Below are 95,635 nucleotides of genomic sequence, written 5' to 3'. Positions count from 1 at the left end.
GCGGCGGAGCCGTTCGAGGTGCTCACGATCTACAGTTTCGAGGGCGACAAGTGCGCCCGCGTGGAGTTCATTCGCTGATGGCTGACCGTCATATCGAACCCGATACCCCCGAGCTTCGGGCGCGTTGGGGCAGCTTTGCCTGGACGGCGCAAAACGCTGAAAAGGCGAAGGAAATCATCGCGCGCTATCCCGCGGGGCGGCAGCGTTCGGCGGTGATGCCGCTGCTTGATCTGGCGCAGCGGCAGGTGGGTGCCGAAGAGAACACGCAAGGCTGGCTGCCGATTCCGGTGATGGAGTATGTGGCGGCGCAGCTCGACATGCCGATCATCCGCGTGGTCGAAGTGGCGACGTTCTACACGATGTACAACATCGCGCCGATCGGCCGGTTCCACGTGCAGGTTTGCGGGACGACGCCGTGCATGCTGCGTGGGTCTGACGACATCATGGCGGCGTGCAAGGCGAAGGGGCTCAAGAAGGGCCACACGACGGACGACGGCGTGTTCACGCTGACCGAGGTGGAATGCATGGGCAACTGCGCCTCCGCCCCGATGGTCCAGATCAACGACGACAACTACGAGGACCTGACCGCGGCGGACATGACGCGCATCCTCGATGAGCTGGCGGCGGGCAAGCAGCCGAAGACCGGCACGCAGCTGCCGGGCCGCCATACCGTCGAGCCGCTGGGCGGGCCGACGAGCCTGACCGCGATGGTCGGCGCGAACCATGATTACCGGGGGGAATGGTGATGGCCCTCAAGCAGGTGCTGATTGCAGTGGGCGCGGTTCTGATGGGGCTGGGGCTGCTCGATCTGGCGCGTGACGGCTCGCTCGGATCATGGGCGATTGCGATAGCCGCGCTGCTGATCGCCTTTGCGACGCGCGGCGATGCGCCGAAGAAGGGAGCGGACAATGCTCGCGGATAAGGACCGGATTTTCACCAACCTCTACGGCTATCAGCCGTGGAACCTGAAGGCAGCGCAGGCGCGCGGGGATTGGGACAACACCAAGGCCCTGCTGGAACGCGGGCAGGACGCGATCATTCAGGAGATCAAGGATTCCGGCCTGCGCGGGCGCGGCGGGGCGGGCTTCCCGACCGGCATGAAGTGGTCGTTCATGCCCAAGGAAAGCAAGGACGGCCGTCCGAGCTTCCTCGTGATCAATGCCGACGAATCTGAACCCGGTTCGTGCAAGGACCGCGAGATCATCCGCCACGATCCGCACAAGCTGATCGAAGGCGCGCTGGTGGCAGGCTTCGCGATGCGCGCGCGGGCGGCCTATATCTACATTCGCGGCGAATATATCCGCGAGGCCGAGACGCTGTTTGCCGCGGTGGCCGAGGCCTATGAGGCGGGGCTGCTGGGCAAGAACGCCTGCGGTTCGGGCTATGATTTCGACGTCTTCGTCCACCGCGGCGCGGGTGCCTACATCTGCGGCGAAGAGACCGCGATGATCGAGAGCCTCGAAGGCAAGAAGGGCCAGCCGCGTCTCAAGCCGCCGTTCCCGGCGGGTGCGGGCCTATATGGCTGCCCGACCACCGTGAACAATGTCGAGAGCATCGCGGTCGCGCCGACGATTCTGCGGCGCGGCGCGGCGTGGTTTTCGAGCTTCGGGCGCGACAACAACAAGGGCACCAAACTCTTCCAGATCAGCGGCCATGTCGAAAAGCCCTGCGTGGTGGAAGAGGCGATGAGCATCCCGTTCAGCGAGCTGATCGAGAAGCACTGCGGCGGCATTCGCGGCGGGCGCGACAATCTGCTCGCGGTGATCCCCGGCGGGTCCTCGGTGCCTTTGGTGCCGGCGGCGGAAATCTGGGACGCGCCGATGGACTTCGACGGCCTGCGCGCGGTCGGCTCGGGCCTCGGCACGGCGGCGGTGATCGTGATGGACAAGTCCACCGATATCGTCCGCGCGATCAGCCGGCTGTCCTACTTCTACAAGCACGAAAGCTGCGGCCAGTGCACCCCGTGCCGCGAAGGCACCGGCTGGATGTGGCGCGTGATGGAACGCCTGCGCACCGGTGACGCGGCGGTCGAGGAAATCGACATGCTGCAGCAGGTGACCAAGCAGGTCGAAGGCCACACGATCTGCGCGCTGGGCGACGCGGCGGCCTGGCCGATCCAGGGCCTGATCCGGCATTTCCGGCCCGAAATCGAGCGCCGGATTGCGGAAAATCAGCGGGAGGCGGCGGAGTGATGAGGGGGGCGACGGTACATGAGCGTCTTTTTGCTCAAAGGCCTGATCATCATTGTGATGCTGGGGATCGTCGTTGCGGCGTTCTTCACCATGATGCTCATGCTGACAGGCCAGTTCAATTTCTGGTTGCTGCTTGTCGTGCTCATTCTGGAAATCGCGGCGCAAATCTGGCTGCGCAGCTTCTACGACCGGTTACCCGGGATCTGGGGCTGATTGCTGGAGTTCCGCACAATGCCTAAACTCAAAGTAGACGGCGTAGAGCTCGAAGTCCCCGCAGGCGCGACGGTGCTGCAGGCGTGCGAGCTGGCCGGTAAGGAAATCCCCCGCTTCTGCTATCACGAGCGGCTGTCCATCGCGGGCAATTGCCGCATGTGCCTCGTTGAAGTGAAGCCCGGGCCGCCCAAGCCGCAGGCCTCGTGCGCGCTGCCCGCGAGCGAGGGGCAGGAGATCCGCACCGACAGCGAGATGGTCAAGAAGGCGCGCGAAGGGGTGATGGAGTTTCTCCTCATCAACCATCCGCTCGATTGCCCGATCTGCGATCAGGGCGGCGAATGCGATCTGCAGGACCAGTCGGTCGCTTATGGGCGCGGCAAGTCGCGCTATGACGAGAACAAGCGCGCGGTCACCGAGAAGTACATGGGTCCGCTGATCAAGACGGTGATGACCCGCTGCATCCACTGCACCCGCTGCGTGCGCTTTTCCGAAGAGATCGCGGGCGTGGACGAGATCGGCGCGCTCTATCGCGGCGAGGGGATGCAGATTTCGACGTACCTTGAAGGTGCGGCGAAGCATGAACTCTCGGCCAATGTGATCGATCTGTGCCCGGTCGGCGCGCTGACCTCGCGGCCTTATGCCTTCGAAGCGCGGCCGTGGGAGCTGAAGAAGACGCTGGGCATCGACGTGTCCGATGCGGTCGGTTCGAACATCCGCATCGACAGCCGGGGCCGCGAAGTGCTGCGCATCCTGCCGCGCGTGAACGATGACGTGAACGAGGAATGGCTGTCTGACCGCGCGCGCTATGTCGTGGACGGGCTGACGCGCCGCCGCCTGGACAAGCCTTGGCTGCGCAAGGATGGCAAGCTGACGGCGGCTTCGTGGGCCGAGGCGTTTGACGCTGTCGCGAAGATCAATCCGGGCGCTTCGGTGGCGGTGATCTCCGGCGATCAGGTCGATTGCGAGACGATGTTTGCGGCCAAGGCTTTGGCGCGCGCGCTGGGTTCGAGCCTGCTCGAAGGGCGGCAGACGGGGCTGGCCTATACCGCAAGCAACATGGCGGCGGTGGCGTTCAATTCAACGCTGAACGGGATCGAGGAAGCGGACGCGATCCTCATCGTGGGTAGCCACGTGCGCGACGAAGCGCCGCTGGTGAATACGCGGCTGCGCAAGGCGGCCAAGAAGGGCGCGAAGGTCTTTGTGATCGGCGCGGCTTGGGAGCCGACGTATCCGGCTACGTTCCTTGGCGAAGACGCAGGCCTTCTCAATGACGTACCGGCCGAAGTTGTGGCCGCATTCGAGGGCGCCAAGAAGCCTGCGATCATTGTCGGCGGGGCTGGCCTTGCGAAGGGTGCGCTGGAAGCGGGTCTGGCGTTTGCCGAGCGCTTCAAGCTCGTCACCGAAGAGTGGAACGGCTTCAACGTGCTCCACATGGCGGCGAGCCGCATGGGCGGGCTGATGCTGGGTTATGCGCAGCCGGGCGGGCTCGCTGATCTGGTCGCGGCCAAGCCGAAGATGGTGATTTCGCTGGGCGCGGACGAGGTGGATTACACCAAGTTTGCCGGTTCGATGATCGTGCATATCGGCCATCACGGCGACAAGGCTGCGCATGCGGCGGACGTTATCCTTCCGGCGGCGGCGTTTACCGAGAAGGACGGCACTTACGTCAACACCGAAGGCCGGGTGCAGTATTCCGAGCGCGCGGTGTACGCGCCCGGGGACGCACGCGAGGACTGGACGATCCTGCGCGCGATGGCGGATGCGCTGGGCGTTTCGGTGGGCTTCGACAGCTTCGAGCAGCTGCGCGCGGCGATGATCGCCGAAGTGCCGGCGCTGGGCGTGGAAGGTCTGGCCGATTACGGCGCGCTTCCGGCGGCTCCTGCGGGCGCCAAGGCCGAGGGTGTGATCGCGGGCTATCCGATCAAGGATCATTACCTCACCAATGCCATCGCGCGTTCGAGCCCGACGCTGCAGCGCTGCTCGGCGGAACTGCTGCATGGTGAGACTTTTGCGGAGGCTGCGGAATGAGCGGTCTCGCGGCAACGCAACCACACTCCGTCACCCTGAACTTGTTTCAGGGTCCATCGTGCCATCATGCGCCGAAGCGTGCGGTGGCGCGCTGGAAGCCGTGCGGCTTGGGAGGCGCTTCGCGTCAGACGGCAGCGTTTGCGGAGAAATGGACCCTGAAACAAGTTCAGGGTGACAGGGTTGGTTTTGCCCGAGTTGGTGTTTGGGGGGTGGCGCTGTGATCCCGTTTTTCAAGGGGCTGGGCCTCTCGTTCGAAGCGGCCTGGACCGTTTCGACGATTGCGGAAATCCTGCTGATCGCCTTGCCGGTCATGCTGGCGGTGGCGCTCGTCATCTATGCCGACCGCAAGATCTGGGCGGCGATGGCGCTGCGCAAGGGGCCGAACGTGGTGGGGCCGATCGGCATCCTCCAGTCGTTTGCGGACGGCCTCAAGGTGTTCCTGCAGGAGACCATCATCCCTTCGGCGGCGAACAAGGGTCTGTTCCTGATCGCGCCGATCATCACGTTTACCGTGGCGCTGATGGCCTGGGCGGTGATCCCGTTCAATTCGGGCGCGGTGCTGGCGGATATCAACGTGGGCCTGCTATATGTCCTCGCGATCTCGTCGCTGGGCGTTTACGGGGTTGTGATCGCGGGCTGGTCGTCGAACTCGAAATACCCATTTTTCAGCGCGATGCGTGCGTCCGCTCAGATGATTTCCTATGAAGTCTCGATCGGCTTCATCCTCATCTGCGTGGTGCTGTGGGCAGGCTCGTTCAATCTGAACGACATCGTCAAGGCGCAGAAGGACCACGTCTGGATCATCAACGGCTTCGTCGCGAACCCGCTGCTGTTCCCGGTCTGGGTGATGTTCCTGATCTCCGGCATGGCCGAAACCGCGCGCGCGCCGTTCGATCTGACCGAGGCGGAAAGCGAGCTCGTGGCCGGCTATCAGACCGAATACTCGTCGATGGCCTTCGCGCTCTACTGGCTGGGCGAATATGCCAACGTGCTCCTGATGTGCGCGCTGAATGCCACGCTGTTCTGGGGCGGCTGGCTGCCGCCGCTGGACTTGCCGGTGCTCTATCTGGTGCCCGGCCTCGTGTGGCTGCTGCTCAAGATCCTGTTCTTCTTCTTCATCTTCAGCTGGGTCAAGGCGACGGTGCCGCGCTACCGCTATGACCAGCTGATGCGGCTGGGGTGGAAGATCTTCCTGCCGCTTTCGCTGTTCTTCGTGTTCGCGATCAGCGGATACCTCATGGCCACCGGACATTTCGCATGACCGTCTCGCAGATCATCAAGAGCTTCACGCTGTGGGAGTTCGTCAAGGCGCATTGGCTGACCTTGAAGTATCTCTTCAAGCCCAAGGCGACGATCAACTACCCGTTCGAGAAGAACCCGCTCTCCCCGCGCTTTCGCGGTGAGCATGCGCTGCGCCGTTATCCCAACGGCGAAGAGCGCTGCATCGCGTGCAAGCTGTGCGAGGCGGTGTGTCCGGCGCAGGCGATCACCATCGAGGCGGAACCGCGTGAGGACGGCAGCCGCCGCACCACGCGCTATGATATCGACATGACCAAGTGCATCTTCTGCGGCTTCTGCCAGGAAGCCTGCCCGGTCGATGCCATCGTCGAGGGGCCGAACTTCGAATACGCGACCGAAACGCGCGAGGAACTGCTCTACGACAAGTCCAAGCTGCTCGCGAACGGGGACAAGTGGGAGCGGGCGCTGGCCGCGAACCTTGAAGCCGATGCACCGTACCGCTAGGGGCCGCGCAACATGATACAGGCATTCGCCTTTTACCTTTTTGCGAGCCTCGTGATTGCCTCCGGCGCGATCACCATCCTCGCCCGAAATCCGGTCCATTCGGTGCTGTGGCTGATCCTCGCGTTCTTCAACGCGGCGGGGCTGATGGTGCTGGTCGGCGCGGAGTTCATCGCGATGCTGCTGGTCATCGTCTACGTGGGCGCGGTCGCGGTGCTGTTCCTGTTCGTGGTCATGATGCTCGACATCGACTTTTCGGAAATGCGCGCAGGCTTCATCAAGAACGCGCCGCTGGGGCTGATGATCGCCGCGGTGCTGCTGGCCGAGCTGGTGCTGGGCGTGGGCGCCTGGAACAGCGGCGCGCTGCAGCTGGGCGTGGCGGACGGCGCTTCGGCGACGCCGGAGGGGCTTTCGAACACCGCTGCGATCGGGGCGCTGCTCTACACGCGCTACCTGTTCCTGTTCGAGGCGGCGGGGATCGTCCTCCTCGTCGCGATGATCGGGGCCATCGTGCTGACGCACCGCCAGCGTGAGGGTACGCGCGGCCAGAACGTCGGCCGCCAGATCGCGCGCCGTCCGGAAGAGGCGACGGTCAACGTCAAGCCCGCCGTCGGGCAGGGGGTGACGCTGTGATTGGTATTGAACACTATGTCGTGGTGAGCTCGATCCTGTTCGTGCTCGGCGTGCTGGGGATCTTCCTCAATCGCAAGAACGTGATCGTCATCCTGATGGCGATCGAGCTGATCCTGCTGGCGGTGAACATCAATCTCGTCGCGTTCAGCGCGTTCCTGCACGACCTTGTCGGCCAGATCTTCGCGATGTTCGTGCTGACGGTGGCGGCGGGCGAGGCGGCGATCGGGCTTGCCATTCTCGTCATCTACTTCCGCGGCCGCGGCACGATTGCGGTCGATGACGTCAACCGGATGAAGGGGTGATGGCGGTGCAAACCATAAATAGGGACAGTCCCTATTTTTGCCGCATGGATTGGCGCGTGGGCTGCAGGCCGCTGCCCGCAAAAATAGGGACTGTCCCTATTTATGGAGGTGAGCGGTGAGTTCGGTCCAGCTTATCGTATTCCTGCCGCTTCTGGCAGCGCTGGTCGCAGGGCTGGGCGCCCGGCTGATCGGCAAGGTGCCGGCCAAGGTCGTGACGACGGGGGCTCTGTTTGCATCCTGCGCGCTTTCGTGGCCGATCTTCCTTTCGTTCCTGAGCGGCAGCGCCGAGGCTTCGGTCGTGCCGGTGCTGCAGTGGGTGCGTTCGGGCGATCTCGACTTTCAGTGGGCGCTGCGCGTCGATACGCTGACCGCAATCATGCTGGTGGTTATCACCAGCGTCTCGGCGCTCGTCCACCTGTACTCTTGGGGCTACATGGACGAGGATCCGGATCAGCCGCGGTTCTTCGCCTACCTTTCGCTGTTCACTTTCGCGATGCTGATGCTGGTGACGGCGGACAACCTCGTGCAGATGTTCTTCGGCTGGGAAGGGGTGGGCCTTGCCTCGTACCTCCTGATCGGGTTCTGGTTCAGGAAGCCCAGCGCAAACGCTGCCGCGATGAAGGCCTTCGTGGTCAACCGCGTGGGTGACCTTGGCTTCATGATGGGCATTTTCGGGACTTTTCTGGTGTTCGGCACCGTCTCGATCCCGGCGATCCTGGCGGCGGCGCCGGGCATGGCTGGCTCGACCATCGGGTTCCTGGGCCACCGCTTCGATACGATGACGGTGCTGTGCATCCTGCTGTTCATCGGCGCGATGGGTAAGTCGGCGCAGCTGGGTCTGCACACCTGGCTGCCGGACGCGATGGAAGGCCCGACCCCGGTTTCGGCGCTGATCCACGCGGCGACCATGGTGACCGCTGGCGTGTTCATGGTCTGCCGTCTTTCGCCGATGTTCCAGACGAGCGAAACCGCGATGCATGTGGTGACCTATGTCGGCGCGGCGACGCTGTTTTTTGCTGCGACGATCGGCACGACACAGTGGGATATCAAGCGCGTCATCGCCTATTCGACCTGCTCGCAGCTCGGCTACATGTTCGTGGCGGCGGGTGTGGGCGCGCCGGGCGCGGCGATGTTCCACTTGTTCACCCACGCGTTCTTCAAGGCGCTGCTGTTCCTGGGTGCGGGCTCGGTGATCCACGCGATGCACCACGAGCAGGACATGCGCTATTACGGCGGCCTTCGTAAGCACATCCCACTGACGTTCTGGGCGATGATGATGGGCACGCTGGCGATCACCGGCGTGGGTATCGTCGACGTCTTCGGGTTTGCGGGCTTCTACTCTAAGGATTCGATCCTTGAGGCGGCTTACGGCTCTGGTTCGGCGAGCGGGCACTTCGGGTTCTGGATGGGCATCACCGCCGCGCTGCTGACTAGCTTCTACTCGTGGCGTCTGATGTTCCTGACCTTCTGGGGCAAGCCGCGCTGGGAGCAGTCCGAGCATATCCAGCATGCGGTGCATGACGCGCATGGGCATGACGATCACGCCCACGGTCACGGTCACGGCCATGATGATCACGCGCACGGCCATGCCTCGCATGACGGCACGGCGGGCTATCACCCGCATGAGAGCCCGCTTTCGATGCTGCTGCCGCTGGCGCTGCTGTCGGTCGGCGCGGTGCTGGCGGGCTTCGTGTTCCACCACGCGTTCATCAGCGAGGGCGGCGGCGAGTTCTGGAAGGGCAGCGTCGCGTTCAGCGAGCACCTGATCCACGAAATGCACGGTGTGCCGGAATGGGTGAAGTGGGCGCCGTTTGCGGTTATGGCGACCGGCCTTGCCGCAGCCTATGTCGCCTATATCGCCAATCCGGGCATTCCGGCGGCATTCTCCGGCGCCATCGGGCCGCTCTACCGCTTCGTGCTGAACAAGTGGTACTTCGACGAGCTCTACAATGCGGTCTTCGTGAAGCCCGCGATGGCACTCGGCCGCCTGTTCTGGAAGCAGGGTGACATCGGCGTGATCGACCGCTTCGGGCCCAACGGCGTGGCGGCAGTGGTCGCGCGCGGCAGCCGGATCGCGGTGCGGCTGCAGTCCGGATACCTCAACAGCTATGCGCTGGTCATGCTCGTCGGCCTTGTCGGCGCGGTCAGCTGGGTGATTGCGAAATGAGCGGCTTTCCCATCCTTTCCCTGATGCTGCTGGTGCCGCTGGTCGGCGCGGTGGCCTGCCTCATGGCGGGGCGCGAGGGCGCGCGGATGATCGCGCTGGCGGTGACGCTGGTCGATCTCGTGCTCGGCGCGGTGCTGTGGTCGCAGTACCAGATCGGCGGGCCGCAGTGGCAGTTCCAGGAGCATGCCTCGGTCTTTGCCGGCTTTGAATGGAAGCTCGGCATCGACGGGATCGCGCTGCTGCTGATCGCGCTGACGGTGTTTCTCATGCCGATCTGCATCGGCGCGAGCTGGAACGCGATCGAGAAGCGGGCGGGCGAATACTACGCCAACTTCCTGATCATGGAGACGCTGATGATCGGCGTCTTCACCGCGCAGGACTTGTTCCTGTTCTACATCATGTTCGAAGCCGGCCTCATCCCGATGTACCTCATCATCGGCATCTGGGGCGGCGCGGACCGCATCTACGCCAGCTACAAGTTCTTCCTCTACACGCTGCTCGGATCGGTGCTGATGCTGATCGCGATGATGTGGATGGTGAACGAGGCGGGCACGAGCGATATCCCGACCTTGATGGCCTACAGCTTCCCGGTAAAGGCGCAGACCTGGCTGTGGCTCGCGTTCTTCGCGAGCTTTGCGGTGAAGATGCCGATGTGGCCGACGCACACCTGGCTGCCCGACGCGCACGTGCAGGCGCCGACGGCAGGTTCGGTGATCCTCGCGGGCGTGCTGCTCAAGATGGGCGGCTACGGCTTCATCCGCTTCTCGCTGCCGATGTTCCCCGAAGCCTCCGCGCAGTTTGCGCCGCTGATCTACGGGCTCTCGATGGCGGCGGTCGTCATCACCTCGCTGATCGCGCTGGTGCAGCACGACATGAAGAAGCTGATCGCCTATTCCTCGGTCGCGCACATGGCGATCGTGACGGTGGGGCTGTTCGCCTTCAACCGGCAAGGGCTTGAAGGCTCGATGATAGTGATGCTGAGCCACGGCATTGTCTCGGGCGCGCTGTTCCTTGCCGTCGGCGTGATTTATGACCGGCTGCACACGCGCGAGATCGACCGCTACGGCGGCCTTGCGATCAACATGCCGGCCTATGCGCTGTTCTTCATGCTGTTCACGATGGCCTCGGTCGGCCTGCCGGGCACCAGCGGGTTCGTGGGCGAGTTCCTCTCGCTGCTGGGTATCTACGCGCAGTCGAGCTGGGTGGCGCTGGTGTGCACCACCGGCATCATCCTTGGCGCGGCCTACATGCTCTATCTCTATCGCCGCGTGGTGTTCGGCGTGCAGAAGAACGAGGACGCGGCCGCGATGCCCGACCTTGATGCGCGCGAATGGGCGATGATGATCCCGCTCGCCGCGGCCGTGATGTGGATGGGTGTCTACCCGGAAACCTTCCTCGCGCCGATGCGCAAGGACATTGCCGGGCTTGAAGCGCGGCTGGCGCAGGCGCGGCCGAAGGGCGATGCCGATGTGCAACTGGCGGCGATGCCGCCTGCCGCGAAGACACATGAACATGGGGAATCGATGGAACACGGCCCAGAGTCCCACGGGGCTGAAGCTGCTCATGAGGAGGCGCACTGATGGAACTGCTGCGCTCTCTGGCGATCACCGGGACCGAGGAAGTCCTCAGCGTTTCCGGCCTGATCCTGCTGCTCGCCGCCGCCTGGGGGGGTGACAAGGCGAGCCGCGCGATTTCGATCGCGGCGGTGGCTGCGCTGACGGTCTGCGCCGTGCTCACCGTGCCGGCGCTGAGCGGGGCCGCGATGGGGCCGGGCGTGAGCGCCTGGAACGGCCAGTTCAGCGGCGATGCGTTTGCCGCTTTCGGCAAGCTGCTGATCTACGTCGGTGCCGCCGTCACCCTGATCGTCGCGCCTGCCTTCTTCGAGCGCGAGAACGCGATGCGCGCGGAGTTCCCGCTGCTGGTACTGCTCGCCTCGATGGGCATGGGCATGATGGTCTCGGCGACCGACATGCTCGCGCTCTATATCGGGCTCGAGCTCAACAGCCTTGCCGCCTATGTCATGGCCGCGTTCCTGCGCAGCGATGAGCGGTCGGCGGAAGCGGGCCTCAAGTACTTTGTGCTCGGCTCGCTCGCCTCGGGCATTCTGCTTTATGGCATCAGCCTGACCTACGGCTTCACCGGCAGCACGAGCTTTGCCGGCATTCACGGCGCGCTCGCCGGGCCGCTTTCGATGGGCGCGACCTTCGGGATCGTGTTCGTACTGGCGGGCCTTGCTTTCAAGGTGAGCGCGGCGCCGTTCCACATGTGGACGCCCGACGTTTATGAAGGCGCGCCGACCCCGGTGACGACTTTCTTCGCGACCGCGCCCAAGGTGGCGGCACTGGCACTGCTGATGCGGGTCAGCCTGTTTGCTTTCGGCGCGCAGCCGGGGGCGTGGCAGCAGATTGTGATTTTCGTGGCGCTGCTCTCGATCGTGATCGGTGCGCTGGGGGCGATCGGGCAGGACAATATCAAGCGTCTGCTCGCCTATTCCTCGATCAACAACGTCGGCTTCATGCTGATCGGCCTTGCCTGCGCCAATCAGGCGGGCGCGGCGGCGATGCTGGTCTACCTTGCGATCTATGTCGCGATGTCGGTCGCAGGCTTTGTCGCGGTGCTGATGCTGCGCGATGCGGACGGGGCGCCGGTCGAGTCCATCGCGGCGATGGCGGGCCTTTCCAAGACCCGGCCGATGCTGGCGCTGGCGCTTGCTGCGGTCATGTTCAGCCTGGCTGGCATTCCGCCGCTGTTCGGGTTCTGGGGCAAGTTCGTGGTGTTCCAGGCGGCAGTGCAGGCAAACCTGCTTTCGCTCGCGGCCATCGGCATCGCGGCTTCGGTGATCGGCGCGTTCTACTACATCAAGGTCGTCAAGGTGATGTACTTCGACGAAGCGGCGGACGTGGTGACGGGCCAGAGCGACATGGCGCAGCGCGTGCTGCTGTTCGTGTCAGTCGTGGCGATCTCGCCGCTGGGCTACCTGCTGACAAAGTCGCTGGGCGTGCTGGCCGGCCATGCGGCCGCCGCGCTGTTTCACATTGCATGATGCGCTGAGCGGGCGGTGCCGGACCCGCTGATCAAGGTCGTTGCGGAAATCGCCTCGACCAATTCGGCGCTGCTCACGCGGCTTGCCCAAGGCGAGGCCCCGGCGGAAGGCCACTGGCTCGTGGCCGACAGGCAGACCTCCGGGCGCGGGCGCGCCGGGCGGGTCTGGACCGGCGGGCTTGGCAACTTCATGGGATCGACGGCGGTCGCTCTGCGCGACTCCGACGCGCTGCCTCAGACGCTGGCGCTGGTTGCGGGCGTGAGCGTCCACCGGGCGCTGATGGCGGTGGTGCCGGAGCTGGCTGGCCTCGCGCTCAAATGGCCGAACGACTTGCTGGTGGGCGAGGCGAAGCTCGGCGGCATCCTGCTCGAGCGGCAGCGCGATGCGGTGATCGTCGGCATCGGGGTCAATCTGGCCGAGGCGCCTGAAGTACCGGGCCGCAAGACGGTGTCGCTGGCAGCGCTTGGCTACGCCGTGAGCCGCGATGCTTTTGCCTCGGCGCTGGCGGCCAGCTGGGCGGAAGACCTCACGGCCTGGCATGCCGGTGCCTGGCCCATGCTGCGCGAGGACTGGCTGGCGCGGACCTTGCCCAAGGGCACGCTGCTGGGCGTGAACCTCACCGAGGAAGGCTACGTGATCGGCGGTTTTGCGGGGCTGGAGCCCGATGGCGCAGTCCTTCTGCGCTTGGCGGACGGGTCCGTCCGTGCCATCCACGCCGGAGACGTCGAGCTTATCGGCGCAGGAGGAACGAGCGATGCTTCTGGCGGTTGACGTTGGCAACACCAACGTTGTCTTCGCGCTGTTTGACGGGCGGGAAATCCGCTCGCGCTGGCGGGTGGCGACCGATCCGCGGCGCACGGCGGACGAATATGCGGTGTGGCTGCTGCAACTGATGAAGCTGCAGGGCTTCGATCCCGAACGCGTGCGGCAGATCCTGATTTCCACGGTGGTGCCGCGCGCGCTGCACAACCTGCAGGTGCTGGGACAGAAGTATTTCGGCATCGATCCGCTGATCGCCGGGCAGCCGCCGGTGGAGTGGGGTTTTGTCGCCGATGTCGAGCAGCCGCGCTCGCTGGGGGCGGACCGCGCGGTCAACACCGTGGCGGCGCATGCGAAGTATGAGGGCGACCTGATCGTCGTCGATTTCGGCACGGCGACGACGTTCGACGTGGTGGATGCAAGCGGGGCCTACAAGGGCGGGATCATCGCGCCGGGCATCAACCTGTCGCTCGATGCGCTGGTGACGGCGGCGGCCAAGCTGCCGCGCATCGCGATTGCGCCGCCGCAAGGCAACAATCGCAGCGTGATCGGCCGTAACACTGAAGATCAGATGCAGATCGGCGTGTTCTGGGGCTATGTGGCCATGATGGAAGGCCTGATATCCCGTCTGCGCGCCGAAATCGGACGCCCCGCCAAAGTGGTCGCCACCGGCGGGCTTGCCGTTCTGTTTGACGAGCACACGACGATCTTCGACCACGTCGACACCGACCTGACGCTGGATGGCATTGCCATCCTGGCCGAGCGCGTCGGAAAGTCCTGATTTTTCGGGCCCCAGGGCCCCAAGTGAACTGGAAATTCTGTGAAACCCGGTAAGGAATTGCTGTTTCTCGCGCTCGGCGGATCGGGCGAGATCGGCATGAACGTCAATCTCTACGGCTGCAATGGCAAGTGGCTGATGGTCGACCTCGGCATGACCTTTGCCGATCCCTACTATCCGGGCGTCGATCTGGTGTTCGCCGATCTGTCGTTCATCGAGGAGCGGCTGGACGATCTGGTCGGCGTCGTGCTGACCCATGCGCACGAGGACCACATCGGCGCAGTGCCCTATTTCGCGCTCGATCTCGGCGTGCCGCTCTATGCGACTCCGTTCACCGCGCGGCTGGTGGCGGAGAAGCTGGCCGAGGCGGGCATCTCGAAGCAGGTGACGCTGAATACGATTCCCAACGATTCGTCGCTGAGCCTCGGACCGTTCGACGTGCGCTATGTGCCGCTGGCGCACTCGATTGCCGAGGGCAATGCCCTGGTGATCGAGACGCCGTATGGCCGGGTGTTCCACACCGGTGACTGGAAGCTGGATGACGAGCCGCTGATCGGCGTGCCGGCGACCGAGGGCGAGCTCACCGCGCTCGGCGACCAGGGCGTGCTGGCGCTCGTTTGCGATTCGACCAACGTGTTCAATCCGAAACCTTCGGGCTCCGAAGGCGCGGTGCGCAGCGGGTTGATGGACATGGTGGCCGGCCTCAAGGGCAAGCGCGTGGTGGTGACGACCTTCGCCTCCAACGTCGCGCGGCTGCAGACGCTGGGCGAAGTAGCCGAGGCGACCGGGCGCAAGCTTTGCGTGGCGGGGCGCTCGCTCGACAGGATCATCGGCGTGGCGCAGGCGAGCGGCTATCTCGAACACTTTCCCGAGACGGTCAGCATGGACGAGGCGATGGACCTGCCGCGTGGGCAGGTGCTCGTGCTCGCCACAGGTGGGCAGGGCGAGGCACGGGCGGCATTGGCGCGGATCGCTTCGGACTCGCATCCCGTGAAGCTCGAGAAGGGCGATGCGGTGATCTTCTCGAGCCGCCAGATCCCCGGGAACGAGCTCGCCATCGGGCGGGTGCAGAACCAGCTGGCCGCCAAGGGCGTGGAAATCCTGACCGACCGGCAGGGGATGATCCACGTTTCGGGCCATCCGGGGCGGCCAGAGCTGGAAGCGCTCTACAGCTGGATCAGGCCGGAGATGCTTGTGCCGGTGCACGGCGAGATGCGCCACATGGCCGAGCAGGCGCGGCTGGGCAAGGCTTGCGGCATCCCCCGCACGATCGTCCAGAAGAACGGTGATGTGGTGCGGCTGGCGCCGGACGGGCCGGTGAAGCTCTCGGAAGTGCGCAATGGCCGGCTGGTGCTGGATGGCGACATCATTGCGCCGGCGGACGGCAGCGCGATGTCGCAGCGGCGCAAGCTGGCGGAAAGTGGGCTGGTAGTGGCGGCGCTGGCGGTCTCGGCGGTGGGCAGGCTGACGTCTGAGGTCGAGATCGCCGCGGTCGGCCTGCCGCTCGAAGAGGACATGGACGCGTTCATCGCCGAAGCGCAGGGGGATGTCGAAAAGGCCGTGACCGCGATCAAGGGCGACAAGAAGCGCGACCGGGCGGCGATTGCCGAGACGGTGCGGCTGACGGTGCGGCGTGCGGCGCAGCGCTGGTCGGGCAAGAAGCCCGTCGTGCAGGTCATGCTGCGGGAAGGCTGAGGCAGATGAAGTGGACTTCGATTGCCGCGATCTGGGCGCTGTTCTGGGTGCTCTCGGCGTTCCTCGTCATGCCCTTCGGCGTGCGGACGGCGGATGAGCTGGGCATTAAGAAAGTGCCGGGGCAGGCGCCAAGTGCACCCGCGAACTTCAATCCGCGCCGCATTCTGCTGCGCGCGACGGTGCTTTCGGCGGTGCTGTTCTGGCTCTACTATGCCAACTACGTGAACCGCTGGATCACGATCCAGGACCTCGACATCGCGCCGCTCTTGGGGATCTGAGGTTCCCCTCTCCCAACCCTCTCCCCTGAAGGGGAGAGGGCTATCTCAGACGCCTTCGAGCGCGTAGCCGGCGGAGCGGACGGTACGCACCGGATCGGCGGCGCCGGGGATGGCAATGGCCTGACGCAGGCGGCGGATGTGGACGTCCACCGTGCGTAGCTCGATATCGCTGCCGCTGCCCCACACCGCATCGAGCAGTTGCCCGCGCGAGAAGACGCGGCCCGGATGCTCCATGAAATGGCGTAGCAGACGGAACTCGGTCGGCCCGATCTTGATCGCCTGACCGCAGCGGGTGACGCGATGCGCGGTGGGATCAAGCGCGAGATCGCCCACGGTGATCGTCTCGCCAGCCAGCGCGGGGCGGACGCGGCGCAGCACGGCACCGACGCGGGCGATCAGCTCGCGCGGGGAGAAGGGCTTGGTGACATAGTCGTCCGCGCCCGTTTCAAGGCCGCGCACGCGGTCGTCCTCGTCGCTGCGCGCGGTGAGGATGATGATCGGAACATGGGCGGTTGACTTGTTGCGGCGCAGGCGGCGGCAGACTTCGATGCCGCTGGTGCCGCCGATCATCCAGTCAAGCAGAACGAGGTCTGGGGTGTCCTCGGCGGCGAGGAGCAGGGCCTCGTCACCATCATCGGTCGTGCGCACGTCGTACCCCTCGCCGCGGAACCGGTATTCCACCAGTTCGGCCAGCGCGGTATCATCCTCAACCAGAAGCAGTTTCGGCGCGGACATCGATAACCCCCGGATGCAATCACTGACCGTCAGGCATGACAGTCACATTGCGCAAACACGCCATTTGTTACGCAGTCGTGACGCCGGACGTGCCGCTCAGACCGGCGGGATGACCTCGTCCCGTTCGGGCAGGTAGGTTCCCGTCGCGGCGTAGTGGACCATTTCGGCAATGTTGGTGGCATGATCGCCGATCCGCTCGATATTGCGGGCGACGAACATGAGCTGCGCGACCGAGCTGATCGTCGCCGGGTTTTCGACCATATAGGAGACGAAATTGCGGAACACGCTGTCGTAGAAGGCATCGACCTTGGCGTCGCGCTTGACGATTTCGGCTGCGGCGACCGGATCGCGCGCGGCATAGGCGGTGAGCACATCGTGCACCATGTCGCCCGCGAGTTCGTTCATCACCGGCAGCAGGGTGAGCGGTTCGAAGCGTTTGCGGCCCTCGATATGGCCGACGCGCTTGGCGATGTTCTTGGCATAATCGCCGATGCGCTCGATCACGCCGGCGATTTTCAGCGCCGCGATCACTTCGCGCAGATCATCCGCCATCGGCGCGCGCAAGGCGAGCACGCGGACCGAGAGCCGGTCGACCTCGCCCTCCAGATGGTCGATCCGCTTGTCGCGCGCGATCACGCCATCAGCGAGTTCCTGGTTGCCGCTGACGAGCGCGTCCATGGCCTCGGCCACGGAAAGCTCGGCCAGGCCGCCCATCTCCGCGACAAGGCCGCGCAGGCGGGTGATGTCTTCGTCGAACGCCTTGACGGTGTGCTCGGCCATCATCGTTCCTTACCCGTACCGACCAGTGATATAATCCTTGGTCTTTTCCTCACGCGGATTGGTGAATATATCGGAAGTTGTACCGTATTCGACGATCTTGCCGAGATGGAAAAACGCGGTGCGCTGCGAAACACGCGCGGCCTGTTGCATCGAGTGGGTCACGATCACGATGGCATAGCGGCCGCGCAGTTCGTCGATCAGTTCCTCGATGCGCGCAGTGGCGATCGGATCGAGCGCCGAGCACGGCTCGTCCATCAGGATCACCTCGGGATCGACCGCGATCGCGCGCGCGATGCACAGGCGCTGCTGCTGGCCGCCCGAAAGCGCGGTGCCGCTGTCGGTCAGGCGGTCCTTGACTTCGTCCCACAGGCCGGCGCGCTGGAGCGACTGTTCGACAATGCCGTCAAGCTCGCCCTTGCTGGACGTGATGCCATGGATGCGGGGCCCGTAGGCGATGTTCTCGTAAATCGACTTGGGGAAGGGGTTCGGCTTCTGGAACACCATCCCCACACGCGCGCGCAGCTGCACGACGTCCATGCCGGAGCGGTAGATATCCGCCCCGTCGAGCAGGATCTCGCCTTCGACGCGCGCACTCGGGATCGTGTCGTTCATGCGGTTGAGGCTGCGCAGGAACGTCGATTTGCCGCAGCCCGAGGGGCCGATGAACGCGGTCACGTAGTTCTGCGGGATCTCGATCGAGACATCGTCGATCGCGCGCTTCTGGCCATAGAAAACCGACACGCTGCGCGCGCTGATCTTGGAGGACCCGACCGGTTCGGGGAACACGGGGGGCGCAGACTGGTTTGCCGCTTCCGCAGCCGGGACAGGAGCGTTCATGTTACCACCGTTTCTCGAAGCGATTGCGCAGGTAGATCGCGATGCCGTTCATCACGAGCAGGAAGATCAGGAGCACGACAATCGCCGCGCTCGTGCGCTCGATAAAGCCGCGGTCGATCTCGTCAGACCACAGGAAGATCTGCACCGGCAGCACAGTGGCGGGCGAGGTGAAGTCGCTCGGCGGGCTGGCGACGAACGCACGCATGCCGATCATCAGCAATGGCGCGGTTTCACCGAGCGCGCGAGCCATGCCGATGATCGTGCCGGTGAGAATGCCGGGGAGCGCGAGCGGGAGGACGTGGTGGAACACGACCTGCACCGGGCTGGCGCCCATGGCAAGCGCGGCATCGCGGATCGAGGGGGGCACCGCCTTGATCGCGTTGCGGCCCGAGATCACGATGACCGGCATGGTCATCAGCGCCAGCGTCATGCCGCCGATCAGCGGGGCCGAGCGGTAGTTCGGAAACGCGGCCAGAAAGACCGCGAGACCGAGCAGACCGAAGATGATCGACGGCACGGCGGCAAGGTTGTTGATCGAGATTTCGATGATGTCCGTCCAGCGGTTCCGCCCGGCATATTCCTCGAGGTAGAGCGCCGAGAGCACGCCGACCGGGAAGGCGAGGACGAGGGTGATGAACATAGTCATCATCGAGCCCTTTAGCGCGCCCCAGATGCCCACGCTCTGCGGATTGGTGGCATCGGCGCGGACGAGGAAGCCGGTATCGAAGGCGCGGACAAGAGCGCCTTCACGCGCGAGTCTGGCGGCGCGCTGCCGCAATTCGGGAACGCCGCCGCCGCGCTGCGCATTGGCGAGATCGTCGCTGGCGGGAAGCGAAACCTTGAGTTCGCCCGACATCAGCAGCGAGGGATCGTCAATCAGCTTCTGGCCGACTTCGCGCCAGGCGCCATCCGCGATCAGGGCATCGCCGTCTGGTCCGAAGGCCTGGGTTGCCGCCGATTTGACCAATGCGGGGAGGCCCGCCACTTCCAGCCCGCCCAAGGGATCGGGCTGCGCGAGGCGCGCGGGATCGATCTGGATGTGACCGCGGATCGGCACGGACATGCGGATCTCGCTGCGCTGGAAGCCGGCCCAGCCGCTCGAGGCCATCGAGACCAGCAGCAGGACGAGGATCAGCGCGGAGAAGCTCACTGCACCGAAGCCCGCCCAGCGGAACAGCGTGTCGGAGCGGTAGCGCCTCGCAAGGCCGGCCTGCATCCGGGCCTGACGCGCTGCGCGAAGCGCTTCGAGCGCGGCAGGATCTCTGGTCTTGCTCATTGCCGGTTACTCATAGGCTTCGCGGTAGCGCTTGACCACGCGCAGCGCGATGAAATTGAGGGTGAGGGTCACCAGAAACAGCACCATGCCGAGCGCGAAGGCTGACAGCGTTGCGGGGTGATCGAAGCTGCCTTCACCAGTGAGCATGGCGACGATCTGGAAGGTGACCGTCGTCATCGATTCGAACGGATTGGCGGTGAGGTTCGCGGATGCACCCGCCGCCATCACCACGATCATCGTTTCGCCGATCGCGCGGCTGATGGCGAGCATGATGCCCGCAACAATGCCGGGAAGCGCCGCCGGGATCAGGACCTTGCGAATGGTTTCCGCGCGGGTGGCGCCCATCGCGAGGCTGCCGTCGCGCATGGCCTGGGGGACCGCGGCAATGCTGTCGTCGGCCATCGAGGAGACGAAGGGAATGATCATCACGCCCATGACAAGGCCGGCCGCTATCGCGCTTTCGGTCGAGGCATTCGCCATGCCGATCGCCTGCGCCGCATCACGCACGGCGGGGGCGACGGTGAGCGCCGCGAAGTAGCCATAGACCACGGTCGGCACGCCGGCGAGAATCTCGAGCAGGGGCTTGACGATCCGGCGCACCGAATTGTCGGCGTATTGCGTCAGGTAGATCGCGCTCATCAGTCCGAGCGGGATGGCCACCGCCATGGCGATGATCGCGCCGATGTAGATCGTGCCCCAGAACAGCGGAATGGCCCCGAAGGCGCTGCCATCGGGCGTGCCGGCGCTCATCGGATCCGGCGCCCAATGTGTGCCGAGCAGAAAATCGACCGGCGAAACCATGCCGAAGAAGCGCACCGTCTCGACCACAAGGCTGGCCACGATGCCGATCGTGGTGAGGATCGCGACCATCGAGGCGAGCAGCAGAAGCCCCATGACCGCGCGCTCGACCCGCGTGCGCGCGGTGAAATCGGGGCGCAGGCGCAGGAACGAGTAGGCGCCGCCGGCAAAGGCGATCACCACGGTGAGGACAAGACCGATCGCGTTGTAGCGCGTGAGCGCCGTCCGGTAGGGTTCGACGAGGCCTTCCGCCTCGCTGTTGAACACGGCGCGCGCGGCACCGGTGGCGACGGCGCGGGCCTCGCCCATTATCGCCTCGCGCTCGAAACCGAAGGCGGGCAGGGCGGCGGCGGCCGGGTCGGCGAGGACATGCTGCAGCACCAGGGCGGGGCTGATTGCATCCCACAGGAGGCCGAACAGCGCGGCGGGGACAGCCACCCACAGGCCGACATACCAGGCGTGGAAATCGGGGAGCGAATGGATGCGACCACCCGGTGCGGCCTTGCGGAAGGCCCAGGCGCGCGACCGCCCCGCGAGCCAACCCACGAGACCCAGCCCGAAAGCCAGAAGGAACAGAATACCTGGCGACATGGCCGTTTGCTCGGTCCTTACTTCAGCTGCGCGCCATCGAGCACGGGCAGCTCGCTGGCAGCCTTCGCGCTGGCGGCGAGGACATCGTCAGGCGCGATCACCATGCCGGCCTTGGCCAGCACGCCACCCTTGCTCCACAGCTTGGCCCATTCGTTGACATAGGCCTGGAGCCCCGGGATCGCCTTGAGGTGGGCCTTCTTCACATAGATGTAGAGCGGGCGGGCACCGGGATAGGAGAAGTCGGTGATCGTCTCGTAGGTCGGCTGCACGCCGCTCATGGTCAGACCCTTGAGCCGGTCGCGGTTCTCTTCGAGATAGGAGAAGCCGAAAATGCCGATGGCCTTGGGGTTGGCCTCGATCTTCTGGACGATGAGGTTGTCGTTCTCGCCCGCGTCGACATAGGCGCCGTCTTCGCGCACTTCGCCGCAGATCGCATCGTGCTTGGACTTGTCGCTGTCCTTGAGCGCCTTCATCGCGGGATCGCTCTCGCAGCCGCGGGTCAGGATCAGTTCCTTGAGCGCATCGCGCGTGCCCGAGGTGGAGGGCGGCCCATAGACAAGGATTGGCTCGTCCGGGAGGGCGGCGTTCACGTCCTTCCAGGTCTTTGCCGCATTGGGCTTGCCGAACGGGTTCTTGGCGAGCGCCTTATAGACGTCCTCCGGCGTCAGCGCGATGCCGGGGCCCTGGCTGCCCTCGGCAAACGCGACGCCGTCGAGACCGATCTGGATCTCGACGATTTCCTTGACGCCGTTCTTCACGCAATCGTCGAACTCGGACTTCTTCATCCGGCGCGAGGCGTCTTCGATATCGGGGTGCTGCGGACCGATGCCGGCGCAGAACAGCTTCATGCCCGCGCCCGTGCCGGTGGATTCGATGATCGGCGCCTTGATGGTCGCATCGGACTTGGCGAGCGATTCCGCGACGGCCTTGGCGAAGGGGTAGACGGTGGAAGACCCGACCGCACGGACCTGATCGCGCGTTGCACTCTGCTGGCCACCGCAGGCCGAGAGTCCAAGTGTGGCAAGCACCAGCACTGATCCGGCTATAAGACGATTCGAGCCCATTCCAGTATTCCCTTGCACCCTGTGCCCGTCGGCAATGCGACCAGCGTATGACAGGTCTATGACAGTTCTTTCGATGGTGATGCGGTAAGCGCCAGACGCACGGTCACGGAGGTTCCCTCACCCACCTTGCTCGAAATGTCGAGTTTGCCGCGATGTCTTTCGACGATGTGCTTGACGATCGCAAGGCCGAGCCCGGTGCCGCCGGCCGCGCGGCTGCGACCGGGATCGGTGCGATAGAAACGGCGGGTAAGGTAGGGGATGTGATCGGGGTGAATGCCTTCACCGCGATCGGTCACCGAGAACACGGCTTCATGGCCATCGCGTGCGACTTCGACGCTGACTGGCTGACCCGCATCGCCATACTTGAGGGCATTGTCGATCAGATTGCGGATGACCTGATCGAGTTGCTGGCGGTCGCCGGTGACCACGGCATCGGTTACCTGAACGGCTATCCGCTCTTCGCCGGCCGTGCAGGCCACTTCCGAGCCGATGCTCGCAGCAAGCAGGCCGAGGTCGATCTGTTCGCGCGGGAGATCGTGCTTCTCGGCTTCGATGCGCGAGAGCGACATGAGATCTTCGACAAGGCTCTGCAAACGCCGCGATTCGCGCAGCACCGTGTTATGGAACCGCGCCGCGGTGGCGGCATCGACCTTGGCATCGGGATCGGCGAGCGTTTCGATATAGCCGATGATCGAGGCAAGCGGGGTGCGCAGCTCGTGGCTGGCATTGGCGACGAAATCGGTGTGCGAACGGCTGATGTCGGCCTCAGCGGTGCGGTTGACCATCTCGATCAGCGAAAAGCGCTGGTCGATCGCGACGCGGCGGACCTGCCAGATGCTTCTTGCGCCGGTGAGCCCGCGGACCATGACGGTGCCCTGCGGCTTGTCGAGCAAGGTGATCGCCTCGGGGTGGCGCAAGGCGACGCGAGCGTCCTGCCCGACGATGTGCGGCCCCAGCGCCTCGCGCGCGGCGGCGTTGGCGGCGGCGATGCGCTGGCTGTCGAGCATCAGCACCGGCACACTGAACGGTTCGACCAGGTCGACCATGGCCTGACGCGAAACCGAACCCTCATCGGGCACGCGCACTTCGACAACGGGTTCGGGCCGGGACAGCCACAACGTTCCCACCCACACGATCAGCACCGCGATGGCCAGCACCGGGTAAACCCCGATGACCAGCATCACGGCGCAGGTGCCCATAGCCACCAGCACACTCGACCATGGGAACGACGAACCCACCATGTCAGTCTTGTTTCCGTTCATGACGCAGCCGTCGACTTGGACCTTGATGTCTGACTTGTTTCATCCGGCGCGCGCATCGGCCCGAAACTCGACCTTGCTCATGCGATCCGCCTCTTGCGATAGGTTCAGCCGACAGGGCTTGTTCTGCCGCGTCTTCTGCATCAGGTAACGCCCGTTGCGCACCGGTTTCTGAAGCAGTTTTTTCCTCGCGACCAGACCCCTGTGATGCCTGTCAGATTGCTGCCATGATCAGCCATGGTTATGTAACATACCCGGTGCGCAAAGGGCCATGGTCAGCGGACCGGAGCGAAGTGAAGCTTTGCGGCGGTCGCCAGCAGGATGATGGCCAGCATCGAGAAAATCGCTGACAACATGCTCCACGAGATGAAGCTGACCTGATCGAGATTGGCGCGCCGCTGGTGGCGGCGCTCGCGCAGGGCGGCAAATACCGCGACAACCAGCGCGATCCCTCCGGCTCCGGCAAATGCGCCGAATGTCGTCAATGTGTCAGGATCCATCACGCTCCCCAAGCATTTCGCGGCCTGATCGGCAAGACAGGATCGTGCAGGCAGCTCCCCCATTCGATCACGAAAGCAACTGCCGGCGTCCCGGAGCTGCGAGTCGGTGCCGCTGGGCCCGCGCAGATCGCCGAACCGCTGCGCACGCTGGTTCCGGCCTTTGTGAAATGCAGTTCAAGATGACATCAAATTGACAAACTCGGCAGATAACGCCGCTCCTGCGAGGAGCAGGAATGGCATTGCGCGTTACGGGCGAAGAGACAGACGCAAACGGGCAGGGCCTTCGCGATCAAGGTGATAGCGCTGAGCGTTCTCGCGAACACGTCGTATCCGACATTGAGCGTTATCTGTGCGGGCCGGCGGCAGAAGGCCGCATCGACCAATTGCAATTGCGCCGCCCCGATGCCTGGCAGCTGGATTTGCCCGGGCTTGATAGCCTGCTCGACACGAATTCCGTGCGGCCCGGTGCAGGCCAATCGCTGCGAATCTGCATCGCCACCGAACAGATCACCGGCCCGGTGCGCAACGGCGGCATCGGGAGCACATATGCCAACCTTGCGTTGATGCTGGCAGAGCAGGGTTTTGATGTCACCGTGCTCTATCTGCGCGGCGAACAGGTCGAAACCCAAACGATCGGGCATTGGGTGAGCCATTACGCGAGGAAGGGGGTGAGGCTGGTGCCTGCGCCCGACTATGCGAGCGCGGAGCGCTTCGCGTCCAACGCCGACCGCTGGATGCGTGTGCCCTACAACATGATGCGCTGGCTAATCGACAATCCGATGGATGTCGTGCACGTGTCGGAATGGCGGGGCACCGGGTATCTGTGCTTGCTGGCCAAACGGCAGGGCTGGGCTTTCGCGCGCACCTTGTTCGTGGTGAAGACGTCAAGCCCATGGATGTGGAACCGGCTCTATGGCGGCCACATGCTCGACCGTGCCGACGATCTCGTCAAGAATCACGCGGAGCGTCGCAGCGTGGAATTGGGCGATGTGGTGATCGGCGGCAGCCTGCACTTGCTGCGCTGGATGGCCAGCCAAGGCTATGCCCTGCCTGAGAGGCGCGCGTTCGTGCAGCCCAATGTCGCCACTTTCACCTCGCTGGAACCCTTGAGGCGTGCCCGCACGCTGACCCCCGGAACGCGTACACCGATCGATGAACTGGTGTTCTTTGGCCGTCTGGAAGTGCGCAAGGGGCTGTTCATCTTCTGCCAGGCGATCCGCCGACTGTTGCGCAAGGGTGTGCCCTTGCCGCGCCGCATCACCTTCATGGGCAAGCCGGGGGGGCGCTTGCCCAGTCATCCCGAGCTCGACACGCCCGACTACATTCGCGAAGTGTCCGAAGGGTGGCCGTGCGAGGTGCAGATCCTGACGGGCTTCCAGCAGTATGAAGCGATCGAATACCTGCTGGGCGGAAAGCGTCTGGCGGTCATGCCGTCGATCATCGAGAACAGCTCGATGGCGATCTACGAGGCGGCGATCTGCGCCATTCCGACGGTGGCGACCGATGTCGGCGGCAATTCCGAGTTGATCGATGCGCGTGATCATGCGGCAGTCCTGTGCCAGCCGCACCCGGTGTCGCTGGCTGACAAGCTGGAAGAAGCGCTGACGGTCGGCGGGATGGTGCCGCGCCCAAGCTTCAGCAACGACACAAATCTGGAGATATGGAGCGCGTTCCACCGGCAGCTCGAAGGCCCGCTGCATCAGCAGCTCCTCGATCGGGCGCGCGGGGATACAAGCCCCGGACCGGACCTTTCAGCCACTGCCGTTTGCATTTATTTCCTCGGGCATGCTGCCGCGCTGGAGGCGACACTCGCCAGTCTGTCGGTGCAGGACGTTCAGCCGCACGAGGTGCTGGTGGGGGTGGATGGCGACAGCCAGGAGGATCTGGCCATCGCGGCGGCGGCATTGGCCCGGCACGGCTTTGCGCCGCATGCGATCGAATGCTTCGATCTTGACGCCGGAGCCGCGTTCAACCGCCTGGCCAATGCGGCGAACAGCGAATTCGCGCTCTTCCTGTGGGAGGGGGCGACGCTGGAAACCGGCGCACTCGGCGAGCTCCAGCGGATTGCCCGGCGCACCGATGCACAGGTCATAAACTATCTGGTCGAATCGCGGGAACTGGGTGCCGAAGGCCCACCCGATCTCAAGGCGCAGTTCATTGTCGGTGTGTCCGATGCCTTTTTTCGCGACGACGAGACCGAGAACCCGCTTTACGTGCGGCGGGAAGCCTTTCTGGAACTGGGCGGGTTCACCGCCGACTACCGGCTGCTCGGCCATGATCACGAGTTTGTGGCGCGTGCCCAGCTTGCCGGATACGCCTGCGAAACCGTGCCGATGCGGCTGGGCAGCACGGTCGCGCAGCCGGCCGAATGGCTGCGCGCGCGCGGCTATGATCTGTCGGCCACGGGCTTCCGGGTGATGCGCCCCATGCTCGCGGCAGCACCACTGGCTGTGCGCGATACCCTGCTCCTCGCGCGCGGGATGGCGTCGCGCGGGGCAGGCAAGGCCAAGCTTGCTGCGACAGCCAATCCGGAAGGCGTGCTGATGCGCATCATGGCCGGGCTGAGACCCGATCCCGGTCAGGCAGGGCCTGTCGTCCCGGTTTCTGCGCTTGCCAAACCGGCGACCCGCATCAAGAAGGCCAAATCAAATGCGAACCGCGCTGGCAACGAGGGGCGTGGTAACTTCGCTGCCTTGCTCAACATGATCGCGGGTGATGACCTTGCCATGCCGGCAGCGGTGCCGCGCGCACCGCGTGCACCGACGCTATCTCCGCTGCTCAAGGAACTGGTGGCGCGCGGTGAAGTGGCCCGTGAAGGCGATGTCGTAGGCCAGCTGCTCGGCGTTTACCAAAACCGGATCTACGGATGGGTTGCCCGGCTGCGCAAGGATGCGCCGCCGGCCAGCGTCGAGATCATTGTCGACGGCACAGTGTTGCGCGCCACTGCGGACCGACATTTCGCGCCGTTTGCTGCAGTTCCGGATGAAGCACGACGCGCCGGCTTCGTGATCGACCTGCCGGCGCGGGGAACCCGGCGAAAGGCCGGAATTGCCTTTCGCGTGATGGTGGCCGGCAGCGATATCGTGTTGAACGACGGTTTGATCATGCCGCGCAATGTATCGTTTGCCGCCATGGGATTTGACGGGCTGGTTGATGTGGATAGCGGCGGAACCATCCGCGGGACTATCCGCCATCGTCTTGACCCCGCCCGTCGCTGCGATGTCGCACTGTTCGCTGACGGCGACTTTTTTGCCCGTGCTTCCGTCCCCGGCCAAAGCGACGGGGTCTTCTCGGTGCCGGTGCCGGAGATCATTCGAAATGGTGCAGCGCATGAAATTGTGGCGGTTCTGGCAGAGAGCGGCGTCATCGTACCGGGTGGGCCGTTGACCGTGACGGAAGGGCAGGTTGTCCGCCTGCGTTCCGGCATCATGACGATGTCCGGATGATGAAGGTCCTCGTTACCGGTGGCTGCGGCTTCATCGGCGCCAATCTGGTTCCGCGGCTTGCTGCTGCAGGTTATCAGGTCCGTGTGCTCGACAATGAAATTCTCGGGCGGCGCGACCATCTTGACAACTTTGCCGGGGAATTCATCCACGGCGACATTCGCGATCCCGCCGCGCTCGACGTCGCGCTCGAAGGCGTTGACGCGGTGGTGCATCTCGCGGCGGACACGCGGGTGATCGAATCCATCGCCGATCCGGCTTTCAATTTCGATGTCAACGTGGTCGGCAGCTTTCGTCTGATCGAGGCGATGCGCGCGCATGGTGTCCGGCGTCTGGTCAATGCTTCGACCGGTGGCGCGATCATCGGGGATGCCATGCCTCCCGTTCACGAAGGCATGGTACCCAACCCGATCGCTCCTTACGGCGCGACCAAGCTGGCGGTGGAGGGGCTTTGTTCGGCATGGTCGGGCAGCTACGGCTTTTCGGCGCTGTCGCTTCGTTTCGCCAACGTTTACGGCCCGCGTTCCTACCACAAGGGCAGCGTTGTCGCGGCGTTCTTCCGGCGCATTGCGGAGCGGCTTCCGCTGATCGTCCACGGCGATGGCGAACAGGTGCGCGATTTCGTGTTCGTCGATGATCTGTGCGACGGCATCATGCGTGGCATCGAACATGAACGGTCGGGTGTCCTGCAACTGGGTTCCGGGGTACCGGTCTCGGTCAATGCGCTGATTGCCGAGATGCGCCAGGTCGTTGCGCCACGGACCATCGAAGTCGAATATCGTCCCGCGCGGCTCGGTGAGATCGAACGGACCTGGTGCGATGTCTCGCGTGCGAGGGCGGCGTTGGGCTATTCTCCGGATACCTCGCTGGCAGCTGGTTTGGCACAGACCTGGGCATGGTTTTGCGCTCGAAGCGGGATTGAATGAAGCGCGCGAAAGTGCGCTTCCAAGCGTTCCTTCCGACGCCTTTCCGGGTGCGCCATTTTGCAACAGGCGGCGCCGGGCCATGTCGCAACCGTGTCATATTGACCATTTAGCAGCCTCGATGACGAGTAACCGTTTCTCAAGGGTAAACCATGCTCCTTTTCATTGATGAACCGCGCAATATCAAGATTGTGCGCCAGCCTCCCGAAGGCGGGATTCGCGAACCGCTGTGCAAGGTGAAGAAGCAGCAGCTGGCGATCTCGGATGAAGTGGCCGGCCAGCTGAAGGACGAAGAACTCGTTGAAATCGAAGCCGCTTTCAACCTTCTTGCCGAAGGCGAAACGGCCCGCATCAAGGCAGCCATCGCAGCCTTCCCGAGCACCATCCGAGAGGTTCTGGGCTATTACAAGGACGGCGCCAGCGCCATGGAACAGCGCTGGATTCTGGGGGCTCTGCTTGAAGGTCTGCGCCTGATCCGGCGCCATGATCGCGAAACCGGCATCTGAACCGGCTTTTGCTGGGCGAGGTCGTCCTTGCGGACAAGTCTCGACGCCAGCCACGATTTGGGGGGTAAGAACTTGGAAACAGTCATCGTGCTTGGTGGCGATGGATTTTGTGGCTGGCCGACGGCATTGCACCTGTCGAAGCTCGGTTACGACGTCGTTATCGTCGACAATCTCTCGCGCCGGAAGATCGACATCGATCTCGAAGCCGACTCGCTGACCCCGATCAGTTCGATCAGCGTGCGGCTCGCTGCGTGGCGCGAAGTGACCGGGCGGACCATCCGGTTCGTCAAACTGACTGTCGGTTCGGACTATGACCAGTTGCTCGATCTGATCCAGCGCGAGCGCCCGCGCGCGATCGTGCACTTTGCCGAGCAGCGCGCTGCGCCCTATTCCATGAAGGGGACGCGCGAGCGGCGTTACACTGTCAACAACAACCTCAATGCCACGCATGACGTGTTGTCGGCGATTGTTGACAGCGGTCTCGACATCCACCTCGTCCATCTCGGAACGATGGGGGTCTATGGTTATGGCACTGCCGGGATGCAGATTCCGGAAGGCTATCTGCCGGTCACGGTCAATACGCCCGAGGGCGCCAAGGAAATCGAGATCCTGTATCCGGCTCATCCGGGCAGCATCTACCACATGACCAAGTCGCAGGATGCGCTGTTTTTCTGGTACTACAACCGCAATTTCAAGACCCGCATCACCGATCTGCACCAGGGTATTGTGTGGGGCACGCAGACTGAAGAGACCAGCCTTGATGAAAGGCTGATCAACCGCTTCGATTACGACGGCGATTACGGCACGGTGCTCAACCGGTTCCTGATGCAGGCCGCGATCGGGCACCCCATGACCGTGCACGGAACCGGTGGTCAGACACGCGCCTTCATCCATATCCGCGACACTGTCCGATGCATCGAACTGGCTATCGCCAATCCGCCGCAGCGCGGCGAGCGCGTCGCCATCATGAACCAGATGACCGAAACGCATCGGCTCATCGATCTCGCGCGGATGATCGAAAAGATGACCGGCGCGCCCTACGAGCTTGTGCCCAATCCGCGCGTAGAGGCCTCCGAAAATGATCTGACGGTCTGCAACGAGCGCTTCCTGAAGCTGGGCCTGCGTCCGACGCAGTTGCATGAGGGGTTGGCTGTGGAAGTCACCGACATCGCGCGGCGCTATGCTGATCGCTGCAACCTCGAGAAGATACCTTGTGTCTCGCAGTGGACCGGGCCCCATCCGGAAAGCCCTGTCGAGCCGCGCGCGGAGGCACCGAGTATGGCCCGCTGTGAAGCGCAGTCGCCGGCCATCAACATGATGCTGGTTGGCAACGACGTCTATGCACGGCTGACAACGGCGATGTGATCGGGGCCGGGACATCGTGACCGGCAATGAAATTGATGCGGTAACGGCTAGCAACCGGGTCGGAAGGTAACAGGGGATACAAGTGATGGTCGCTGGCGGCGAAACTGGGGACGAGCAGAAGCACGACGAGGGGCAGGGGCAGGCCGGAGACGGCACGTTGCCGGCTGCCACGCGCTCGTTGCGGGACCTTATGACCCGTTTGCCTGCCGCTCGCGCGGAGGGCAGGTCTGGCACGAACGAAGCGAGACTGGTGGAGGCGCCGCTGCGCACCACCCGCGAATACAACAGCCTCGATCCTGACCTGTCGTCGGCCCACGCTGCGTCCGCAGGAACCCAAACCGAAACACCGGTCGCTCCGGAGACGGAAGGCCCCTTCATGCTGCGTCCTTCATCGGACAAGCAGCCCGATTCCAGCGTATCCGGACCGTCGTTGCCCGGTCGCACGCGCATGATGTCGAAGGGCGGGCTGATCTGGTTCGCGCTCTCGTTCGTTGCCCCGATCGTGCTGGGGGCGTTGTACATCTTCTTCGTACTGCCCGATCAGTATGTCACCGAGTTTCGTTTTTCGGTGCGTGTGCCGGTGGGCAACCCGGCAGCGATGGGGAAGTCCAACAGCGGTGCCTCCCTTTCTGCCTTGTTCGGCGGCAATCCGACGCCGGGCAGTGACTTGCTCGATAACTTCACGGTTGCCGACTATGCCCGCAGCCCGCAGGCCGCGAACGATGTTCACGCCAAGGTCAACCTCAAGGCGATGTACAGCAAGCCGTCCGATCCGTTCACGCGCTTGTCCGACACGGCGAGCCAGGAGGCACTCGGTCGCTACTGGAAGGGCATGGTCTCGTCCGATTATGACGTGACGACCGGTCTCGCGCTCGTTCGGGTCAAGGCGTATGCCGCGCAGGACAGCCTCAACATTGCCAACGCGCTTCTCGGCCTGTCCAACCAGCTCGTCAACGACATCGGCAACCAGTCCCAGGCGGATACGGTCCGATTTGCCAAGGAGCAGTTTGAGCGGGCGAACCAGCAGGTGACCGATTTGCAGCGGCAGATTGCGAATCTGGCGCGCGGCGGTGCGGACAGCCCCTCGCTCGGGGTTATCCAGGCCAACACGCAGGTCGCCACGACCACGCGGGCCAACATCGCGCTGATCCAGTCGCAGATCGAAGTTCTGGAAGGGCAGCTGCACAATCCCAAGGCTCCTCAGATTGTGCTCCTGCGCCAGCAGCTTGCGGCCAACGAGCGCGCCCTCGCAGGCGCTGTCAGCACCGCGAACACGGTCTCGACGAACAATTTCCAGGTTCTCAGCACGCAGCTGGCCAATGCCAACAGCGTACTCTCGGCCACGCAGGCTGCGCTCAGCAACGCGCAATCTGCTGCCGCGGCGCAGCGGCTCTATCTGACCACCTATGTGCGCCCGTCGCTGCCGGAAAGCCCGGTTGCGCCCGATCGCTGGATGGCGTTCCTTCTTCTGATCGCAGGGGCCGGCATGGTCTGGGTGGTCGGTTTGCTGGTGCGCAACTCGATCCTGGAGCATAGGCTTTGACCCAGACCTACCCGAGTGGCCGTATCTACGCTGCGGGGCCGCGGCGGCTGGCACTTCGCAATCAGTACAACGTGCTTTCCGCCTTGCTGTTCCGCGAAGCGGGCATGCGGCATGGGCAGAATTTCACGCTCGGGTATCTGGCCTCGGGGATCGAGCCGCTGGTCATTGTTGCCACGATTGGATTGCTGTTCTCCGCGCTGTCACGGACGCCGCCCTATGGTTCGAGCCTGTTGCTGTTTATCGGCACGGGCGTCTTTCCGATCTATCTCTTCATCCATACCTCGCTGCGCCTGCGCCAACCCTTGAATGCTGTGGCGCAGCGCCAGCGGTTTCCCATCGAGCGGCCGTTCGACCACATACTGGTGCATGCCTTGCTGCACCTGGTCAGCAGCGCAGTGGTTGCGATCGGCTTCTTCGCCAGCCTTTACCTGTTTTTCGGGGTCAATGCGGCAATTCCCGGCGATCCGGTGACAGCGATTGCCGCTTTGCTGGTTGTGCTCATGCTGGGGATCGCGACCGGCATACTGAACTCGGTGATCGCGCGGATCATCCCGGCGTGGGATTTGCTCTGGCCGGCAATCGCCCGCGCATCACTGCATTTCTCCGGGCCTTACTTTGTTGCCGCTTATCTTCCACCTGACAGCCGTTGGTACTTCGCGCTCAATCCCGTCATTCATGGTGTGAACTGGTTCCGCCACGCGTTTTATCCCTTTTATCCCAATCAGTTGACTGACTACGGCTACATCGTGACCTTTACGGTGGTGTTGCTGTTCTTTGGGCTGCTGCTCGAAGCGGGTACGCGCCGCTTTCTTGAAGAGAAGGATTGAGCCATGATCAGGCTGGACAATGTCAGTTTCGCCTATCAGCGTGGCCGGAACGAAATCGATGGCGTCACGATCGATCTGCCGTCGCACCGCCGGATGGCGATCCTTGGCGGACCTGAGACCGGCAAGACCACGCTCGTGGGGCTTCTTGCCGGCATCCTCGATCCAACCGGCGGACGCATCGAACGGCGGGCTCATCTGTCGTTCCCGGCGGGCTACAACCGGGCTTTCCGGTTTGCCAGCTCGGTCAGGCAGAACATCGTCTTTGCTGCCCGGATCTATGATGCCGATCCCGGCGAGGTTGTCGATTTCATTTGCGGGATCCTCGATCTGAGGGATTGGATCGATCGTCCGATGCGCGACCTGCCTGTGCGGACCCGCCTGTCGGTCGCCTATGCGCTGACTTATGCGCTTCCGTTCGATACCTATCTGTTCGACAACATCATCGGTCCCGGCGATCCGGCAACGCGCGATCTCTGGCGTCAGCTCTACGAGGCGCGTACGGCGACGGCAGGGGCAGTAGTGGCCACCCGCCAGCCCCGCGTGGCGGAGGCCTATTGCGATTGCGCCCTCGTGCTGCGACGCGATGCCTCCCCGCTGTTCTTTGAGAACCTGCGCGACGCGATTGCCTTGTTCGAAGCGGATGCCGCGGCCGGACAGGCGGCCAGCGCCGTCAGCCAAGACCATCGGGCGGTCGAAGCGCCGTCACTCGAAGAAGGCAGAGCCGGAACTCAAGCCATGGCCAGGATCGCCGAGTGACCTGATGTCTTGCATTCCTTCCATCCCTGCCAAAGAACCTGGGGCACGCCGTGACAGATCATGAATTCTTGCCGACCGTCGCTGTAATGAGCAGACTCTCGCGTGCAGGTCTTGCACGAGCACTTCTGCCCGGCGTCCTGATGTTCTCGCTTGCGGGTTGTGCCTCGATGCCGATTACGGGTCCGCTTTCGAAGCAGATCTCGGAGGAAGCGGGCAGCGAGGCGCCGCCGTTCCTGCTGGTTCCGGTTGATCGGATTACCTTGACTGCGCTGTCGCGTGCGGCCCCTGACGGGTTCAGTCCGCTGGCTACCCCGGCGCCGCCGCCGGTCGTCACGGTTCATGTCGGCGACGCGGTTTCGGTGACGCTTTGGGAGTTCGGGTCTGGTCTGCTTGGACCGGTCAACGCCGCGACTGCGACCCAGCCGGGTCTGGTCGGCGCGCAAAGCGCAACGGTCCCGGTCCAGACGGTCGATCAGTCCGGTACGATCATGGTGCCGTTTGCCGGCGAGATCCGTGCTGCCGGGCTGACCACGCGCCAGGTGCAACAGGCGATCATCGCGGCGCTGCGCGGGAAAGCCAGCCAGACGCAGGCGCTTGTCCAGGTGGTGCAGACGACCGACAATGCGGTGACCATCGGCGGCGATGTCAACCGCCCTGGCCGGGTTCCGCTCTTCGGTGCAGGCACGCGCCTGCTCGATGCGCTTTCGCAGGCCGGGGGAACGACCGGCAAGGCGCGGGACATGATCGTGCAGCTGACGCGCGGCGGCGTCGTGCGGTCCGTGCGGCTTGTCGACCTGCAGGCGAACCCCAATGAAAACATTTATCTGGTTCCGGGTGATCTTGTCACCTTGTCGCAGGAGCCCCAGACCTTGGTTGTGCTTGGCGCAACCAACCGCAATCAGGAAGTGACGTTTGCCAAGTCGAAGGTGAATCTCGCGGAGGCACTGGGCAATGGTGGCGGGCTGAATGACAGCCTTGCCGATCCTTTCGGTGTCTATGTGCTGCGGTACGAACCTGTCGATGTCGCAAAGTCTTTGCGGACCGATCCACTGCCTGACTATCTGGCGGCGAATGCGACGGTGCCGGTTGTGTATCAGGTCAACCTCAAGTCGGCCGACGGCCTGCTTCTGGCGCAGAACTTCGCGATGCGTGACCGTGACGTCGTTTATGTCGCGACTTCGCAGTCGGTTCAGGTGAGCAAGCTGGCGCAGCTCTTCAACGAGATCACCAGCATCGGCAAAAGCCGGACAACCCAGCGCTTTACGTACTGATCAATGTCTGGTCGGCAGTGCCCGCTCTATAAACACGGGGCACTGCCAACCGGGTCGATCGATGAATGTATTGGTCGCATGAAGCGCTGCGGGGCGTCCGACGCCGATTTCCCCGTCATGCTCTCGGCGGCAACGTCAAAATTTCTCGGCACATGCGGCACAATGGGTATAGCACGCGGCAATGCATGATATTGTGAAAAGGAACTTGGTGATGGTCAAGCATGGTCCAGCGGCGACGGTGCTGCCTGCGACGGGGCTGGCCACGGCGGAGCCGCAGCCTGACGCCGAACCGATGCGCATGGTGCGGTTCAACCCCGCGTTTTCGCGTTTGCTCGGGAGCATCAGCCAGTCGGCGGTCAAGGTTCCCTCGATGATGTCGATGCTTGAGAAGCGTGTGTTGTTTACGCTGGCGCGGGAGCGTTACACGGGGAGCGGCTTGATCATCGATGCGGGCATATTCCTTGGCGCCTCGACAGTGTGCTTCGGCGAGGGCCTTCGGCAGAACCGGTCGTTCAAGACGGCGACCAAGCGCTGGACGAAGCCGATCATCTCGTTCGAGCGCGCCATCATCAATCCGGGCATGCCGGCGTTCTTCAAGCGCAACAACGTCGAAGGCATGGCAGAGCCGGGTGAATCGTTTGCCGACGCTGTCGAAGCCATGATCGAGCCGGTCGCGGATCTGGTCGATCTTCGACTGGGCGACATTCTGGAGACGGGACAAGGCATCGAGGATCCGATTGAAATTCTGTTCCTCGATGTTCTGAAGCTGCCGGAAATCAGCCGCTTCGTTATGCGAAATTACTTTCCGCGGCTGATCCCCGGTGTCTCGATCGTGGTGCAGCAGGATTATTTTTATGAACGGTTGCCGTTCATCAAGACCGATCAGGAATTCTTTTCGGAATACTTCACATTCATCGGTGAGGTTTGCTCGACCGCGCTGTTTCTGTGCACCAAGCCCATTCCGGAATCCGCGATCGACCAGCTTGAACAAGGCCTGCCCGCGCGTGAGCAGGAACGTCTGGCCAGTCGGGCGATGCAACGTTCATGCGATCCTGCGCGCCGGTACATGATGGCGATCTCCAAGGTGCGGCTGATCAAGCAGCTCTATGGCAGCGAAAGCGCGCAGGATTATCTGCGGTTCGTCAAGAACGAGTTTCCCGATCAGGTGGCATCGCCCTTGCCGCGCCTGAAAGACGCCCTGGCCGCGATCGAACGCGTTTGCTGGGATGGCGATGATTGATCCGGGATGTATGCTGCGGCATCTGACGCGGCCGATCCGGGCCGCACGGACCTGACCAGGGGACGAGGTTGATGCCACTGATCAAGGTCAGCACCGAAGAGGCGCTTTCGAACATCAAGGACAACACGGTTGGGCGCTGGCCTCGGCGAGGGGAGCCGGGGCGGCTGTCGCCGATCGCGAAACCGCAGTTCAAGCCGACCTTTCAGTTCGCGCCCGGCGAGACCATCTTCACGATCGGGTCGTGCTTTGCCCGCCATGTCGAACGCGAATTGGCGTTTCGGGGATTTGCCCTGCCGACGAGACATCTGTTTGAAAGCGATGAAGACTTCGGTGCGGTCGGGCTCGATGTGCTCAACAACTACGGCACGCCCTCGATCTGGAACGAATTGTCCTGGGCGTTTGACGACAGTTTCGATCCGATGCGCTGTTTCGAGCCGGTTCGGGAAAACTGGGTCGACATGCATCTTCATGCCAGTATCCGCCCCACCACGCTGGAAGTGCTGCGCACGCGGCGGCGGGCCATTGCTTCGGCCTATCGCTCGATCACCCATTGCCGAGCGGTGATCATCACGCTGGGTCTGGCTGAGGTTTGGTTCGACAACCAGCATGGTCACTACCTCAATGTTGCTCCGCGCCGCTCGATTCTGCGCGACAACCCGGGCCGGTTCGATCTGCACGTGCTCTCGCCGGAGGAATCCTACGACTACTTGCGCCGGGCGCTGCTGCTGATCCGGGAGCACGGGACCCCGGGCATCAAGGTCGTGCTGACGGTATCCCCCGTGCCGCTGTCGGCGACCTATCGGCCGGTCGATGTGATGGTGGCCAACAGCTATTCCAAGTCGGTGTTGCGGGTTGCTGCCGAGCAGGCCGCGGCCGAGTTCGATTTCGTCGACTACTTCCCCAGCTATGAGAGCATCACGCTGTCGGAGCGCGATCATGTCTGGACCGAGGACAACGTCCATGTGACGCCGCGCGCGGTCGAAACCAACGTCGGCCGGATGGTTGCCGCCTATGTCGGGGCCGGCACAGCAGGACTTGATCGCGAAAGCATCCGCGACGCCTTGCGCGAGCTGCGCGGCAACCGCACCGGGATCCTGGGGTTGATGGAAGGGCGGCTGGATCTGCTCGACGATCCGGAACTCGCCAATGCTTATGCCGATGCAGCCTTGCTGGCCGGACGGCTGGACGACGCCGTGCATGTGATGGAAGGTGGCTTGCTGGAACCGGTGCTGGCAGCAAGGATCTGCCTTGCGCGCGGCGATGCTTCAGCCGCGCTGGCCCTGCTGGGCGATGTGCCTCCCCGGGCAACCGCGCGGTCGCATTTCTACGGCACCAAGCTCCGTGCGTTCCTCGCGCTTTCGCAGATCGACGCCGCGAAGGCTGCCGCAAACGACTGGATTGCCGCAGATCGCAGCACGCCGCAGCCCTATCTGCTGCTGGCGCGTGCGCTGGCCGAAACCGATCCGGTCACGGCTGAGGGCTATTACGAACAGGCTTTGCAGCGCGGAGACGATCAGCCGCCGGTCATCATCGAATGCGCGGATCATTTTGCCCGCACCGGCCGTGTGGCAGCGGCGCAGGATCTGGTGCGGGGCCTGGAGCCGGTTCAGCCGTACTTCCGGCGTCGGCGCGAACAGATCCTGTCGCTCATCGCGTCAGCCTGACGCTGAATTTGGTCAGTTCCCGTCACCGGCAACGTCGCCAAAGGCGATTGCCGCGATCCGCTGGTTGACCGGCGCGGAGCAAGAGCCGCCCTGGCTGGCATAATTGCGCCAGAACAGGACTCCGGCCAGCCTGTCGCGAATGATCATTTGATGCACGAAGCGCGCATCCTCGAGCGTTGTTCCCGCCAGTTCGAAATCGATAAGCAGCCGACCGGGGTCCACCGGTCCGCCGGCTTTCACGATCGCCATCTGGGCAGCGTAACTGGCGGGCAGCGACTTTTGGGCATTGCGGCTCCACAGCACCAGCGTCGTCCGGTCAAACAGCGCGACGATCCGATGCGCGTTCTCGGCGGTGACGCCGGTGAAGCGCTGTTGGCCAGGAGAATCGAGCGGATTGACCAGCAGGATGACCTGTTTGCCTGCCGCGTGGACCAGCTTTGCGTAAGACGTCAGAAACCTTTCGGTCATCTGCGGGTCGCGCCCATCCTGCACTTCGTAGTCCAGCATGATCCCGCTGGCGCGGGGAGGCAGTTTGCCCGATGCCAGCACGCAGGTATCGGCCGGTGATGGCGAAGCCGTGTCGGGCAACGCCTTCTCGCTGATGAGCACGATCCCTGCTTCCCGGGCATAGCGCCGTGCGCGCTTATCCTGTCCCAGCAGACTTGAAGCCTGCGCCAGCGTGCAGGCGTTGGCCCGGTCGATCGAGCTGAACGCCGAGCGGTGGCGACGATTGCCCGTCATCGACGGTTCGAGGTTCAATTTCCGGATGATCTGCCGCCCGCCGGCGCCAATCAGCGGTGTCGCCGCGCGATTGGCCCAGTGGTAATACCACGTCCGAATGCCCTTCGGGGCCGAGGCCAGGCGGCCCAACTGCCCCGAAACCGCGTCAGACAACGGATAATGAGGATATGGCGCGCCGTCCCGCGGCGGTGGGGCCTGTTGGTAGGCTTCAAACCGCAACCGGGTATTGTCGGTGGCAGAGAAACAATCGGCAGCGGGTGCGGCGCTGCCGGTCTGGGACATGATCCCCAGGGCCAACCCGGCACAGGCCAGTGCGGCCATGCTCATGAGGCGAGGTCTTCGCATAGCCATCAGTTCAAGACCCATAACATGGCTCGCGGCAAGCGCCTTGAACACCGCGTGTTTCGACTGCCGCAAAATGGCAGAATGACGTTATCTGCCGCTTGGCCCTCAAGAGGATGCGGGCGATGATCCCGGACAAGGGCACGAAGGATCGGCGCGCCGCGAGCATGGGGGCAACCGGCTAGGCCTTCGATTTGCCGTCTGCAGAGGCACCGAACCGGACTTGGCATGCCCCCTGATAGATATGATTTGGCTGAAAGTGGGTGAGTTCGGTTGCTCGCGTCATGAAGAAGTTCGCGGTCTGGGTTGCCGGATCATAGTTGTTGATCACGATGACGTTGAGCAGGTCTCCGGAAATGACCGCCGAGAGTTCGGTTCGCTCTGGCCAGTAGTCGATCACCCGGTCGAAAGTGCCGTTCCTTGTGGGAGCAATGTTGCCGGGATCCACGGTGATCCGGGTGCGCGGATCGACGGGTTCCGGGTCGTCCTGCGGCTCGGGCGGCGGCGTCGTTCGCACCGGGATGCCGGGGAGTACCAGCGTCAGCGGATGAACGGCATCGTACTGGAGTTCGGCGGCAGTCTGGAGCTTGCCCGGATCGAAGTTGGTGATGTGCCGGATTGAACAGGTCAGCTGCCGTTCGGGCAAGTGCGTCGGCTTCCAGGCACGCTCTGCGGCGGCCGCCTGTCCGGGTGCAGCCACTACCGGCGACAGAGCCGGGCCACAGCCAAATATGGCGGCGAGAAACACGGTCTTGATGAGCGGTGATGGTGCTTGCGTCATGATGAAGCTGCAACGATTCCTGCCAGAGACGGACCGACCTTCCCTTCACGGCAAAATGTGTCAATCAAATGAAACAAAATCCGTTCAGGGCGGCTAATAATGGTTTGTGAGATTCCCTCGATTGTTCCTTATGCTGGCGCGGTACGTGGGTGGGCCACGATGGCGCTCCTCGTGGTGGCTGCTCTGCCGCAAGCCGCGCTCGCCGAAGACCTGCCAGGGCAGCAGGGGGGGCTTGCAGTACTCGGCGCTGCCACCCCGGCGCGGATCGGGCCGGCGAGCACACCACTGTTCGTGCGCAGCGCTCCGCAGCCCGAGGCCACACCCGCCTACAATCCACTCGCCGCCTATCCTCCGGTTGTGGGGAGCTCGCCTGATGTCGACAGCCTTTCTGCCGCTTCGACTACGGAAGGCCGCGCGCTCGATTGCCTGACCATGGCCATCGCTTATGAGGCAGGTCAGGAGCCGATTGCCGGCCAGCAGGCGGTGGCGCAGGTCATTCTCAACCGCACCCGCGTGGCCCGCTTTCCGAGCTCGGTCTGCGGGGTGGTGTTCGAAGGGTCCCAGCGGACGACGGGCTGCCAGTTCACGTTCACCTGCGATGGTTCGATCCGCCGCCGCTTGCGCGATACCACGCTGCTCACCGCCCGGATGGCGGCATTGTCGGTACTGACCGGGCAGGCGCCGGATCGCGTGAACGGGGCGACCCATTATCACGCGAGTTACGTCAATCCCTATTGGGCCGACACCGGTACCCGCGTGGCGCAGATCGGCGCCCATATCTTCTACCGCATGCCCGGAGATGCGGCCGGGTCCTCTCCCGCGTCGCTGTCTGGCGAGGCGCCCGCCCTGGCCGCATTGGCGGCTTCGCGCGTGAAAGGGCGCTCGGCGCCGCGGGCGCCCGTGCGTGCGGCACCCGGCGCGACACAGCAGATGTTCGCGCCGTGGGGCGTTCCTATGGCGGCCGCGGGGACTGCCGGCCTCATTCCCGGCGGACAGAACTAGTCTCTCATCGGACCGCTGGCCGCCCGGCGAATGGCGGAAGATGCGCTAGCTGATCCGCCGCACGACATAGGGATGGGCGGGCTTTCCGGTCAGTTCGACGATCGCTTCAAGCCGGTACCGCCCCCGACCGGGCGCCGCCGCCTCGACGTGGACAGTGATCGGGCGGCCGGTCCAGGAAGCCGGGTCCGTAAAGCCGATCGCGGTGCGCTGCCCGCTCAGTTCGCGCTGGCGCTCGATCCCCGCGATGGCGCCGCGGCCGTCGCCGATTGCCGCCAGCGCTTGCGGGCCGGCATAGCGTGAAGAAAACGGCACGGCGCTGCGCTCCACCGTGACGAAGGGGCGCAGGCGAGCAACGACTGCTGGCGTGAAGCCCCGGATCGTGCCCAGTTCATCGATGCTCTGCACGCCGCCGTTGCGCGGGGTGATCCCCTGCCTTGCATAGTACGGGGCCTCGGCGCCGTTCGGGAGGGCCTCATCGTCGGAATCCTGCCAATCCAGCAGCGAATCGCGGGCAATCGCCATCGCCTGACCCTCGAGACCGGCCTCGCTCAGCATGCGCTCGATCACCGGCGCCTCGATCGCGTTGATGTTCACTTTGCCGCGCTCGTCGATCAAGGTGATGGTGAGGTGCGAACCAGCGAAATCGAGCTCCTGCGTGCGGCCATCGAGCAGCGCCAGGGTGGCCGCATCACGGTTCATCAGCCCGTGCAGGGCGATGGCGAGACCGCCCTCCGCTGCAAGCCGCGTCTGCGCACTCGCCAGCTCGCCTTGCGCCTTGGCCAGATCGATGCGGGTCGCGCTGATCACGACGAGCGCGATCGCGGCGAACACGGCAAGGCTAGCCACCGCGGCAATCAGCGCAAAGCCGCGCTCGTCAGCGTCTGGTGGCAGGGCCTTCATGGCATCGTGCCGGAGCCCTTGAACGGTTCGAGCATGCGGATCTTCTTCCGCAGGGAATCCGTCGCAGCCCTGGCATCGTCGGCATTCTCGATGACCTTGAGCTTGAGCAGAACGATCAATTCGGTGCGCCGGTCGGTGTTGCGCTGGGTTCCGAACAGCCCCCCGACAACCGGGATCTGCGAGAGCAGCGGAATGCCGTTCTTGCCGAAGCTTCTGGTATCGCTGAACAGGCCGCCCAGCGCGATCACTTCGCCGTCGCGCACGGAGACGGTCGAGGCGATGCGGCGGGTCGAGATCGTCGGCGACTGGCGCTGGGTGGCCGAGCTTCCGGCCGCCGATGTGCTGATCTGGCTGACTTCCTGTGACACATCGAGCTGAACCAGCCCGCTGGCGTTGATGCGCGGGGTGATCTTGAGGATCACGCCGGTGTCCTTGTATTCGATCGTGTTGATCACGGCGTTGGTGTTGCCGACCAGATTGGTGGCCGACCCGGTCGAAATCGGCACCTGATCGCCCACCTGCAGCGCCGCGCTCTGGTTGTTGAGCACGAGCAGCTTCGGCGCCGAGACGACCTTGACGTTGGTGCGTTCCTGCAGCGCGTTGAGCGTGGCGGTGATGCTGTTGCCGCCATAGAAATAGGAGAAGCCGGGATAAGTCTGGACCGGCACCGCCGTCGTGCCTTCGGAATAGCCGACCTGGCTCGATCCGCTGAGGTAGTTCCACTGCACCCCGTAGCGCAGATCGTCGTTCAGGCTCACCTCGGTGATGGCCGCTTCGATCAGCACCTGCCGAGGGGCGACATCGAGCTTGCGCAAGGCATCCTCAATCGTGGCATACTCGCGCTGGGTGCCCAGCACGATGATCGCGCTGTTGACCTCATCGGCGGTGATGCGCAGACCCATGGCGGCGCCGTTACCGTTGCCCTGTGCAGAGCCGTCCTGCGCTGCCGCGCCGTTGCCCGGAGCCTGCCCGAACGCGGGGCGGGGGAGGTTTGCGCCCGGAACCGGCCCGACCCCGCCGCCGCGAGGCATTCCGCCTTGCGACGTATCGCGCGGATCGGCGAAGGCATCGTTGCCATTGCCGTTCTGGCCGCCGGCCTCGTTGTTGCCTGTCCCGAAGGCGGCATTGATCGTGCGCACCAGATCGCGGGTGCGGCCGTTCTGCACCTGATAGACGAAAAGCCTGCGCTCGTTGCTTTCGCCCTCGCGATCGAGGATCTCGATCCAGCGCTTCACATCGGTGAGGTATTGCGGCTGCATGCTGATCGCCAGAATGCCGTTGAGGTCTTCCATGGTGATCAGCCGCACCAATCCGCGTGTCGGCGAATCCGCAGCGTTGATGAGCTTGTCGATCGACGGTACGATCAGCCGCGCGTCGGTGCGATTGGGCACGAACAGCGCGAAACTGGTGTTGCGCAGCCAATCGACATCGAACTGCTTCAAGAGATCGCGCGCACTGGCGCGCTGGCCGGTGGTGCCGGCAATGGTGATGGCGCCCGTCGCCGGGTCGGTCGCGGTGACCACACCTGGCAGGATCGAATCGACCACCTTGCGCACTTCATCGGCATTGATGAAACGCAGCGAGAGCACTTCAGTGCCGAAGCCTGTCGCGTTGGCGCCGATGAGCCCGCGCGCTGCGGCGGCGTTCTGGATCTCGAAGCCGCCGGCAACCGGCACCAGCGCCAGATTGCTCTGCCGCAGGGCCCGCTCGAACAGTTCGAGCAGCGACGACTTCGCCACAGGACCCGGCGTGACCAGGCTGACGCGGCCGCTGACACCGCGCGCGATGACGTAGTTACGCCCGAGGATGTCGCGCAGCACCGCCTGGGCGACGACCGCAACGTCTGCATCGGGGAAGTTGACCGCAATGTCGCCCGGCTTCGTCTTCGCATCGGCGGTCTTCGGGATGACTGGCGGCGGTTCGGTGCCCGGAACGAGCGTCGAGCGCACTTTGTAGTCGGGATCGTTCGAGGCCGGGGGCAGCGGCAGGGCAGGGGGCTGCGCGGGGGCTGCGGCGCTGCTGACGGCGCCGGGATCCTCTATCTGCGCCAGTTCCGGGGTTGCCGGAATCGGGAGCTGGGGCGGAGCCGCGGCAAACGCCGTGGTGCCGGTGAGGGCAATGAGGAGGCTGGGCTTGAGACGCACTTGGCGAGAGATCATTGGCCGTCTTCCGGGTCTTCAGGGGCGGGTGCGGCGGGTCCGGTGGGGATGGCGCCATAGGCTGCGTTGAATTGTTCCTGGCCGCGCTGCAGGCGGGCGCCGCTGGGGGTCAGCCCGGCAATGCGCCAGCCGGCGACCATGCCGCCGGGGGCGACATGGCGGATCCTGCCGCCGCGCTCCTGGACGACCGCATAGAGCCTTCGTCCGTGCATGACAGTGCCGGCGATGACCGCGCCGCCAAGAACATCGCTGGGCGCCGCGACACCGGCAGCGGGGGCGGCGGCGGGCGAGAACAGCCCGCGCCCCTGGAGCGCTGCGGGGACCATGACCCGCGGCACCTCGGGCGGCGCGGCGATGTGCTTCTGGCGCGCGGGTACACCGGCGGCCGGCAGCTCTTCGCCATAGGGCAGCAGCAGCTGCAGCAGGGCCGCAGCCGCCAGCACCGGCAGGAGCAGCGCCGGGAGGCGCGCGCTGCTACCGCTTGGCGGAAGGGCGAAAGGGAATCGATGCTTCAAGCTGAACATCCAATGCGGAAGCCTGTCCGGTCACGAGGGCTTCATCAGCGCCAATGACCAGAGCCGTGATGGTGAGATAGGGTTTGGAATTCTGGGCACTTGCGAGAAACTGGCTGAGCTGGCTTTCCGACAGGCGCGCGGTGACCCGCACCGCGGCCTGGCCTGGAGCCGGTGCGGCAATGTCCTCAGCGCCGCGGAACTCGCCGCCCAGCGCACTGATGGCTGCCTGCAAGCGCTGCCGCAGCGCTTCGCCGGCGCCGGCTTCATCGGGCGCTTCGAGCAGGAAGTCGCCCAGCAGCTGCTCGTGCGTGCCGGCCAGCCTGCGCAGCCGCGGGATGGCGGCGACGTTGCGCACGTTGGCGCTGTATTGCAGGGCGAGCTGCTCGCGCTGCGCCGCGCGTTCCTGAAAGCCGGCGATCAGCGGCCCGACAATCACGAAGGCCAGAAAGGCCAGAAAGGCCAGCAAGGCGAGCAGGATGAGCAGGGCCGCCGCCTGCGACTGCCGGGGGGAGAGGCCGCGCGCGCTCATGGCCTTGCCATCCGCACGGTGACTTCGAAGGGCTGTCCGAGGGGGCTCTGCGCAGCCGACGAGGCATCGCTATAGCGCTGCACACTGAGCCCGGCGCGGCGCAGGCCGCCCGCAATGTCGGCCTGCTGCGGGCGATAGCCGCTGATCCGCAGCGCATCGCCCTGCCATGTATAGCGCTGCACCCAGGCTCCTTGCGGCAAAGCCGAAGCGACGCGCGACAGCATCGTCAGCGGCTCGCCGGTCCGGCGGGCCTCCACCGTGGCGGCTGCAAACTGGTCCGACTTTGCGATCAGCGCATTGATCCGGCGCACGGCGTTCACCGCCGGTTGCTGCTCCGCGATCCGCGCCTCGAGCACGGCGGTGGCCGCCGTATCGCGCCAGACCAGCAAGCCGAGGTTGAGCGCAAACAGGGCGGCGACCGCGATCCACAGCGGCAGGGCGCCCCGGCTCGGGTCTCGCACCAGACCGGACTTTCGGAACGCGGGGAGAAAGTCGATCGGCGGGGCCGAATGCGGCGTCGGCGCGGAGGCGAGGATGGCGTGACAGGGCTGATCGAGCTGCGTCAGCGCGGAGCCCAGACCCTCCGCCGCGGCGCGCGGCATCGCGGCCACCTCGATCTGCATCCGGCCATTGCCTTCGGCGCGCGTGGCGATCCGGGCGGCGAGGATCATGCCCGCGTCTCCCATCGGCATGATCCGCGCGGCATCGAGCTGGACCATGCTTTCCATGTCGCGGGGGCTCATGACCGGCCGTTCGATTGTCCGGGTCAGGCAGAAGCCGGGGGGCAGGATGATCGTGACCGGGCCGGAGCGCGCGGGATAGGCACCGGAGGAATCGGGTCGGGGCTGGAAGGCGGCGGTACCGGGGTCATAGTCCGCCAGTATCCGCCGGCCATCGCGCCATTCCTGCAGCGGCTTCGGCGCCATCGCGGCGAGCTGATCCAGCCACCAGCGCACGCCGTCGGCGATCCACTGCCCGACGGTGTGCATGTCTGCCTGAAGGATGCTGCGTCCGCTCATTGTGTGCCCTTGCACTCGTCCGTGCGCAGATCGCGTGCGCAGGTATCGCCATTGGCGGCACGCAGCCGCACTACCAGATCAGGCCATGACCGCTTGTCGCCGGGAGGAAACTCGACCCGCAGGCTGATGAGCGAGGGGAGTACATCCCGGCCCGTCCACTGCAGCTGCCATGGCGGCGGCATGCCCGCGCCCGCAAAACGGCTGGCCTGGGGGCCGAAGTAGCGGACGGACATGGTCGATACGCCCGAAAGCAACCGCGTCGCGGTCCAGCCGGTCTCCTCTTGCTGGCGCCGGTCGACCGTCTCGTTGAGCGTGCTGATGCGGTAGAGCATGAGATCGCCGCCGCGCTCGAGCCGCAGCCGATAGCGCTGGAAAGCGTCCGGCCCGGCATTGCCGGGCGGCTGGCCATCGAATTCGAGGCCGAACTGATTGCCCGTGAAATCCACGGTACTGCCCGTCAGGGGGCTGATCGAGGGATGAATGTTGGCAATCAGGTGGCGCAGCGTGAACTGCGCCTGCGCGATCTCGTCGATCTGCGCATCCTTCTGCCCGATGAGCCGCTGGCGCAGATCCATCCGGCCGATCCCCGTGACGAGGACGAGCGAAACCATGGCGATAATCGCCAGACAGACCAGCATTTCGACGAGCGTGAATCCGGCGGACGTTTGCGGGCGTTTCATGGCTTGATCCGCACCGTGCTGAGCCGGATGATCTCGCCGCGTTTCGATCCGGCAACACCGCCAATAGCACCGACGGAAACCGTGATCTGTTCAAGCGGATGGCGATCAAGCGGATCGGCAAGCTGGTAGGGCTGACGCAGGACGCGCCAGCCATAGCCCCGCCAGCGGCCCTCGAGCGGGGCATTGGCGTCGGCCATCTGGTCGAGCACCGATTGGGCCACGAGAAGGGCTTCGCGGCGCTGCTGGACCGCGAGCCGTGCCCGCGCATCCTGCCCCACGGTGCCGACCAGCGCGCCGGTCATCGCGGTCACGATGGCCAGCGCGATCAGCATCTCGATCAGCGAGAACCCCGCTTCACCGGGGCCGCGCGGTGCCCCCTGCGGGCGGGCGGCGGCGGAGATCACGGCGAGAACACGAGGCGCGAAGTGGCCGGGTCCACCGCGAAGTGGTCGGCCCGGCCAGCGGATTGAATCGCGCCGTCCCCGCCGATGGCGGTGCCATCGGGGAAGAAGGCAAGCCCCCCGGCGGGCCATTCGAGCTTTGCCGCGGCCGGCAGGGTGCGGGCCGGGCGCCCGGATGAGGATTGCAGCGTCCGGCGGGCAGCGGACCACGACACCCGGACGGGCGCCGCCCCGGCAATGGCATCCGCGCGGGCCTCGGTAAGCACGAGCGCCACGGTCATCCGGGCTTCGGTCCGGGCGCTTTGCTGCAGCTGATGCTGCAGCGCCGGAAAGGCGATACCGGTCAGCAAGGCCGCGATGGCCAGTGCCACCAGCAGTTCGATCAGGGTAAATCCGGCATCGCGGCGCAATCCGCGCGGCCGCTCACCAGTTGCCGACATCTTTGGCCTCTTTGGTGCCGCCGGCGGCACCATCCGAGCCGAAGCTGTAGACATCGACCTCGCCGTGATCGCCCGGCACCTTGTAGAGGTAGGGCTTGCCCCAGGGGTCGTTCAGGGCGGCAGCATCGGCGATGTAGGGCCCGTTCCAGTTCGGATCGCTGGTGGGCGCCTTGACGAGAGCGGTCAGGCCCTCTGCACTGGTTGGGTAGCGCCCGGCGTCGAGCTTGAACAGCTCGAGCGCGGCTGCAATGTTCTTGGTCTGGATCTGGGCGGTCTGTGTGCGCGAGCTGCCGAGATACTTGATCACCTGCGGTCCGACGATGGCGGCCAGCAGGCCGAGCACGGCCAGCACCACCAGCAGCTCGATCAGGGTAAAGCCCCGCTCATTCCGGTCATTCTTTTTCATTGCGATACCGCCAGTTCATTGAAGCCGAGGATCGCCGACATCACCGCGGCGATGATCACCGCCACCGCGGTGCCCAGCACGATCGTGATGGTCGGCGTGAGAATGGCGACAAGCCGCTCCAGCCGGGTGCGCACGTCGCGATCAAGCACCACGGCAAGGCGCGACAGCATGAGGGCGAGCTGCGAGGTTTCCTCGCCGGTCCGGATGAAACCGATGGCGAGGTGCGGCAGCATGCCGGTTGCGGCGAGCGGCGCGGAGAGACCGCCGCCTTCGCGCACGCCTTCGGCAATCGTGGCAATTGCGGCGGCAATTGCGGTGTTGCCGACGGTGCGTTGGGCCAGGGCGAGCGCGTTTGGCAGCGGAACCCCGCCTTCGAGCAATGCGCCCAGCGTATGGGAAAACCGCGCGGTCTCGATGCGCCGCACAAGGTCACCGACAAGCGGCAGGCGCAGCATGGTCTGATCGAACCGGATCCGGCTGGAAGGCCGGGCGAGCACGTTGCGCAAGGCAAGGCCGATCACCACCAGCCCCGCCAGAAGCCAGAGCCCGTAGGCGCGCAGGAACTGGCTTGCTGCAATCACCGCCATCGAGGCGAAGGGCAGTTCGGCCTGGCTGTTGTCGAGAAGCCGCTCGAACTGCGGCACGACAAACAGCAGCATCATGAGGATCACGCCGACCGAGATCACCGACAGCGCGATGGGATAGATCATCGAGGTGATGACCAGCCGCCGCAGTTCGGCGGCCTGTTCGAGCATCTTCGACAGACGCTCCATCGCTTCGCCCAGTTTGCCGTTCGCCTCGCCGGCTTCGGCCATTGCCGCCTCGCCGGGGCTGAACAGCGCCGGATTGTCGAGCATGGCTCGAGAAATCGGTGCACCCTCACGGACGGCGCTCAGCAGCATGCCCATGGCCTCGGCCGTGGCGGGATCGTCGATGTTGCCGACCGCCAGCGCCAGCGCCCGGTCGAGCGGGAGGCCCGCTTTGAGGAGGACGGCGAGTTCGGCAATCACGGCGCGGCTGATCGCGCTGTTGCGCCGTGATATGCCCTCGCCGGGGGGCGCGGTTGCGGCGGCGCCGGTGATCAGGCGCAGTTCGACCGGCGTGTTGCCGCTGCGCCGGATCTGGGCGAGGGCATCGCTTTCGCTGGCCGCATCAAGCTGCCCGGCAATGATCCGGCCATCACCGCGCAGCGCGCGATAGCGAAAGGCGGGCGCTGCGCTCATTCGCCGCTCGCAACCCTGAGAACTTCCTCGATGGTCGTGAGCCCTTGCGCGGCCTTGGCATAGCCTTCCTGCAGCAGCGAGCGGTGACCTGCGGCGCTGGCGCATTCCTCGATCTGGCGGGCATCGACACGCTTCAGGATCAGCCGCGCGATCGCATCATCCACCGGCAGGAAATCGAACAGCGCGATGCGTCCGCTGTAGCCTGTGCCATGGCAGGCGGTGCAGCCGGCAGCGCGGTGGAAATGGTTCTCTCCGCCGACGGTAGCATCGATACCGAGCGATGCCAGCAGCGCTTCATCCGGCGCGAACGGCACGCGGCAGTGCATGCACAGGCGCCGGACGAGCCGCTGTGCCAGCACCCCGGCGAGCACCGAGCTCAGGAGGAACGGCTCCACTTCCATGTCGATCAGCCGGGTGATCGCACCTGCCGCGGTGTTGGTGTGGAGGGTCGAGAGGATCATGTGGCCCGTGAGCGCGGCTTGCACCGCGATCTGCGCGGTTTCGACGTCGCGGATCTCGCCGACCATGATCGCATCGGGATCCTGCCGTAGAAACGAACGCAGGGCGGTGGCGAACGTGAAACCGATCCCGGGCTGCACCTGCGTCTGCACAATGCCGGGCAGGCGGTACTCGATCGGATCTTCCACCGTCAGCAGCTTGCGTTCGATCTGGTTGAGCTCGGCAAGCGCGGCATAAAGCGTGGTGGTCTTGCCGCTGCCGGTGGGGCCGGTCACGAGCACGATTCCATAGGGCAGGTGGATCGCCTCGCGGAACTGCTTCACCAGCCGGTCATCAAGGCCGAGTGCCGCGAATTCGAGCTTGAGGTTGGACCTGTCGAGAATGCGCAGGACCGCGCTTTCGCCATGGATCGACGGCGCGGTGGCGACGCGCAGGTCGATTTCGTGGCCGCGGACGGCCAGCCTGAGACGGCCATCCTGCGGGATGCGGCGCTCGGCGATGTCGAGCCCGGCCATGACCTTGATGCGCGCCACGACGGACGAGCGCATGGCCTGGGGCAAGCGGGTGACGAGGCGCAGCATGCCATCGATGCGGAACCGCACGGTCAGGCTGTCATCGCTCGGCTCGACGTGAATGTCCGAGGCATTGGCATCGACCGCCTCGGCGATCAGACGGTTCACCGTGCGGATGGCCGGCGCGTCGCTCGTCAGATCGCGCATCCGGTCGATGTCGCCGGATTCGACGGTATCCTCGATCACCGCCGCATCGGTGCCATCATGGCAGAGACGCTCGATCGCGGCGTCGATATCGCTGGCGCGGGCGATGACCCGATCCACCCGGCGCTTGAACAGGAAGCGGAATGCGTTCTCGACGAAAAGGTCGAAGGGGTCGACGACCGCAACGCAGACCCGCGCATCATCGATCGCAATGGGAACAGCGCGGATATCGCGCAGGAAGTCGGCCGCGACCGGCTGTTCAAGCGCAACCGGCTCGCGCAGCATTTCGGCCGGCGCCATGGGCATCCCGCTGGCGTCGGCGAGATGCTCGCAAAGCGATTGTTCCGACATCAGGCCGAGGCGGGTGACAACCGACTCGATGCGCTCACCGCTTTCCTGCTGCACCAGACGGGCGCGGGACAGGGCTTCGCGCGAAAGCAGGGCGCGCGCTTCGAGCACGGAATCAATGGAGTTTGCGCCATCTTGCGCAGCGCTGAGGGCAGAGCCCGTCAGCGTGGCCTCGGGCGATCCGCCTGCAACTGCCGAGAGTTTTGCTTTACCGAGCACGTTAACCCTCGCGGTCAGACCAGATGCTGCATGGCTATTATTCATGTTGGCTCAAAAAAATTGCCCGCGGCAGGCCAACCAGCACCGTTTCGACCGCCTTATGGGTCCAATGCGTCATTTGTGTTACGACCGTTTGACGGGAGCTGCGGCAATGCCGCCATGCACGGAGGCAGGCTTCAGGCCACTTCCGCCGCGCAAAGTGCCCTCAGCGAGTATCACCGCGTCTCTGCCCGGTTCCAACCGTTTCGGCGTCAGGACTAGCAGGTCTGTGAGCCTGCCGCGCGCCGGGTCGAAGCCTGCGCCGGGGTGATATCGGGCAACTGCAACAAAAGAATCACGTGGTTGTCATTTGCCGAGTCTAATGCCCCATGCGCCAGCCATGGATTGGGTTGGGAAATGGGGGCGCTGAGAACGATTTCTATAAATCTGCAGAAATTTCTGCCTGGTCGGAACTCTGATCGGCGGCAATTTATCACCAATACATGGAGAGCCACTGGCGATTCGCAGGCAGAGGTTTAAGTATTCGGTGAATTCTCTTACAGTAATGCAGATTTCTTTGATTTTGGATCGGCCTACTCGCTCTGATGCCGCGTCGGTATTGATTACGATATCCTTCAGGAGGAATTATCAAATGGTTAACATGAAGTCACTGCTTCTGGCCGCGACAGTTGTCGCCGGCTCGGTTGCATCGCCAGCCTTCGCGCAGCAGACTCCGCTGCCCGCCCCTGCGACTTCGGACGGCGCGCTGCGCGGTGCGGGCGCTTCGTCGGTCCAGAACGTCGTTACGCGCAGCTTCAACTGCCTCAGCGCGGTCGACAACCAGCGCGGTACCTCGTCGAGCGCGACCTCGCTGACCACCCTGACCCAGGGCGTTTTCAACGGCGCGATCCCGACCAACTGCGCGCTGTCGGCCGATGCGCTTCAGACCAACGTCCAGGGCAAGTACGTCGCGACCGGTTCGGGCTTCGGCCGCCAGATCTGGCGCAACTTCCGCAACGATTTCGTCGGCGGCGCGACCGCGACGGCGGGCGTGTTCAATCCGTTCGGCACCTGGGACCGCGTCCAGTTCGCGTTCTCCGACGCCGGGATCTCGACGTCGGACCTGACCTCATACAACGCGACTGCGGCCACCAACGGCGGCGCGGCGATCTCGTTCCCGCTCTACCTGCTCCCCGTCGCGATCGCCTACAGCGCGACCTACGGCACCAATGCCGCCGGCCAGCCGATGGTGTTCAACGCACGCGGCCGCGGCATCGCGCCGGCTGGTGGCACGCCGGCGGCGGCGATCAGGCTCTCGAAGGCGGCCTATTGCGGCATCTTCAACGGCACGCTGACGAACTGGAACGATCCGGCGTTCACCACGCTGAACCTCCGCACGCCGCTGTTCGATCCGGTCAACGATACTGCGACCCGCTGGAATACGGACGGTGCGCCGATCCGTCTCGTCGGGCGTCTCGACCGTTCGGGCACGACCGACATTTTCACGCGCCACCTCGCGGCGGTCTGCAATCCCACGAGCGCGCCCGGCATTCCCGAGCTTCGTTCGGCCGGTGGCAGGCTGCTTGCCGCTGCGGTGCCGGCCTTCACCGGTGAAAACCGCTTCCTCCAGGCTGCCGAATCGCTGCCCTACAACGTCTCGACCGGTATCGATTTCCGCAGTGTTCGTTCCGACACCGGCTACCGCGTCAACAACACCAGCTCCACCGCCTTTGCCGGCACCACCAACTCGATCTCGGGCGATTACTTCAATGGCACCGCGATCCTGAACATCGGGACCGCGACCTCGCCGACGAGCGCGGCCGGCCCGACCTCGATGCCCACCGGCAATGTTGGCAGCGGCTACTTCCTGCTTGCCGACGGCAGCTCGCGCGTTGCCCAGGCGATCACGTTTGCGCCGGACTACCCGCTGAACGGCGTCCTGCTCAACGGCAAGGTCGGCTACATCTCGGCGGACTTCGTCAATCCTTCGGTTGACGCTCTCCCGGGTCTTTCGGCTGCCACGCTGCAGGTTGGCGTTTCGACGACCCTCTATGCCAACCCGACGGCCACGGCCGCCAGGACGGCGCTCGGCACCATCCTGCCGCCGCAGTCGGATACCGCGGGTCTGTACTCGCCCAACGACACCCGTCTCGTCCGCCCGACCACCGGCACCACCGCTGTGGCCGCGACTCGTGCGAACCCGATCGCCTGGGCCGACGTTCTCTATGCGGACACCGCCCAGACGCTGGCTGCGCCGAACCTCGGCTATCCGATGACGGGTACGACCCAGATCATGCTCTACACCTGCTACAATGACACGAACCGTGAAGCCATGGTGTCCTACCTCGGCTGGACGCTCGGTCAGTACAGGACGACGGGTAGCGGTCAGCCGGCTACGAACACCGTGCTGAGCGGTGTCGTTGCCGCCACCCCGGGCGTGCTCTTCCAGAACAACATCGCTGTTGTTCCGGCGAACTGGACGCGCGCGATCGTCAACACCTTCCTTTCGAACCCGACTGCCGAGCCCACTCTTGGTGCACAGAACCTGTGGATCCAGAGCCGGACCATCCCGGCCTATCAGACGGCAACCGCAGCCATCCTCTATGGCGATCCGGGTGCTCCGGCTCCGACCGCGACGCGTCCGGCTGGCACCGTTTGGCGCGCTGCCCGTCCGAACATCCGCATCGCGACCACCCCGAACCCGACCTGCACGGGTCGTACGGGCGCCTGATCTTCTGATCACGGCGTAAGCTGAACGAGAAGGGCTCCGGAGCGATCCGGAGCCCTTTTTGTTAACCAATTGCCGGCCCGGAGATTCGCCAGTCGGCGCATCACTACACTGTCACACAGATTAAACACTGGCCGGTCACAGACCGCTTACACAGGTGTGCGGGGAATCAGATTTCGATGGGCGGGCTTAAGGCACCTGTTTTACGTGCGAGCTTGCCGTTCACGTGGCTGCTGCTGTCCGGTTCGGCGGCGTGGGCCGAACAAGCGACTCAGCCCATTCAAGCGACTCAGGCCGAGCAATCGTCCCCGACTCAACAAGCCGCCCCGGCCGTTGCCGCGACCCCTGCCGGAGCGGAGCGCGCGCCAGAGAAGTTCTTTATTCAGGCCTATGACATTACCGGCGTGACCGCGCTTCCAACCAGCGAGATCGAGCGTCTGGTCTATGCCCATTCCGGTCCTGATCGCACCGATGCGGATGTCGAAGCGGCGCGCAAGGCCTTGCAGGATGCCTATGCCGCGCGCGGCTATGGCGCGGTGGTGGTCGAAGTTCCGGTGCAGGAGCGGGAATCCTTCGCGCAAGGCGTGATCCGGATTGCGGTGAACGAGGTGCCGGTCGGGCAGGTGCGGGTCACCGACAGCCGCTATCACTCCTTGTGGGTTGCGCGGCGGCAGGTGCCCTCGCTGGTGGAAGGGAAGCCGCTCAACATTCCCGCCTTGCAGGCGGACATGACCATGGCGAACCGGTTTCCCGATCGCACGATCAATCCGATCTTCAAACCGGGCAGGGCTCCCGGCACGATCGACGTCGATCTCAATGTCGATGACCAGCGGCCGCTACACGCCAGTGTCAATGTCAACAATGATGCCAGCCCTGCCACGACGCAGCTGCGCACCATTGCCACGGTCAATTACTCCAATCTGTTCCAGACGGGGCAGTCGGCGTCCTTCACGTACATCGTCTCGCCGCTCAAGCGCCAGGAAACCGAGGTCTTTTCGGGCTCCTACTCGTTTCCGCTCTTGCGGACGCCCTGGAGCATCGCGATTTCGGGGTACTACTCCAACAGCAACATTGCGGCACTGGGCGGGACCAACGTCCTCGGCAACGGGTATCAGATCGGCGCACGCGCCATCTATCATCTTGCCTCGGCCGGTAGCCAGCAGCAGTTCAGCTTCGGTCTGGACTACAAGAACTTCAAGCAGAACATCCAGGTCGCGGGCGTCCAGACCAGCACCGCGCCCATCCGCTATCTGCCGATCGAACTGGAATACATGATTTCCGGTGGCAGCGAGCGGGTCAACTACGCGGTAACGCTGGGAACGACGATCGGCCTCCGCGCCATCAGGCCGAAGGTCTGCGCGAGCCTCACGGGGCCCTGCGTGCTGGTCGATGCGTTTCGCAACCGGGAGCAGTTCAGCAACGAGAATTTCGTGCGCGGCGTTCTCGCGGTCGATCTGTCCTATGCTTTCAAGAACGATATCGTCGCCGCGTTCCGGCTGAACGGGCAGCTGGCGGATTCGCATCTCATCACCAACGAGCAGTTTTCTGCCGGCGGCCTGCGCAGCGTGCGCGGGTATTATTCGTCCGAAGCCGTGGGCGACAACGGGATCGGGCCGAGCCTCGAGCTGCGCTCGCCCTCGCTGGCGGGACGCTTCGGCAAGTGGCTGACCGAGGCGCGCTTCTTCGCGTTCGGCGATGCGTCTTTCCTGCGCGTGCTCAATCCGCTGCCCGAGCAGACTTCGAGCTTCACGCTCGTCGGCATCGGCGGCGGCCTCAGAGTGCGGATATTCGACCGGATTTCCGGTGAGGTGCTGGGTGCGGTCGCGATGACCGGTGGCCCGGCGACCAAGCGGGGATCGCCCCGCGTAAGCTTCGACGTGAAGGGGGAATTCTGAGTGTTTCAGGCAACCGTGAAAACAGCGATCCTGCGCCTGTTGCTGGTGCTCGTCCTGTCGCTGGGGCTGGCCACTCCGGCCGCTGCAGAGGGTGAGACCGCCGGCTGGTGGAACAAGGAGTGGAGCTATCGCAAGGCCGTGACGGTCGATACCTCGCCAAGCGGTGTCAACGTCAGTGGCGCGATCGGCCGCACGGTGGTGCTTGTGCGGCTTCACAGCGGCAACTTCACCTTCACCGACGCGATGGACAACGGTGCGGACATCCGCTTCGTCGACAGCGACGACAAGACCCCGCTGCCCTATCATATCGAGCAGTACGATGCGGCGACGGGCATCGCCACGGTGTGGGTTTCGGTTCCCAATCTGACCGGCGGCGAGAAGAAGAAGATCTGGGTCTATTTCGGCAACAAGTCGGCACCGGTCGGGGCTGATGTGCCCGGCACGTTCGATCCGGATTACACCGCCGTCTATCATTTCAGCGAAAAACCGGGCCAGCCGGCCACCGATTCCACCGCCAATGCGAATTCGGCCAAGGTGGCTCCCCCGGGTGTGGACGAAAGCGGGATCGTAGGCCGCGCGGCGCAGTTTCCGGGGCAGGGCGCGCTGACGATCGATGGCAGCGGTTCGCTGGCGATGACAGCGGGCGCGCCGTTCACGTTCACCGCATGGATCAAGCCGCAGCAACTCGGCGGCCAGCAGGCCATCTTTGCGCGCGGCGGGCTGGCGATCGGGCTGAACGCCGGGGTTCCCTACGCTTCGGGTCCCGGCATCTCCGTTTCCGGCAACACCGCTGTGAAGCAGGGTGAGTGGAGCCACATCGCGTTCGTTTCCGACGGCAAGGCCTTCTTCATTTACGTGAACGGGACCGAGCAGGGCACCGCCGCGGGCGCGATGCCGGCGCTGGACGGTCCGATCAGCATCGGTGGCGCGACCAGCCAGCCCTATACCGGCGCGCTTGATGAAGTGCGGCTTTCGAAGTCGGCGCGGCCGGCAGCCATGATCCTCGCGATGGCGCAGGCCGAAGGTCCCGGCGGCAAGCTGGTGTCGGTTTCGGAGACCGCGGAGAAGCAGAGCTCGGGCAGCGGCGTCCTTTCGTTCATCGTCAGCAAACTCGAGCCGATCGACACGGTCATCATCGGGCTGTGCATGCTGCTGCTGATAGCCGCGATCGCGCTCATGACCGCGAAGATCCGCTACCTGAACGCGGCCGACAAGGCGAACAAGCGCTTCCTTCGCTATTTTGACGCCATGCGTGACGACTTCCGGCCGCTGGATCAGGCCGAGGGCGTATCGCCCGAGGAAGCGGCGCAACTCAACCGCGCTTCGCCGCTGGCACGGCTCTACGGCGTGGGCTTTGAAGAGCTCTATGAGCGCGTGGTCGCGGCCGGTGCCCGGCCGCTCTCGAGCCAGGCAGTGAACTCGATGCGGGCGGCGGTGGACTCGCAGTTCGTCAAGGAAAACCAGAAGCTCGATCATCTGGTCGTGATCCTCACCATCGCGATTTCGGGCGGTCCGTTCATCGGTCTGCTGGGCACGGTGGTCGGCGTCATGACCGTGTTCGGCGGCGTGGCGATGGCCGGCGACGTGAACGTGAACGCCATCGCGCCGGGTATCGCCGCGGCGCTGCTGGCCACGATTGCGGGTCTGGCCTGCGCCATTCCGTCGCTGTTCGGATACAACTATCTGAACGGGCGCATCAGCGCACTGGCGGATCAGATGCGCGTGTTCATCGAACAGCTGATCACCCGCATGGCCGAAGTTCAGGCCAATGCCGCGCAAGCCTTCAACGACCAGAATTAAGGAAACCGTCCGATGCAGGTAGGTGGCGGCCGCAAGGCCTATGACGACATCAATATCACCCCGATGCTGGACCTGGCCTATGTGCTGCTGGTGATCTTCATCCTGATGGCCACCGCTTCGGTGCAGGGCATCAAGGTGGATCTTCCCAAGGCCAGCTCGGCCAAGAGCCTTGTCCAGCCCAAGACCATCGCCATAACGGTGAACAATCAGGGCCAGATCTTCATGGACGCGTTCCCGGTCACGCTGGCCGATCTGGAGACGCGCCTGCGCAATGCCAAGGCCTCGAACCCCGACGTGCCGATCGTGCTGAAGGGCGACCAGACCGCGCAGTATGGCAAGATCACCGAAGTGCTCGACCTGTGCCGCCAGCTCGATCTGAACAAGGTCGGCCTGGTCACCGGCAAGCCGACCGCCGCCTGATCACCCGACCGGATCCAGAGCAGACTGCGCCGTGGCCAGACAACCATCCCTTCCGGAACCTGAAGAGCAGGGGTCGCGTCGCGCACTGCTGATCGCGGTCGGCGCGGTGGTCGTGCTTGCGCTGCTGTGGTTTGCCTATCAGGCGCTGACCGCAACCAAGGGCGTGAAGGTCGAGGCGCCGCCGCCGGCTGTCATCTCGATGCTGCCGCCGCCGCCTCCGCCACCGCCACCCCCGCCGCCGCAGCCCAAGCCGCCCGAGCCGCAGGAGAAGGCTGCGCCCGTGCCCAACGTCGAGCCGCCCAAGGCCGCGGCGGCCCCGGCGGCCGTCTCGATCAACGGTCCGGCGCAGGCCGGCAGCGACGCCTTCGGCCTGCAAGCGGGCAATGGAGGCGGGCTCGGCGGCTCTGGCGGCTGCGTTGGCCCCAATTGCGGGGGCGGCGGCAACGGCATGAGCGAGGTGTTCTATCGCCGCTACCTGAGCGCGGTCCTGCAGGAGAAGGTTCAGCGCGACGACCGGGTCAACCGGCTCGTTTTCAGCGCCGATTTTGCGATCACCATTTCGCCTTCGGGCCGGGTGACTTCGGTGAGCGTGATCAAGACGAGCGGACGCGAAGACCGTGATGCCTCGCTCAAGGCGATCCTGCTTGCCATTTCCAATCTCGATCCGCCGCCCAGTGCGGTCCGTTTTCCGCAGCGGATCACGGTTCGAGGAAGGCGTTCGCTATGAGCCGCGCCTCTACGCATTCCAGGGGAAGTTTGATGAGACGGTTGAGGTCTTCTTATGCATCGGCGCCGCTGCTCGCAGCGTCGATCTGCGCGGTGCTGGCGGCAACGCCGGCGTATGCCGAACAGCAGGCCGGATCGGCTCTTGACGCTCCGCCGGCGGCAAAGCCTGCGCCATCCAGCAACGCGATGATCAATCTCGTCCGGCTGCTCGTCGCGCAGGGCACGATCACTCGCGAGAACGGTGACAAGCTGATCCTCGAGGCGGAACGCGAGGCGGCCGAGGCGCGGCTTGCGGCCGCACAGGCGCCGGCGGCAGCCGCCCAGAGCGCAACCGGAAGCCCCGCGGCACCCCCGGCGGCGCAATATGCGGTCGGCAATCTGCCCCCGCCCCCGCAGGGCACGATCCGCGTGCCGTACATTCCGCAAGTGGTGCGTGATCAGATCCGTGACGAGCTTCGGGAAGAAGTGCTGAAACAGGCCAGCGCACAGGGCTGGGCTTCGCCGGGCAAGGCTGCGCCCGAGTGGGTGCACAACCTGAACATCTACGGCGACATGCGTCTGCGCTCGCAATCGCATTTCTACAGCAAGGACAACTCGGACTTCGTGCCGAATTTCCAGCAGATCGTCTCTGGCGACCGCAATCAAGGGCCGGTGCCGCTCGATCTGATCAACGATCCGATCCCGCTGCTCAACACGCGCCAGAACCAGTACAACCTGCTGCGCTACCGCTTGCGCGTGGGCGTCGATTTCAAGATCGGCTCGAAGGTCAAGGTCGGGTTCATGCTCGGTGGCGGCAACGACGTGTCGCCGGTCGGTTCGAACGTCAATCTGGCGGGCAACTTCACCGATCGCAACTTCATGATCCACAAGGCCTTCATCGAGGCCAAGCCAACCGAATGGGCGACGATCACCGCGGGACGGATGGCCAATCCGTTCTGGACGACTGAAGCGCTGTTCGACAACGATCTGACCTTCGACGGATTTGCTGGTGAATTCCGTCTGCCCGAAAATGGCGGAATGTTTGACAGCAAGCTCGTGCTGGGGGCGTTCCCGCTCAATTTCGGCGATCTGAACTTCCCCAATACCTCGAACGTCAAGTCAACCGTGCCGCAGCGCTGGCTGTTCTCCGCTCAGGCCGAGACCGACTTCCACCTTGGCGAAAACATTTTCGTGAGGTCGGCGGTCGGCTATCACCACTACATTAACATGCAAGGCCGCCCCTCGGCGCCTTGCGCGCTCTACCTCGGCGTGACCGAGTGCTCGACCGATGGCACGGCGGCGACTTTCGTGCAGAAGGGCAATACGCTCTCCTTCATCCGGCGCATCGTGTTCGATCCCACGTTGCCGGCAACTGCGGTGCAGCCGCAGCCGCAGCTGCTCGGTCTGGTCCAGCCCTACCGCATCCTTGATGCCATGCTTTCGGTCAAAGTGCCGATGGGCGAGAACACCGACATCACGTTCAGCGGCGAATACCTGCGCAACCTCGGCTTCGATCGCAACAATGCCTGCCGGTACGGGCTCGCCGGACAACCCGTCAACAATGGTGGTTCGGGCGGCAACGGCAATATCTGCGATCCGGTCGCGGCCAATCGCACGCCCTATGTCGGCGGGAACCAGGGTTTCGATCTGCAGATCGGCGCCGGCTGGGCGCATCCCAATCGCCCTGGCCAGTGGCGGGCCTATGTCGGCTATCGCTATCTTGAAACCGATGCCGTCCTCGATGCCTTCACCAACGACTACTGGCGGCTCGGCGGGACCAACACCAAGGGCTACGTCATCGGCGCCACGGTGGGCCTCTACAAGAATGTCACCTTCGGCGGGCGCTGGCTGAGCGCCAACGAGATCAGTGGTGAACCCCTGGCCATCGACGTCCTGCAACTCGATCTGAACGTGGAATTCTGATGCGCGCCCTGCCTGTCCTGTTCGCGGTAGTGTTGGCCGCTCCGGTGGCCGTGGCGCAGCCGGTCGTCCCGCCGCCGCCAGCCCCGGCGCAAGCGGCGCCATCCGGGCCGGCGGCGCCCTCCGCGGCCGACGTCGATGCGCTGCAGCAGCGGCTGCTGGCCTCGCAGCAGGTGATCGCCACGTTGCAGCGCGAACTGGCGGAGGCCAAGAGCCGGAGCGGCGCGCTCGAGCAGGCCCGCCTGCGCAACGGCCGGCTTGTCTCGATCACGCGGCAGCTCATCGATGCCTATGCCCGCCGCTACGGCCAGCTCCATCGCCGCGATCCGTTCCAGCTCGGTCGGCGCAAGTTCGAGTTCGAACTGCAGGCGCTGTCCGACGCTGTCTACGATAACAAGGTCGATGTTCCGCTGCGCACCTTGCCAGGTGGCACCGCGATTACTGGCGAACCGGAAAAGGCTGACTGATCATGGCGTTGCGGCGATCAGGTGCGCAGAAGCTGCTTGGCGGGACCAGTCTCGCGGCGATCATGCTCGGGCTTTCCGTAAGCCCGGCACAGGCGCAGCTGGCCGCGATGCGCGCGGCGGCGGGGACAGTGGTTCCGCCGGTCTCGGTGCCGGCCGGGCAGGGCGGCCCCCAGCGCTCGCAGACCATGCAGGATGCGCTGGCGCGGCAGGTCCGCCTGCAATCGCGCGCGCAGGCGCTGGCCACTTACGTCACGTCCGCGAAGTCTGCCGCGCTGGCCGCGATCAAGGCAAAGCCTGCCGACGGCATCGCCGATACCGGGCTCAACCCGATCCAGGCGATCCGCAATGCGACGATCTATGTTGCGGCCGGGGTCGATGCCGCCACCGTTAAGGGCAACAGCGCGCCCCTTTCGGTTGCCGCCGCGAACGATCCGACCGGCAACAATACCTGGGAAGGTGCCCATGCGCCGGTCCAGAGCTCGGGAAGCAACGGCAAGCTCACCGTCCGCATCGACCAGACACAGCAGCGCGCGCTGCTCACGTGGCAGAACTTCGATGTCGGGGCGAACACCGAACTGGTGTTCAATCAGAAGCAGGGCGGTGTCGCCCAGAAGAGCTGGACTGTCGTCAACCGGGTGGCCAATCCGGTCGCGCCGAGCACGATCCTGGGTGCGATCAAGGCCGACGGCACCGTGCTCGTGCTCAATCGCGCCGGCGTGCTGTTTGGTCCGACCGCGCAGATCAACCTGCATTCGCTGGTGGCGAGCAGCCTTGAGCTTGGCAACTTTGCCTCGTCGGTCACGACCGTCGGCGCGACATCGTTCTTCAATCCGACCACGGTCAAGGACCGGATCACCGCCTATCTGCAGAACGGCTTGCTGGTGCAGGGCGCGCCCGGCATCAAGAGCCAGCTGCTGTCCGCGCTGCTGCCCGGCGGTTCCCAGTACGACGTCAACCAGCCGCTGCCCGTGGCGGGCGGCCTTGAAGGGGACGTGCTGGTCCATCAGGGCGCATCGATCACTTCCGACAGCGGCGGCTACATCATTCTGGCCGGTCCGACCGTGCACAATGCCGGGACGCTGACGGCCAGCGAAGGCCAGGTAAGCCTGCAGGGCGGGCGCTTCATCGGTGCGACCACATCCACCGGTGCCAGCGGCAGCGCCGACGAGAACGTGCGCGGCCTGATCCTTTCGAGCCAGATTCCCAACGTGCCGCTGCAGCCGCAGGCGCCGACGCCGGACCAGGGCGTGGTGGTCAACTCCGGCCTGATCGTGTCCCGCCGGGGCTATATCTCGATGGGCACATCGATCTATGGCCAGGTCACCAACGATGGCTTGCTCAGCGCCACGACCAGCGTTTCGCGCAACGGCAAGATCGCGCTGACGGGCGGTTCCGTCACCCTGGCAGGCAATGTCGATCCGGCCAAGGCCAGCGGCATCTCGATCCTGCCGGACGACAATGGCGAAACCATTCCGCAGGGCAGCCCAAACAGCCCGCCGGCGTTCAAGAGTTCGCAGATCGTCATCGGCAACACGATCAATTCCTATCTCAGTGCAGACGGCAGCGGCGATACCGCACTGCTTCCGACGCTGTTCGAGATGCAGCAGAACGCTTTCGTTCTCGCCCCGAACGCTAAAGTCGTGATCGGGCATGATCTTTCGACAGGTGTGTTTCAGCCCAATCCCGGTATCGCCGGATCGGTGACGATCGCCGATGGCGCGATCATCGACGTCAGCGGCATGAAGGGCGTGGCGCGCAAGGTTTCGGACAACACCGTAAAGATCAGCCCGGCCAAACAGAACGAATTGCGCGACACGCCGACCTATCGCGCCGTGCGGACCGACGGTGGCTTCACGCTGAACGGTGCGACGCTTTACGTCGATGCCCGCGCGTCCGGGGTGCGATCGGACGGGGTGGCCTGGATCGGCTCGCCGCTGCTTGAAGCGGGCAGTGCGGTCAGCCAGATTCCGGTGACGGCGGCCGAACTGATGACCAAGGGCGGCAGCATCAGCATAGATGTCGGCACGGCCATCACGGCAACCAACCTGACCGCCGCACAGATCGACGCCTTGGCGAAGGTGAAGATCGCCAAGGGCGCGCTGTTCGATGTTTCGGGTGGCTGGACCACCTATTCTGCCGGGTATGTGCAGACCACCCAGCTGCTCACCAACGATGGCCGGGTCGTCAGCATCGATCAGGCCGATCCCAACGATGTGTTTGTTGATTTCGTCGACGGCTTCACCGCAAGCCAGACCCGGCTGGGTATCTCGGAGACCTTCAGGACCGGCGCCTTGCAGGCGCAGCGCTTCGAAGACGCCTACGACGAAGGGCGCGATGCCGGCGCCTTGCAGATCGGCGGAAGCCTGATCTCCTTCGAAGGCACGGTGCATGGCGATGCCTTTGCCGGAGCCCGCCAGTTGGCGGAAGCCAGCGAACCGACGGCCAGGTCCTCGATCAGCGGCGATCCGCGCAAGCTCCAGTATTCCAAGAACCAGCTGCCCTCGGGCGGGCTGCTGCGGATCGGCTCGTTCAGCGGCTCGTCCGGGACCGGCTTCGGCCAGGATATCGTGGTCTATCGCGGCACCAAGACGGGGCCTGCGAACCAGGCGGAACTGCTGCTTGATGACCGGATGCTCTCGCAGGCAGGTCTTTCGGGGCTCATGCTGCAGACCAGCGGCGCGGTGACCTTTGCGTCGGTCTCGGATCAATTGCTGACAGACAGCTCGGCATTGACGCTGACGGGCAATTCGGCGCTCACGCTGGCCGATGGGGGCGTGCTCGAAGTCGATGCAGGCCGGGCGATCCGGTTTGGCGGCAGCGTCCGCATTGCGGGCGGGACGATCGCGGCGAGGACCTACCAGCTCAGCGACCTTATTGCGCCCGGGCTCACGACCATCGGCAACCCGTTCCGCGACGATGACGACATCGCACTCAGCTATGCGAGCGGCGATACCCTGCCCGTTGGCCGCTTCGATGTGACAGTGAACGGGACGCTCTCGGTCGCGGGCAAGTGGGTGAACGATTACCGGGGGGCCGCCAACCCGCAAGGTGCGGGCTGGATCAACGGCGGGTCGATCAGTCTGACGGTCGCGCCCCGGGTGTTCGTGCCGCTGGACGGTGATATCTTCACCGCGTCCGTCGCGGGCGATCTGAGCGGCAGCATCCGGATCAGACCGGATGCTCTGCTCGATGTTTCCGCCGGTGCGTTCGTGTCGAGCGCGCGCGCGATCGATCTTACCGCACGCGGCGGCAATGTCAGCCTCATCAACGAGACGACTTATGCCACGGTTGCGGCCGTGCAGAACAATGCCGATTTCATCGGTACGCAAGTGCGCGGCCAGACCGTCGCGTTTACGCCGACGCCGGGGCTGTCGACCCAGATCGGGGTGGTTCCCTCGCTCGTCCCGACAAGCCAGAAGGCCGAAGTAAGCTTTGCGGCCGAGAACATCCGGGGCTTCGGCTTCTCCGGTGGCGGCACCTTCAAGCTGGTTTCGCCCAATATCGCCTTTGCCGGGGCGGACCCCGCTGCGGGCGAGAGCAATGCCACCATCGTGCCGCTCGATTTCCTGCAGCGGACCGGCTTTGGCACGCTGGACATGACCAGCTACCGCGCGCGCACCGTGCGCGATCTGTTCGACAATGGCAGCGCCCGGCTTTCCAGTTTCTTCGAGACAACGCGCTTCACGATCGGCGCCGGCCAGACGCTCGATCTGACGCAAGTCACCCTGCCCGATATCCTCGATGCAGCAACGCAGTCGCGCTTGCTCGGCCTTGCCAGCGGCGGCGATATCGGCACCGTGCTGACACCGCAGGTGGCCAGCGATCTGTGGTATCGCAAGCCGGCCAGCCTCGTGCTGCGCGGCCTGGCCGAGCTTGATGTCGAAGCGGGCGGCCGGATCATCGGCGCTCCGGAAGCGTCGATCGTGGCGCCAAAGCTCTACAATGCAGGCGTGATCGATCTGCCGGGCGGCAGGATCCAGCAGATCGCGACCCTGCCGCTTGCCCTCGATCTGAACGGCACGGGGCTGTTCGACATTACGGGCGATGCACGCGATTTCGCGGTCGTGTTCGGGGCGCAGGATGCTCTGGGCCGCTATGCCGAGAACGGGCTCAACACCGGCGGGTTCACCAATGCCGATGGCTCGGTCAAGACCAACAACCAGTTGTTCACCGTGCCGGGGAGCGAACGGTTCTTCTATTTCCTGGGCCGGGTAGGGGCCAATGACGGCATCGTGCTGGCGCAAGGCAGCACGACCAATCTGGCCGGCACCGCGCTGTTCAATCCGGCGGCTCCGCTGCGCGCCGATGGAACGCGCTATAGCTTCGGACGGATGATCGGCGGGGGCAGCATCACCTCCGCTGCCGCGTTCCGTCCGCAGAGCGATGTGACCCAGGCGCTGTTTCCCAATCCCTCCTACGGGTTCGTCACGTATCCCGATCCGTCGAGCAACTCGCCGACGCCGCCTCCGCTGCTGGCACTGACGGCCGGGCGACGGTTTGTGGCAATGCCTGGTTCGCTGATCGACATCAGCGGGGCAAGCGCCACGTTCGATATTCCGGTGCAGGACGGTGTCTACGCGCCAAGCCTGCAGTGGAGCGATGCGGGAACCGTTGCGCTGCGGTCAGGGGGCACGCTGTCCGGCGCAACCATCAAGGCAAACGGTGGGGCGGCAAAGGCAACAGGCGGTACACTTGAGTGGCTGCTGCCCACGCTGCAAGCGGTGGACAATGGCCTGGGCGCAGACAATGTGGCCTTTGCGGACGGCATCACGAAGGCCGGGTTTGACAGCCTGATCGCCTATGGCGGCTTGACGCTGGACGGAGTGTTCAACCTCAAGCTGGACAAGGGCCTGCTTGTCCGTTCGCCCACGTCGCTCGACGGGACGCCGATCGGTCCGAATGCCTCCGTCACGATCTCGGCGACGCAAGGCACGAACGCGACGATCGAGGCGCCCTACATCGCCTTTGCCAGCCGTTCCGGTGCGGTGCGCAATTCCGCGGCTGCGACGGGGGATGCGTCTGTCACCTTCTCGGCCGGAGCGCTGGGGATGGACTTCTTCGGAACCACCCTGTTCGACAGCTCGATCGGCAAGACCAATCTGTTCAGCCGTGCCGATGTGCGGCTTATCGGGGTGGACGACCGGACGGACCTGACCTCGGCCCCCGTACTGAACGGAAGCCTGACCGCCGCCGGCAACCTGACGTTCGACGCGGCGCGGGTCTACGCGACGACCGGCACCGGCAACCTGCAGCGCAATCTCGAGATCGCCGCGAGTGCGAGCGACGCGCGGGCACCCTTGCCGTTCCAGATCTCTGCGCTTGGCAACGCAACGATCACGTTCCTCGGCAGCCATATCGATACCCGCGCACCCTTGTCGGCCGGTTCTTTCCTGCAGATCAATGCGAAGAACATCGTCCAGAACGGCTATCTGGCCGCTCCGCTTGGCCGGATCGCCTTCGGCACGTCCGAAAATCCGGTCGGGACGATCAAGTTTGGCGCCGGCAGCGTGACGCAGGTCTCGGGCGCTGGCCTTAACATTCCCTACGGAACCACGACCGACCTTTCGCAGTATTTCTTCACGCCCGGTTCGGCAGCACCGCTGACGCAATTGCCGAGCGGCAATCTGCGGGTCAGCGGCGAAGAGATCGATTTTGCCGAAGGCGCGAAAGTCCTGGGCAGCGGCGGCGGCGATGTCTTTGCATATGAATTCGTGTCGGGCACGGGCGGTTCGCGCGATGTGCTGAGCCGGTTCAATACCGACGTCTTCAGCAGCAACGATTTCGACCCCTTGACCGGGCAAGGCTACCAGTATGCCGACCGGCGCCAGGTCTATGCGCTGGTTCCGAGCGAGGTTGCGGCGAAGATCGCGCTGCACGATCCGGTCTATTCGGCGGATTATGGCATCGGCAGCCCGAGCGAGCTTTATGGTACGAGCGCCGGGCTTGCGGTGACGCTGGATGGCGGCGGCGGCGTAGCGGCAGGCCAGTATGTGCTGATGCCCGCGCACTATGCGCTGCTGCCGGGGGCATACCGGATCGTCGAGAATGTCGGCGCGGTCGCTCCGGCCAGCGGCAGCGCGCAAACCCTGCTTGATGGCAGCATCGTGCTCGGCGGGGTCTATTCGACCGCCGGGACGGAGCTGTCATCCTCGCTGCGGCGCTCGTTCACGGTGCAATCGCAGGCGAGCTTCCTCCGGTATTCATCGATCCGGACCACGGGCGGTACCACCACCATCAGAGCCGCCGCTGTCAGCAGCGGCAAGATTGTTCCCCGCCTGCCGCTCGATGCGGCGCGCGTGGTGCTTGATCCGCTCAGGGCGCTGAATGTGGCCGGTGCATTCGACATGGCCCCGGCCGCAGGGGGCCGGGGTTCCGCGGTCGATATCCTCGGCAGTTCGATCGTCGTCGGCATTTCGGCCACCGAACAGCCGGGCAGGCTGTTCCTGTCCAACGCCACGATTGCCAATCTGAACGCCAATAGCCTCATGATCGGCGGCGAGCGGATCGAGAACACCGATGGCACGACCAGGCTGGGGATCACGGCCAGTCGCATTGTCGTGACATCCGCAGCCGACATCACGGTGCCGGAGCTCATCCTCGCGGTGGCGGGCGCGGGTTCGGCCATCAACATCGTCGATGGTGCCTCGCTCACGGCGAGTGGAACTCTCGCGGACGACCGTGCAGGCAGCTACCTGATCCCGTCGAACTCCGCCGCCTTGCCAAGCGATCCGTTTGACCAGACCGGCATCGGCTCGGTGCTGCGCCTGTCCAGCGGAGTTCAGCGCACTGTTTCCCGGCTGGGTTCGTTTGCTGCGAGCAATGCCGGACGCAGTTCCCAGCTGAATGTGGGCAAGGCCGCGCTGACCGGGAACAGCTTGCTGCTGGATACAAACTTCCGGTTCTCGATCGATGATGGTGCGCAGCTGTCGGCGCCGTTGATCGGGATCAGTGCCTCCAACATCGCGTTCGGCGCCACCGGAACGATCAGCGCATCGCTTGAAAGCCAGCTGGCGAATGCTTCGGAATTGATCCTGAGCTCTGCCGGGGCGATCTTCTTCGATGCCAATACGGTCCATACCTTCAAGGGGCTGACGATCGATGCGTCCGGGATTGCGCTCTCGGGGCGGACAGCGGGAACCGATACGCTGACGATCAACGCTGGCGACACGCGGATTTCGAACAGCCGTCAGGCTGCGGGCACCGGATGCACGCTGACTGGCGTTCTGGCCTGCGGGACGACAGGAAATGTGTTCAATCTCAACGCGGCGACGCTGACGCTGGGATCGGGCACGTTCAACACCTTCAGCTTCGACGGCAGTATCAATCTCGCGGCGACCAAGGGCACCTACATCACCGGCAATGGCACGCTTCGCGCCAATGGCGCGGCGCTGAAGCTCAACACGCCGTTCCTGATCGACCGCGCGGCGGTGGTCGATCTTGCCAGCATCACCGGGGCAGCCAGCGACCAGATCACGCCCAGGGGCAACTATACCATCCCGGTCACGCCCGATTACCGGTTCGCGACCACGGGGGCGGTGAATGTGACGGCCGCAGGCACGGCGAGCAGCACGCCCACCGGGCTGCGGGCGCCGGGTGCGCGGATCAGCTTCGGTTCGGCGGCGGCACCGGTCGCCGCGATCACCATCGATGGAACCGCGCTCACTGCAACAGCCGGCGTGCTCGATATCCAGTCGGCCGGAACGGTCACTTTGGCCGGCGCTGCCTCGCTGGCGACGCCGGGCTTCTCGCGCAGCTTCGGCGATGCGCAAAGCACGACGACGATCTCCGCCGGGGCTGGCACCATCAATCTCGTTTCGCTTAACGGCGATATCGTGCTGCCATCGACGAGCACGCTTTCGGTGGACAACGGGATCGGCAATGCCGGGCGGCTCAATCTTCTCGCGGGGCGCGGGGCAATCGCGTTCAACGCCGCGCTGAACCCGCAAGTCACGGGCGTGCGGACCGCATCGCTTGCCTTCGATTCGGGGACCTCGGCGTTCGATCTCGACGGGTTCGCCAGCGGCAATGCCCTGAAGTTCCAGGGCGATATCTCGATCCGTTCGGGCGCGGGCAATCTTGTGCTGAGCAGCGGCCGCACCATCAGGGCGGCCAGTGCCAGCCTGACAGCCGATGGCGGCTCGATCATCATCGGCGGCAAGATCGACACCTCGGGTGTTTCGGTCGCAGGGCTCACGCCAGGCCAGCTTGCGGCGGCGCGGATCAGCGGCGGCGACGTTTCGCTGTGGGGCAGGGACGGGGTCACACTGCAGGCCGGTTCGCTGATCGACACCCACACCAGCGGGTATGCCGATACCGATCTGCGTCAGGCCAGCGCCGGCGATGTGCGCATCGGCATCGGCAACACCGGCGGCGCCATCTCCATCGATGCCGGCGCCACGATCGATCTCGGCGCGCGCCGCACCCAGGCCGCGCTCGCTGCGAACACGACCGCCAACCGGTTGATCAGGACGACCGTCAAGGACCCGCTGACGCTGGTCAACAAGGACGTCTTCCAGTTCGTGGCTGCCGACAAGGGCGGCACGCTCTCCCTGCGCGCGCCGATCATCGGCAGCGGCATGGACGAGATCGACGTGCGGCTCAAGGGAACCGTGATCGGCGCCGGCGCGCAGCAGATCGAGGCCTACCGCCGCTATGACCTTGATGAGCTGGCGGGCTTCTATGACGGTATCACGCCATCGAACAACGGCGTCTTCCAGTTCCTCGATTTCACGCCGACCGGGTTCAACATCTTCAGCGACACGTTTGTCGACGACCTGACCGGCGTCCAGTCGCTTCCCTACTTCATCCAGAACTTCTCCGTCCGCGCCGCCGATGGCAGCAATCTGGGCGGGATGCGGCTGCGCCCGGGTGTCGATCTGGTCTCGAGCCGTTCGATCTACACGCTGACGGCGTGGAACCTTGCGGCTGGAACGCTGGATGAAGCCGGCGCCCGCGCGGCAGGGCTGATTGTCGATCTGCCCGAACTGGGGCGGCGCGTGACCGATGCGCAGCCCTACTTTGCCCTGAAGCCGGGGTCGGAAAGCCGCATTCTGTCCGATTACGTTTCGTTCCTCTACCGAGTGGGCGGCAAGGCCAGCGGCGAGGCTGCCGTGGTCAACTTCAATGCCGCGGGCAATCTCACCATCACTCGCTCGATCAGCGACGGCTTCTTCAACTTCGCCGACAAGTCCGATACCAATTATGTCAGCTATCAGCTTGGCGGCGGCGACCGCACGTTCAATCTCGGCTTGCTTACCAGTTGCGGCACCGCGTTCGACTGCCGCGAAGTGACGTCTTATTCGGCGGTCGACGCCGGTACGGTGACGGCGAGCGCGGCGAACACGCTGACGATCAACATCTCGCGCTTCCTGACCGGCAACCAGGTCGGCGCGGCCAATGTTCTGGCACCGTACAATCCGGACGCGAACTCGGCGATCGCGCTGGGCAACAACACCGATCCCCTGACCGGTGACTTCAGCGGCGATACGCTGGGCTTTGCGCAGCTCTTCCCCCGCTTGGCCGATGGCAGCGTCATTCGTTCCAGCGACCTGCGGCTGGTTGCCGGGGCGGCCCCCTCGGTAAATCCGCTGCAGGTCGATCGCGCAAATGTCAGAAACCTGACTGTCGAGGGCGAAACCGGCTACCTGCTGACCGCGGCGCAGGGGTTTGCTTTCCTCGGCGATTCGATCGACCTCAAGCTGGCAGTTGCCGGGGTCAGCAGTGCGGCGCTGCCCGCCTTCTCGTTCGCGGATCTTCTGCGGACGAGCGACGACCGCTCCAACGTCAACGCGCTTGACGAGGATTCCTACGCTTCGATCACCTGGGGCACGCTGGAAGTTGGCCAGGCAGAGGACTTCCGCGTCGCATCGCAGGCGTTCTTCCAGCCGGGCCGGGTCAGGTTCCAGACCAATGCGCGCGGCCTCGTCACCGGCGTCGCCGCGCCGCTCGGCGACATGCTGGCGTTCATGGAGTCGATCACGCCCGACTTTCTTGCCAAGCAGCGGAGCGGCACGGCGATCGGTTATCCGGTTGGCCGGCCGACCGCGCCGAGGCCGATCAATTTCGGCGATCGGGCAGCCTTTGCCCGCTCGGTCGTTCGCACCGGCGATGGTGCCATCGCGGTCGCGGCTTCCGGCAACATCGACCTGCGCAATGGCGAGACCGCAACCTATCGCAACGAGAACGGCAGGACGGTCTCGTCCAGCGCGGGCTCGCAGGTTGGTGGTACGGCCATCTACACGGCCGGCGTGCGGGTTGCCTCCACGGCTGTCTCGGCAAGGATGGTCGATACCGGGACAATCGCCTCGATCACCCCGGACAGCATCTATATCGGGATGCCGAAGCAGGATGTGACCTTCCAGCCTTCGCCAAAGGGCCTTGATGATCAGGCGGCGGTACTGGCTGAAGGGGGCGGTTCGCTCTCGGTGTTTGCCGGCGGCTCGGTGCTGGGCCGACGCGACGAATGGTCGGAGCAATTCCTGGGCTCGGGCGCCACGGCACCGGGCAATATCGTCACCAGCTTCAGCAAGACCGCGATCGGCGATGCCGCACAGCGCTGGCGGCCGGGTGTGGTCGGCCAGGATACCGAAATCGCCATTGCGCCCAAATACTTCACCAGCGGCATCGGTGCGCTGGCGGGCGGCGATGTGAACCTCGTCACGGGCGGATCGGTGAACGACCTCACGGTCGCGCTTGATGCGGCGGTAACGACCACCACGACCACCGGCGGGATCGGCGATGTCCTTCTGACGCTCGGTCAGGGCGACCTTAACGCGACGATCGGCGGCAACATCGGCGGCGGTCAGATCGATATTGCGGCGGGTCAGGGCCGGATCAACGTGACCGGCAGCGTGGTCGGCTTCGGCCGCGAGCCCCGATCGTCGACCGGCGAGACCACGCAATATCTGCGCGTGAGGCTGGCCGGCGCTAATGTGGCGCTGTCGGCGCAAGGCTCGATTGCCATCGCAGGCGTCTCCGCATTGGGGGCCTCGCGCAGCGGCGAAGCCCTGGATCGCTACAACGAGGCTGGCTTCTTTGCGCCCTCCGCCTCGTTCAGCGGGATTGCAACCGGCTCGCTGCGCTACGTCAACAACCGCTTTGACCAAACGGTTCCGTTCCAGGTCGGTGAAGGCGGGGCCGGCATTTTTGCCGGAGCGGTGCTGCCGCCCTCGCTCACGCTCGGAGCGCTGACCGACACGCTGGTGGCGCCCAGCATACCCTTGCTGCTTTATCCCTCCAAAACCGGGAACCTGCAGCTGTTCAGCGCGGGCGACCTTTCCTCGCTCGTGATCGCAATGAGCGATAGCGACCCTTCGCTTCTGGCGGGCGCGTTCTCTGCGGCGAGGATCAGCCTGAATTCGATCAACGCCACCGGCGGTGGTATCGTGTCCGCGCCTGTCGGGCTCGGTTTCGGGATCCCCGGCATCCAGCAAACCACCAGCGAATATCTGCTGCGGCTCTATCACAACGAGAACCTGACCCATGCCGGGGATACCGACCCGGTCAGGATCTTCGCGGGCAGAGACATAAGCCAGTCGCTGATCAACCTGCCCAAGGCGGCGCAGATCACCGCCGGGCGCGACATTACCAATCTGATCTTCACCGGCCAGAATGCCAATGCGCAGGATACCACGCTGATCAGCGCCGGGCGCGATATCACCTCGACCACCGCCACCTCGACCATCGACAACCTGCCCTATATCGTGGGCAACAGTTTCGTGCTCGGCGGTGCCGGCAATCTGGTGATCCAGGCCGGGCGCGACATCGGTCCGTTCATCAATTCGGCGGTCGTCAACAATGTGAGCTACGCGGGCGGCATCCAGACCGTCGGCAATTTCTTCAATCCCTGGCTCAGCGATGGCGGTGCCAATCTGGCGGTGCTGTTCGGCGTGGCCGGAGGCATCGACTACGCGGCGATGCGCGAGACCTATCTCAATCCGGCCAATGCCGCCGATCTCGACAAGGCGCTGTTCGTGCAGAACGCCGACAGCCTCGGCATCCGCCGCCCGGACCGGTCGAAGCCGATCTACGCGCCGATCCTCGCGCAGTGGCTCAGGACCAACGATCCCGCCGGATTTGCCGCGATCTTCGGGTCGGCAGACTTCCCCGATACCGAAGCGGGCAGGGCGGCGCTGGCCAATGCCGCCTATCCGCAGGCCGAGAAGCTCTACAGCACTTTCGCGAAGCTCGATCCCTTGCTGCAGAACCAGTTCCTCCGCTCGGAGGTGCTGTTCAACGAACTGCAGCAGCCGGCGCTGCCGGATGGTCCTTCCTATCTGCAGTACTATCGCGGCTACCGTGCGATCCAGACGCTGTTCCCGGTCAGCAAGGGCTATACCGACAACCTTGCCGTCTACACCACGGATCCGTCCACGATCACGGCCGACACGCCGCAGGGCATCCCGACGCGCAACCTCGTGGACGGCCAGCCCCAGAAGGCGGACGTCAAGGCAACCGGCAACGCGGACTTGCGCCTCGCCACCTTGCAGACCCTGAATGGCGGCGATCTGGCGATCATCGGGCCGGGCGGCAACTTCATCGCCGGCTCGGTCGTGCGAACATCGGAACAGGCTGCCCAGCGCGTCACGCGCTTCGGCGTCGATCCGGCCTCGAGCCTCGCCTATGGGCAGCTGAACAACCAGAACGCGAACCGGATCAGTTCGATCCCGATCGGGTTCGAAGGTGTGCTGACCCTGAACGGCGGTGCGATCAGCTCGTTCACCGACGGCAACTTCCTCGTCAATCAGAGCCGCGTGTTCACGCAGGCCGGCGGCGACATCACGATGTGGTCCTCGAACGGGGACCTCAACGCCGGGCAGGGGCCGCGCAGCGCTTCGAACTTCCCGCCGGTGACCGTGCGTTTCAATCTCGACGGCTTCAGCCAGGTCGATAGCGCGGGAAGCGTGTCCGGGGCGGGCATCGGTGCCTTCCAGCGCCGCCCGACCGATCCGGCCTCGTCGATCATCCTGCTTGCGCCGGTGGGCGAGGTGGACGCTGGCGATGCAGGCGTGCGCGCCACCGGAAACGTGCTTGTGGCGGCAGCGCGAGTCGCGAACTCCGAAGGCTTCAGCGCTGGCGGCTCGATCTCGGGTGTCCCCAGCCTTGCGGCGACGCCCGCGGCCGTGGTTCCCGCTTCCGCCGCTTCGGCAGTGACATCGCAAAGCAGCAGCTCGAGCGGCAGCAACGATACTTCGAATCGGCGTTCGATCATCTCGGTCGATGTGATCGGATTTGCCGGCAATGCCGCGTCCTGCGAGCCGGGATCGACGGACCCGCAGTGCAAGCCATAAGCTGCTGATGGAGTTGCCAGGGATGGGGAGAGAAGGGTCTGCGCCATGCGCGCAGACCTGAGCCTGCGCCGGCTGGTGACCCCTACGGGAATCGAACCCGTGTTTCAGCCGTGAGAGGGCCGCGTCCTGACCGCTAGACGAAGGGGCCTTGCCAAGGGCCGGGTCGGCGGTTTCGCCCCGGCTGTTCCGTTTCTGCCCGGCACCCCCTTGAACAGGCTGGGTGCCCGGTTTCCAAGCTGGTGACCCCTACGGGAATCGAACCCGTGTTTCAGCCGTGAAAGGGCCGCGTCCTGACCGCTAGACGAAGGGGCCACGGGCTTGAGCTGCGTGGCAGGACCGCGCAACTAGGGCGAGAAGCGGGTCAGGTCAACCCCCTGACTGCGGGTGCGGAAAGGCCTGTCCCAAGGGGAAGCCATCAGTCTGCAAATGCCGCATCTTCGACATGAAGTTCAGCGGCGGGACGGCTGCCCCAATCATCGATCTTCGCACGGCCCGCGAGCCAGAACTGGCGGCCGCGCGCGCCGTGGAGCAGGGCCTGGCCCATCTCGGTCTCGCCCGCGCGGAAGGCCATGGCCTTGAAGGATCGGCCATCCGGCCCGCCCGCAATCATGCGCACGTGATCGGCGCCGACGATATCGCACTTGATCAGGCGCACCGGCCCCACCGCCACGCGCGGGCCGGGCCAGCCCATGCCGAAGGGGCCTGCCGCCTCGAGCCGCTCGACCAGATCGGGGGTCAGCCCGCCGGGCGCGAGGCTGAGATCGAGCAGCAGCGACTGGCTTTGCCGCGCCGCCGCGACATCGCGGGCGAGGCGCTCGTCAAGCCAGTCGGCGAGACGTTCGGTCCCGCCCGGTGCCACCGTCAGCCCGCAGGCCATGGCATGTCCGCCGCCCGCGATGAGCAGCCCTGCCGCCCGCGCCGCAATGATCGCCGCCCCCAGATCAACGCCCGGGATCGAGCGGCCCGAGCCCTTGCCGTTGCCTTCCGCATCACCGTCTTCGGCGATGACCAGTGCCGGCCGGCCGGTCTTTTCCTTGATCCGCCCGGCAACAATGCCGATCACGCCCGGATGCCAGCCCGCGCCGTGGACGACCACGACGCTGCGGTTGTGCTGCGATTGGACTTGCGCCTCGGCGGCTTCCTGCACCGCCTGTTCGATGGCCCGGCGCTCGTCGTTGAGCTGTGAAAGCCGCGCGGCGATGGTGCGGGCCTCCTCCGGATCGGACGTGGTCAGCAGCCGCACGCCGAGGCTCGAATCGCCGACACGCCCGGCTGCATTGATGCGCGGGCCGAGCGCGAAGCCGAGATCGCTGCACGTGGGCGCGCGGGTGAGGCGGCTGGCGTCAATCAGCGCGGCAAGGCCGATATTCGCCCGGCGCGCCATGATCTTGAGACCCTGCGCCACGAAGGCCCGGTTCACACCGCGGATCTGCGCGACATCGGCCACCGTGCCGAGCGCGACGAGATCAAGCAGGCCCATGAGATCGGGCGCCGCCGAAGCGCCGACGACGCCGCGTGTGCGCAGCTCCCTGAGCGTGGCGACGGCGAGGAGGAAAGCGACACCCACTGCGGCCATGTGGCCATGGCTGGCGGCCTCGTCGCTTTCGTCGAGCCGGTTGGGATTGACGAGCGCGGTGGCGGAGGGAAGCTCCGGGTTGCACTTGTGGTGATCGACGACGATCACATCGACGCCTTCGGCGCGGGCGGCCGAAAGCGCCTCGTAGGCCATGGCCCCGCAATCGACCGTGACAATCAGCTGCGCGCCTTCACGCGCAAGCTTGACCAGACCCTCTGCCGATGGGCCGTAGCCTTCGAGCAGGCGGTCGGGGATATAGGGCCGGGCTGGCACGCCGAGGCTGGCGAGGAAACGGATCAGCAGCGCCGCGCTGGTGGCTCCATCGACGTCGTAATCGCCGTAGACGGCAATCGCTTCGCCCTTCGCAATCGCGTGGGCCAGCCGCTTCGCCGCCGCATCCATGTCGTTGAAGATTGAAGGGTCGGGCAGGAAATCGCGCAAGGTCGGGCGGCGGTGGCGCTCCAGATCATGGCGTTCCACGCCGCGCGCCATGAGCAGCTGATCGACGAGGCTGTCGAGCTGGCCGAGGCCGCCGCCGGTAAGGTCCATATTGCCGCCGCGCCAGCGCCAGGCGAGGCCGGACAGCGAATGGGTGATGGCAGTGACCGGGATCATGCCCAAGGCGCTAAACCATCGCGGCGGCGCGGGGAAGGGTGGGGCAAATCCTGCCCACACTCGCCTGCATACCTGTGTGCCGGATCATCGCCCTGTCGCAGCGCGATTGACAGGAGGCCCACGGATATGGTCGCATCCCGCAAAAGAGAAATCCGGTCGCGCGATACGAACAGGCAGAGAGGGGCAAAGGCGCCGCTCTTGCGAGAGGGGTTTGAGCCGATGACCAGGAACAGCATCCGTCTGATCGTTGCCGCAGGGAGCGCAAGTGCCGTGCTCGTCGGCTTCGGCATGGCGCAGACGTCCGCACCCGTTGCCCGCTATGAAATGCGCGCCGGCACCATGTCGGGCATCATGGGCGGGATGGGAGGTATGCGGGGCGGCGGCATGGGCGCGGCGATGGGCATGGCTTTCGGCGGTGGCAATCGCAATGCGCCGCAGCACGAACTGTGGCTCGATCTGGGTTCGAGCAGGGTTCCGGCCGGCGGTCCGCCCAAGGCCGATCACTTCATGCCTGCCGGCGCCAAGCTTGGCCTTTCGGTGCCGCTCAAGACGCCGGTGAAGGGACCGGTTGGCCCCGAAGAACCAGCCGAGAAGCGCGACTTCCAGCGGCCCAAGGGGCGCATCCTGATCTTCTGGGGCTGCGGCGAGCATGCCCCCGCCGGGCAGCCGGTGGTGATCGACTTTGCCAAGATCGCCGCGGGGCAGATGCCACCGGGCCTCTGGTCTAGCAGCGTACCGATGGAGCGGCGGGTCTCCTATTCGAGCAGCAAGACCTATGGTTCGTGGCCCAACGACGAAGGCAAGACCTCGGTCAGGACGGACAGCTCGCTGATCGGCGCGCACAAGGTGGCGGGCAACTACTCGCCCGAGATGACCTTCACGCTGACGAAGGATTTCATGGGCGCGCTCAGGACCTCGAGCGCGGGCATGCCGAGCGGGGCGACCCTGTTGCGCTGGAATGCTCTCCCCGAAGCGACGGGTTATCACGCCTCGCTGATGGGCGGGAAGATGGATCGGGGCAGTGACATGCGCGACATGGTGTGGTGGTCTTCGAGCATGACCCGCGAGTTCGGCGGCGGGCTCTCGGACTGGCTTTCGCCCGCAACCGTGGCGCGGCTCGTGACGAGCAGGACAGTGCTGGCCCCTGCCACGACGACTTGCATCGTGCCCGCCGAGGTCAAGGCTGCGGCGCCTGATTTCCAGATGGTCTCGCTCTATGCCTATGGGCCGGAGGAGAGCTTCGTCTATCCGCCGCGGCCGGCCAATCCCAAGACGCCGTGGAAGCCGGAATGGACGGCTGCCGTCCGCCACCGCTCGATGACCGGCTTCCTGCTTGGCATGCCGGGGATGGAGGAGGCTGGCGCAGAGAATGGTCGCAACCAGCGGCAGCAGCAGCAATGCCAGCCCAAGCCCAAGAAGCGCGGGCTTGGCGGGCTTGGCGGGCTGATCGGCGGCGCGCTGGGCGGCGCAGTGAGCGGTGCCGGCGGCAACGGAGATGGCTGCTGAACCGGCTATGCTGCTGATCATCTGGCACAGCCGCACCGGCGGCGCCCGCGCGATGGCCGAGGCTGCGCTGCGGGGAGCAGCAGGTGAGGGCGATGCGCGTTCGCTGCAAGCCGATGAAGCCACCCCCGACGCGCTGTTCACGGCGCGGGGCTATCTCTTCATCTGCCCTGAGAATCTTGGCACAATGAGCGGGGCGATGAAGGAATTCTTCGATCGATGCTACTACCCGATGCTGGGGCGGATCGAAGGCCGCCCCTTTGCCACTGCGATTGCTGCCGGATCCGATGGAACGGGTGCCGAACGCCAGATCGAGCGGATTGTCACTGGCTGGCGACTGCGCCGAATCGCCGAAGGGCTGATCGTCAACCTCGAAGCCCAGACGCCGGAGGCCATTCTCGCACCCAAGACAGTGCCACCGGCAGCGCTGCAAGAATGCCACGATTTGGGACAGTCTTTCGCGGCCGGACTCGCGATGGGGCTGTTCTAGGGTGCAGGTGCGGCCGAACTATCCGATTCCGTGCCGGTTTGGCCGGACGGGACTCGACGATTGCCTAACATTGGTGTCTCTGCTGATACCAGAGTGAGGGAGCATAACTGGTGGTAATCGAGCGTGCCGCAGGGCGTGAGCCTCTTGCCGCGCTGCTGTTCGGTCGGGATGATCGGCCGGCTGCAGATGCTGTCGCCACCCTTGCTGCCGGGCCGGAGGGCTTCTCGCTTCTCAATGCCAGCGAGGCACCGCAGGGCGAAGCTGAGCTGCTGCGAGACGGGCTGACATTCGACCTCGCCGGGCTCGCCCCTGCGCCCGCGCGGGAAGTGCCCAATGCGGTGCACCGTGTGGCTTTGTCCAATGATTTCAATATCCATACGCTGGAGGCGGCCTGGTTCATGGTGGGGCCGCACCTCGCAGGGGCGGAACACCTTCTGCCGGTCCTGCGGGTCGCGGCGGCCATCTTGCGCCAGTTGACCCAGTTGCCCGGCTTGCAGGCGATTGTCTGGCGGCCGGCCCGGATCGTGATGTCGCCCGCCTGGTTTGCCGAGGCGGTCGGTGTCTGGCTTGCCGACGGGCCGTTTCCGGCGCTTGCCCTTACGGCGCTGGCACGCAGCCAGAGCGGGATCGAAAGTGAGGGGCTTGGTTTCCTGACAGGGCAGGAATTCACGCTCCACGCACGCAGCGGCGGGCCGAACCGGGAGCACAGCCGCATTGCGGTTCGCCTCACCGATTGGCTGGTGACGCATGGACGGGTGGAGACCGCGCGCGAAGTGGTACTCACCGGCGTGGGGGCTGTCTGGATCGAACCGGACGGCCAGAACAGGCTTAATGTGGAACCGCGCTAGGTAAAGCACGCTTACAAGCGGCAACTAAACGATAGTTGCTCGCGGCAATTAAAGCAGTGTTGCAAGCAGAAATTGAAGCATGCTTACAAGCGCGGCATTAAGTTGCCTGCGCGAACATTGCGGCATGGCTCCTGCTGGACACTTGGCCCGGGGACGGATCCCCTTCCGCTCGGTGAATGTACCGGGCAAAGCCGGATATACGCCCGGTTTGCAGCGCCATCACCTGCTGCCCCGGGCGCTGCTCCATCGCCGGGCATTCAATCGGATGATCGGCGCGCTTACGCCGGAGCGCATCGGCTTCCACGACTTTCGCGCCAATGGGTTGTTGCTGCCGGCAACCGAGAGCGGCGCGCAGCGGATCGGCCTGCCTTTACATCGCGGGCCGCATGGAACCTATTCGGAGATGGTTACCGAACGGGTCGGCCAGATCGAACTGGGGTGGAGCCGCACGCGGCGCTACGATCCCGAACTGGCGGGGATGGAGGCGCTGATGCGGCTCGATCTTCTGCAAAGAGCATTGCGCCGCCGCCTGCTGAGCCCGCCCAAGGGCGAGGAAATCGTGCTCAACAAGCATGACCCCGCCCTCGATTACAGCCACCTCGACCGCATGGCCGAGATGCTGTGGGAAGCGACGGAGAGCAGGCTTTAGGTGTCAGCCCCGGAAAGGCGCGCTGTCTGCCGTGAGACTGGCGGCGGCCTCGCGGTACTGCGCGGTGAGCTTGGCGACACGCTCGGCCACGGTCTCGACTTTGTCGACCGCGCCGATGCCCTGGCCCGAACCCCAGATGTCCTTCCACGCCTTGGCTTCGGTGTTGCCGCCCGAGCCGAAGTTCATCTTGGAGGGGTCGCTGACCGGCAGGTTATCGGGATCAAGCCCGGCCTTGACGATCGAGCCGCGCAGATAGTTGCCGTGAACGCCGGTGAAGAGGTTCGAATAGACGATATCCTGCGCGCGGCTTTCGACGATCTCCTGCTTGTAGCCCTCCGCCGCGCGGGCTTCGGCCGTGGCGATCCAGGCCGAGCCGATATAGGCAAAGTCGGCACCGAGGGCTTGGGCGGCGAGGATCGAGCGGCCATGCGCGATGGCGCCCGAAAGCGCCACGAGGCCATCGAACCACTGGCGGATTTCCTGCATCAGCGCGAAGGGCGAGAGCGCACCGGCATGGCCGCCCGCGCCGGCGGCGACGGGGATCAGGCCGTCTGCGCCCTTTTCGATCGCCTTGCGGGCGAAGCGATCGTTGATCACGTCATGCAGCACGATGCCGCCCCAGCGGTGCGCGGCCTCGTTGATATCCTCGCGCGCGCCGAGCGAGGTGATCAGCATGGGCACCTGCCACTTTTCGCAGAGCGCCATGTCCTCATCGAGGCGGTTGTTGGTCTTGTGCACGATCTGGTTGACCGCGAAGGGCGCGGCCGGGCTTTCCGGATGATCGCGGTTGTGCGCGGCGAGCGTCTCGGTGATTTCGTGCAGCCACTCGTCGAGCTGGCTGATCGGACGCGCATTCAGGCTTGGGAAGCTGCCGACGATGCCCGCCTTGCACTGCGCGATGACGAGTTCGGGGCCGGAAATGATGAACAGCGGCGAACCGATGACGGGGAGGCGCAGGTTCTTGAACAGCGGGGGAAGCGGCATCCTGAAGGCTCCGGTTTAAGCGGGCGGTTAAATCGGCTTTAGCAGGAGAAGCGGCGCTGTCAAACCACAGCGCCGCTCCCTTTAAGGTTAGGCCGCGAGCAGTTGCTCAATGCCGTAGACCCGCGCCGCATTGCCCGCGAAGAGCGCGTGCTTCTCTTCCGGCGAAGCGCCGTGGGCGAGGCGCTTGAAGGTGTTCCACAGGACGGCATAGGTCGCGCCCCAGCGGTCGACCGGGTAGTTGCTTTCGAACATCCCGCGCTCTGGCCCGAAGGCGTCGATGCAGGTCTCGATATAGGGGCGCCACATGGCGGCGAGCGTTTCGGACCCGATCCCGGCGGCGGGGCCCTGTTCGGGCATGCCGCAGAAGGCCATGGCGAGGCCGCCCAGCTTGACCGAGACGTTGGGGCACTTCGCCAGCTCGCGGATATTTTCGCGCCACACGTCGAAGCGCTCGTGGAGCTTGCCCTTGTAGCTCGCGGTACCGAGCGGGGTGCCGCAGTGATCGAGCACGATGGGCTGATCGGGGAAGGCGCGGGCGAGGCTGATGACGTCGGGAAGCTGCGGTTCGAGCAGCCATGCATCGAAAGTGAGGCCCATCGCGCCAAGGTGCTTGAAGCCGGCGCGGAAGGCGTCGCTGGTATAGAGACCGGCGGGCGCGTGGAACGGGGGGCCGAGTACTTCGGGATCGGCATCCCATGCGGCCTGATGGCGGATGCCCTTGAAGCGGCCATTTCCTGCGGCAATCAAGGCTTCGAGGACGGGCACCGCGCCGTCGCCGAGGGTCATGTCGGCATGGCCGATGATCGCGGCGCAGGGGCGGTAGGCGCCGTAGAGCCCGCTGGCGCCCTGTGCGGCGACGCCGTTGACGAACTCGACTTCACCGACCGGCTTCAGCGCGTGCTCGGCGCCGTTCCTGTAAAACGCGCCGCATTCCATGAACACGGTGCCGACCACGTTGTGCCCGCTGTGCGTATCGGCGTGGAGCGTGTCGAAGGTGTAATAGGCCGCCGGAACCAGCGTCTCGACGAAGGGATGCAGCGGCTGGGGGAACGAGGCGACCAGCGGGCGCAGATCCCAGAGGTGGTGGTGCGGGTCGATGATCGGCAGATCGGGTTCGATGATCTCTTCAGACATGGCTCTCTCTTTTGGTCGGCCTCTAGCGGGCGCGCGGGAGGAGTATGCAGGTTGGGGTGGGAAAGGGAAGGGGGCCTACTCCCTCATCATTCCCGCGAAGGCGGGAATCCAGCGCAGCAGACGCTGCGTTGGCGGCTCTGGATTCCCGCCTGCGCGGGAATGACGAAGGTGGGGTCTGGGAGCGGGAGGGGTTGACACAGTTGACACTGTCCAGAGGGAATTTGGATCGTCCAGAGGTTTGGCTTCCAAAATACTGATTTTATGAAAAAATTGGGAAAAAGGCGTCCAGCAGGCTGCCAGAATAACTGACGCGCGTGTCTGTTATGAACTTGGCGCGCAGGCGGGATCGGCCTCCCGGCTCGAAGAGTGGAAGAAGGGGCCGGGAGATTAAGCAAAACGACGGTTCAAAGAGCGCTGCCAACTATGCTCGCTCCAGAGCTGTGTAGGAAAGCGATTTGGATGACGGAAAGGTTTTTATCCCTCCGACCCGCCTTCGGCGGGCCACCTCCCCATTTGCGTCTGCGACGAAAATGGGGAGGGGCTTGAGGGTCACCCCGCCGCGTTCGCCGCGCTCAGGATCGCGCGGACGCTAGCGGTGGCAACGTCTTCGTCGATGCCGACGCCCCAGATGACCTTGCCATCGGGGCCGGTGCATTCGACGTAGGCGGCGGCGCGGGCGTCGCTGCCGGCTTGCAGGGCGTGTTCGGCGTAGTCGCGCACGTCGATGCTGATGCCAAAGCCGTCGCGGAGGGTGGCGACGACCGAGGAAATCAGGCCGTTGCCGCGGCCGGAGACCGAGCGGACTTCGCCGTCGACCGCGATCTTGCCGGCGAAGACGCGGGTGCCATCAGGCGCGCGGGCTTCCTCGTAGTCGACGAGGGTGAAGCGCTGCTCGCCTTCGAGGTGGTAGGTCTTCTGGAACACGGCCCAGATATCGCCGGCATGCAGTTCGCGCCCCAGTTCGTCGGCGAGTTCCTGCACGTGGCGCGAGAAGTGCGCCTGCATCTTCTTGGGGAGTTTGAGGCCCTGATCCTGTTCGAGCACCCAGGCAAAGCCGCCCTTGCCGCTTTGCGAGTTGACGCGGATCACCGCTTCGTAGCTGCGGCCGAGATCGGCGGGGTCGATGGGCAGGTAGGGGACGGCCCAGAGCTCGTCGTTCTGGGTCTCGCGCGCGGCGAAGCCCTTCTTGATCGCGTCCTGATGGCTGCCGGAGAAGGCGGTGAACACGAGTTCGCCGCCATAGGGGTGGCGCGGGTGGACGGGGAGCTGGTTGCAGTACTCGACCGTCTGGATGACCTTGTCGATATCCGAGAAATCGAGGCCGGGATCGACGCCCTGCGTGTACATGTTGAGCGCGACGGTGACGAGGCAGCAGTTGCCGGTGCGCTCGCCGTTGCCGAACAGGCAGCCCTCGACGCGGTCCGCGCCGGCCATCAGGCCAAGCTCGGCAGCAGCGACGCCGGTGCCGCGGTCGTTGTGGGTGTGCAGGCTGATCACCGCGCGGTCGCGGCCGGGCAGGTTGCGACAGAAGTATTCGATCTGGTCGGCGTAAATGTTCGCCGTCGAGGCCTCGACCGTCGCGGGGAGGTTGAGGATGATCGGCTTGTCGGTTGTCGGCTGGAGCACGTCCATCACCGCCTCGCAGCACTCGATCGAGAAATCGAGTTCGGCGGTGGAGAAGGTTTCGGGGCTATACTCGAAGTGCCAGTCCGTCTGCGGGAAGCGGGCCGCCTGATCGCGCAGGTACGTGGCGCCGGCGCGGGCGATTTCCTTGATTTCGGCGGGTTCCATGCCGAACACGACCTTGCGCCACAGCGGCGAGACCGCGTTGTAGACGTGGACGATGGCCTGCCTGGCGCCGGCGAGGCTTTCGAACGAGGTCTTGATCAGATCCTCGCGCGACTGGGTGAGGATCTGGACGAAGACATCGTCCGGAATGCGCCCGCTGTCGACGAGGCCGCGGATGAAATCATACTCGGTGGCGCCCGCGCTGGGGAAGCCGACTTCGATTTCCTTGAGGCCGAGGCTGAGCAGCAGATCGAAGAAGCGCGACTTCTTGTCCGCATCCATCGGATCGATCAGCGACTGGTTGCCATCGCGCATATCGGTGGAGAGCCAGCGCGGGGCCTTGGTGATCGTGCGGCTCGGCCACTGGCGGTTTTCCAGCGGAACCTGCGGGAAGGGGCGGTACTTGACCGAGGGATTCTTCAGCATGGACATGGAATGGCTTTCGGATCTGGAAGTTGCGACTTTGTGGCAGGTGACCCTTGGGCGCTAAAGGCGCGCCGGGCGGCCGCCTTGCTTCACGCCCAAGGGCGGATAAGTCGCAGGGTAAGGTCCAGAGCGCGGATCATCGCATTAGCCTATGGTGAAACGCGCTGCGCTTGTCCAGAATGAAAGCAAAGGGAGAGAGCCAATGTCCGAAACCGTTGAGCCGTTTGAGTACCGGGTGCCGCAGGCGGCGCTGGATGATCTGCATGCACGGCTGGACATGGCGCGCTGGCCGGAACGCGAGGCGGTTGATGACTGGACGCAAGGCGTGCCGCTGGCGGCCTTGCAGGACTTCGTGCACTATTGGCGGCACGAGTATGATTGGCGGCGCTGCGAGGACTGGCTGAACGGGATGGGGCTGTTCACCACGACCATTGATGGGGTGGCGATCCGGTTTCTGCATGTGAAATCGAACCATGAACATGCCTCGCCGCTGATCCTCACGCATGGCTGGCCGGGCTCGATCCTCGAGTTTCGCGGCGTGATCGATGCGCTCACCGATCCCGAGGCCCATGGCGGCAGCGCGGCGGATGCCTTCCATCTCGTGATCCCGTGCCTGCCGGGCTTCGGGCTTTCGGGCAAGCCGGAGAAGCACGGCTGGGGCGTTGAAAGGATCGCGCGGGCCTGGGGCGTGCTGATGGCGCGGCTGGGCTATGCGCGGTGGTTTGCGCAAGGGGGCGACTGGGGCTCGATCGTGACGACGCATATCGGCATGCAGGCGCCGCAGGGCTGCGCCGGCATCCACCTGAACATGCCGATGGCCCGCCCGCGCCCCGAGGATCTCGCCAATCCTTCAGCCGACGAGCTCAGGGCGCTCGGCGCGCTCAAGCATTATCAGGATTGGGATTCGGGCTATTCCAAGGAGCAATCCACCCGGCCGCAGACCATCGGGTATTCACTGGTCGATTCGCCGGTGGGGCTGGCGGGCTGGATCTACGAGAAAATGTGGGCATGGACCGACAACGACGGGATGCCCGAAAGCGCGCTGAGCCGGGACGCGATGCTCGACAACATCATGCTCTACTGGCTGCCGGCGGCGGGCGCCTCTTCGGCGCGGCTCTATTGGGAGAGCTTTGGCGACGGCGGGATCGAGACGATCACGCTGCCCGTGGCGGTGAGCGCGTTTCCCAAGGAAATCCTGCCCACGCCGCGGTCATGGATGGAGCGGCATTGCCCGAACATCGTCCACTGGGGCGAAATGGCCAAGGGCGGGCACTTTGCCGCATGGGAGCAGCCCGCGAGCTTCGTGGGAGAGCTGCGGGCTGCTTTTGCGCTGATGCGGTAGTCGCCCCCACCCAGCCTCCCCCGAGCGGGGGAGGGGCCTGCCGGGCGCTTACTTCTTCTCGAAGGCGATGGTGATGTCGAGCTTCACTTCGTCCGCCACGAGCGGGGCGAAGAAGCCGAGGCCAAATTCGCTGCGCTTGATCGTCGATTCGCCGTGGAAGCCGATGGTGGCGGCCTTGTTGAAGAAGTTGGTGCCCGCGCCGATGAACTTCGCGGTGAAGGTGGCGGGCTTGGTGACGCCATTGAGGGTGAGGTTGCCTTCGACCTTGGCGCTCACGCCGTCGGCACCGGGGATGACCTTGGTCGAGACGAACACCGCGTCAGCCGCATTGGGCCCGAAGAAATCGGGCTTTGCGCCATCAGCGCCGGGCTTGAGGAGGTGCGCGGTAAGCCCGGCGTCGACGGTGACGACCTTGGAGACGGGGATCGTCGCAGCGAGCTTCGTGGCGGCGGGATTGGCCGGATCGAACGTCATCGATCCGCCAAGCTGGCCGAACATGCCGAAATAATCGTTGAAACCGAGGTGGTTGACGCGCCACGCGATCATCGAATGGGTGGCATCGACGGTGTAGTTGCCGGCGGTGACGCGCGACTTGTCGGGCGTGCCCGGAGGCGTGCTGGGCATTTGCGAGAGCGAGGGCGCGGCCAGCGCGATGAGGGCGAGGGGCAGGGCGATCTTGGCGGCGCGGGGGAAGCGGATCATCGACGGTCTCCGTTGCGAGGATGCCGGAGGGGCTGCCACAGCAGGCCGCCGGATGGCAAGCGGCTGTCGATCAACCGCAGCGCATCACAGCTATGCGCCCCTTCTCGTCCAGGATGACATTGAGGCGCTCGGGATTGTGATCGAGCGTGATGGCCTGGCCGGGGGCGATCCAGCGGACGGGATGAGGGCGGGCAATCTGGCCCACCGCGCTGCGCACTGCCGCAACAGCGCGCGCGCCGATGAAGCGGGCGGTGAGAGCGAGGCCGCAGCTATCGGGGGCAACGGGTTCAGCCCGGACTGGCTGGGCTGATGCGGCGCACAGCGGCAGAAATACGAGCGCCGCCGCGCCAAACCGGAACGTCATTTCTGTGAATTCCCCGATACTTCGAGATTGGAGGTATCGGGTCTGTGGTAAATCCACAACTGCCGGTCGGCGGTTGTCGTATGTTGTTCGTCGAGGGGCGGGCCGGGTGAGGCCCGCCCCTCGACCATCGGATCAGTTCTTCGACTTGTCGACCAGCTTGTTGGCGCCGATCCACGGCATCATCGCGCGCAGCTGGGCACCGGTCTTCTCGATCGGGTGCGCCGCAGCGGCCTTGCGGGCGGCCTTCAGTTCGGGCTGGCCGGCGCGGTTGTCGAGCACGAAGGACTTCACGAAGCGGCCCGACTGGATATCCGCCAGCACGCGCTTCATTTCGGCCTTGGTCTCATCGGTGATGATGCGCGGACCTGTCGTGATGTCGCCGTATTCGGCGGTGTTCGAGATCGAGTAGCGCATGTTGGCGATGCCGCCTTCATAGAGCAGGTCGACGATCAGCTTGGTTTCGTGCAGGCACTCGAAATAGGCCATCTCGGGGGCGTAGCCAGCCTCGACCAGCGTTTCGAACCCGGCCTGGATGAGGTGGGTGATGCCGCCGCAGAGCACGGCCTGCTCGCCGAACAGGTCGGTCTCGCACTCTTCCTTGAAGTTCGTCTCGATGATGCCCGAACGGCCGCCGCCGACGCCCGAGGCATAGGCGAGCGCGACGTCATGCGCATTGCCGGTCGCATCCTGCGCCACGGCGATAAGGCAGGGGACGCCGCCGCCGCGCACGTATTCACTGCGGACGGTGTGGCCAGGGCCCTTGGGCGCGATCATGATCACGTCGATATCGGCGCGCGGCTCGATCAGGCCGAAGTGGACGTTGAGGCCGTGGGCGAAAGCAAGCGCGGCGCCCGGCTTCAGGTTGGCGTGGATGTCCTCGGCGTAGATCGCGGCCTGATGCTCGTCGGGCGCGAGGATCATGAGAATGTCGGCCCACGAAGCGGCTTCGGCGTTCGAGAGGACCTTGAAGCCGGCGGCTTCGGCCTTCTTCGCGGTGGCAGAACCAGCACGCAGCGCGATGGCGACGTCCTTGACGCCGCTGTCACGCAGGTTCTGGGCATGGGCGTGGCCCTGCGAGCCATAGCCGAGCACGGCGATCTTCTTGTCCGTGATGAGGTTCAGATCGCAATCGGCGTCGTAATAGACCTTCATTCTCAGTTCCGTTCTCTATGTCGTTAAAAAGAAAGGGTATCAGGCGGCCTCAGCGCCGCGGATCATGCCGACGATGCCGGTGCGGCCAACCTCGACGAGGCCGAGCTCCTTCATCAGGCTGACAAAGCTGTCGATCTTTTCCGGCGCGCCGGTCAGTTCGAAGACGAAGCTGCCGGTGGTGGTGTCGACCACCTTGGCGCGAAACACATCGGCAAGGCGCAGCGCCTCGACTCGGTTCTCGCCCTTGCCGGCGACCTTGATCAGCGCCAGCTCGCGCTCGACGTAGGGGCCGACCTCGGTAAGATCGACGACCTTGTGGACGGGCACGAGGCGTTCGAGCTGCGCGCGGATCTGGTCGATCACTTCGGGCGGGCCGTGGGTGACGATGGTGATGCGGCTGACATCGTGGCCGTCGGTGATGTCGGCCACAGTCAGGCTGTCGATATTGTAGCCGCGCGCGGTGAAGAGGCCGGCGATCTTGGCGAGAATGCCCGCCTCGTTATCGACGGTGATGGTGAGGACGTGGCGCTCGGCGGCGGCAATCATGGTTTCAGCGTTCATGGCTCATCATTCCTGGGCCAGCGTTGGGCATAAATAGGGACAGTCCCCATTTATTTCCTTCAAAACAGTGGCTTTGGGCGGATAGACCGCTCCCAAATAAATGGGGACTGTCCCTATTTATGCGAAGCGCTGCGTTTGCCATCACACCAGCGCCTTGGCGGCATCGTCCATCGTGCCGGCAACGCTGTCGCCATAGAGGATCATGTCGGTGTGCGCGGCGCCCGAGGGAATCATCGGGAAGCAGTTCACTTCCTTGGCGACGAGGCAATCGACGAAGACCGGGCCGGGATGGTCGATCATCGCCTGGATACCGGCATCGAGCTCGCTCTCGTTCTCGATGCGGATGCCCTTCCAGCCGTAGGCTTCGGCGAGCTTCACGAAATCGGGGAGGCTGTCTGAGTACGAGTTCGAATAGCGGCTTTCGTAGGTCAGTTCCTGCCACTGGCGGACCATGCCCATCCATTCGTTGTTGAGCACGAAGACCTTCACCGGCAGGCGGTACTGCGTGGCGGTGCCGAGCTCCTGGATGTTCATCTGGATCGAGGCATCGCCCGCAATGTCGATAACGAGCGCATCGGGGAAGCCGACTTGCGCGCCGATCGCGGCGGGCAGGCCATAGCCCATCGTGCCGAGGCCGCCCGAGGTGAGCCACTTGTTGGGGCCCGAGAAGTGGAAGTACTGCGCCGCCCACATCTGGTGCTGGCCGACTTCGGTCGTGATGATCGGATCGTACTTGCGGGTCAGCTCGTAAAGCCGCTCGACCGCATATTGCGGCATGATGGCTTCCTTGCGGTGCGGGTAGGCGAGGCTCTTGCGCGCGCGCCAGCCGTCGATGCGGGCGAACCATTCAGTGAGGTCACCCGCCTCGCACTTCATCTGGTTCCAGCCTGCGATGAGCTGCTGCAGCACCTTCGCGCAATCGCCGACGATGGGGAGATCGGCGCGCACGGTCTTGTTGATCGAGGCGCGGTCGATATCGATGTGGATGCGCTTGGAATTGGGCGAAAAGGCATCGAGCCGGCCCGTCACGCGGTCGTCGAAGCGGGCGCCGATGGCGACGATGAGATCGGCGCGGTTCATCGCCATGTTGGCTTCATAGGTGCCGTGCATGCCCAGCATGCCGAGCCACGCCGGATGCTCCGCCGGGAACGCGCCGAGGCCCATGAGCGTGGAAGTGACGGGCGCGCCGGTGAGGGCCTGCAGTTCGCGCAGCAGGGCGGCCGCCTCGGGACCCGAATTGATCACGCCGCCGCCGGTATAGAAGATCGGGGCCTGCGCGGCGGCGATCATCTGCACGGCCTGCGCGATATCCTCACGCGAGCCTTCGAGCTGCGGGTTGTAGCGCGTGCGAGTACGGGCGGGCTTGCCGGTCCACGGGGCGAGGCCGATCTGGACGTCCTTGGGAATGTCGATCACGACGGGGCCGGGGCGGCCCTCGGTGGCGATGCGAAAGGCTTCCTCGACGATCTCGCCCAGCTGATCGGGGTCCTTCACGAGATAGTTGTGCTTGGTGCAGTGGCGCGTGATGCCGACGGTATCGCATTCCTGGAACGCGTCGGACCCGATCAGCGCAGTGGGGACCTGGCCGGTGATGACGACCAGCGGGATCGAATCCATGAAGGCATCGGCAATGCCGGTGACGGCATTGGTCGCGCCGGGGCCCGAGGTGACGAGCACGACGCCGGGCTTGCCGGTGGCGCGCGCATAGCCTTCGGCCGCATGGGCGGCACCGGCTTCGTGGCGGACGAGGATGTGGCGGATCCGCTCGTCACCGAACAAGGCATCGTAGATCGGCAGCACGGCACCGCCGGGATAGCCGAATACGCATTCGACTCCTCTGGCGATCAGGCTTTCGACCAGGATTTCCGCGCCGCTGCGCTCGTTCTTCACGTGTCGTTCCTTTCCGGCCCGGTGAACCCTTGTGGGTCTTGCCCCGGATGCCGCTGCGAAGCGGGCGCGTTAGCCGCGCTGCCGCGCTGTTCAAACCAAAATCTGCCGGAACGCGGGCCAATTTCCGCGAACCCCTCAAAAAAAATGCGGCCCGGGGCAGAGGCAGACTGCACCGGGCCAGGCATGCCGCGGGAGGGACTGGAATCCAAACCCGGCGGTGAGTCTGTGGTAAGCGACATAAAATGCTGCGTCAACCCCTAAACGCGTAATAATGCTTCAATCAGCGTGTCTGGAGGAGAATTTTGCAACGTGATGCGCGGCCAGGCGGGCGGCGGCTGGTGCCTCAGCCAGGTGTACTGCCGCTTGGCATAGCGGCGTGTGGCCTGACTTCCCGCCGCGACGGCTTCGACTTCGGTGCAACGTCCGGCAAGGAAATCAGTAACTTCAGGGACGCCGATGGCGCGCATGACCGGGAGATCGGGATCAAGTTTGCGGGCAAGGAGCGCTTCGACTTCCGGGACCGCGCCGCTCTGCCACATCTGGGCGAAACGCCGGTCACAGCGTTCATAAAGCCACGCGCGCTCGGGCATGAGGACAAGGGGGCGCAGGCGTATGGCGTGGCCGATGCCGCCGGTGCGCTCCTCCTGCCACTCGGCGAGGGGGCGGCCGGTGGAGCGGATCACCTCGAGCGCGCGGGCCACGCGGGCGGCATCATTGGAGCCAAGGACCGCTGCGCGTTCCGGGTCTTCGCGCTGCAGGGCGGCATAGGCTTCGGCAACCGGGAGCGCGCGGACCTCGGCGCGGACTGCGGGATCAATGGCGGGGACCGGCGCGATGCCATCGAGGAGAGTGCGGATGTAGAGCCCAGTGCCGCCGACGAGGATGGGGAGCGCACCGGCTGCGTGCGCGGCGGCGATTTCGGCGCGCGCGGCGGCGGCCCAGTCGGCAGCGGAGCAAGCCTCGGCCCCATCCCAGGCGCCGAACAGGCGGTGGGGCACGCCCCGCATTTCATCCGCAGTGGGGCGGGCGCTGAGCACGGCGAGATCGGCGTAGACTTGCGCGCTGTCGGCATTGATGACGACGGCCCTCCTGCCGGCGGCCTCGGCGGCGAGCGCGGTGCGCACGGCGAGATCGCTCTTGCCGCTCGCCGTCGGCCCTGCAATGAGCGCGAGCGGCGGCAGTTCCGCTGCCTTGTTAGGGGAATGATCGGTGCTCATCGCACGGCTGATAGCAGAGCCCGAGACGCTTGGTGACAATCTTGCGCTCGCCATGGAGCAGATCGAGGACGCGGGCTGGGAAGTGGCCGGCGCAGGCATGCTTGCCGAGGTCGATGACGTGCTCGAGATGGAGCTGATCGAGGAAGCCAAGGCGCCTGACGTAGGCGCGGTGCGGCGGATCCTCGACCAGTGCTTCCCGAGCTCTGACCTCCTTCTCTCGCGTGAGGCGATCGAAGTGCCGCGGCTGTTCGTCTCCGACATGGACTCGACGATGATCGGGCAGGAATGCATCGATGAACTGGCGGACTTTGCCGGGCTCAAGGAGCGCATCGCGGCGATCACCGAACGGGCGATGCGGGGCGAGCTCGATTTCGAGGCTGCCTTGCGCGAACGCGTGGGGCTGCTCAAGGACCTTTCCGAAGGCGCGATTGCGCAGTGCCTTGAGGAGCGCATCCGCCCGATGGATGGTGCGCGCACGCTTGTGGCGACGCTGAAGGCGCACGGCGCGCGGACGGTGCTGGTGACGGGGGGCTTCCACGCTTTTGCCGATCCGGTGGCGCAGATGCTGGGCTTTGAGCATGTCGTGGCCAATCGCCTTGGCGTCCACGGCGGTGCGCTGACGGGCGAGGTGGTCGGCGGGATTGTTGACAGTTCGGTCAAGCGCCAGGTGCTGCTGGACGAGGCGGCGCGGCTGGGCGAGGGGGCTGGCTCCCTCGCGACCGGCGACGGTGCGAACGACATTCCGATGCTGGAAGCGGCAACCCATGGCATTGCCTATCGCGCCAAGCCCAAGGCGCGCGCGGCGGCAGACGGGTGGATCGAGCGGGGCGATCTGACCGCGATCCTCTCGCTTTACGGCATTGCGCGCGAGAACTGGGTAGCGGCTTGACGCGATATTAACACTGGTGTTAGTAGTGCAGCAGAACCTGATTCTGCGGAGTCCCCCCTCGTGAACGCTCTGACTGCCCGTTTCGAAGCCGATACGTCACGCGATTTCCTGCAGCTGCCGCTGTTCGACGAGCGCCGCCCGCAGCTGCGCCTGCGTCCGGCCAAGGCGCTGCACCATTTCCGTGAGCTGCTGAAGGACAAGGAGAATACCGAGGAGGTGTTCTACATCTTCGAGGCGCTGCCCTGGCGCAATCTGCGCTCGGCGGGCGAGCGGTTCCTGACGTCCGAGCGCGGCATGGACATCCGGGTGAAGGAGCCCGATCTGCCGACGATCCTTGATGACCACGCAGCGCTGCGCCGCATGCCGGAAGGCTCGCTGGCGCATGCCTATTGCGACTTCATGGAGCGCGAGGGGCTGACGGCTGCGGGCCTCGTCGAGGAGTTCCAGCGCTTCGCCAAGGACAAGCCCAAGTACAACGACCAGTTCCAGTGGTACATGAACCGCATGCGTGATGTGCATGATATGCTTCATGTTCTCACCGGCTATGGCCGCGATGCGCTGGGCGAGGCCTGCGTGCTGGCCTTCACCTACAGCCAGCAGCCTTCGCCGGCGCACCTGTTCATCGGCTATATGGCGGGGCTCAACATTGGCAAGCAGGTCAAGAGCAGCGCCCCGGTGCTGCGCGCGATCCGCGAGGCACAAGGGCTGGGCAAGGCTTGCCCGCGGCTGGTCGAGCAGTCGATCACCGAACTCTTGCCGCTGCCGCTGCAGGAAGTGCGCCGCCGCCTGAACATCACGCCCGCGATGCACTACCGCGCGGCGCATGCGGTGTGGCAGTCGATGGGGGTCGATCCCTACGATCTGTTGGGCAAGAAGGCGGCCTGACGGACCCCTCCGATCTCCCCATTTGCCCCTTCGACATGGTCAGGGGAAAATGGGGAGGTGGCCTGCCGGAAGCAGGTCGGAGGGTTTTGGTTCAGTGCTTCTTGCGCGTCAGCTCGCGCATCGCGCCGTCCAGGCCTTCCAGCGTCAGCGGGAACATCGAGCCGCCGACGAGATCCTTGATCATCTTGGTCGACTGCGAATAGTTCCACTGCTTTTCGGGCACGGGATTGAGCCACACGGTGGCGGGATAGGTCTGCGCGACGCGGTGGAGCCAGACGGCGCCGGCTTCCTCGTTGAAGTGCTCGACCGAGCCGCCGGGGTGGCTGATCTCGTAGGGGCTCATCGCCGCATCGCCGACGAACACGATCTTGTAGTCGTGGCCGTACTTGTGGAGGATATCCCAAGTGTTCGTCCGCTCGGACCAGCGGCGCTTGTTGTCTTTCCACACGCCTTCGTAGAGGCAGTTGTGGAAATAGAAGAACTCCATGTTCTTGAACTCGGCGGTGGCGGCGCTGAACAGCTCTTCCACCAGTTTGATGAACGGGTCCATCGAGCCGCCGACATCGAGGAACAGCAGCAGCTTGACCGCGTTGCGCCGTTCGGGCCGCATGCGGATATCGAGCCAGCCCTGCTTGGCGGTGCCTTCGATCGTGCCGGGCAGATCAAGCTCGTCGGCATGGCCCTCGCGCGCGAAACGGCGCAGGCGCCTGAGCGCGATCTTGATGTTGCGGGTGCCGAGTTCCTTGGTGTTGTCGAGATTGGCGAACTCGCGCTTTTCCCAGACCTTGATCGCGCGGCCGTGCTTGCCCTCGCCGCCGATACGCACGCCTTCGGGGTTGTAGCCGCCGTGGCCGAACGGGCTGGTGCCGCCGGTGCCGATCCACTTGCTGCCGCCCTCGTGGCGTTCTTTCTGCTCCTCGAGCCGCTTCTTGAGCGTCTCCATTATCTCGTCCCAAGAGCCGAGCGCCTTGATCTTTTCCATTTCCTCTTCGGTGAGGAACTTCTCGGCGACCAGCTTGAGCCAGTCTTCCGGAATGTCGACCGGGCGCTGGCCGTAGTCGGTGAGGAGGCCCTTGAAGACCTTGTTGAAGACCTGATCGAAGCGGTCGAGCAGGCCCTCGTCCTTCACGAACGTGGCGCGGGAGAGGTAGTAGAACGCCTCGGGCGTCTGCTCGATCACGTCCTTGTCGAGCGCTTCGAGCAGGGTGAGATGCTCCTTGAAGCTGGCCTTGATGCCCGCTGCGCGCAGCTCGTCGATGAAGTTGAAGAACATGGGGTCGGGCCTCGCTCGCGTCTTAACCGGATGATTAAGGGGAATGCTGCACGGGAGCAAGCTTTAGGATTTGGCTGGCGGCGGGGGAGGCTGCCGCGCGTGGCGTTCGATGCCATCGGGGAACATGGCCCAGGCGGGGGCGTCGTCGGTCCAGATCACCATTTGCGGGGCGAGATCGTGCGGCGGGTTGATGAAGCCCACGCGCAGGGTGCGGAACTGGGGGCGGGCGGAGACTTGCGCCATGACCGGGGTGCCGCAGGCGGGGCAGTACGAGTGGGTCAGCGTGTTGCCGCTGGCGGCCGTGTAGGCATGGGTGCCGAGCGTGCCGGTGATCGTCACGTCCTCGGTGCGGAACATGGCATTGGTGCTGTGCGCGCCGCCGGCCATCTGCTGGCACTGGCGGCACCAGCACTGGCGCACCGCGACGGGGGCGTCCGCCGCGATCCGGGCGGTGACCGCTCCGCAGGCGCAGGATCCGGTGTAGGCCATCAGCGTCTCCCTCACATTTGGGATTGTTAGTGTACCATACAATTTGTAGGCTGCGGGCAACCGGAGAGGACACCCATAACCATGCTCAAGCTCTACAGTTTCGGCCCCGCCGCCAACTCGATGAAGCCGCTGCTCACGCTTTATGAGAAGGGGCTGGAATTCGAGAAGAACCGGCTCGACCCCGCCAAGTTCGAGCACCATACCGACTGGTTCAAGGCGATCAACCCGCGTGGGCAAGTGCCTGCTCTGGTCGATGGCGACCACGTGATCACCGAAAGCACGGTGATCTGTGAGTATCTGGAGGACGAGTACCCGACCGAGGTTTCGCTGCGGCCTGCGACATCGGCCGGCAAGGCGGCGATGCGGGTCTGGACCAAGTGGGTGGATGAATACTTCTGCTGGTGCGTCTCGACAATCGGCTGGCACCGCTATGTCGGCAACATGGTGAAGGGCCTCTCGGACGAAGAGTTCGAGGAGAAGGTCAAAGCCATCCCGGTTGTCGAGCAGCAGGTGAAATGGCGCCGCGCGCGCGAGGGCTTTCCGCAGGACCTGCTCGACGAGGAAATGCGCAAGATCGCCTATTCCGTGGAGCGGCTTGACGCGCACTTGCGCGAGCATGAGTGGCTGGTGCCTGGGCAATACACGCTGGCGGATATCTGCAACTTCGCCATCGCCAACGGGATGCAGTTCGGCTTTTCCGAGCTGGTCAACAAGGAGGCGACTCCGGGGCTGTTGCGCTGGATCGAGCAGGTGGGCGCGCGCCCGGCGGTGAAGGCGATGTTTGCCGAGGTGGAGCTGGAAAAGCTGGGCCCGCGGGAGTGACTGCGCGGGTTTGAACAGTCTTGTCCTACATCGTCACCCTGAACTTGGTTCAGGGTCCATCTCTCGGTTCACGCCGAGGCATGCGGTGAGAGAATCTTGCGGTGAGGCTGACAATTCTCCGAGAGTGCAGCGCTTGCGGCAAGATGGACCCTGAACCGAGTTCAGGGTGACGGGTTTTTTGGCTAGGGAAGCGCCTCAGACCGGCGGCGGGCCCTTGGGGTGCCGGGCGAAGTGATCGGGGATCGGCGCCCAGCTCGGCGCGCTTTCCGTCCAGATTGCGGCGGTGGGCGCGCAGAGTTCGGGATCGTCCAGCGTACCGGCGCGCACCCGCATCGGCAGGCCCTTGGGGGTGACGGTGCGGCTGTAGATCTGGCTGCCGCAGACCTTGCAGAAGCCGCGCTCAACGGTGTTGCCGCTGTCCGCGATCATCGTGAACAGGCCAAGATCGCCGGTGATTGCAACCGCCTCTTCCGGGAACAGCACATTGACCGTGGCCGAACCGCTGGCGATGCGCTGGCAATCCCGGCACCAGCACATACGCGCGCCCAGCGGATCGGCGCTGATGGTAAAGCGCACCGCGCCGCAGAGGCATCCGCCGGGGTGGGTCATGTGGGTAAGCTCCTTCCGCAGATGCCCTGAATGAACACCCAAACCCCGTTCGTGTCGAGCGAAATAGCGTAACCCAGCCCGGTGCCCCGTGTGTCGAAATAGCACGACAACAACCGGGTGGGGGGAATGGTAGTTAGA

The 95,635-nt window shown here is 64.9% G+C and carries 78 protein-coding genes and 2 tRNA genes; 43 read left to right on the top strand and 37 right to left on the bottom strand.

Translation table 11 applies throughout. The features are described 5' to 3' along the window. Positions 1–77 precede the first annotated feature (77 nt). From K5Q19_RS12115 to K5Q19_RS12040, 16 genes are all read left to right on the top strand, one after another. A complete protein-coding gene (locus tag K5Q19_RS12115) occupies positions 78–746 on the top strand; it encodes an NAD(P)H-dependent oxidoreductase subunit E (protein WP_292945423.1) in 669 nt (222 codons plus the stop codon). Beyond that, positions 746–922, top strand: a complete 177-nt coding sequence (locus K5Q19_RS12110) for a hypothetical protein (protein WP_292945420.1) — start codon at positions 746–748, stop codon at positions 920–922. Before K5Q19_RS12115 ends, K5Q19_RS12110 begins: the two co-directional genes overlap by 1 nt. After that, on the top strand, positions 909–2,192 hold the full coding sequence (nuoF, locus tag K5Q19_RS12105) for an NADH-quinone oxidoreductase subunit NuoF (protein WP_292945417.1): 1,284 nt from the start codon (positions 909–911) through the stop codon (positions 2,190–2,192). The genes K5Q19_RS12110 and nuoF overlap by 14 nt, the downstream gene beginning before the upstream one ends. 18 nt (positions 2,193–2,210) lie before the next feature. Beyond that, the gene (locus K5Q19_RS12100) at positions 2,211–2,405 is read left to right on the top strand and encodes a hypothetical protein (RefSeq protein ID WP_292945414.1); all 195 of its coding nucleotides are present in this window, start codon (positions 2,211–2,213) and stop codon (positions 2,403–2,405) included. A gap of 18 nt (positions 2,406–2,423) precedes the next feature. Next, complete coding sequence (nuoG, locus tag K5Q19_RS12095) at positions 2,424–4,433, top strand: NADH-quinone oxidoreductase subunit NuoG (protein ID WP_292945411.1); 2,010 nt, start codon at positions 2,424–2,426, stop codon at positions 4,431–4,433. A 217-nt stretch (positions 4,434–4,650) separates the two neighbouring features. After that, on the top strand, positions 4,651–5,694 hold the full coding sequence (nuoH, locus tag K5Q19_RS12090; RefSeq protein ID WP_292945408.1) for an NADH-quinone oxidoreductase subunit NuoH: 1,044 nt from the start codon (positions 4,651–4,653) through the stop codon (positions 5,692–5,694). Beyond that, positions 5,691–6,176: an NADH-quinone oxidoreductase subunit NuoI gene (nuoI, locus tag K5Q19_RS12085; protein WP_292945405.1), complete on the top strand. Its 486-nt coding sequence runs from the start codon at positions 5,691–5,693 to the stop codon at positions 6,174–6,176. Before nuoH ends, nuoI begins: the two co-directional genes overlap by 4 nt. A gap of 12 nt (positions 6,177–6,188) precedes the next feature. After that, positions 6,189–6,806, top strand: a complete 618-nt coding sequence (locus K5Q19_RS12080; RefSeq protein WP_292945402.1) for an NADH-quinone oxidoreductase subunit J — start codon at positions 6,189–6,191, stop codon at positions 6,804–6,806. Next, positions 6,803–7,108 carry an NADH-quinone oxidoreductase subunit NuoK gene (gene nuoK / locus K5Q19_RS12075; protein WP_292945399.1) on the top strand — a complete coding sequence of 102 codons (306 nt, stop codon included), beginning with the start codon at positions 6,803–6,805 and terminating at the stop codon, positions 7,106–7,108. The genes K5Q19_RS12080 and nuoK overlap by 4 nt, the downstream gene beginning before the upstream one ends. A 115-nt stretch (positions 7,109–7,223) precedes the next feature. Beyond that, a complete protein-coding gene (gene nuoL, locus K5Q19_RS12070; protein ID WP_292945396.1) occupies positions 7,224–9,275 on the top strand; it encodes an NADH-quinone oxidoreductase subunit L in 2,052 nt (683 codons plus the stop codon). Continuing rightward, positions 9,272–10,855: an NADH-quinone oxidoreductase subunit M gene (locus K5Q19_RS12065; RefSeq protein WP_292945393.1), complete on the top strand. Its 1,584-nt coding sequence runs from the start codon at positions 9,272–9,274 to the stop codon at positions 10,853–10,855. The genes nuoL and K5Q19_RS12065 overlap by 4 nt, the downstream gene beginning before the upstream one ends. Then, positions 10,855–12,318: an NADH-quinone oxidoreductase subunit NuoN gene (gene nuoN, locus K5Q19_RS12060; protein WP_292945390.1), complete on the top strand. Its 1,464-nt coding sequence runs from the start codon at positions 10,855–10,857 to the stop codon at positions 12,316–12,318. The genes K5Q19_RS12065 and nuoN overlap by 1 nt, the downstream gene beginning before the upstream one ends. Before the next feature lie 15 nt (positions 12,319–12,333). Further along, positions 12,334–13,089, top strand: coding sequence for a biotin--[acetyl-CoA-carboxylase] ligase (locus K5Q19_RS12055; RefSeq protein ID WP_292945387.1), 756 nt, complete (start codon positions 12,334–12,336; stop codon positions 13,087–13,089). Continuing rightward, positions 13,073–13,858 (top strand): type III pantothenate kinase, encoded by a 786-nt coding sequence (locus tag K5Q19_RS12050; protein WP_292945384.1) that lies wholly within the window; start codon positions 13,073–13,075, stop codon positions 13,856–13,858. The genes K5Q19_RS12055 and K5Q19_RS12050 overlap by 17 nt, the downstream gene beginning before the upstream one ends. A gap of 39 nt (positions 13,859–13,897) precedes the next feature. After that, positions 13,898–15,550: a ribonuclease J gene (locus K5Q19_RS12045; protein WP_292945381.1), complete on the top strand. Its 1,653-nt coding sequence runs from the start codon at positions 13,898–13,900 to the stop codon at positions 15,548–15,550. 5 nt (positions 15,551–15,555) lie between these two features. Then, positions 15,556–15,828 (top strand): DUF1467 family protein, encoded by a 273-nt coding sequence (locus K5Q19_RS12040; protein ID WP_292945378.1) that lies wholly within the window; start codon positions 15,556–15,558, stop codon positions 15,826–15,828. A gap of 45 nt (positions 15,829–15,873) precedes the next feature. On the opposite strand, the gene phoB is transcribed toward K5Q19_RS12040, so the two are convergent. The 9 genes from phoB to K5Q19_RS11995 form a co-directional block, all read right to left on the bottom strand. Next, positions 15,874–16,563: a phosphate regulon transcriptional regulator PhoB gene (phoB, locus tag K5Q19_RS12035; protein ID WP_292945375.1), complete on the bottom strand. Its 690-nt coding sequence runs from the start codon at positions 16,561–16,563 to the stop codon at positions 15,874–15,876. Between the two features lie 96 nt (positions 16,564–16,659). Continuing rightward, positions 16,660–17,346 carry a phosphate signaling complex protein PhoU gene (gene phoU, locus K5Q19_RS12030; RefSeq protein ID WP_292945372.1) on the bottom strand — a complete coding sequence of 229 codons (687 nt, stop codon included), beginning with the start codon at positions 17,344–17,346 and terminating at the stop codon, positions 16,660–16,662. A 6-nt stretch (positions 17,347–17,352) separates the two neighbouring features. Next, complete coding sequence (pstB, locus tag K5Q19_RS12025) at positions 17,353–18,180, bottom strand: phosphate ABC transporter ATP-binding protein PstB (protein WP_292945369.1); 828 nt, start codon at positions 18,178–18,180, stop codon at positions 17,353–17,355. A gap of 1 nt (position 18,181) precedes the next feature. Then, on the bottom strand, positions 18,182–19,396 hold the full coding sequence (gene pstA, locus K5Q19_RS12020) for a phosphate ABC transporter permease PstA (RefSeq protein ID WP_292945429.1): 1,215 nt from the start codon (positions 19,394–19,396) through the stop codon (positions 18,182–18,184). Between the two features lie 66 nt (positions 19,397–19,462). After that, on the bottom strand, positions 19,463–20,845 hold the full coding sequence (gene pstC, locus K5Q19_RS12015) for a phosphate ABC transporter permease subunit PstC (RefSeq protein ID WP_292945366.1): 1,383 nt from the start codon (positions 20,843–20,845) through the stop codon (positions 19,463–19,465). Between the two features lie 17 nt (positions 20,846–20,862). Beyond that, on the bottom strand, positions 20,863–21,909 hold the full coding sequence (locus tag K5Q19_RS12010; protein WP_292945363.1) for a substrate-binding domain-containing protein: 1,047 nt from the start codon (positions 21,907–21,909) through the stop codon (positions 20,863–20,865). A gap of 56 nt (positions 21,910–21,965) precedes the next feature. Then, a complete protein-coding gene (locus K5Q19_RS12005) occupies positions 21,966–23,171 on the bottom strand; it encodes an ATP-binding protein (RefSeq protein WP_292945360.1) in 1,206 nt (401 codons plus the stop codon). A 272-nt stretch (positions 23,172–23,443) separates the two neighbouring features. Continuing rightward, positions 23,444–23,668 (bottom strand): hypothetical protein, encoded by a 225-nt coding sequence (locus K5Q19_RS12000; protein WP_292945357.1) that lies wholly within the window; start codon positions 23,666–23,668, stop codon positions 23,444–23,446. Positions 23,669–23,853: 185 nt separating this feature from the next. Then, positions 23,854–24,309: a hypothetical protein gene (locus K5Q19_RS11995; protein ID WP_292945431.1), complete on the bottom strand. Its 456-nt coding sequence runs from the start codon at positions 24,307–24,309 to the stop codon at positions 23,854–23,856. On the opposite strand from K5Q19_RS11995, the gene K5Q19_RS11990 reads away from it, so the two are divergent. The 10 genes from K5Q19_RS11990 to K5Q19_RS11945 all read left to right on the top strand — a co-directional run bounded on the left by K5Q19_RS11990 (position 24,232) and on the right by K5Q19_RS11945 (position 37,206). Then, positions 24,232–27,114, top strand: a complete 2,883-nt coding sequence (locus K5Q19_RS11990; protein ID WP_292945426.1) for a glycosyltransferase — start codon at positions 24,232–24,234, stop codon at positions 27,112–27,114. The two genes, K5Q19_RS11995 and K5Q19_RS11990, sit on opposite strands and share 78 nt — an antisense overlap. Then, positions 27,111–28,037 carry an SDR family NAD(P)-dependent oxidoreductase gene (locus tag K5Q19_RS11985; protein WP_292945354.1) on the top strand — a complete coding sequence of 309 codons (927 nt, stop codon included), beginning with the start codon at positions 27,111–27,113 and terminating at the stop codon, positions 28,035–28,037. The genes K5Q19_RS11990 and K5Q19_RS11985 overlap by 4 nt, the downstream gene beginning before the upstream one ends. Before the next feature lie 149 nt (positions 28,038–28,186). After that, on the top strand, positions 28,187–28,540 hold the full coding sequence (locus tag K5Q19_RS11980) for a hypothetical protein (RefSeq protein WP_292945351.1): 354 nt from the start codon (positions 28,187–28,189) through the stop codon (positions 28,538–28,540). A 72-nt stretch (positions 28,541–28,612) separates the two neighbouring features. Next, entirely contained in the window at positions 28,613–29,905 is a 1,293-nt protein-coding gene (locus K5Q19_RS11975; RefSeq protein WP_292945348.1) for an NAD-dependent epimerase/dehydratase family protein, read from the top strand. An 82-nt stretch (positions 29,906–29,987) separates the two neighbouring features. Beyond that, entirely contained in the window at positions 29,988–31,448 is a 1,461-nt protein-coding gene (locus tag K5Q19_RS11970; RefSeq protein WP_292945345.1) for a hypothetical protein, read from the top strand. Continuing rightward, entirely contained in the window at positions 31,445–32,275 is an 831-nt protein-coding gene (locus K5Q19_RS11965) for an ABC transporter permease (protein WP_292945343.1), read from the top strand. Before K5Q19_RS11970 ends, K5Q19_RS11965 begins: the two co-directional genes overlap by 4 nt. Before the next feature lie 3 nt (positions 32,276–32,278). Beyond that, positions 32,279–33,031: a hypothetical protein gene (locus K5Q19_RS11960; protein ID WP_292945340.1), complete on the top strand. Its 753-nt coding sequence runs from the start codon at positions 32,279–32,281 to the stop codon at positions 33,029–33,031. Positions 33,032–33,198: 167 nt separating this feature from the next. Next, the gene (locus K5Q19_RS11955) at positions 33,199–34,302 is read left to right on the top strand and encodes a polysaccharide biosynthesis/export family protein (RefSeq protein ID WP_292945338.1); all 1,104 of its coding nucleotides are present in this window, start codon (positions 33,199–33,201) and stop codon (positions 34,300–34,302) included. A gap of 211 nt (positions 34,303–34,513) precedes the next feature. Further along, positions 34,514–35,542 carry a hypothetical protein gene (locus K5Q19_RS11950; protein WP_292945335.1) on the top strand — a complete coding sequence of 343 codons (1,029 nt, stop codon included), beginning with the start codon at positions 34,514–34,516 and terminating at the stop codon, positions 35,540–35,542. A 71-nt stretch (positions 35,543–35,613) separates the two neighbouring features. Beyond that, complete coding sequence (locus K5Q19_RS11945; RefSeq protein ID WP_292945332.1) at positions 35,614–37,206, top strand: GSCFA domain-containing protein; 1,593 nt, start codon at positions 35,614–35,616, stop codon at positions 37,204–37,206. 12 nt (positions 37,207–37,218) lie between these two features. Here K5Q19_RS11945 and K5Q19_RS11940 read toward each other — a convergent pair whose 3' ends face one another. Beyond that, positions 37,219–38,343 (bottom strand): hypothetical protein, encoded by a 1,125-nt coding sequence (locus tag K5Q19_RS11940; protein WP_292945329.1) that lies wholly within the window; start codon positions 38,341–38,343, stop codon positions 37,219–37,221. 127 nt (positions 38,344–38,470) lie between these two features. Next, the gene (locus K5Q19_RS11935; protein WP_292945326.1) at positions 38,471–39,070 is read right to left on the bottom strand and encodes a hypothetical protein; all 600 of its coding nucleotides are present in this window, start codon (positions 39,068–39,070) and stop codon (positions 38,471–38,473) included. A 159-nt stretch (positions 39,071–39,229) separates the two neighbouring features. Here K5Q19_RS11935 and K5Q19_RS11930 point away from each other — a divergent pair, with 159 nt between their 5' ends. Continuing rightward, the gene (locus tag K5Q19_RS11930) at positions 39,230–40,072 is read left to right on the top strand and encodes a cell wall hydrolase (RefSeq protein WP_292945323.1); all 843 of its coding nucleotides are present in this window, start codon (positions 39,230–39,232) and stop codon (positions 40,070–40,072) included. Positions 40,073–40,117: 45 nt separating this feature from the next. Here K5Q19_RS11930 and K5Q19_RS11925 read toward each other — a convergent pair whose 3' ends face one another. The 11 genes from K5Q19_RS11925 to K5Q19_RS11875 are packed head-to-tail and all read right to left on the bottom strand — an operon-like array spanning position 40,118 to position 50,086. Continuing rightward, positions 40,118–40,972, bottom strand: a complete 855-nt coding sequence (locus K5Q19_RS11925) for a type II secretion system protein GspK (protein WP_292945320.1) — start codon at positions 40,970–40,972, stop codon at positions 40,118–40,120. Continuing rightward, on the bottom strand, positions 40,969–43,131 hold the full coding sequence (gene gspD / locus K5Q19_RS11920) for a type II secretion system secretin GspD (protein ID WP_292945317.1): 2,163 nt from the start codon (positions 43,129–43,131) through the stop codon (positions 40,969–40,971). Before gspD ends, K5Q19_RS11925 begins: the two co-directional genes overlap by 4 nt. After that, on the bottom strand, positions 43,128–43,646 hold the full coding sequence (locus K5Q19_RS11915; RefSeq protein WP_292945314.1) for a hypothetical protein: 519 nt from the start codon (positions 43,644–43,646) through the stop codon (positions 43,128–43,130). Before K5Q19_RS11915 ends, gspD begins: the two co-directional genes overlap by 4 nt. After that, entirely contained in the window at positions 43,606–44,175 is a 570-nt protein-coding gene (gene gspM, locus K5Q19_RS11910; RefSeq protein WP_292945312.1) for a type II secretion system protein GspM, read from the bottom strand. Before gspM ends, K5Q19_RS11915 begins: the two co-directional genes overlap by 41 nt. Next, the gene (locus tag K5Q19_RS11905; protein ID WP_292945310.1) at positions 44,172–45,194 is read right to left on the bottom strand and encodes a hypothetical protein; all 1,023 of its coding nucleotides are present in this window, start codon (positions 45,192–45,194) and stop codon (positions 44,172–44,174) included. The genes gspM and K5Q19_RS11905 overlap by 4 nt, the downstream gene beginning before the upstream one ends. After that, positions 45,191–45,874 carry a prepilin-type N-terminal cleavage/methylation domain-containing protein gene (locus tag K5Q19_RS11900; RefSeq protein ID WP_292945308.1) on the bottom strand — a complete coding sequence of 228 codons (684 nt, stop codon included), beginning with the start codon at positions 45,872–45,874 and terminating at the stop codon, positions 45,191–45,193. Before K5Q19_RS11900 ends, K5Q19_RS11905 begins: the two co-directional genes overlap by 4 nt. Next, the gene (locus tag K5Q19_RS11895; RefSeq protein WP_292945306.1) at positions 45,871–46,278 is read right to left on the bottom strand and encodes a type II secretion system protein; all 408 of its coding nucleotides are present in this window, start codon (positions 46,276–46,278) and stop codon (positions 45,871–45,873) included. Before K5Q19_RS11895 ends, K5Q19_RS11900 begins: the two co-directional genes overlap by 4 nt. Then, the gene (locus K5Q19_RS11890; RefSeq protein ID WP_292945303.1) at positions 46,275–46,715 is read right to left on the bottom strand and encodes a prepilin-type N-terminal cleavage/methylation domain-containing protein; all 441 of its coding nucleotides are present in this window, start codon (positions 46,713–46,715) and stop codon (positions 46,275–46,277) included. Before K5Q19_RS11890 ends, K5Q19_RS11895 begins: the two co-directional genes overlap by 4 nt. Then, the gene (gene gspG, locus K5Q19_RS11885) at positions 46,699–47,121 is read right to left on the bottom strand and encodes a type II secretion system major pseudopilin GspG (protein WP_292945300.1); all 423 of its coding nucleotides are present in this window, start codon (positions 47,119–47,121) and stop codon (positions 46,699–46,701) included. Before gspG ends, K5Q19_RS11890 begins: the two co-directional genes overlap by 17 nt. Further along, on the bottom strand, positions 47,118–48,344 hold the full coding sequence (locus K5Q19_RS11880) for a type II secretion system F family protein (RefSeq protein ID WP_292945297.1): 1,227 nt from the start codon (positions 48,342–48,344) through the stop codon (positions 47,118–47,120). Before K5Q19_RS11880 ends, gspG begins: the two co-directional genes overlap by 4 nt. Continuing rightward, complete coding sequence (locus K5Q19_RS11875) at positions 48,341–50,086, bottom strand: GspE/PulE family protein (RefSeq protein ID WP_292945294.1); 1,746 nt, start codon at positions 50,084–50,086, stop codon at positions 48,341–48,343. Before K5Q19_RS11875 ends, K5Q19_RS11880 begins: the two co-directional genes overlap by 4 nt. A 640-nt stretch (positions 50,087–50,726) precedes the next feature. Between K5Q19_RS11875 and K5Q19_RS11870 the strand changes: the two genes are divergently transcribed. The 8 genes from K5Q19_RS11870 (at position 50,727) to K5Q19_RS11835 (ending at position 73,289) form a co-directional block, all read left to right on the top strand. Continuing rightward, entirely contained in the window at positions 50,727–52,796 is a 2,070-nt protein-coding gene (locus K5Q19_RS11870; RefSeq protein WP_292945291.1) for a substrate-binding domain-containing protein, read from the top strand. A gap of 176 nt (positions 52,797–52,972) precedes the next feature. Next, entirely contained in the window at positions 52,973–54,688 is a 1,716-nt protein-coding gene (locus K5Q19_RS11865) for a ShlB/FhaC/HecB family hemolysin secretion/activation protein (protein ID WP_292945288.1), read from the top strand. A 15-nt stretch (positions 54,689–54,703) separates the two neighbouring features. Continuing rightward, the gene (locus K5Q19_RS11860; RefSeq protein ID WP_292945285.1) at positions 54,704–56,488 is read left to right on the top strand and encodes a DUF2341 domain-containing protein; all 1,785 of its coding nucleotides are present in this window, start codon (positions 54,704–54,706) and stop codon (positions 56,486–56,488) included. 12 nt (positions 56,489–56,500) lie between these two features. Continuing rightward, the gene (locus K5Q19_RS11855; protein WP_054120827.1) at positions 56,501–56,908 is read left to right on the top strand and encodes a biopolymer transporter ExbD; all 408 of its coding nucleotides are present in this window, start codon (positions 56,501–56,503) and stop codon (positions 56,906–56,908) included. Between the two features lie 31 nt (positions 56,909–56,939). Next, complete coding sequence (locus K5Q19_RS11850; protein ID WP_292945281.1) at positions 56,940–57,635, top strand: TonB C-terminal domain-containing protein; 696 nt, start codon at positions 56,940–56,942, stop codon at positions 57,633–57,635. A 32-nt stretch (positions 57,636–57,667) separates the two neighbouring features. After that, the gene (locus K5Q19_RS11845) at positions 57,668–59,536 is read left to right on the top strand and encodes a putative porin (RefSeq protein WP_292945278.1); all 1,869 of its coding nucleotides are present in this window, start codon (positions 57,668–57,670) and stop codon (positions 59,534–59,536) included. Next, a complete protein-coding gene (locus K5Q19_RS11840; protein ID WP_292945275.1) occupies positions 59,536–60,000 on the top strand; it encodes a hypothetical protein in 465 nt (154 codons plus the stop codon). The genes K5Q19_RS11845 and K5Q19_RS11840 overlap by 1 nt, the downstream gene beginning before the upstream one ends. 2 nt (positions 60,001–60,002) lie before the next feature. Next, on the top strand, positions 60,003–73,289 hold the full coding sequence (locus K5Q19_RS11835) for a filamentous haemagglutinin family protein (protein ID WP_292945272.1): 13,287 nt from the start codon (positions 60,003–60,005) through the stop codon (positions 73,287–73,289). A 73-nt stretch (positions 73,290–73,362) separates the two neighbouring features. Here K5Q19_RS11835 and K5Q19_RS11830 read toward each other — a convergent pair. The 3 genes from K5Q19_RS11830 to recJ all read right to left on the bottom strand — a co-directional run bounded on the left by K5Q19_RS11830 (position 73,363) and on the right by recJ (position 75,480). Continuing rightward, positions 73,363–73,437: transfer RNA gene (locus K5Q19_RS11830), tRNA-Glu, on the bottom strand. An 89-nt stretch (positions 73,438–73,526) separates the two neighbouring features. Next, positions 73,527–73,601, bottom strand: a tRNA-Glu gene (locus K5Q19_RS11825). A gap of 103 nt (positions 73,602–73,704) precedes the next feature. Beyond that, positions 73,705–75,480 carry a single-stranded-DNA-specific exonuclease RecJ gene (gene recJ / locus K5Q19_RS11820; protein WP_292945270.1) on the bottom strand — a complete coding sequence of 592 codons (1,776 nt, stop codon included), beginning with the start codon at positions 75,478–75,480 and terminating at the stop codon, positions 73,705–73,707. A gap of 219 nt (positions 75,481–75,699) precedes the next feature. Here recJ and K5Q19_RS11815 point away from each other — a divergent pair, with 219 nt between their 5' ends. From K5Q19_RS11815 to K5Q19_RS11800, 4 genes are all read left to right on the top strand, one after another. Further along, the gene (locus tag K5Q19_RS11815) at positions 75,700–76,986 is read left to right on the top strand and encodes a hypothetical protein (RefSeq protein WP_292945268.1); all 1,287 of its coding nucleotides are present in this window, start codon (positions 75,700–75,702) and stop codon (positions 76,984–76,986) included. Then, the gene (locus K5Q19_RS11810; protein ID WP_292945266.1) at positions 76,976–77,473 is read left to right on the top strand and encodes an NAD(P)H-dependent oxidoreductase; all 498 of its coding nucleotides are present in this window, start codon (positions 76,976–76,978) and stop codon (positions 77,471–77,473) included. The genes K5Q19_RS11815 and K5Q19_RS11810 overlap by 11 nt, the downstream gene beginning before the upstream one ends. A gap of 110 nt (positions 77,474–77,583) precedes the next feature. Beyond that, a complete protein-coding gene (locus K5Q19_RS11805; protein ID WP_292945264.1) occupies positions 77,584–78,321 on the top strand; it encodes a hypothetical protein in 738 nt (245 codons plus the stop codon). A 79-nt stretch (positions 78,322–78,400) separates the two neighbouring features. Continuing rightward, entirely contained in the window at positions 78,401–78,970 is a 570-nt protein-coding gene (locus tag K5Q19_RS11800) for an AHH domain-containing protein (RefSeq protein ID WP_365759361.1), read from the top strand. A 3-nt stretch (positions 78,971–78,973) separates the two neighbouring features. Here K5Q19_RS11800 and K5Q19_RS11795 read toward each other — a convergent pair whose 3' ends face one another. The 3 genes from K5Q19_RS11795 to leuA form a co-directional block, all read right to left on the bottom strand. Then, entirely contained in the window at positions 78,974–79,954 is a 981-nt protein-coding gene (locus K5Q19_RS11795) for a nitronate monooxygenase family protein (protein WP_292945259.1), read from the bottom strand. A gap of 87 nt (positions 79,955–80,041) precedes the next feature. Next, a complete protein-coding gene (locus K5Q19_RS11790) occupies positions 80,042–81,088 on the bottom strand; it encodes an amidohydrolase family protein (protein ID WP_292945257.1) in 1,047 nt (348 codons plus the stop codon). A 549-nt stretch (positions 81,089–81,637) separates the two neighbouring features. Beyond that, positions 81,638–83,308, bottom strand: coding sequence for a 2-isopropylmalate synthase (leuA, locus tag K5Q19_RS11785; RefSeq protein WP_292945254.1), 1,671 nt, complete (start codon positions 83,306–83,308; stop codon positions 81,638–81,640). A gap of 196 nt (positions 83,309–83,504) precedes the next feature. On the opposite strand from leuA, the gene K5Q19_RS11780 reads away from it, so the two are divergent. Further along, positions 83,505–84,644 (top strand): epoxide hydrolase family protein, encoded by a 1,140-nt coding sequence (locus tag K5Q19_RS11780; protein WP_292945251.1) that lies wholly within the window; start codon positions 83,505–83,507, stop codon positions 84,642–84,644. A 48-nt stretch (positions 84,645–84,692) separates the two neighbouring features. Here K5Q19_RS11780 and K5Q19_RS11775 read toward each other — a convergent pair whose 3' ends face one another. From K5Q19_RS11775 to miaA, 6 genes are all read right to left on the bottom strand, one after another. Then, the gene (locus tag K5Q19_RS11775; RefSeq protein ID WP_292945248.1) at positions 84,693–85,346 is read right to left on the bottom strand and encodes a YceI family protein; all 654 of its coding nucleotides are present in this window, start codon (positions 85,344–85,346) and stop codon (positions 84,693–84,695) included. A 70-nt stretch (positions 85,347–85,416) separates the two neighbouring features. Continuing rightward, on the bottom strand, positions 85,417–85,710 hold the full coding sequence (locus tag K5Q19_RS11770) for an I78 family peptidase inhibitor (protein WP_292945245.1): 294 nt from the start codon (positions 85,708–85,710) through the stop codon (positions 85,417–85,419). A 132-nt stretch (positions 85,711–85,842) separates the two neighbouring features. Then, positions 85,843–86,862: a ketol-acid reductoisomerase gene (gene ilvC, locus K5Q19_RS11765; RefSeq protein WP_292945243.1), complete on the bottom strand. Its 1,020-nt coding sequence runs from the start codon at positions 86,860–86,862 to the stop codon at positions 85,843–85,845. A gap of 39 nt (positions 86,863–86,901) precedes the next feature. Beyond that, a complete protein-coding gene (gene ilvN, locus K5Q19_RS11760; RefSeq protein WP_292945241.1) occupies positions 86,902–87,423 on the bottom strand; it encodes an acetolactate synthase small subunit in 522 nt (173 codons plus the stop codon). A 141-nt stretch (positions 87,424–87,564) separates the two neighbouring features. Beyond that, positions 87,565–89,313, bottom strand: coding sequence for a biosynthetic-type acetolactate synthase large subunit (ilvB, locus tag K5Q19_RS11755; protein ID WP_292945238.1), 1,749 nt, complete (start codon positions 89,311–89,313; stop codon positions 87,565–87,567). Positions 89,314–89,570: 257 nt separating this feature from the next. Continuing rightward, entirely contained in the window at positions 89,571–90,530 is a 960-nt protein-coding gene (gene miaA / locus K5Q19_RS11750; protein WP_292945236.1) for a tRNA (adenosine(37)-N6)-dimethylallyltransferase MiaA, read from the bottom strand. Between miaA and serB the strand changes: the two genes are divergently transcribed. Together serB and K5Q19_RS11740 are read left to right on the top strand one after the other, a co-directional pair. After that, positions 90,523–91,419: a phosphoserine phosphatase SerB gene (gene serB, locus K5Q19_RS11745; protein ID WP_292945233.1), complete on the top strand. Its 897-nt coding sequence runs from the start codon at positions 90,523–90,525 to the stop codon at positions 91,417–91,419. The genes miaA and serB overlap by 8 nt on opposite strands. 60 nt (positions 91,420–91,479) lie before the next feature. Further along, positions 91,480–92,304 carry a Coq4 family protein gene (locus tag K5Q19_RS11740; protein WP_292945230.1) on the top strand — a complete coding sequence of 275 codons (825 nt, stop codon included), beginning with the start codon at positions 91,480–91,482 and terminating at the stop codon, positions 92,302–92,304. A gap of 91 nt (positions 92,305–92,395) precedes the next feature. Here the strand turns inward: K5Q19_RS11740 and K5Q19_RS11735 are convergent, their stop codons facing one another. Both K5Q19_RS11735 and K5Q19_RS11730 read right to left on the bottom strand, forming a co-directional pair. Further along, positions 92,396–93,577 carry a VWA domain-containing protein gene (locus K5Q19_RS11735; protein WP_292945227.1) on the bottom strand — a complete coding sequence of 394 codons (1,182 nt, stop codon included), beginning with the start codon at positions 93,575–93,577 and terminating at the stop codon, positions 92,396–92,398. Between the two features lie 63 nt (positions 93,578–93,640). Beyond that, positions 93,641–94,066, bottom strand: coding sequence for a GFA family protein (locus K5Q19_RS11730; protein ID WP_292945224.1), 426 nt, complete (start codon positions 94,064–94,066; stop codon positions 93,641–93,643). Positions 94,067–94,147: 81 nt separating this feature from the next. Between K5Q19_RS11730 and K5Q19_RS11725 the strand changes: the two genes are divergently transcribed. Beyond that, on the top strand, positions 94,148–94,888 hold the full coding sequence (locus tag K5Q19_RS11725; protein WP_292945221.1) for a glutathione S-transferase family protein: 741 nt from the start codon (positions 94,148–94,150) through the stop codon (positions 94,886–94,888). A gap of 195 nt (positions 94,889–95,083) precedes the next feature. Here K5Q19_RS11725 and K5Q19_RS11720 read toward each other — a convergent pair whose 3' ends face one another. Then, complete coding sequence (locus tag K5Q19_RS11720; protein WP_292945218.1) at positions 95,084–95,497, bottom strand: GFA family protein; 414 nt, start codon at positions 95,495–95,497, stop codon at positions 95,084–95,086. Positions 95,498–95,635 lie beyond the last annotated feature (138 nt).

It is taken from the genome of Novosphingobium sp. (assembly GCF_019748365.1).
Classification (GTDB): Bacteria; Pseudomonadota; Alphaproteobacteria; order Sphingomonadales; family Sphingomonadaceae; genus Novosphingobium.
This window is presented reverse-complemented; position numbering and strand designations above follow the sequence as displayed.

What these genes read in the sequence shown, in the direction of transcription:
- nuoI (WP_292945405.1), top strand. Translation starts at nt 5,691, where the DNA reads ATGACCGTCTCGCAGATCATCAAGAGCTTCACGCTGTGGGAGTTCGTC.
- K5Q19_RS12040 (WP_292945378.1), top strand. Translation starts at nt 15,556, where the DNA reads ATGAAGTGGACTTCGATTGCCGCGATCTGGGCGCTGTTCTGGGTGCTC.
- ilvN (WP_292945241.1), bottom strand. Translation starts at nt 87,423, where the DNA reads ATGAACGCTGAAACCATGATTGCCGCCGCCGAGCGCCACGTCCTCACC.
- K5Q19_RS11905 (WP_292945310.1), bottom strand. Translation starts at nt 45,194, where the DNA reads ATGAGCGGACGCAGCATCCTTCAGGCAGACATGCACACCGTCGGGCAG.
- K5Q19_RS11865 (WP_292945288.1), top strand. Translation starts at nt 52,973, where the DNA reads ATGGGCGGGCTTAAGGCACCTGTTTTACGTGCGAGCTTGCCGTTCACG.
- K5Q19_RS11845 (WP_292945278.1), top strand. Translation starts at nt 57,668, where the DNA reads ATGAGACGGTTGAGGTCTTCTTATGCATCGGCGCCGCTGCTCGCAGCG.
- K5Q19_RS11985 (WP_292945354.1), top strand. Translation starts at nt 27,111, where the DNA reads ATGATGAAGGTCCTCGTTACCGGTGGCTGCGGCTTCATCGGCGCCAAT.
- K5Q19_RS11730 (WP_292945224.1), bottom strand. Translation starts at nt 94,066, where the DNA reads ATGGCCTACACCGGATCCTGCGCCTGCGGAGCGGTCACCGCCCGGATC.
- K5Q19_RS11990 (WP_292945426.1), top strand. Translation starts at nt 24,232, where the DNA reads ATGCTGGCAGAGCAGGGTTTTGATGTCACCGTGCTCTATCTGCGCGGC.
- miaA (WP_292945236.1), bottom strand. Translation starts at nt 90,530, where the DNA reads ATGAGCACCGATCATTCCCCTAACAAGGCAGCGGAACTGCCGCCGCTC.
- recJ (WP_292945270.1), bottom strand. Translation starts at nt 75,480, where the DNA reads ATGATCCCGGTCACTGCCATCACCCATTCGCTGTCCGGCCTCGCCTGG.
- K5Q19_RS11960 (WP_292945340.1), top strand. Translation starts at nt 32,279, where the DNA reads ATGATCAGGCTGGACAATGTCAGTTTCGCCTATCAGCGTGGCCGGAAC.
- K5Q19_RS11795 (WP_292945259.1), bottom strand. Translation starts at nt 79,954, where the DNA reads ATGCCGCTTCCCCCGCTGTTCAAGAACCTGCGCCTCCCCGTCATCGGT.
- K5Q19_RS11980 (WP_292945351.1), top strand. Translation starts at nt 28,187, where the DNA reads ATGCTCCTTTTCATTGATGAACCGCGCAATATCAAGATTGTGCGCCAG.
- K5Q19_RS11775 (WP_292945248.1), bottom strand. Translation starts at nt 85,346, where the DNA reads ATGATCCGCTTCCCCCGCGCCGCCAAGATCGCCCTGCCCCTCGCCCTC.
- gspD (WP_292945317.1), bottom strand. Translation starts at nt 43,131, where the DNA reads ATGATCTCTCGCCAAGTGCGTCTCAAGCCCAGCCTCCTCATTGCCCTC.
- K5Q19_RS11815 (WP_292945268.1), top strand. Translation starts at nt 75,700, where the DNA reads ATGACCAGGAACAGCATCCGTCTGATCGTTGCCGCAGGGAGCGCAAGT.
- K5Q19_RS12050 (WP_292945384.1), top strand. Translation starts at nt 13,073, where the DNA reads ATGCTTCTGGCGGTTGACGTTGGCAACACCAACGTTGTCTTCGCGCTG.
- K5Q19_RS11720 (WP_292945218.1), bottom strand. Translation starts at nt 95,497, where the DNA reads ATGACCCACCCCGGCGGATGCCTCTGCGGCGCGGTGCGCTTTACCATC.
- pstA (WP_292945429.1), bottom strand. Translation starts at nt 19,396, where the DNA reads ATGCAGGCCGGCCTTGCGAGGCGCTACCGCTCCGACACGCTGTTCCGC.
- phoB (WP_292945375.1), bottom strand. Translation starts at nt 16,563, where the DNA reads ATGTCCGCGCCGAAACTGCTTCTGGTTGAGGATGATACCGCGCTGGCC.
- K5Q19_RS11770 (WP_292945245.1), bottom strand. Translation starts at nt 85,710, where the DNA reads ATGACGTTCCGGTTTGGCGCGGCGGCGCTCGTATTTCTGCCGCTGTGC.
- K5Q19_RS11870 (WP_292945291.1), top strand. Translation starts at nt 50,727, where the DNA reads ATGAAGTCACTGCTTCTGGCCGCGACAGTTGTCGCCGGCTCGGTTGCA.
- K5Q19_RS11855 (WP_054120827.1), top strand. Translation starts at nt 56,501, where the DNA reads ATGCAGGTAGGTGGCGGCCGCAAGGCCTATGACGACATCAATATCACC.
- K5Q19_RS11800 (WP_365759361.1), top strand. Translation starts at nt 78,401, where the DNA reads ATGCTTACAAGCGCGGCATTAAGTTGCCTGCGCGAACATTGCGGCATG.
- K5Q19_RS12110 (WP_292945420.1), top strand. Translation starts at nt 746, where the DNA reads ATGGCCCTCAAGCAGGTGCTGATTGCAGTGGGCGCGGTTCTGATGGGG.
- K5Q19_RS11780 (WP_292945251.1), top strand. Translation starts at nt 83,505, where the DNA reads ATGTCCGAAACCGTTGAGCCGTTTGAGTACCGGGTGCCGCAGGCGGCG.
- K5Q19_RS12010 (WP_292945363.1), bottom strand. Translation starts at nt 21,909, where the DNA reads ATGGGCTCGAATCGTCTTATAGCCGGATCAGTGCTGGTGCTTGCCACA.
- K5Q19_RS12100 (WP_292945414.1), top strand. Translation starts at nt 2,211, where the DNA reads ATGAGCGTCTTTTTGCTCAAAGGCCTGATCATCATTGTGATGCTGGGG.
- K5Q19_RS12080 (WP_292945402.1), top strand. Translation starts at nt 6,189, where the DNA reads ATGATACAGGCATTCGCCTTTTACCTTTTTGCGAGCCTCGTGATTGCC.
- K5Q19_RS12115 (WP_292945423.1), top strand. Translation starts at nt 78, where the DNA reads ATGGCTGACCGTCATATCGAACCCGATACCCCCGAGCTTCGGGCGCGT.
- K5Q19_RS11930 (WP_292945323.1), top strand. Translation starts at nt 39,230, where the DNA reads ATGGCGCTCCTCGTGGTGGCTGCTCTGCCGCAAGCCGCGCTCGCCGAA.
- K5Q19_RS11735 (WP_292945227.1), bottom strand. Translation starts at nt 93,577, where the DNA reads ATGTTCTTCAACTTCATCGACGAGCTGCGCGCAGCGGGCATCAAGGCC.
- K5Q19_RS11950 (WP_292945335.1), top strand. Translation starts at nt 34,514, where the DNA reads ATGGTCAAGCATGGTCCAGCGGCGACGGTGCTGCCTGCGACGGGGCTG.
- phoU (WP_292945372.1), bottom strand. Translation starts at nt 17,346, where the DNA reads ATGATGGCCGAGCACACCGTCAAGGCGTTCGACGAAGACATCACCCGC.
- gspM (WP_292945312.1), bottom strand. Translation starts at nt 44,175, where the DNA reads ATGAGCGCGCGCGGCCTCTCCCCCCGGCAGTCGCAGGCGGCGGCCCTG.
- K5Q19_RS12000 (WP_292945357.1), bottom strand. Translation starts at nt 23,668, where the DNA reads ATGGATCCTGACACATTGACGACATTCGGCGCATTTGCCGGAGCCGGA.
- K5Q19_RS11900 (WP_292945308.1), bottom strand. Translation starts at nt 45,874, where the DNA reads ATGAAACGCCCGCAAACGTCCGCCGGATTCACGCTCGTCGAAATGCTG.
- pstC (WP_292945366.1), bottom strand. Translation starts at nt 20,845, where the DNA reads ATGTCGCCAGGTATTCTGTTCCTTCTGGCTTTCGGGCTGGGTCTCGTG.
- pstB (WP_292945369.1), bottom strand. Translation starts at nt 18,180, where the DNA reads ATGAACGCTCCTGTCCCGGCTGCGGAAGCGGCAAACCAGTCTGCGCCC.
- K5Q19_RS11840 (WP_292945275.1), top strand. Translation starts at nt 59,536, where the DNA reads ATGCGCGCCCTGCCTGTCCTGTTCGCGGTAGTGTTGGCCGCTCCGGTG.
- K5Q19_RS11880 (WP_292945297.1), bottom strand. Translation starts at nt 48,344, where the DNA reads ATGAGCGCAGCGCCCGCCTTTCGCTATCGCGCGCTGCGCGGTGATGGC.
- K5Q19_RS12005 (WP_292945360.1), bottom strand. Translation starts at nt 23,171, where the DNA reads ATGAACGGAAACAAGACTGACATGGTGGGTTCGTCGTTCCCATGGTCG.
- ilvC (WP_292945243.1), bottom strand. Translation starts at nt 86,862, where the DNA reads ATGAAGGTCTATTACGACGCCGATTGCGATCTGAACCTCATCACGGAC.
- nuoG (WP_292945411.1), top strand. Translation starts at nt 2,424, where the DNA reads ATGCCTAAACTCAAAGTAGACGGCGTAGAGCTCGAAGTCCCCGCAGGC.
- K5Q19_RS11925 (WP_292945320.1), bottom strand. Translation starts at nt 40,972, where the DNA reads ATGAAGGCCCTGCCACCAGACGCTGACGAGCGCGGCTTTGCGCTGATT.
- K5Q19_RS11890 (WP_292945303.1), bottom strand. Translation starts at nt 46,715, where the DNA reads ATGTCGGCAACTGGTGAGCGGCCGCGCGGATTGCGCCGCGATGCCGGA.
- nuoN (WP_292945390.1), top strand. Translation starts at nt 10,855, where the DNA reads ATGGAACTGCTGCGCTCTCTGGCGATCACCGGGACCGAGGAAGTCCTC.
- gspG (WP_292945300.1), bottom strand. Translation starts at nt 47,121, where the DNA reads ATGAAAAAGAATGACCGGAATGAGCGGGGCTTTACCCTGATCGAGCTG.
- K5Q19_RS12065 (WP_292945393.1), top strand. Translation starts at nt 9,272, where the DNA reads ATGAGCGGCTTTCCCATCCTTTCCCTGATGCTGCTGGTGCCGCTGGTC.
- K5Q19_RS11955 (WP_292945338.1), top strand. Translation starts at nt 33,199, where the DNA reads ATGCCGATTACGGGTCCGCTTTCGAAGCAGATCTCGGAGGAAGCGGGC.
- K5Q19_RS11810 (WP_292945266.1), top strand. Translation starts at nt 76,976, where the DNA reads ATGGCTGCTGAACCGGCTATGCTGCTGATCATCTGGCACAGCCGCACC.
- K5Q19_RS11935 (WP_292945326.1), bottom strand. Translation starts at nt 39,070, where the DNA reads ATGACGCAAGCACCATCACCGCTCATCAAGACCGTGTTTCTCGCCGCC.
- leuA (WP_292945254.1), bottom strand. Translation starts at nt 83,308, where the DNA reads ATGTCCATGCTGAAGAATCCCTCGGTCAAGTACCGCCCCTTCCCGCAG.
- K5Q19_RS11725 (WP_292945221.1), top strand. Translation starts at nt 94,148, where the DNA reads ATGCTCAAGCTCTACAGTTTCGGCCCCGCCGCCAACTCGATGAAGCCG.
- K5Q19_RS11945 (WP_292945332.1), top strand. Translation starts at nt 35,614, where the DNA reads ATGCCACTGATCAAGGTCAGCACCGAAGAGGCGCTTTCGAACATCAAG.
- K5Q19_RS11790 (WP_292945257.1), bottom strand. Translation starts at nt 81,088, where the DNA reads ATGTCTGAAGAGATCATCGAACCCGATCTGCCGATCATCGACCCGCAC.
- nuoF (WP_292945417.1), top strand. Translation starts at nt 909, where the DNA reads ATGCTCGCGGATAAGGACCGGATTTTCACCAACCTCTACGGCTATCAG.
- K5Q19_RS11835 (WP_292945272.1), top strand. Translation starts at nt 60,003, where the DNA reads ATGGCGTTGCGGCGATCAGGTGCGCAGAAGCTGCTTGGCGGGACCAGT.
- K5Q19_RS11995 (WP_292945431.1), bottom strand. Translation starts at nt 24,309, where the DNA reads ATGCCCGATCGTTTGGGTTTCGACCTGTTCGCCGCGCAGATAGAGCAC.